Origin of the sequence: Paenibacillus sp. FSL H7-0756, assembly GCF_038006765.1 — a bacterium.
Taxonomy (GTDB): domain Bacteria; phylum Bacillota; class Bacilli; order Paenibacillales; family Paenibacillaceae; genus Paenibacillus_AQ.
In genome coordinates this window covers 3,171,928-3,287,270 of sequence record NZ_JBBOVT010000001.1, presented here as the reverse complement: position 1 = coordinate 3,287,270, position 115,343 = coordinate 3,171,928, and the positions used below count along the sequence as shown (strand labels likewise).

Sequence of the window (115,343 nt, the reverse complement as noted above, 5' to 3'; positions counted from 1 at the left end):
CGCAGCTGATGAATGCAGCGGATGGCAGCGGATTGCTGAATCCGCCGATCCGGTCTGGATCGCCAAAGCCAGGATCAGCGCAACCAGAATCGGCATTGCTGGACTCAGCGTAGCTAGAGCCGAAGCCGCCATACGGAATGGAGGCCACGGCTGAAGCCGTATCATGCGAGGCACCGGCGATGATCTTAAGAGGACCGCTGCCCAGCTCTTCCTGAAGTGCGGGCCGGAGTTCACCCAGCACCGTGCCTGCCGGAACCAGCCGGGGCAGCAGCGTAGCCGGCAGCTCCAGCCTGCGCAGCACTTCGGCTGAAGACGCTGTGGACTGCGGATTCAGCAGGCCGCTGGTGCTCCAGATGGTCTGCTCGGCCACCGCCACGCCGCTGAGCATATAATTGAACAGATCCGGCATCATCAGCAGCTGTCTGGCGGTTGTCCGCAGCTCCGGCTTCGCCATAAGGTCGGCAAATAATTGATAGACCGTATTAATCGGGCTGGACTGGTTGCCCGTCAGCTTGAATTGCTCTGCTGGAGGCAAGGCAGCCTCCAGTACTGAAGCGATGTCCGCCATCCGCTGATCCCTGTAATGATGCGGAGCATCCAGCAGCCCGCCCTGCTCATCCAGCAAGCCGTAGTCGACTCCCCAGGTATCGACGCTTAGAGAGTGCAGCGGGCCATACTTTGCCGCAGCCGCTGCAATCCCTTGCTTGATCTCCTCAAGCAGCCGCTGCACATCCCAGTGTAAATGTCCATTCACCTCTACCGGCCCGTTAGGGAAGCGGTGAATCTCTTCCACCATTACCTTCCCGTCCCCGTAGCTTCCCAGCATCACTCTGCCGGAGCTGGCTCCCAGATCGATGGCCAGCAGCCGGATTCCTTGGTTACCGGTTATCTCCATAGCTCTCGTACCTGCCTCTGTCATCTTCCCACCTCTTCACCTGGAGGATTAATAGAGCGGACCGAAGTTGCGGCAGGCTCTGTAATCGGCACTCTCCAGATTCTCCGTGCCGAACAGCGACCAGACGCGCGGACGGAAAATCCGCGCTTCCTCCACGTTATGCATACTGACCGGAATCCGCAGGATCGAGGCCAGCGTAATGAGATCCGCACCGATATGCCCGTAGCTGATCGCCCCGTGATTGGCGCCCCAATTGTTCATCACATCATAAACTGACTGGAAGGAGCCATGGCCTGTCAGCTTCGGGGCGAACCAGGTTGTCGGCCAGGTAGGGTCTGTCCGCTGGTCTAGCGTATCGTGGACCTCTGCCGGAAGCTCTACGGTGTAGCCCTCTACCAGCTGGAGGACAGGCCCCAGCCCCTTGACCAGATTGAGCCGGGCCATGGTGACCGGCATGCCGCCCCGGGTCAGATAGTCCGTCGAGAAGCCGCCCCCCCGGAAATATTCCTGGGAAGCCGGGCGGAACTGGGTCTGCGCGATACAGGCAGCCGCCTCTTCATCCGTGATGTCCCAGAACGGTTTGATTGCCGGCTTGCCGTCAATACTCTGCTCGCCGGTACCGTCCAGCGCAGCCGAGCCCGAATTAATCAGATGCAGCAGCCCGCCTGCCGCTGCTCCCTCCAGCTCATACCCGGTCACGCGCTTCACGGCCGCCGGACTCCAGAAGGTGCGCACATCGGCAAAAATCTGCGCCGTATTCGTCAGCAGATAATTGAACAGCATCGTCACCCCGTTCAGGCTGTCGTTCTCAGTGGCGACGATATAAGGCGCCCGTCTGCCGTTCCAGTCGAACGAAGAGTTCAGAATCGTCTCCATGAAGTCGCCGTTCGGGAAATGGTCGGTCCATTGCCGCTGGCCCTGGAAGCCGCCCAGCAGGGCATTGTGACCACTCGCTTCCTCCTCGAAGCCAAGCTTTGCAAGCTGCGGATTGCCGGTCATGAGATCACGGGCAATCAGCGTCATTTTGACAACCGTCTCCCACTGCTCTTCTTTAACCTCTTCACTGAGCTGCAGATGCTGCGGATTATTATCCGCCCCCACACGGCAGTTGTCCTTCACCCAGGCCAGCGCCCGCGCGAACTCCTCAGGATCATAGATCCCTTCCTCAAATCTGCGTACAAATTCAGACATATCGATATATTCATTGCGCATGCCGAGATATTCCTGGAAGAACTGCTCGTTCACAATGGAGCCGGCGATTCCCATCGACACAGAACCCATCGACAGATAGGACTTCCCCTTCATCAGAGCGGCTGCCAGCCCGGACCTCGCGAACTGCAGCAGCTTCACCTGAACATCCGCCGGGATTTCCTCGCTGCTGGATTCCTGGACATCCTCTCCGTAGATGCCGAAGGCCGGAATGCCTTTTTGCGCATAAGCAGACAGAACTGCCGCCAGATATACCGCCCCGGGGCGCTCCGTTCCATTGAATCCCCATACCGCATGCGGGATGGACGCATCCATATCCATCGTTTCCGATCCATAGCACCAGCACGGGGTGACTGTAATGGATACGCCCACACCTGCACCCGCGAACTTCTGCGCCGCCGCCGCAGCCTCCTTCACGCCGCCAATCGTAGAATCGGCAATGATACACTCTACCTGTGAACCATCCGGATACCTTACATTCTTCTGCAAAAATGCCGCCACACGCTGCGCCATGCCCATCGTCTGTGCCTCCAGCGATTCGCGCACCCCGCGTCTTCTGCCGTCAATCGTCGGCCGGATTCCAATCTTCGGATAATTTGCTGTCACTGCTGTTCCTCCCCGGAATCGTAAGTTGATAGTATGAGAACACACTGGAGCCATAGCTCCGATTAGTAAGCGCTACCAAATACAGCCTCTGCGGCCTGCACACATCTGTCTTTCATCGCCAACTAATCCATTTCTTCTACATCATAGAATCACTCACCTTCAAAGTCAACACTATTCCACACTTTAAATTTGGTTATTGTGTGGTTTTGTGTGATATAATTGCAGTGAACTGTGGAATTGTTTGTGTTTGTGGGATTTATGTTATGCAGCAGGTTATAGTAAACTGTACATAACTACATAACGTAAGGGTGGGCATGAGTATGAAGGCTTTTGAACGGCGGGATCTGGTCATTAATGAGCTCTACAGGCATAAGAAGGTTCACGTGGCGGATCTGGCGCAGAAATTCGGTGTATCGGAGGAGACGATCCGGCGCGATCTTGACCGGCTGGACAAGGAGGGCATTGCCAAGAAGAATTACGGCGGGGCGATTCTGAACGCTCACACCAACGAGGACCCCTCCTACTCACACAGGCATCAGGTCAACATTGAAGCGAAGCGGATGATTGCGGTAAGTCTGCTGGAGCTGATTAATGACGGGGACAGTGTGATGACGGACACCAGCACTACGGCTTTTGAAGGATTGCGGAGAATTGTGGAGGACAAAAAAAATCTGACCATCATCACCAATTCCCTGGCGGTATTGTCAGAATTCCAGCATTCCGGGCAAAAGCTTATCTCCACGGGGGGCCTGCTCGGGCCGGAGACCAGCTCTTTCGTAGGGCCTACGGCCTCGCAGACTATTCTGAAATATAATGTGGATGTGGCGATTTTCAGCTGCAAGGCACTCTCCATGACCGGCGGACTCTGCGATTCCAACGAAGCGGAGACCGAGCTTAAGGTGCTGATGCAGCAGCAGGCGAGCAAGGTAGTCCTTCTGGCTGACCATTCCAAGTTCGACCGGATCGCCTTCATCCGGCTGTTCAGCTTCGACAAGGTCGATTATATCGTCACCGATCAGCGGCCGTCCGGGGAATGGATCGAGTTCCTTGCCAAATATCAGGTCTCCCTGCTATACCCTGCTGATTCACAATAAGTCTTAACGTTGACGTTTAAAAGCCTGCGCCGACACGTACACGAACCGTTCCGCTCTGGCCATCATATGGAACTTCTGCTCCGGGAAGTGGCGGTACAGGTAATCCACGAAATAACCCGGATTCTCGGCATTGCCGGCGAACAGGTCATAATGCAGCGGAACTACGGTCTCAAAATCTGAGGTCGCTGCGAACTCCGCCGCTTCCCGGTAATTCATATTGCCGACGATATTGCGGCTGCCCCGGTAATAATCGCGTCCATTAATCGGCAGCAGCGCCAGATCGATCTTGCGGCTGCCAACCTCCTCAATCAGCTCAGGGAACAGCACGGTATCCCCTGCATGATAGAGTCTCACCCCGTTCAGCTCCAGGATATAGCCCACGTACTTAGGATGTCCCTGTTCATCGCGTTCAAGCTGTTCGTGCGCAGCTGCCACGGGAATGACCTTCAGCCCGCTTGCAGGCTCAGCTTCAGTGGCAGGTAAGGCAGCAGTCAGCTGATCCTTGCGGATGCCTAGCGCCTGCAGACGTTCCAGGCAGACCGCCGGAGCCATGAACTGCGCCTGCGGATTCAGTCCGGCAAGCACGGGGAGCGCCTCCTCATCCAGATGATCTGAATGGTCATGGGTAATCAGGCAGACCTCCATATTTGTAATTTCGCCAGGCCCCACCGGCGGCGGGAAAGTCCGGTCCGGGTTCGGGGATACATAAGGATCAATGTAGACGGTCACCCCCGCCCCCTTGACAATAACGCTGGCTTGTCCGAGGAACCAGACCGCCAGGCAGCCGTAAGGCACCTCAGTGCTGCGGATTTCTTCGATCAGTTCTTGTCCTGCTAATGGCATGATGGGTTACTCCCTTCCTCTTCTATCTCTCATTCATCATGGCTGGCTGATACATCTCTGTTTAGTTTATACCCGCGAGAAGGTAAATGGAAGCGCTTGTGATAATCCCTGCTTGTTACCGGTGACCATTGATGGGTACAATTAATAGATAGGTATCTCAACAACAGGACAGATAAAGGACAGGTGAAATGAATGCAGAATTACGGATTCGCAAGAGTCGCCGCCGCTTCCCCGGAACTCCGGGTGGCTGACTGCGTATTCAATGCAGACCAGATTATTGAAGCCATCAATACAGCCAGCGCCCAGGAGGTGGAGTACCTGGTACTCCCGGAGCTGTGCATCACCGGCTACAGCTGTGCGGATCTGTTCCTCCAGCCCCGGCTGCTGGAATCCGCGATGCAGGCGCTGCTGCGGATTACGGCCGCGACGGCAGAGCACCGGATGATTGTCATTGCCGGCCTGCCGGTCTCCATCAAAAGCAGGCTGTTTAACTGTGCCGCTGTGCTCCAGCAGGGCCGTATTCTCGGGATTGTGGTCAAGACCTGCATTCCCGGCTACAGCGAATTCTACGAGCCGCGCTGGTTCGCGGGAGCCGGCGAGCTGGAGGTGTCCGAGCTGCGGATCGGCGGATCGGCGGTGCCGGTCGGCAATGATTTGATTTTTGCCTGTGAGAGCGACGGGAATCTGTCGTTCGGTGTGGAGATCTGCGAGGATCTCTGGGTGCCGGTGCCGCCAAGCAGCCTGCTGGCCCAAGCCGGTGCGACGCTGCTGTTCAACCCGTCGGCCAGCAACGAGCTGGTCGGTAAGGCCGATTACCGCCGCCAGCTGGTCGGCGGCCAGTCCGCCTCCTGTGTGGCCGGTTATGTCTATGCCAGCTGTAATACCGGGGAATCGACAACAGACGTTGTCTTCGGCGGACATTCGCTGATCGCGGAGAACGGCCAGCTGCTGGCCGAATCGGAACGCTTCACTCATGAGAGCCGGATGATTACCGCCGACATTGACCTGCCGCGGCTGCAGTATTCCCGTACCGTGATGGGCACGTTCCGGGCAGGCAAGGGCGGACGCAATTACCGCGAGATTCTCTATACCGCGCCGCTTGGCAGCAGCACCCCACGGGAGCTGAAACGGAACGTAGGCGTCAATCCGTTCGTGCCGGGCAATCCGCTCCAGCGGGACGAACGCTGCCAGGAGATTCTCTCGATCCAGACCTCCGGCCTGATGAAGCGTATCCGCCACATCGGCACGAAGCAGGCTGTGATCGGCATCTCCGGCGGCCTCGACTCTACGCTTGCGCTGCTGGTTGCCGTGCGGGCTATGGAGCTGCTCGGACGTCCGGCCAGCGATGTGCTGGCGGTCACGATGCCGGGCTTCGGCACGACCAGCCGCACCTACGACAATGCTGTAGGCTTGATCAAGGCGCTTGGCGCCACGATGAAGGTCGTTGACATCAAGGCGGCCTGCCTCCAGCACTTCGCGGACATCGGCCACGACCCCGAGGTGCATGACCTGACTTACGAGAACGTACAAGCCCGCGAGCGTACCCAGATCCTGATGGATCTCGCCAACAAGAACGGCGGGATTGTCATCGGTACAGGCGACCTGTCCGAGCTGGCGCTGGGCTGGTGTACCTATAACGGCGACCATATGTCGATGTACAGCGTGAATTCGGGTATTCCGAAGACGCTGATCCAGTATGTTGTCGCCTGGTATGCAGACCATGAAGCCGACGAGACGGTGAACAAGTACCTCTACAGCATTATCGAGACCGGAATCAGCCCGGAGCTGCTGCCGCCTTCGGCAACCGGAGAGATCGTCCAGCTGACCGAGAATATCCTGGGGCCTTACATTGTGCATGACTTCTTCCTGTATTATATGCTGCGTACTGGCGCTTCTCCCGGCAAAATGCTCTATCTCGCCCAGCACGCCTTCGGCGGTGCTTATCCCAAGGAGCAGCTGACCGCCTGGCTGAAGGTGTTCGTCACCCGCTTCTTCACCCAGCAGTTCAAGCGCTCCTGCCTGCCGGACGGACCGAAGGTCGGTACGGTCAGCCTCTCGCCGCGCGGCGACTGGCGCATGCCAAGCGATGCTTCTGCCGCGCTCTGGCTGCAGGAAATCGAAGAATTGTAACTCCCGGCCGCAGTGACAAGGCCGAAGGCAAAAAGGCGTCCCCCATCATCGCAGGATGATCAGGGACGCCTCTTTTTTGTCAGCAAACAGCTTCACTCGTACCTATTATCAAGAATCAAGACTTCATCGCTGCCGAACGGGGTCTGAATCGTTACCGTCTCACCCGGACACGCCAGAATCAGCCCTCTGCCCATAGGCGACCAGAGTGAAATGCAGAATTCATCCAGCTCAGCTTCACCAGGAATTACAATCCGGTACGTATCCTTCAGCGTCTCCTGCCCGATACGCAGCGACACTCGGGAACCGACCAATACCATAGAACGTTCTAGCGCATCGTTGTCACCGGACAGAATCCGCTCCACCGTCTCCTGATAGCTTTTGATCATCGCCTGTACCTCTGCCCGCTCAGCCGGAGACTCCCATGTTCCCCTGTCCAGAATAGAGAATTTATGCTCATCGAGATAGACCAGCTGCTGCACCAGCTCTTCGCGCAAGGAAACGGTTCTGAGACTATGGCTCATAGTAGATTTCACCTACCTTCTTCATCAGGTCATGCTCGAAAATACGCTTGTTCCTGCTCATAGCCCTCAGTCCTCCTATATAAGAAAATAGATCCCGCGCAGGGACCTATTCTCTATGATAGCATCTTTCCTAGGAAAGACAATCTCATGTGCAGGGGATGGCGTGCTCCTGTTCAACGCTTCACAGAATCGGCAGATTTCCCGGACGCCACGGCAGCGGCCCGGCTGTACATATTCAGGTCCTGCAGCTTAATCAGCACCTTGCCGAACCGTCCGCCTTGGCGGATAACGACTTGCTGCTGCGGGTAGGCCGTGTGCAGATAGTCTGTAACTACCTTGCGGGTAGCCTCTCCCCCGTCCAGATGATGCAGCGGCAGCATTTCCATCACCTCAGCGGCTGCTGCTTCCAAGGTCAGCTCCTTGCTTTTCGCTTCTCGGGTAATAATCGTCTCATAGGAATAGCCCTTCAAATATAATAATTGCGTCAGATAAGCCATATCTGAGGACTCCGCATGAACCTCCCGGCCCGTCAGCAGCGGCAGCACTTCATTCATCAGACTATGCTCCTGCACACCTGCCGAGGTGCTGATATAGCAGTATTGCCGGGCACAGCTGATCACCTTCTCCGTGCTCTCCCAGTCGAACACCGCCGGACACATGGACACGAAGACCAGATCGAAGGCATTCAGCCAGCCGCGTGCGCTAATGTCTATATTCTCGAACGCTTCGTGCACCAGCTCCACCTGTCCGGGAGCCGCTCCGGCAGTGTTCTTCAGGAACAGCTCCGCTAAGGGAACATTAGGCTCTACTGCTGTAACCTTGGCCCCCCGCTCGATAAAAGGAACCGTGAACCCGCCCGAGGCTGCGCCCACATCGAGAACTGTCAACCCGTTAAAATCCACGCCCTGGCCTTCCATCCAGCCGATAATCCGCTCACTCCGGTCCCGCCCGGCACTGCTGAAGACCTCTTCATTGAACACCTCGGCTTTATGATCGAAGCTCGTGTGCGGGTTCATGCCCATCGCCTTGAACTTGTTAGCCATTGCCTTGGGATCTTCCTTCCAGGCCTTCTCCCATACGCTTGCATCGAATAATCCGTTATTCATTAATCATTCATCCTCTCTTATATACAGACTTAATAGACTTTGAATATCCATAATACATCCGGCAAAAACGGCCTTGACGCCCTTAGAGGGACGGCAGCCGTTTTTGGCGGGAACCACGCAGAACACAGCCCGGCAGCCGTTCTTGCGCCATGACCGTATTTGCTCAGCCAGTTCTTACTGCTGACATGCCCGCATCTTATCCGCCAGCTCTGACATCATCTTATTCCGCAGATAATCCTCCATCTGCCCTTCGGCCTTGACCATCTCCTGCTGAATCAGACACTGACTGGGATGGTCCAGCGTGCAGTCGAACAGCGACGCTGTGCCTTCAATGGCATGGATGATATCCAGGAACGAGATTTCGTCCCCCTTGCGCCGCAGACGATACCCGCCATTGGCCCCGGATGCGGATTCGATAAGCCCGGCCTTGACCAGCTTGGTCAGAATCTTGGACAAATACGTAGGCGATACATTCTGCCGCTCGGCAAGCTGCTGCACGCCCATCGGCTTATCGGGAGTGTGCGCCACCAGGAACAGCATCGTGTGCAGGGCGTAGTTCGTTGCTTTGGAGTATTTCATGTCTTATTCCACCTTACATAAGGACTATGTCTTTAATTGAAGACTTTATTTATCTATAATAGCGCTTATGTGGGAAGATTGCAAGGGGCAGGAGAGTGGAATGGGTGGAGGATTCTTTCCAGCACACAACAAAAAACAGAGCCCCTTACTCCCGTAGGCTCTGCTTTGCAGCATGATCAGTGGCTGAAACAGCCCCATCTACACTCCCCTTACTTCCGCAAAGGGTACTGGAATCTGTATTCCCCGGAGCCGAGCGTAACCTTCACCGCCTGTGCCATCTGCTCTGCGGAATGAATACCAGGGGTCTGCTCAAGCGGCTGTCCAGCCTCCATTCCCGTCTCCGATACTTCAGCCAGCAAGGCGTCCGGCAACAGTACCGTAGCCGAGGTATTCGGGGGAACCACGGCGGTCAGCCCGATTATCCCGGAGTCTATTGTCCATTCGGAACGGATCTTCCCGTACATGGATTCCAGACTGGCGGCAGCCGAGGTGAGTCCGCCTCCCGGATGCGGCTGGATCAGGAACTGCTTATAGCCCGGCCCTTCCTCTGTCTGTTCGATCCCGGCCACATAACGGTACAGGAAGTCTCCTACCGCCCCGTAAGCATAGTGGTTGAAGGAATTCATCTCCTTGCTCCAGAAGCTGCCGTCCACCTTAATTCCGTCCCAGTGCTCCCAGATCGTAGTTGCGCCGCGGGTAATCGGATACAGCCAGGACGGATAGTCCGTCTGGAGCAGCAGCTTGTAGGCGGCATCGTAACGGCCCGCTTCCGCCAGCACCAGAGTCAGATAAGGCGTGCCCACGAAGCCTGTCGTAAGATGATAATGGCTCGCTTCCAGCAGTTCGATAAGTCTTGCAACCGTGCGATCCTTGGCACTTCCTTCCACCAGACCGAACATCAAGGCCAGCACACAGGCTGTTTGGGTAGCCGGACCTTCCTCCCCCGCTGGCAGGATATACGCTTGGTTGAACGCATCCTTGACCCGGTGATGCAGCTGCGAGTACTTCTCCACATCTTCTGTCCGGCCCAGCACCTTCGCCGTTTTTGCCATTAACTGGACCGAATAAGCATAGAAGGCCGTTGCAATATAATTCCGATCCGTAGCCCCCACATGACTGTCCGCCTTGGCATCCAGACCCAGCCAATCTCCGAAGTGGACGCCGGTATTCCATAGGAACTCATCTGTCCCTTGGCGGCGGATATATTCCACCCAGCCCTGCATGCTGCTGTACTGCTGCTCCAGAATCCGCTTATCCCCATAGCACTGGTAGATCGTCCATGGACAGATGACCGCCGCATCGCCCCACGCCGCAGAGGAATGTGCCTCCTCCCCCAATATATGCGGAATCACGTATGGAACTCCTCCATCCTCCCGCTGATCCGCTGCCAAGTCCCCCAGCCATTTGCTGAAAAAGGGGGCCACATTCATCAGATACGCCGCCGTGCGGATGAACATCTGCGCGTCCCCGGTCCACCCTAGCCGTTCATCCCGTTGCGGACAGTCGGTCGGCACATCGACGAAATTGCCCTTTTGCCCCCACAGGATGTTGTGCTGGAGCTGATTCAGCAGTGGGTTCGAGCAGGTGAAGGTGCCGGTTGGCTCCATATCGGAATGCAGCACCACGCCTGTGAAGTCCTGCAGATCCAGCAGTTCCGGGAAGCCGATCAGCTGGACATACCGGAAGCCCTGGAAGGTAAACCGCGGCTGGAAGCTCTCCCTGCCCCCGCCTCGGGCGATATAAGTAACGGTCTGTCTGGCCGTCCGGAGGTTCTCGGTATACACATTGCCCGCCTGGTCCAGCACCTCGAAATGCCGCAACTGATATTCCTGACCCGCCGCGCCATCTACGGTGAACCGCAGCCAGCCGACCATATTCTGTCCGAGATCCAGCACAGTCTCCCCTGCCGGGGTGCGGATGAAGGCCGCAGGTGCCAATTCCTGGACTGCCCGGACCGGATCATTCTCCTGCGCAAGCAGAATATTCTTGGCATACGGAAGAATCTCCGCCGGTGTCCACAACGTGTCGTCATACCCCGGCAGGCTGAAGCCGTGCTGCGCCAGGCGGGCGTCATAGGTCTCGCCATGATACAGCTCCGACATCAGGATAGGGCCGGGTAAGATTTTCCACTGCGGGCCGGTTCCTATGATCTGCTCCGTGCCGTCCTCATAGGTGAGATGAAGCTGCATCAGCAGCGCTGTCCGGCTGCCATAGATATGCTTCCTGTGCTCCCAGCCGAGATTCCCTTTGTACCAGCCGTTCCCGAGCCAGGCACCCGCCGCATTGTCCCCAAGGGTGAGCAGCGGGGTCACATCATACGTCTGGTATTGCAGGCGGTGGCTGTAACTGGTCCATCCCGGATTGAGATAAGTGTCTCCTACCCGTGTTCCGTTCAGCTCCAGCTCATACAGCCCGAGACTGGTCACATAGATTCTGGCACGGGCGACCGGCCGGTCCACCTGGAAGCTTCCGCGCAGCAGCGGGCTTTGCTCTGCATCTTCCGCCAGACAGGCCAGCGGAGCCGTAATCCATTCTGCGGTCCACTCCTCCGGCGAGAGCAGCCCCATCTCCCACCAGGCCGCCACGGACCACTCCGTGGAACGATGGTGCTGATCCCATATTTTAACCCGGTAATAATAACGCGTCCTGGACTGCAGCTCCAGCTCCTTCAGCTCGATATGGACAGATTCACCCGACTCCACTCTGCCCGAGTCCCACCATACGCTCCCGAAATCCGCCGCGCCTGCCACCTGTAATTGATACGCCTGCTGCCTTACATCGCGCTCATCCGCCCGCAGCTGCCAGCTGATTCTTGGATTACGGATATCCAGTCCCAGCGGATTCTCCTGGTACTCCACTCGCGGTTTTTGAATAGCTATCATTGAATACACCTCGTCTTTTATAGGATTAATCCTGTATATATGACGCGCTTTCTATTACAATTATAGGATTCCGCATGGTTTGCATGACCTGCAATATGGACATTTCACGGGGGTAAAAAGGACTTTCTGGATCTGGAGGAGGGAATTGATGGATTCGGCCAACCATACGCTAAAAGGGGAGTATTTCTTCCGGGGCAATCTCCTGTTATATGTGAACCGCGCTACCGAGAGCTATGATCTTCCGCTTCACTCCCATGACTTCATGGAGCTGACCTTCGTGGCCGAGGGCAAAGGATTTCATTATATCGGCCAGAAGGCTCACCCGACAGGCAAGGGCCAGCTGCACTACATTCCTGTCGGTGTCTCCCATGTCTTCCGCCCGTCTTCACCCAGTTTAATGCGTGAGCCGCTTGTCGTGTACAATTGTTTGTTTAAGCCGGAGCTGCTGGACCGTCTTGCCCCCATGATTCAAGACCCGCTGATTGCCTCCTACCTGGAGCAGATCAGAGAACACCGGCTGCCTTCCTTCTCCGTGACGGACCTGAACGGCTCCATCGAGAGCCTGTTCCTCTCGCTTCACCGCGAGGTTCACCTGCCGCAAAGCGGATCGGACAGCTACCTGCTGACCTTGTTCGTTCAGCTTCTGATCAGTATCTACAGACTGAAGCATGATGAGGTTCAGTTTCCGCTGGGCAGGCAGACGCAGTTTTTGCAGATTCTGAATTACGTCCAGCTGAACTATGTGCAGGAGATTACCCTGACGCATCTGTCACGCAGCTTCGACTGGAGCGAACGGCATCTTCAGCGGCTGTTCAAGGCGCATACCGGGCAGACCTTCTACCGTTATCTCCAGAACGTGCGGATTCAGAAAAGCTGTCTGCTGCTGGTCCAGCAGCCCAAGACACCCGTACAGCTCATTGCAGAGCAGGTAGGATACCACGATCCGTCGACATTCACTCTGGTCTTCAAGCGGATCATCGGAACCACGCCGGGGAGTTACCGGCAGACGCCCGGAAGGACACATGGCGGAAGCGATGAGGCGGGAGGAATAACTTTGACGCAGAATGATTGATGTTATTGATAAATAGTGTTAGGCTATCAACGGTAAACTCCATTCCAGCTACACAGAAAGGTAGTCCTATGATTAAAGTTCAACACCTGTCCTTCTCCTTCCCGCAAAAAGAGCTCTACACTGACATTTCGTTTACGCTCGAAGAGGCGCAGCATTGCGCTTTTATCGGAACCAGCGGCAGCGGAAAAAGCACCCTGATCGACATTCTGATGGACCGGGACAGATATTTGTTCGACGGCAGCATTGAGATGGAGCCTGATTGCAGCATCGGGTATGTCAGCCAGTTCGCCAAGCCGGACCTGCCTGCCGACACTACCGTGTTTGAATATATAGCCGGACCCTTCATTAAGCTACAGGAGGAAATACAGCTCATCTGCACAGAGATGGAGACCTCGGAGGACATTGAGCCGCTGCTGGAGAAGTATCAACTGGCTCTGGACGCTTACGAGGCCTTGGGCGGAGATGATTACGAGAGCCTCATTCACAAAAAGCTGAATCTGGCGGACCTCATGAAGCGCAGGGACCTCAAGGTATCCGAGCTGAGCGGCGGGGAATTCAAGCTAGTTCAGGTCATGAAGGAAATGCTGAACCGTCCCGACTTCCTGATTATGGATGAGCCGGATGTATTCCTGGACTTCGAGAACCTGAATGCGCTCCGGCAGCTGATTAACTCCCATAAGGGAATTCTGCTGGTGGTTACGCACAACCGTTATCTGCTTAACCATTGTTTTAACAAAATCATTCACCTTGAGAACAAGGAGCTTCAGGAGTTCGACGGCCGGTATCTGGAATACAACCTCTCCCTGCTTCAGACCAAAATAGAGCTGCAGGAGCTGGCCCTCGCCGAACAGGAAGAGATTGAGCGCAACGAGAACATCATCGACAACCTCCGGGTCATCGCCACGTATAATTCAGAAGCCTCCAGAGGGAGAGCGCTCAAAGCCAGAGTGAAGTTCCAGGAAAGACTGGAGGCCCGCAGAATCAAAGCGCCGTTCGTGGACATTAAGCAGCCCCAGATTCATTTGGGAATGGTGCATGAGCCGCAGAACGCGGACGCTCCTGTAGTGACAGTCCAGGATTACCGGGCGGCCTTCGATGAGCTGCTGCTGGACAAGGTTAGCTTCGAGATGAATGCTGGTGATAAAGTCGCCCTGATCGGTCCGAACGGTACCGGCAAAACAACCCTGCTGCGCGATATCGCGCGGGGCCAGCACGACTCTATAACCCTGAGCCCGGAGGCTACGGTAGCTTATCTGTCCCAGCTTCAAGGCGAAGTGCTGACAGATTCGAACACCCTGCTCGAAGAATTCATCGAGGCCGGAATGGCTACGTATGATGAGATCCGCACCCACCTGGCATCCTATGGCTTTGAAGGCGAGATTGTGAACCAGAGAATAGCAGCCCTGTCCGGCGGCGAAAAAAATCTGCTGCAGCTGGCCAAGGTATCTGCTCTGAAGGCCAATGTCCTGCTGCTCGATGAGCCGACCAGCCATCTGGATACCTACACGCAAATCGCTCTGGACCAAGCCATCCAGGAGTATAAGGGCGCAATTCTTATGATCTCGCATGACTTCTATTCCGTGGTCAACGGGATGGATTATGTGCTGATTATTGACGATAAGACAATCCGCAAGATGACGATCAAGAAATTCAAGAAGATGATCTATGCCCTGCATTTCGATAAGGATTATCTGGAGCTGGAGCAGAAGAAGAAAGCGGCCGAGACCCGGGTAGAACTGGCGCTGAAGGATAACAATTTTGAGCTTGCCAAAAGTCTGGTCATCGAGTTGGAAGAGCTGATTAAGCGGATGTAAGTACACAGCGAACTGTAGTACATTAGAACACCTGGCGCCAGCTAATGTATGCTGTTTTCCGCATACGTTAGGGCTGTGCGCCTGCGCGCTAGCAAATGTGTGTTGTTTTCCGCATACATTCGCCCGTTGCGCCCGTGCACCAGCAAATGTATGCTGTTTTTCGCTTACATTTGGCCCGTGCGCCTGTGATTCAGCAAATGTATACTGTTTTCCGCATACATTCGCCGTTGCGCTTGCGCGCCAGCACAATGTATGCTGTTTTCGCTTACATTCGACCCGTGCGCCTGTGATCCAGCAAATGTATGCTGTTTTCCGCATATATTCGGTGCGACCCCCTTATCCCGGAGTCCTCCGTATCAAATCAGTACTTATCGTAGATATGCTCTTTATTTCGCTTTTTCTCTCGGCCAGAAGAAGCGGGAGCGGTCTTCTTGGGTCAGGACCCACTCCGCAAACGTAGCTGGCGGCATGTTCCGAAGGCTCGTATGCATTCTGCGGTTGTTGTAAAAGTCCATGTACCGGTCCACCGCTTCATAGGCCTCTTCGAACGTGTCGAATGCCTCTTTGCGGAACAAATCCCGGTCAATATTACTGTGGAACGATTCAATAAAAGCGTTTAAATCCGGCGTTCGAGGCGGAATGCGTTCATGGGTCATTTCCCAGCTTTCACACATGTCGCCAAACAGGTGGCTGACGAACTGTGGGCCGTTGTCGGTGCGGATCACCGGGCGTACGCTGCCAGGGGCGCAGTGTTGCTCCATGGCGCGTCCCAGCGTCTGGCAGGCGTGCTTGGCCTCACACGACGATCCGCGGTGGTAGCCGACGATGACACGGGTAAACACATCGATAATGCTCAGGACAAAGAAATGCCGGTCCCGGCCCGCCACGTACCCGTACTTAATGTCCATCTGCCAGAGCTGGCCTGCTCCGGTAATGACCCGGTTCTCCGGCAGCTTCCGGGGATGCTTAAAACGCTTGTGACGCTGCGGCTGCAGGATATCCAGCGCCTGACACAGCCGGTAACTTTTCTTGTGATTGAGCTTTAAACGGTGCTGGTTCCACAAGCACTTGGCCAGCAGTTTGTATCCGTACACGTGCTCTTCTCCAGCGATTAATTCCAGCAGCCATTCCTGGATTTCCTCGTCGCTAATTTTCGCTCCAGACTCGGTCAGAGAGTAGCCGGGTACGGGTCTTCCGCGCCCCTGGAGTACGGCCTGTGCATCCTGTGACTTGCGTTTCTTACGGTCGTAGTACGTGGACTCTGCGAGCCCGATGAGACGTAGTACCAACGCTGCGGAATATCCCTGCTTAATGAACATCTCGGCTACCTCGATTTTTTCGGATAAGCAGGGGTTGGCTTTTTTAGCAGTTCACGCAGAATCTCAATCTCTAACTCCTTTTCACCGAGCATCTTGACCGCCTTCTCATATTTCTGCTCGACCTCTACCAGGCGCTTCAGTTCCTCTACCTGCTCCTGGGGGTACGGATGATCTTGTTCTCCATGGGCTTCCCGGTAATCCCTCACCCACTGATTCACCGTGGACGGAGTCACCCCATACTTTCGGGCAACCACCGCCGCCTTAATGCCAGATAACACCTCTTGCGCTGCCTTCTCTCTTGTTCCTGTTAAGTGTCCCATACCGTTCATCCTCCTCCTATCTCTAGTCTACATTTTTGTGGGGGAGGACTCCAACTTCATTAGGGGGCTGTGGAGTATTAGGGCGGTGCGCCTGCGCGCTAGCAAATGTGTGTTGTTTTCCGCATACATTCGCGCCACAATTTCCTAAACAATAAAAAAAGGCCGCCAATTTCGGCAGGGTGTGTGAAAGCTCCCCTGCCGGAATGGCGGTCTTTTAGATGTGCCTTAACCTGCCTGGACGGGCAGATCAGACTTAAGCATTAGCCAAAAGTCAAATGAACCGTATGAATCTCATAAGGCTTGAAATCAAGCCGGATCGCTGAACCGTCTATGGCCTCTGTATTCAGCGGCCGCTCCATCAGATCGCGCAGCTGCCAGGAGGAGACGGTATAATCACTGCTGACACTCGCCGAGCAGCGTGTGCCGGTATACTCATGCAGCCGGACTATGCATCCGCTGCCGTCCTCGGCCAGCTTGACAGCATCGATGGCAATGTTCGGGGCATCGCAGGTAATTAAGGATTTGCCGCTTCCGGCAGTATAGGCTCCTTCCACAGCCAGGAGCGGCTGGTTCAACGCCCATGCTTCCTGTACCGTCCCCGCAGCCACCCAATCCCCTACATGCGGCAGCAGGGCATATGTGAAGTGATGCTCGCCCTGGTCCGCCAGCCGGTCGGGGCTGGTCGCCGATTTGATCAGCGACAGACGCATCGTATGATCCTTAATGTCATAGCCATATTTGCAGTCGTTCAGCAGACTGACTCCATAGCCCCGTTCTGACAGATCCGCCCACTGATGGCCCACGCTCTCGAACCGTGCATAATCCCAGCTTGTATTCCAGTGCGTCGGCCGCTTTACGTTGCCGAACTGGATATCGTAAGTCGCTTCCGTCGCCCGCACAGCTACCGGGAATGCCGTTTTCAGCAGCTGATGCTGCTCATGCCAGTCTACGTAAGTCTCGAAATCAATCCGCGCGCTTCCGGCGTACACCTTAACCTTTTGGATAATGGTAGAATCCATGTAGGTCCAGTTGAATTCCAGCACCGCCTGGAGCGGGCCGCATTCAGTCAGCTTGACGGAGCGCAGAGCGGTGATGACCTTCATTTTCTCCTGATAAAATAAATCAATATCCCACGCATCGAACATCTTCGGCTTATCCTCGAACACCTGCAGCACATTGCCGCATTCTCCCGGGGCCAGCACCTCGCGAGCGGCGCTGCGGTCGAAGACCCGGCTCAGCTGTCCGTCTGTGTTCCACTCCAGAATATAATAAGGAGTCGTAAGTGTGGAATCCTGCCAGCGGAACGGAATGGAGGGGTCTGGCTGAGCAGCTTCGGAACCGCCAGGCTCAGCGGCAACAATCACTGTACTGCCCAGCGCCGGAACCGCCGCTGTCTCCACCAGCCACTGCCCGCCGGAGCGTTGTGCGTTCAGCCGGTTGCCTTCGGCGTCTGTCCAGACAGCATTCTCTGCATCATGAGGCACAGTTGCCAGCCGGGGCGCGGTGAAGAAGGCGCTGTTGAACAGCGTGTATTCGGTGCGCAGCGGGGCCTCTGCCGGTGAGAGACCGGATTGCGGCGCAGGCGAACCCTCGGCAGACATAGATGCGAGACCGGCTTGCGCTGAAGGCGAATCTGCAGCAGGTCCAGATGCGAGACCGACAAGCCCCTCCGCAGCAGCCGCCCGTGCTGCCAGGCCGATCTGCTCTGCTTCCGCGTATTCTACGCGTGAGTCTTGATACACCTCATGAATGGAGGAACCGGGAATAATATCGTGGAACTGGTTGCGCAGAATGGTCTGCCAGCCTTCCAAAAGCGAATCCGCAGGATACTGGCTAAATTCGCCGCTCTCCGCCGCCCACAGCATCTGCAGCCATTCCGCTTCGCGGTAGAGGAGTTCCAGCTTGCGGTTCATTTTTTTGTTATAGGCCTGGCTGGTATAGGTTCCCCGGTGGTACTCCAGGTATAGCTCCCCGTCCCAGGTGTGCACATACTCCTCCGCCCTGTCTATCGTCTCATGAAGCCGCTCGAAGTACTCCGCTGCCCGGCCCGTCTTCACCTGGGGAAGACCCGGCATCGTATCCAGCCGCCGCCGCATCTCCAGCATCTCGCGGTTGACACCGCCGCCCCCGTCCCCGTAACCATAGGACAGCAGCAGCTCGCGGTTCAGGTTCTTGTCGCGGTACTGTTCCCAGATGCCCTGCACGGAGAAAGGCTCGATCAGGCCGTTATAGGTGTAATACCAGGCCCCCGATTCCGGGCCCTCCGGCGTCGTGATGAAATGGGTCAGCACCTCGCTGCCGTCAATTCCTCTCCACTGGAACGTATCATGCGGCATCCGGTTGTACTGGCTCCAGCTGATCTTGGTGGTCATGAAGGTGTCAATGCCCGACTTGCGCAGAATCTGCGGCAGCGCCCAGCTATACCCGAACACATCCGGCAGCCATAAGTATTTGCAGTCCACCCCGAACTCCTCGCGGAAAAACTTCGTCCCGTACAAAATCTGCCGTACCAGCGACTCGCCGCTCGTCAGATTGCAGTCCGCTTCCAGCCACATCGCCCCTCCGGCTTCCCAGCGGCCCTCTTCCACCCGTTCTTTAATCTCCTGATAGATCTCCGGGTAATCCTGCTTGATGTATGCATAGAGCTGAGGCTGGGTCTGAAGAAAAATGTACTCCGGAAACTCCTTCATCAGCCGCAGTACGGTGGAGAAGGAGCGGGCTGCTTTCTCTCGGGTGTGAGTTAAGCGCCATAACCAGGCCACATCAATGTGCGTATGGCCGATAGCGGTTACCGTCACTGGATGCTCCTGCTCCATCCGGGCGAGCGCCTCACGCAGCAGTGTTTCGGCTTCCTGAACCGAAGCATAGAACGCCGCGCTTCCAGGTCTGGACCAGTCCAGCCTGTTGAACGCCTTGTTCAAGGCGGCCAGCAGCTCATGCTTCTCGGTCCGGCTGTCCGAAAGCTGCTTAATGGTGCCAAGCGCCGCCCGCCCGGTGTAGTAGAGGTTGTCGGCGGACTCATCCAGATAGGCCAGCTCTGCCCGCTTGATCTTGTGCTCCTGCGGAATCAGCTGCCCGTCGCCGTTCAGGCCCGACCATAAGCGGAAGGTGAAATCCAGTTCCCGCCCGGCCGCGCCGTCTTCCAGGAATACCTCCTGATGGTTGGAGTCCACGCCCTGATAAGGCTTCCCGTCCAGATAGAGCAGCGATTCAAACCCGCTGTTATTCCCCCCGCCGGTGCGCCCGAAATCGAACAACCCGACCACACGTTTCCCCTGCCATTCGGCTGGAACGTTTACCTTGCGGTACAGCCACAGATAAGCATCATAGCCGGTCCAATACTCCCCGGTCCGCAGTTTCCTTCCCCCGTCAAGTGCAGGCGGATAAGCACCGTTAGCCCCTTCAAGATCCTCAGTAACCTGCCACTCAACTAACTCAATCCGCTCACGGTACCGGTACCCCTCGAGCTCTCTCAACCGCGCACCAAGCTTCTCTTCTGTCCAGAACATTAACATTCTCCTCTCATGTTATAACACGTGTTATCAAGCGGGCAAAAGTGGTGGGCGGGCTAGATCAGGTGCACTTATGCTCCTCATTTGCTCACCCAGCTCACTTTTGGCTAATTCAAGAGCACTAATGCCCCTCATTTGCTCACCTGGCCCACTTTCGGCTAATTCAAGAGCACTAATGCCCCTCATTTGCTCACCTAGCTCATTTTCGGCTAATTCAGGGGCACGAATGCTCTTCATTTGCTCACCTAAAATACCTCAAGTAGCATATCTAACCTAGTTCCAGCCGAGCCAAAGTGATTTATCCCTCTCATTTCAGCATCCGACCCATTTTCAGCCAACTCAAAGGGATTTATCCCTCTCATTTCCGCATCCGGCCCATTTTCAGCCAACTCAAAGGGATTTATCCCTCTCATATCAGCATTCAGCCTACTTCCAGCCAATTCAGAGGGATTTATCCCTCTGAATTTCCATATCCGATCCATCCAGCCCACCCGGCACACTCCACGCCACCAACCGCACTATCTCCAATACCTCCAGCAGCTAACATTTTAGTTTTACTTGCACCACAATCTACGAGCTTTCTCCCGCCCTTAACACAGCCGGAAGCCAGATTTTCTCCGCCTGACCAGCCTTGTTCCCGGTCCCGCCGCTCATGTTCCCGTTCGCGCCGCTCATCTGCTGAAGCAGGCAGCGTACGGCCTCTTCTCCCATACTTACATAGGGGATCTCTACGCAGCTTAAGGAGGGCAGGCTGAGCCGGTCGCCTTGAATCGTGTTGTCTGCTGCCATAATGCGCAGGTCTTCGCCGATCCGCAGGCCCAGCTTATGAGCAGCCCGGTACAGGTCGGGAATCGCGCTCGACCAGTTGACCAGGAGCGGCGCATTCGGCTGGCCGCTGCCCACCGTAAGCCTCTGGAGACAATCTGCCCACGCGCTGCCATGCTCCTCCAAACGAATGATCACCGGCTCCAGCCCGCGCGATGTGCACCAGCTTGCGTAGGCTTCCCGGCGGTTCCGCTCCGCCCAGTTATCCGTGTCAAGCGCATGATATACCTCCGCGTAGACCGGCCCAGGCTGCTGTGCTGTGCCTTCCCGCATCAAATAATTCATTGCGGTCTCTACACTGCCTGAATAATCAGCAAGTACAGAGTGTACACCCGGCACTTCCGCATACCCTTCCACGGAGACGTAGGGGACTCCGGCAGCGCTGACAAGGGACGCCCACTCCTCATCCTTGTAGCTGGTGTGGTCCAGGGTAACTATCCCGTCAATCTTCCGCTGGTGATACAATTCCAGCAGCTCGGCCCTGCCGCCCGCATTCCCCTTGGGGCGCGGGGAACAGAGCAGGATGTGATACCCGCCCAGTTCACACTCCCGCTGCATCCCTTCCAGCAGCCGGATGAACAGCGGATGGCGCGTATCCCCATAAGCGGCAAGCGTCATGCTTCTGCCCGTCTTCATGCTGCGCGCACCGGCATCCACATGATAATTCAGCTCACGGATGGCTTCCAGCACAGCCTCGCGCGTATCGGCTCCAACGCCAATGCCAGGCGTATCATTCAGCACCGCAGAGACTACGCTGCGGGACACACCTGCCCGTTTGGCTACATCGAAGCTGGTTATTCTTTTTTTGCTCATAATTCAGCACCTCAAGGAAAGTATAACACGTGTTATAAAACAAAGTATAGCGCTTTCTTATGGCGCTGGAAAAGCAAGTTAAGGCCGGAATATCCGCCCTCGCGTGAAACATATAAATTCTAGATTTCAAAAAAAAGCCCCGCAGCCCATGATCAACCTCATTCATGGCTACGGGGCAGATTATTATCGCTGCAGCTCCTGATCCTTTTGCTTCAGCAGGTCGGCGTATTCTTCCTTGTACTGTTCCAGCTTCTGCTTGAGCTCGGTATTGCCGGGACTCGTCTTCAGCTGGCTGCTGGTGGTCAGGATGTTAGTAACTACGGCATCGATCTTCTCGTCAATAATATCAATTTTGCTCTTGGCCGCAGTGATGGCAGGATCAGGGGTGCTAACCGGCGCAGGACCAACCAGTGAGCTCTTCTCGTCAGACAAAGGAGGCGCTGGCCGCCCTTTATCGTCCAGGCTGATTGTTTTACCCTTTACTGTCACTTGGAATCCGGCCAGTTCGCCGATGGCGCGCACGGGCGCATAGCTTTTGCCGTCAATAACAATAGCCGGATCGGCCAGCTTCTTCCCATACACATTTACCGTATACTCCGCCTGAATGGCCTTTCCTACCAGTGTTGCAGAAGCGCCCAGCGCCTGCGCACCCACCATCAGTATCGCTCCGGCAATGACGCCGGCAGCAATCTTTTTCATAAGAAATTCACTCCCTGTATAAGACTATGACTATTATTCTATCATTTTATTGCAGCGGGTGCTTCTCTCCGGCAGAAACAGGTTTCAGTTATTTTTTCCAAGTGAGATAAAAGCAGCTTAAGGATTGACAACATAGCTATTCCTCTCTATCATAATTAAATGATAATGATTATCATCATCATTAAAATACATACTCTCTAAAGGAGCATTGCACATGCCAAGCCTCAAAAAATTAATACTCCCGTTAACCCTGCTTCTCTTCACCTTGATCCTGGCCTCCTGCGGCAAGCCAGACAATGCAACAACTGCGTCAGCTCCTACACCCGCTGCCACAAGTCAATCCACTATAGCACCGGAGGCCAGCCAGGCGGCTGTCACGGAGGCGGCTGCAACACGGAAGTATACCGATTACAAGAAACGGGAGGTTGAGATTCCAACCCAGCCCCAGAAGATTGTGTATGTTGGCAGTAATCCGGGCGACCTGCTGGCGCTAGGCATCAAGCCGATAGGGGCTACGTTAAGCGTCATCGGTACACAGGTGGCTTACCCCGATCTGCTCGAAGGGATTGAAGATATCGGCTACCCTTTCTCCCCTGAGAAAATCCTTACCCTCTCACCCGACCTGATTATCTTCGACGACTGGGACGAGACCGGTATTGAATCTCTGAGCCAGATTGCTCCGACGGTGGTAGTTGGACTGGACGGCACCTTCCCGACGGAGGAGCGTGTCCGCCAGATCGCAGAATTATTCGGCATCACCGGACAGGCTGATACATGGTTCAACAATTATAAGACGAAGGTTGCCTCCGTGAAGCAGCAGCTCAATCTGACTGAAGGCGATACAGCCACCTCCCTGCTTGTACTTGGCTCCGAGCTGTACATTATGGGCGGCAAAGGTCTGAACGAAACGCTGTACGGACAGCTTGGCTTCAAGCCGGCAGAAGGCGTACAGAAGCTGGTCGATGCCAGTGAACGGTTCGTAACCATCTCCGACGAGGTGCTGCCGCAGTATATTGGAAAGCATATGTTCCTTCTTACCGACACCAGCAGCAAAACAGTTGCGAGACAAAACGCACTTATGGACAGCGGCTTGTGGAAGGCTATTCCCGCCGTCAAAGAAGGCCGCGTGTATACTCTTGACAGCAAATATAACTTCGACGACCCGATTACGCTGGATAGATTGCTGGATGAGATCGCGGGTATTTTCAAAGGTAAACAGTAATTAGAAAAATCGCGTCGACCGAATGTATTCGGTTTTCCGATTACATTTGGACCGCGCATTCTCATGCCATCGCATTGTAATCGGTTTTCCGTATACACTCCGCCAGGGCGATATTCCCTTGCTGCTTTCCAAAAAAGACTCAGGCTGTCCGGAAAATTCCGGCAGCCTGAGTCTTCATCTATACTAAACCACTACTTCCTCTTACCCGCCACCTTCACCGAAACCGCGCCCTTCGCGGCGATAGAGCAGGTCAGCAGCTCCTCCCCCTCCAGCCGCACAGACACGGTCTCTTCGGCTTCGCTGTCGTTGAACAGGACGGCGGCCAGCGAGCCGTCCGCGTTGCGGAAGGCAACCGAGCGCAGATGCTCCCGGCTGGCGTTAGAAGCCAGGCGCAGTGCCCCGGGACGGATCACCTTGCTGAAGTGTGCCAATGCGTAATAATCCAGGGTATAGGTCAGCTCCCGGGTCTGCTGGTTGACGGTCACTACCCCGCGGCAGGTGCTCTGGCCGAAGCCGGGCACGGTGGGGCCGTTCTGCTCATCTAAGGCCATATTCCATAGCACGAATGACTTGCTGTGATTCCGCAGAATCTCAATACCCGTGCGCATCACATTGGAGAAGGCTTGCTCGAACGGGGGAATCCATTCCCCGCCCGAGCCTTCGGTGAAATGCACCTCTGTATCCGGGTAAGCCGCCAGCACTTCCGACTGGGCTGACGGCGCACCGCCATACCAGTGCCAGGCCACACCGTCTACCTCCGCTTCCGCTCCCTTCAGCACAGACAGCGGATAATCCGGCCGGTCCCAGTTATGATCGTAGCAGAAGATTTTGGTGTCCAGCCCGTGCTCCTGGAAGGCAGGCTTCAGATAATCCCGGATGAACTCCCGCTGCTCCTCCGGCAGCATCAGCATGCTGGGGTAGTGCTGCGGTTCATAGAGCGGTTCGTTCTGCACAGTGACAGCATAGATAGGTAAGCCATGAGCGGCATAAGCCTGAATGAAGCGGACGAAATAATCCGCATACACCTGGTAGTGCTCCGGCTTCAGACTCCCTGCGATCATCGAGCCGCTGGTCTTCATCCAGCCCGGGGCGCTCCACGGCGAAGCCATCAGCTTAAGCTCAGGATTAAGCCTGAGTGCCTCCTGCACCAGCGGAATGATGTCCGCTTCATCATGGGCAATAGAGAATCCGGCTAATGCCGGATCGCTCCCGCCTTCAGGCATATCGTTATAGCTGTAAACCATTCTGGCATAATCCGATGCCCCCATGGGATTGCGCAGGAAGGACAAGCCGATGCCCTCCAGCGGATCGAACAGCTTCTGCATAACCTCCGTCCGCTGCCCGGCATCAAGCACCAGATGGATCAGGTAGGCGGCCGAGTCGGTGAAGGAAGCTCCGAAGCCATCCATCACCTGATACGTTTGACCGGCATCTATTTCAATGGTGGCAGTTAGCGCATCGGCCGGTAGCCGCGGCAGCTCTGCGGCCACTTGCTCCACAAACAGCTCATCCTCACCGTTAGAGTGGTACATGATAATTTCACGCATAGGTTATCCCTCCATCTTTTTATAGAAAAGGGCCCAAGCGGGCTCCTTCCATGTATCATGCTTACTTAATGCCCAGCTTCTCCTTGTTGGCCTTCATCTTCTCGCTGCGGACCTCGACAATCTTGTCCCAGTTGTTCTTATCCAGGAAGGCCTTGTGCTCCGCCAGAACACTGTCGAAGGTTGCATCGTCCTTCGCACGGATCATGCTGACCAGCGTAGTGTTCCAGTTCGTATTAATGGCCGTCTGGCCGCGGGCCTCCGGCGTTCCCTGATCCGGGTTAATGTTCTCCAGGATGAAGTGCGGCTTCAGCTTGCCTTTGCCCCATTCCTGCATCTGCTTGATCGACTCGGGGAAAGCGTCCTTGCTCAGCGCTTTGTGGCGGTCATGTCCGAAGAACATGAATTCGCCCATCCGGTAGTCCTTCTTGAACTTATCCGCATTATTAAGCTGCAGGTCTTTCACTTCCGGCAGCAGCTCAACTGTACTGTCCGGGTTCAATTTATACGTCACGCCTTCAACCCCGTAGTTCATCAGCTTCTGCCCTTCCTCGCTCAGCAGGTAGGTGAAGATTTGAATCGCTTTGGCCGGGTCCTTGCAATTCTTCGTAATGTAATTGATCATCCAGCCGGTAATCCCGGATTGATTGAGGGTCGGCTGATGCCCTACGGTGCTCTGCGGCCCGTCAACAGCCATATACTCCTTACCTGGATTGGCACTCATGAAAATCTGCAGATTGCCGCCCTGCTGAGGTGTACCGTCAAGCAGCATCGTTGCATATTTGCCGGATTTCACCTTTTCCTCAAAGCCGGTTCCGTCATCCGCGAAGCTGTCATCACTGATCGCCCCGTCCCGGTACACGGCATTCAGCGTCCGCAGCCAAGTCAGATAATCCTCATCCAGATTGCGGTTGTAGAACTTGCCGTCCTCCGTCTCCAGCGGAACGCCGATGAAATCCTGCAGCGCATCGCCGAGCGAGCCGGTCCCTTCTCCAATTGCGTTGAACCCGAAGGGAATCATGTCCGGGAACTTGGCCTTAATCTCACTCATTGACTTCCTGAAGGCCTCCGGGGTCCCGAAGTCAGGGCTGCCAAGCGTCTCATACACATCCTTGCGGATGACAAAAGCCGTCTTCGCCGGAATATTGCCGCTGTCATAATCCGCTTGGGTATTGGAATAGTTCGGATAACCGTAGGTTTTGCCGTCCTTCAGCTGGAACCAGTTCAGCGTGTCGGCAGCGGCCACCTTGTTGAAATACGGATCATACTTCTCCGCCAGCTCGTTCAGCGGAAGCGCCCAGGTGGCGGCCTTCTGCACAACCGGGGAATTGGAGTCGAAGATGGTCAGCAGATCCGGCATATCGCCGCCCGCGAAGAATGTATTCAGCTTCGTATCGTCCCCGGTAATGAACTTGATATTAATGTTCAGATCCTCTTTGATCTTCTTAGTGACTACATCCTTGCCGAAGTCCGTGTTCCACCAGTCCGCGTTCACATACCAGGTTAAGTCCGTAGGCTCCTCTTTCTTATCCAGCTGCCAGGCCGGAGTCTCCGGGTCTACCGTATACCGGCCTTCAAGTGATACCTCTACTTCCTTAGTGGAACCGCCGCCGGAGCTGCACCCTGCCGCCACCAGCATAGCTGCCATCAGGAGCAGCGCGGGCTTCAGTGTCTTTTTGCCGAGAACCTTAGTCATCTTGATCATCTTCGTGACCTCCTATAATGTAGTGAACCTCTTCTACTCCTTGACCGCTCCCAGCATCATGCCGGAGATGAAGTACCGCTGAAGAATGGGATACATCGCAACAATTGGCAGCGTAGTAATAACAATAGTCGCCAGCTGTACTCCTTTGGTGGTGGTCTCAATGACGACGGAGCCTCCGATATTCTGCATGGACTGGGTCTGCGACTGCACAATAATCTCATATAGCTTCATCTGCAGCGGGTAGAGCGCCTGATCGGTAATGTACAGCTTCGTGGTCATGAAGTCGTTCCATTGTCCCACCCCGTTGAACAGGGCGATGGTTGCCATCGCGGGCATGGAGAGCGGAATGAAGATTTTCAGGAAAATATGCCAATCGCCTGCGCCGTCAATCTTAGCCGACTCCTCCAGCGAATCCGGCACGTTACGGAAAAAGTTCATCAGAATCACCACATCGTAATAGCTGAATAATGCGGGGATAATGTAGACCCAGAAGGTGTTCAGCAGCCCGAGCGATTTGATCAGCAGATACGTCGGAATCATTCCGCCGGAGAAAAACATCGTGATCACACCCATCGCCACATACAGCTTGCGGCCTCGGATATATCTTTTGCTGAGCCCGTAGCCGATCATTGCGCAAAAGAACACGTGGGTGATCACCCCGATGAATGTCTTGGCGACCGAGACCACGAAGGATTGGCCGATCGTGCTGTCATTGAAGACCGCCCGGTAATTCTCCAGTGAGAATTCTTTGGACCAGAAAATGAATCCGCCTTCGGCAAGCGCCCTGCCCGAACTAAGGGAGGAGATAATGACGTTCCATAAGGGAACGAGGATAATAACCATGAAGCAGACCAACAACACCTTATTTACCGCATCAAAGATCCGGCTGTCGAGATCTTCCCGTATGACCTTCCGATTCACTCTAACGCCCCCTCTACAACACGGATTGATTATCGTTCAATTTACTGGTGACCTTGTTGGCCATAAGCAGCAGGATTACTGAAACAATGGAGACACCGAGGCCGACAGCCGTAGCATAAGAGAAATCGCCCTGCGTCATCCCCATCCGGTAGACATAGGAATTGATGACCTCTGCTTTCTCCCGGTTCTGCGAGTTCATCAAGACCAGCGTCTGATCCAGATTCGAGCCGAGTAAGCCGCTTACCGTAAGGATCAGGTTCAGGCTGATGATCGCCTTCATGTTCGGAAGGGTGATATTCCAGATCTGGCGCAGCCGTCCGGCTCCATCAATCCGGGCTGCTTCGTAGTAGGTGGGGTCGATCTTAGCCATAATGGCCAGATACAGAATCGTGCCCCATCCGGCTTCCTTCCAGATATCCGACAGCGTGGCAATCCACCAGTACTTGCCTGCATCCAGCAGGATGTTGGATGGCTTCGAGATCAGCCCGAGGTTCAGCAGCAGCTCATTGAACAAGCCGGAAGTAGAGAACCAGGTAATCAGCATCCCGCCCAGGACGATCCACGACAGGAAATGCGGCAGGTAGGAGATCGTCTGGACGAATTTTTTGAAGCGGCCCATGTTCAGCTCATAGATCATAATGGCGAGAATAATCGGAATGATGAACCCGATCCCAAGCTTCAGGAAGCTGATGCCCAGCGTATTGATAACAGCATCCCAGAAGTATTCGTCCGACAAAATAATCCTGAAGTTATCCAGTCCCACCCAGGGTGCAGTGGATAAGGTATCAATGACCGTGTAATTCTTAAAAGCAATGGTCAGCCCGTAGATGGGTATGTAGCAGAAAATAATCATAAAAATAATGCCTGGCAGCACCATCGACTGAATCTCCCACTGCCTCTTGTAATCGGTTACAAACTCTTTAATCCGCTGCCCCATGGGCTTCTTGGCGGACGGGGGTATTGCTGGCGGGATGGAAGCTGATGCAACAGACGCTGATGTTTTATTCATGATCTTGTCCCCCTCTCCATTGAGATATCCAGATGGTGCTAACATTGGTGCATAAATTAATAAAAACGTTTTTATTTTGGCGCAAAAAATCCCCCTCCTGTAAAATCAGTTTCACCCGCTGCCCTCTATCTGCGGTCCTTCCGCTCCAGCTTCACATGACTTGAGCCTCTTACGACAAGCTCGCCCTGCAGCTTCTGTGCCGCGCCCTGCTCCTTGTCCTGAATCATGCGGACCAAATGATCAATCGCCAGCATGCCCTGTCTTGCAATCTGATTCCTTACCGTCGTGAGCGGCGGCGAATAATAAGGTGCGATATCAATATCATCGAAGCCCATCACGCTGACATCCTGCGGCACTTCATAACCGTAGCTCTTGAGCGCTTGAATACAGCCCATTGCACTGATATCATTGCCGGCCAGGAAGGCGTCAGGGACTCGTGCGGGATGCAGACGGAGGTAAGACTTCACGGCATTATAGGTGCTGTCCTCCTCAAAATACCCCTGAAGGATAAAATCCTCCTCCACCGGAAGCTGGTATTCACGCAGCGCGGCCAGATAGCCTTCCTTCCGCTGCACGCTGTCAAACATCGTGTCCACGCCGGAGATATAGGCAATCCGCTTATGCCCCAGGCTGATTAAATACTTCGTAGCCTCATAGCCTGATTCATAGGAATCAAAGATAATGCTGCCCATTCCTTCATCCTCCAGCACCCTGTCCAGAAACACCGCCTTGATCTTGTCTTTCTTCATCGCGGCAATGTCCTGCTCGTCGATCCCCAGCTCCTCATAGATAATGACACCATCTACCCGTCTTCCGAGGATGTTGCTCATAATCACTTGTTTGTCCTTGGTGACAAATACATTCAGGCCATAGCCCATGCGGTCGCACTGACGGGACATGGATTCTACCAGCTTGTAGAAGTACGGACCGGACACACTTGTCGTGAAGAATCCCAGCATCTTCGTGGTCCCCGATTTCAGCAGCTTGCCGTTCAGATTCGGAACGTAATTCAGGCGCTGGGCCACCTTCAGAATATGGGCTTTGGTCTCCGGGCTCAGCACATCCACATCATTCAGGGCGTTGGAGACCGTTGAGATGGAGACCCCGGCTTCCCGTGCGACATCCTTGATCGTTATCTTAGCCATATCAATGTTCCTTTTTGATAAAAACGTTTTTATTGACTATAAAGTAACATGAAACCGCTTTAAATACAACACTTTTTCTCATGAGCTTGTCCTGCCACCTTTATACGCTTAATGATTACCTTGAATATCCACCCTTCCGGAGGGAGGGTATGTGGTTAAATTTATCTTATTTTACTATAAAGTACCGGGAGTTCGCTATGTCTTCTCACGCAGGCGGCTGAGGAGAAGACATAGCGGCCGATCAGCAGATGGGCGAACCCCCTGCGGTATTGATGTACTTGCTTTGCAGCCTGACTACTACACAGCCTAACGGCATTTCCGCTTCAGACCCAGCCCACGGTATCTCATGACCCTGCGGTACATAGATTTATCCTTCAGCTGATTAAAAATGTATGGATCAGGATTCATATTCACTTCAATAATCCACGGCTTCCGCGCGCGGTCCAGTCCGACGTCTACACCGAACTGCCGGTGGTGCGGATAAGTCTTTTTCAGCTGCTGCGCTATGCGTATGCCCAGCCGGTTCATTTCTCCCTTAAGCTGCACAAGCTGCTGCGCAGACAGATGGGTGGAGAGCAAATGCTCTACTGCGGTCGGTTTGCCGCCGCTGTGGTAATTGGTCACAATTTTGCGCGGATGCCCGAGCCGCCCGATAATTCCGGTAGCCTCCCATACACCCTTGGGACTGAGCTGCACCATCACCCGGATATCGAAGCGCCGCCCGTGATGCTTCAGCAGGTGGATGCCTTTTTGCAGCAGATAGCTCCTCTTGCCGATTCTTGCCGCCAGACTGTGATGAAAAGCCTCAAACGTAGCGAACCGGCGCACGGTCTCCTCATACTGATACATATATCCCTGCCGGTCCCTCCGCTCCGCGCGGATCACGCCCATGCCATACGTTCCCCGTTCCGGCTTGATATAGATCATTCCATAACCGTGCATCATCTGCTCCAGATTACGCCTGTTAAATCTCCGGGTATCGGGGATGAACGCCTTGATTGTCTCGTTCTTAAGCAGCAGTTGTGTCTTATACCATTTGCTCTGACCTGACTGAACCTTTTTAGCTGTCACTTATGCACTCTCCTGTCCGGGCTGGGAGTCAACACTTTTTTTTACATAAAAATACATATTCACTGCATCCTATGCCGGTGGAGGCGCCATGGAATATATCATTTGCCCCGTATGAAAAGATTAACTTGGTGCAGGATGATTGCCCTCTCCATCCCAGCTGCGCAGGCATACCCTAGTGAAGACGATCAAATGTCAATATATGTATGGAGATGAATCCATGTCCGTTGCTGCCGTAAGTGTAACCTCAAGCGCTCCGCCGATCGATGTCCTGATTCCTGCTATTGAAAAAGATCTCGCCACTCTCCCTTATGTGATTGATAGTCTTCGCCGTTATGTCCAGCACCCTATCAGCAATATTTACATTGTCTCGCCGGAGAATAGTAGAATCAGACAGCTGTGCTCCCGGAAAGCTTGCGTCTTTGTCAATGAAACCACCGTCCTGCCATTCACCAAAAAAGCGATCCGCTATTCCTCCTCCCGCTGGAACCGGTCAGGCTGGCTGTATCAGCAGCTGCTCAAGATGAACGGGGATCAGGTCTGCCGTGAGAAGTATTTCCTGGTCATTGATGCAGATACGGTGCTCATCCGTCCCCATCGCTTCCGTTCCGGCGGGAAAAGCATCTTCTATTGCCGCAGCTGGAGCCAGCCAGAGTATTTCCGCACCTACCGCAAGCTGCTCGGTGTACCTGCGCCTTCGCCCAAGTCGTTCGTGACCCACTATATGCTGTTCGAGTCCGCGAAGCTGGCCAGTCTCAAAAGAAAAATAGCAGCCCGGCACGGCATGTCCTGGCATGCGGCTATTCTGCACTCCATCAACAAGAAGCGGCAGTTCGGCTTCTCTGAATTTGAGACCTATGCCAACTACGTGTACAGCTTAAACCGCACCTCTGTGGTGCTCAAAAATGCCAATAATAAAGCGCTGAAGACCCCGGCGGGCTCATTGGGAAAAAAGCAGATAAGCAAGTATGCCCATACTTACCGTTCGCTCTCCTTCCATCAGCGCAAGGGATACTCCACTCCGGGCAAGCCTTAAGGAGGCAGGATATTGATGCATACTATTCTTCTGTGCGGCGGCTCCGGCCAGCGGCTGTGGCCCCTGTCCGGCAGCATCCGCTCCAAGATGTTCCTGCAGCTGCTGCCTGCACCAGGCGGGGGCACAGAATCCATGATCGGGCGGGTATGCCGTCAGCTCGCTCAGGCCGGGCTGGATGAATCCCTGTTGTTCGTAGCCCATCAGGAGCAGGTGGCTCTCACGCAGCGGCATACCGGGAGCAATTATCCGGTAATCGGAGAGCCATACAAGCGCGGGACCTTCACTGCTGCCGCGTTCGGCGCGCTGCACTTGCTTGCCGCCGGAAAGGCACAGCCGGAGGATATCATCTGCATCGCTCCGGCTGACATGTACGCGGATGATGATTTTTTCCGCCAGTTCCATCGATTCGAGGCCATTCTGGCCGATTCTGGGGCCGAACTCCTCCTGCTTGGAACGAGACCTTCATCTCCCTCAGAGCAATACGGCTATATCGTCCCGTCACAGGAGGACGCTGGCGGGTATGCTCCGGTATTATCTTTTGCTGAGAAGCCGGATAAGGTTAAAGCCCTGGAGCTGATGCGGGAGAAGGCCTTATGGAATTGCGGGGTATTCGCTGTGCGGCTGGGCTTCCTGCTGGAGCATCTGGAGAGGCTGGAGCTGCCTGTGGAATTGACAGCATTAACCGCACAGTATCCAGAGCTCCCGGTCCGCAGCTTCGACAAGGAAGTGGCAGAGCGCAGCACCAAAGCGGTTGTCGTAAGGCATGAAGGGGAATGGTCCGACCTGGGAAGCTGGGATACGCTGACGGCCCGGCTGCCGTCACAGGTCATTGGAGTAGGAGGGCTATGGGGAGAATGCGGAGACAGTTATCTTATTAACGAGCTGGAGGTGCCGCTGCATGTCATTGGGGTCTCCGGGATAGTCGCCATAGCCGGTCCCGAAGGCATTCTCATCGCAGATAAGAAGAACGCTAACATGATCAAGGAGATTCTGGCGGAGAATGAGCGGCGGCGGCAGGACTGCCCCTGATTAAAATAACCCCACAAAGTGAGGCTTTAGCTTCGATGATGACTCAGGTACTTTGCGGGGACCCCAAAACATATAAATCTTTTTAAAAAAACGCTACTGACAACTTTATGTCAGTAGCGTTACTATATTAGTCGCATTTATAGAACCCTGTGCTGTATACTGTTTTTCACATACATTCGGTCCGTGTGCCTGCTTGCGAGCATAATGTATACTGTTTTCCACATACATTCGGTTCGTGTGCCTGCTTGCGAGCACAATGTATACTGTTTTCCACATACATTCGGTCCGTGTGCCTGTTTGCGAGCATAATGTATGCTGTTTTCCACATACATTCGGTCCGTGTGTCGCTGTACCAGCCAATTGCTATTCGGTTCTAAGTTTCCGGAGCAAGTACAAAGAGATATCCCAAACGGCCTTCGCAGACGGTTCGGGATATCTCTAAACTATGCTAATTATAGGATTTGAAACACTGGCTGCTCCGGAATAAAGCGCACCGGCACCTCCGGGAACTGCCGGCTCAGCCGCTCTGCCAGCAGCTTCATTCCCGGCGCTTCGCTCTCGGCATGGCCGAGCATGATGAGTGCCCTGTCCTTGCCCTGCCGGACCGCGTCGCGGATATACTCAGGCACCTCCCATTCGAAGCCTTCACCGGCGATGACCAGATCAAGCGACTCCTGCTCATATATCGGGATGACCGTACTGCCGTTTCCCCGGAAACCCACCAGCACCCCCACCTTGGAGCATGTGGCAGAGAGGTTCCCGGCAACGCGTACATAGGGAATGTTCAGCTTCCGCTTCACATATGCAGCAGTCTCCGAGACGGTCATATCAGGAATAGTGAGGATCGATACCTCAGGCAGATGCCGCTCTATATATTGCTCCCACTCCAGCTCCCGTAGCAGCCCTTCCACGATTCCGTCCAGTGTATAGCGGTGTATCGTGTCATGGAAGCGGTAGATGCCTACCCCGCTGCTTGTAATCAGTGCAGACTTCTCCTGGTAGACGGAATCCTGCTCCCACTCGCTCCCGTGACCTTGGTGGCTATAAAATACACCTTCATGAGTGATTACCAGATTCGCGCCAAGCCGGACCGCCTGCTCCACCACATATTGCGAAGCGGCGAAGGCAGTCACGATTCCCTGCACTTCTGTTCCCGCAGCGTCCGGCGCAAGCTTATCCACCGTATTCGCGGGCAGCTGTACCCCTGCATTCAAGTGCTCCATCACATCACTGAAAGTCAGTGCCATGAGATCTTCTCCTCCTTGATGTTACCCGAATGAGTTCCCGGCACAGCCTGTCAAAAGACAGGACAGGGCCGTCAGGTACACAGATGCTCCCTTAGTAGATGGTCCGGCATAATGCATCTGCAATTCCGCTCTTGCGGTAGAAATACGTATTAATCTGGTCACGCCATTCCTTGGCATGAGCCGCCTGCCCCTTAAGGCGTTCCTCCACCTGAGTGTACAGGCCGTCTGCGATGCTGCCCTTCAGTCCGCTCCAGGCGTCCAGCAGCCCTTCAGCACGCTCTGCACCCTCGAAATGCGTATCGTAGATATGCTGGATCACGGTTTTGCCGGAATGCAGCACATGAGTGTATGGTACATGGTGGAAGAACAGCAGCAGCTCATCCGGGCATTCCTCCAGCGAATCATAACGCACAGCGTTGCTGCCCATGTACTGAGCGCTGTAGCCGGTACCGGTATTCACGGTACGGTCTACCCCGATGCCCTGATGATCGGCATAGTGGTAGGTGCCCCACATGGAATATTCATAGCCGTCCACATTCGGGCCGTAGTGATGCTCGGGATTGATCATCCAGCCTACGCCAAGCGGCGAGGTATAAGACTCATAGATCTCCCAGGAATCCAGCAGAATCCGGCTGATTACCCCGGCTACCGCGGTGTCCGCACCAAACGTCAAGGCGATCCATTCTTCCGCAATCTCTTCCGCGCTCAGCTCAGGATTCCAGGCCAGCCGGCCGAAGCCGTAGAGATTCGCCTGGGCCAGCAGATGGCCGGTCCAGTTCCGGTCATTGCCCACATTGGATACCGCCGCAATTCCGCTCAGGCGGTTGCCCCACAGCGATCCGTCAACGATCCGCTTCACCGGAGCCGGGCCGCCTTTGGCCTGCGTATCGAAATCCATAATCTCCTTCCACTGCGGAACGAGATAGCAGACATGACGCTGCTGTCCGGTATATTCCTGGGCGATCTGGAATTCGATCACATGGTTCGTCCGTTCCAGGGCGCCAAAGAGCGGAGAGACCGGCTCTCTGACCTGGAAATCCATCGGGCCGTTCTTGATCTGCAGAATGACGTTATCATGGAACTGGCCGTCCAGCGGCTTGAAATGGTCATAAGCCGCTCTGGCCCGGTCCGTCTTGCGGTCACGCCAGTCCTGCTTGCAGTTGTATACAAAACAGCGCCAGATGACGATACCGCCATAAGGCTCCAGGGCTTCCGCCAGCATGTTGGCCCCGTCTGCATGGTTCCGCCCGTAAGTGAACGGGCCGGGCCGGTTCTCCGAATCGGCCTTGACCACGAAGCCGCCGAAATCGGGAATAGCCGCATAGATGTCAGCCGCTCTCGTCTTCCACCATTCCCGTACACCTGCATCCAGCGGATCAGCCGTACCGACTTCTCCTTCATGCATAGGTCCGGCGAAGTTCACGCACAGGAACAGGCGGATGCCATAGATGCGGAAAATATCGGCGATTCCCGCCACATCCGGCAGATAGGTAGAGATAAACAGTGTCTCAAGTGCATGAACGTTAACATTATTGATCGCTATTGCGTTAATGCCGGCGGTAGACATCAGCCGCGCATAGTCTGTAATCCGGTCCATATCCTTCGTGAACTGATTATTCTCATACAGGAAGGATCTGCCGGAATAGCCGCGCTCCACACTGCCGTCGAAATTATCCCAATGATTAATTATCCGCAGCGAATTCAACGGATTCACTACTTCATCCAGATGCTCAATGTCCTTGCCGCTGGCGATCAGCCGCAGAAGATGGAAGACACCGTATAACACGCCTGCCTGGGAGGAAGCCCCTACAGCAATGCATTTACGGGACTGGCTGGTACGAATGGCGAATCCTTCCGGTCCCACAGCCTGGACCGTCTTGTCCTCGAACAAGCCCTGAATCAGCGGATGATCCCCCGCGAAGGTGCCGAAGGCCACACCGAATTCTTCCGGCTGCGGCTTGGAGACAGCCTCAAGGTCCAATAGCGAGGCAATGCCTCTTGTCCATTCCTGAAGTGCAGCCTGGATGGTCTCCCCGCCTTCTGTAACGGATACCGCTCCGCACCATTTCACATATTGCTTATATAGGGGGCCTTGTGGAAGCTTAGGATAGCTTAACCACGCATTGTATCCGCTGTCATATTGTGCAGCATACTCATTCCCGGATTGTTGTCTCATGTCCATATCTCCTCCGTATCCATCTTGTATACTAGATTTCATTCAGGTTCATCCTACCATGCAGCCGCAGCCCCGGAACATTGTCAAATCACGCTAATATTTACCCAAATCAAGCAGAATCCTGTATACTAAGAACAAGTGTACAGCTGGTACATACCTGTCACATGAACGCAAAGTATCAGGGGGCGATCCTATTGGTTGCAGCTTTTGAACCGCCGGTCCCGGGCCAAAGCCTTAGTGAAACTATCATCCCGGATGTGAAAACCACGCTCAACCTCTTCGGCATGCATCTGCGTAAGGTGAGCGGGGAATGGGATTATCCGCAGCACGCCCATCCCCAATATGAATTCAATTATGTGCTTGAAGGGGAGCAGCAGCTCACAGTTAACAACCACAGCTACCTCCAGCGCGCCGGGGATCTGGTCCTCTTGAGGCCGGGCGATATCCATTCCAGCCGCAGTGGAAACGGCGGGGCCTTCACCTATTTCTGCATCCATTTCGATATCGATGACAAGCTGTTCATTTCACTTCTCAGCCGGCTGAATCATGTATTGTTCACCTCAGAGAGCAATGTTGCCCATAGATTAGGACCGCTCCTCAGCAGGCTGGTGGAGATTTCCACCTCCGGCTCCGGCAGCATCACGATCTCCCAGCGCATGAGGCTGCAGTCCGCCGTCTTCGAGCTGTTCGCCCAGCTCTGGGAGGTCTTCTCCCTGGAGGCTGACAATTCCTCTCCGGGCACTTATGAGCGAATCGAGCTGGCCCACCAGATCCGCAGCCGCCTCCAGAGCCTGATCTACCAGCAGTTCAAGCAGGAGGTTCCCTATGACAGCCATTATGGCGTTGACGACATCGCCGCTGAGCTGGGGATCAGCCCCTCGCACTGCTACCGGGTCTTCCGCCAGGTATTCGGCCTCTCCCCACGCGTCTACCTCTCTGAGCAGATGCTGCATGAGGCCAAGGTACTGCTGGATGACCACAGTTTGACGGTCAGCCAGATCTCCGGCTTGCTCGGCTACCGCGATATCGCCCATTTCAGCAGACAGTTCAAGCGCTGGAGCGGCAAGTCGCCGCGGGAATACCGCGAGAGCAGGAGCTAGGCAGAGAGCGAAACCTGTACAGATTTATATTTAGTAAAAGCCTGCCTTCATCGTTGATGAGGGCGGGCTTTGTGCGCTATTGCGGGTGGGGCTTGATGAAGGCCCGCCCTATTTTTTGATATACGTGGCGAAATGCTCCTGGAGGTTCTTGGAGTCGATATCCGCCCGCAGATGATGGTGCAGCAGCTCGTCGATCCCCGCGGTGTCGCCCTGCACGATATAATCCAGAAGCTGCTGATGCTCCTGCTGAATCGCCGTCAGCTTCTCGTCCTTCAGCATATGCAGCTTGCGGTAGCGGATGTAGTGCACATTGAACTGCTGGAGCACGCCCCACAGGAACTCACGCCCGGCCAAGCCGAACATCGTGCGGTGGAACTGGTCATCCAAGTGCAGGAATACCTCCGCCCCCTCCGCCTGCTCGATACACTTCTGCTGCTGTGCAAGGTTGTCCCTTAGCTCATGCAGCCCTTTTAACGGGATATTCCCGGCCAGCGACTTCATAATCTCCTTCTCCAGCACATTGCGCAGATAGATAATCTGTTCCACGGACTCCAGGTCTATGTAGGATACGAGATTGCCTTTTTTGGGATAGATATCGACGTATTGCTCCAGGGACAGCTGCTTCAGCACATCACGGATCGGCGTCCGCGACAGCTGGAAGCGCTCGGACAGAGCCGTCTCACTGATCATCGCCCCCGGCTTCAGCTCAAGGGAGAGAATCTCCTGCTTGAGGTAGGCCATTATTTCTTTTTTGGAAGTCATGGAATAGACCAACTTTCTGTTCGGGATTGTTCTTCCCCCCATTATATAGAAAAGGGATATGAATTTCATTGACAAAGATGTACACATATTCTATGATCATTACGAATCGAACTTGTATACAAGATTATGCCACATGTAACGCTGGTTCTGTAAGGTCAATTGTCACAAGGCTTCGGATGGTTATCATTTGTATTTATGCTTATCTTACTTAAGGAGGAAAATGACAATGAATATGACTTGGAGATGGTACGGCGAGGGCAACGACAACATCACTCTTGACCACATCCGTCAAATCCCGGGCGTTATGGGCATCGTCTGGTCGCTGCACCACAAGGTGGCCGGTGAGGTCTGGGAAATGGAAGAAATCCAGAAGGTTGCCGATCAGATCACAGCCAAGGGCTTCAGTACAGCGGTTGTTGAAAGCGTCAACGTTCATGATGATATCAAAATCGGACTGCCGTCCCGCGACAAATACATCGACATCTATATCGATACAATCCGCAAGCTCGCCAAGGTTGGCGTGAAGGTCATCTGCTACAACTTCATGCCGGTGTTCGACTGGACCCGTACCGAGCTGTATAAGGAGCTGCCGGACGGATCGAACGCCCTCTTTTATGAAAAGGCTGCCATTACCGATAATCCGCGCGCAATGGTAGACCGCATCCTGAAGGGTGCCGGACAATTCACCATGCCGGGCTGGGAGCCGGAGCGGCTGGCTAAGCTGGATGAGCTGTTCGCGGCCTATGCTGACGTTACCGAGGATAAATTGTTCGACAATCTGAAGTATTTCCTGGAGCGCATCATTCCGGTGTGTGAAGAAGTGGATATCAAAATGGCCATTCACCCGGATGATCCGGCCTGGCCGATCTTCGGACTGCCGCGCATTATCCGCAGCCGCGATACGATCCGCCGCTTCCTGGACATGGTGGACAGCCCGTATAACGGCCTGACCTTCTGCACCGGCTCGCTCGGAACGAACCCGGAGAATGATCTGCCGGCAATGATCCGCGAGTTCAGTGACCGGATTTATTTTGCCCATATCCGCAATGTGAAGGTGTTCGACAATGGAGACTTTATTGAAGTATCCCACCGTGGCCGTGATGGCAGCGTAGATGTGGCAGAGGTTGTTAAGGCGTACCATGAGAGCGGCTTCACCGGTTATGTGCGTCCGGACCACGGCAGACATCTCTGGGGCGAGGAGAAAAATTGCCGTCCAGGCTATGGCCTCTATGACCGGGCGATGGGGATCATGTATCTGCTGGGCGTATGGGACAGCCTGGACAATGTTAAGGAGGCCAAGTAAATGCTGAGTCTGAACAGAAGCAGCATTGCTGATCGGGCAGCCTGGGAAGCCGCAGGGGTAGAGCTGCCAAAGTTCGATTTCGCAGCGGTCGCGCAGAATACGCTTGCGAAGCCGGAGTGGGTTCACTTCGGGGCGGGCAATATTTTCAGAGGCTTCGTGGCGAATGCGCACCAGAAGCTACTGGACAGCGGCAAGGCCGACACCGGCATTATCGCCGCCGAGACCTTCGACTTCGAGATGATTGACAAGGTCTACAAGCCTTATGACAACCTGACTCTCTTGGTGCTGATGAATGCGGCGGGCGACTTCCAGAAGCGGATCGTCAGTAGCATCGTCGAAGGCATCACTGCAGACAAGACCCGGGAAGCGGATTACAGCCGGTTGACTGAGATTTTCGAAAACCCCAGCCTGCAGATGGCGAGCTTCACGATTACGGAAAAAGGCTATTCCCTAACCGGTCCTGATGGACAGTACCTGGGCATTGTGCAGAAGGACATCGCCGGCGGGCCGGAGCATCCGGTTCATGCGATGAGCATCGTGGCTTCCTTCGCCTACAAGCGTTACCTGAAGGGCCAGTACCCGATGACCTTCGTCAGCATGGACAACTGCTCGCATAACGGCGACAAGCTGAAGCAGGGCATGGTCACCATCGCCAAGGAATGGGCCGCTAAGGGCCATGTGGAGGAAGGGTTCGTCGCTTATCTGGAGGATGAGCAGAAGATCACCTTCCCGCTGTCCATGATTGACAAAATCACCCCGCGCCCGTCCGAATCCGTCCAGGCGGCACTGCTGGAACAGGGCATCGGCGGTATGGATGTCATCGTCACCTCCAAGAACACGTATACCGCTCCCTTCGTTAATGCGGAGATCAGCGAGTATCTGGTCATTGAGGACAAATTCACGAACGGTCGTCCGGCGCTTGAAGCAGCCGGCGTGATCTTCACGGACCGCGACACGGTTAACAACGTGGAGACGATGAAGGTAACCACCTGCCTCAACCCGCTGCATACGGCGCTGGCGGTCACCGGCTGTCTGCTCGGCTACACGCTGATCGCCGACGAGATGCAGGATGCTACGCTTCGTAAGCTTGTCGAGACTATCGGCTACAAGGAAGGACTGCCTGTTGTTGTTGATCCGGGCATCCTGAGTCCGAAGCAATTCCTGGACGAGGTGCTGCAGGAACGGTTCGCCAACCCGTTCATCCCTGACACTCCGCAGCGGATTGCCACGGATACCTCGCAGAAGGTTGGCATCCGCTTCGGTGAGACGATCAAATCGTATATCCGGCGGGAAGATCTGGACCCGTCGCAGCTGACCGCCATACCGCTTGCTATCGCTGCCTGGTGCCGGTACTTGCTCGGCGTGAATGATGAAGGCGCTGCCTTCACGCTCAGCCCTGACCCGCTGCTGGAATCGCTGCAAGCGCGGCTTGCGGGGATTACGCTGGGCGCAGATGCGGCTACGGCCGCTGGCGTGCGCGCGGTGCTGGAGGACCAGGCCATCTTCGGCGTGGACCTGTACGCCGCCGGACTGGGCGGGACGATCGAGGCCATGTTCACCGAGATGCTGGCCGGTCCGGGCGCGGTCCGGGCTACGCTGGAGAAGTATACCGCCTGAGTTGTGGGCCGGGTGTGTGCGAACACGCGAACATAAGTAAAAAGGCTAGGCCCTCCTTGTTCAAGGAGGGCCTAGCCTTTTTTTGTGTGGTGAGTGTTGCAAGTATGGCCGGTGGCGGGGAAGATAGCGTATAAACCAGTCTGCGGCACCAATCACATTAGACTGCGGAGTTGGCCCGTGGTGGCGGCGAATTCAGGAGCACTTGTGCTCTTCATTTGCTCGTTTAGCCAACTTTCCCGGGATTCAGGAGCACTTGTGCTCTTCATTTGCTTAGTGGGCGCGCATCTGGATAAATCAGTGGGATTTATCCCTTTCATTTACTCCTGCCGCCTACTTTTGGCGAATTCAAAGGGATTTATCCCTTTCATTTACTCCTCCCGCCCATTTTTGGCGGATTCAAAGGGATTTATCCCTTTCATTTACTCCTCCCGCCCACTTTTGGCGAATTGAAAGGGATTTATCCCCTTCAATTGTTCATTCCCTTAGTTTCCCTTGTAGCCTTAGCTTCATTGAAGCATCATTTTCGATGCTCCAGCTATAAGCTGATACTACTCCTGCTCCAGATACTCAAAGTAATCAAAATCCGCCGGATGCAGCGTTCCGCTGAGGTCCTGGGCGCACATGCCGATGAAGGTGCCGGTAAACCGGATGTAGGCCGGGAAATCATCTGACAAATGATAGATTTCTAAGGCAGGGCCGATCATCTCCCAGGAGGATTCGCCAGCCTTGTAATAGAACTGGGCAAACTCGCCGTCGATGACGACCTTGAGTGCTACACTTCCTCCGGCAGGCAGCGGAACCTCGGGCGTCAGGGTGTCTTCATAGACCCCGTCCTTGGAGCGGATGAGTCCCAGTGTTCGGCCGAGGACTTCATCGTGCGTGATCCGCAGATAGAGGTAATCCTTCGTATCGTAATAGACAATCAGGCCGGCCATCTGCTGGAAATGCTCCGGTTCGAAGTCCACCGAGGTCTCAGCGCTGCACCGGAAGGCTTGCTGGCGCAGGGCGACCAGGCTCTGACGGTGCATGGAGCTCATCGATTCCTTGCCACGCAGGCGCAGGTATCCCGGACGTTCCTGAAGCGAGAGCCAGGACTCATCCGCAGGTACCCGCAGGGTGCTCCAGCGGACATCCAGCTGCGGAGCATCGAAATCATCACGCGGAGCGGCTGACGCAAAAGGATGCGCCGGAAGATCCGGGCCTTCCACCGTCAGCGACGGAGCATTCCCTCCACCAGACAGGGCCAGCCAGCCGTCTTCAGTAAATGTGGCGCGCTGAATTGCCGTCTCCCGGCCCAGGTTGCAGTACTTGTCCTTGACCGGACGGCCGCATAGATGGACCATGTACCATTCACCTGTCTGCGTCTCGACCAGGCTGGCATGGCCTGCTTTTTGCAGCGTAAGCTCGGGGTTGCCTGCAGAGGTCAGCAGCGGATTAATAGGCGCGGTCTCGTAAGGACCTTCAATCTGCTTTGCGCGGGCTACGGTCACCGCATGATCATACTGCGTACCGCCCTCAGCCGTAATCAGATAATACCAGCCGTCCTTGCGGTATAGGTGCGGGCCTTCAGTCAGCGCCAGCTCCGTTCCTTTATAGATCGGAGTAACCGGTCCAACCAGGCGCTGCTCTTCCGCCGAATATTCCTGGAGCACAATCCCGGCGAAGCTGTTACGGCCGGTGCGGTGATCCCACAGCATATTAACAAGCCATTTGCGCCCGTCCTCGTCATGGAACAGCGAAGGGTCGAAGCCGCTGCTATTCAGGTACACAGGCTCAGACCAGGGGCCTTCGATATTCTCCGCAGTCACCAGATAGTTAGGTGTATCCTTGAAGGCACCTTGGCGGCTTTTGACGTCGGTATAGATCAGATAAAAGAGTCCATTGTCGTACGTAAGGCAAGGTGCCCAGATGCCGCCGGAATCGGGGTCCCCCTCCATATTAAGCTGCGAGCTGCGGGTCAGCGCATAGGTCAGCGGCCGCCAGTTCACCAGATCGCGCGAATGATGAATCCGCACGCCGGGGAACCACTCGAAGGTAGAGGTGGCGATGTAATAGTCATCCCCTGCCCGGCAGATCGACGGGTCGGGATGAAATCCGCGCAGAATGGGATTATGAATCAGATTTCGGCTCATAGTTTCTCCTCCAATGCTTGCCGTCCTGCTTCCAGTAAGGCAATGATTTTGTCAGTGTCGTAGATACAGCCCTTCCAGGTTCCGCCGCTGGCTGCTTGAAGCGCAGCCCACAGCCGGGTATCCTCCGGCAGGCCCGGGTCAACCGCCAGGCCCGGATGAGGTGTCCGCGAAGCCAGAATCAGCGTCCCCGCATCCTTGGTCAGCGGCTCATCCCCCTCACCGACCAGATTCACGCTTCCTTCCAGATTCACAGTATCAATCCGCACCTCCACCCAGTCATTATCACGAAGCTTGCCAAGCGGGCCACCCGCCAGTGCTTCCGGCCCCATATGGCCGATGCAGGCACCTGTGGAGACGCCGGAGAAGCGGGCATCCGTGATCAGCGTGACATATTTGCCGTAAGGCAGATGCTTGAGCGCCGAGGTGAGCTGGTAAGTCTCCTCCATCCCGGTTCCGCTCGGTCCACGGCCGATGACGGCCAGAATATCCCCCGCTTGAACCATACCCAGCTTGATGCTGCGGATGGCGGCTCTCTCTGTGGTGAACACCTTCACTCGCCCGGTATGGCGATAGACGCCCTCGCTGTCCAGAACGGCAGGATCAATGGCTGCCGATTTGATAACTGCACCTTCGGGGCAAAGATTGCCGATAGGGAACGTCATAGTAGACGCCATGCCCTGGCGCTTGGCCTCTTCCGGGCTCATGATGACAGTATCCGGGTCCACACCGTCCGCTTCCAGTAACCGCTGCCGCAGATCAGTCCGCCGCTGCGAGCTCTCCCACCAGTCCAGATTCTCGCCCAGAGTCCGCCCGGTCACCGTCAGCACGGACTCGTCAATCAGTCCCAGCTTGCGCAGATGCAGCATGACCTCAGGAACACCACCTGCCAGAAACACCCGGATGGTCGGATGCGGCACGGGACCATTCGGCAGCACGCTGACGAGGCGCGGGACCATCCGGTTTACCCGGTTCCAGTCCTCAACGGTCGGAACCTTCAGCCCGGCGGCATGGGCAATGGCCGGCAGATGCAGCAGCAGATTCGTTGAGCCGCCGAAGGCAGCGTGCAGCACCATCGCGTTTTGTATCGACTTATCCGTAAGAATGTCGCTCATAACAATTCCGTGCTGATCCAGATGCTGAAGGGCCCGGGCCGACTGGCGGCCGATGTTCTTCCAGATCGGCTGCCCCGAAGGCGACAGGGCCGAGTGCGGCAGGGCCATGCCCAGCGCCTCGGCAATCACCTGGGCAGTCGCGGCGGTGCCGAGGAACTGACAGCCGCCGCCCGGCGTCGCACAGGCCCGGCAGCCGAGATCCGCAGCTTCTTCGAGGGACAGCTCTCCGTTGCTGTACCGTGCCCCGATGCTCTGTACCTTACCCGCGTCTTCTCCTTCCACCGGCGGCAGAGTTACGCCACCGGGCACAATAACTCCCGGCAGCTTGTGCATCCCGGCAAGGGCCAATAGCATAGCGGGCAGGCCTTTGTCGCAGGTAGCAACGCCAAGCACACCCTTACGGGTAGGGAGTGAACGAATCAGCCGCCGGAGCACGATGGCCGCATCATTACGGTAAGGCAGGGAATCGAACATGCCTGTGGTTCCCTGGGAACGGCCGTCACAGGGATCGCTGACATATCCGGCGAACGGAATCCCCTCATTCGCGGTAAGCTCCTCCGCAATCTCCTCCATCATGACGCCAATCTCCCAGTGACCGGTATGATAGCCGAGCGCCAGCGGAGTGCCGTCCTCGCGCCGGATGCCGCCCATCGTTCCTAGTATTAGGTATTGGGGCCGGTTCAGCAGCAGCGGATTCCAGCCCATCCCGGCGTTCTGGGTCATGCCAAAAATCTCTCCGCTCGGCGCATTCCGCAGCACCTCCCCGGTAATCGGCAACTGGCCCGCCGGTCCCTCCGCAGCGGTATGTACAGGTTCATTCTCAATGATGTCTTCCTTCATTAACTCTTGCACACTCAGTTTCACAGTAACCCCTTCTCTCCCTCAGTATGATTGAACTTGCCCTGATGCCTAAGCTAAGACAACGAGAGCTTTCCTGCAAGTAGGGTCACCTCCCGGATCGCTTCTTCCTGCTTCGCGGTGAAGGCATGCTGAAGCATCGAAGTGCTGACAGCGGCAACCGCCTTGCCTGCGGCATCCAGTACCGGCGCTGCCACACAGCTGATACCTTGGATAATCTCCTCCTGATCCAGCGCGTAGCCGGTCTTACGGATCGCTGCCAGAGCTGCTGTGAACTTAGACCAGTCTGTGAGCGTGCGGGCAGTGACCACAGGCAGCATTTTACCCGGATAACGCCGTTCCAGCTCTCCCTCCGGCAGTAGCGCCAGCATCATCTTGCCCATCGCCGTCGCATGTGCCGGAAACCGCATCCCGGGGCTGGACTCCAGCCTTACCAGGGACTGCCCCTCCTGCTTGGCCAGGTAAATAATCTCATCACGGTCCAGCACCGACAGCTGAAAGGTCTCCCCCACCACCCCGACACTCTGCGACGATTCTGTCAGGAACCGCTCTACCAGATTCAGATTCTGCTTAAGAGAATCATTGTAGACGGTATTATAGTAGGAGATCCCGGAACCAAGCACATACCTCTCGCCCGCATCCTTCACCACCCACCCCAGAGTCTCCATTGTGCGCAGCAGCGAGAACATCGAGCTTTTGTTAATGCCGGTCTCCTCGCAGAGATCTGTCATTTTGAGCGCTCCGGTCTGTCTTGAGATGGCCTTAAGAATCAGATCCGCCCGTTCCAATGCCGGAACCCAGTATTTCTGCTCCACACTCTATCCCCTCTCATAAATGCGTTGCTTAAGCTTAATCAGTTCACTATAATAATCTTATGTTTATAATAACAAACCAGGAGGCAAAAATAAAATGAAACTTAGCCGCCCCAACGCAGGTGTCTTTCCTCCCGTTCCGACAATTCTGGATTCTGCGGGGAAGTTCGACCGTGCCGGTATGAAGCTGCTGATCGACCGATTGATTGAGCAGGGGGTTCACGGAATGTTGTTCTTAGGAACCGCCGGAGAATTCACCCTGTTCACCGCAGAGCAGCGCGAAGAGATTGCAGAAGCATGCCTGGAGTATACGAATAGCCGCATCCCGGCCTGGATCGGCACCGGCAGCAACACGGTCGCTGAGACCCTGCGGTTGTCCCGCCATGCTGCTGAGCATGGAGCTACCGGCATCGTTATCATGAATCCGTATTACTACAAGCTGAGCGAAGAGGCTCTGTTCGCGCATTTTGCCGCTGTGCTGGAAGCCGTCGATGTGCCGCTCATGCTGTACAACTTCCCGGCTATGACCGGCCAGGACCTCAGTCCGGCCTTCGTTGCCCGCCTGGCCGCACATTATCCGAATGTACTGGGCATCAAGGATACCGTGGACCAGCTTAGCCATATCCGCCAGATGATCATGCAGGTTAAGGCGGTCAGTCCGGACTTCTCCGTCTTCTGCGGGTTCGATGAATACCTGCTGCCTACGCTGGCTGCGGGTGGAGACGGGGCAATTGCTGCCAGCGCCAACTTCGCGCCAGAGCTCATGCTGGGTGTGTACGACAGCTTCCAAAAGGGAGACTTGGCCGGAGTGCTCGCCTTCCAGAAGCGTCTGATTGAGATTCCGGCGCTGTATGCCATCGATGATCCGTTCGTTGCTTCTATTAAAGAAGCCGTCCGTCTGTCCGGCCTGCCGGTATCGACACACAGTCTGGCTTCGCCTGGGGTGTGGAGTGCGGAGCATGAGGATAGGCTGAAGCAGATTTTCAGCCGGGCGGGTATTGCCCAAGGGTAAGCGAAATTTATAGCGCGGACTCATCCATTCTTATTTTCAAGGTCAGCTCATCTTTGAAGGTCAGCCCATGATGGGCTGGCTTTTTTGGTGCAGGGCGGTACTTTGTACTGTTCCTATTACAGCCTCTTGCACAGCTTCTTGCACGGTTTCTTTTAAGATGCCGCATATGGTTCTTTGCATGACTCTCAGTGAGGTTCCTCCTTTCTTCGTTGTGAAGGTTGGTCTATAATTTTGTTCAGATGCACAATGAGTGATTGAGAGGCAAAATAGGGGCGGTTACCCGCTCAAGACGAGGAGGGAGTTCCGGTTGTTTCAGTTATCGGAGAAGCAGGCGCAGGAGATTGTCGACAAGATGATGATGGACATCCCCTATAACATCAACATCATGAACGATCAGGGGATCATTATCGGCAGCGGGCATAAGGCAAGGGTCGGCACCGTTCATCAGGGGGCTGTCGAGGCGCTGTCCACCGGGCACAGGGTCGAAGTCATGGAGGACGGGCGATATGAGAAAAAGGGCACCAACGAACCGATTGTCATCGGCAATACCCGCGTAGGTGTAATCGGAATCTCCGGCAGCCCGGAAGAAGTCCGGCCTTTCTGCAATATCGTGAGGACCACGGTATCGCTGCTCATTGAACAAAGAAACACGCTGGAGCATCTGGCCAGCGAAGCCAGCCGCAAGAAGGCTCTGCTGGAGATGCTTCTTGATCATCAGGGAGCGTACTCCCAGAAGCTGCGAAAAGAAGCCGCGGCCTATCAGATCGACCTTCTGCAGAAGACCACCGTGCTGTATCTCAAGCATGTGCGGCCGGAGCTGGATGAGGCGAAGCTGCTGTTCCTGCATCCGTCCTTCCAGCTCGACGGGGATACATGGGTAATCCTGGTCCAGAACCGGCCGGATTGCAGCCGGCTAATTGCCGAACTGCTGCATAGCCAGCCGCAGCTTCTGCTGGCTTCGGGCCGGCTGGAGGCCAGTATCGCAGAGGGCTACCGCCAGGCCAAAGCTGCCCTCGGCGTTCTTCTGGCACTCCGTCCTGCTGCGCAATCAATCCGCTACGAAGATGCGGAATTCCTGGTGAAGCTCAGCCAGTCGAGCCTGTCAGACAAACCCGGCACTACAATCAAGCTGGAGGATACCGCCGATCTGCTGGAGACGCTCCGCAGCTTCATCAACCACAATTGCAGCGTCTCGCAGACGGCTGAGCAGCTGAACATCCACCGCAACACGCTGCAATACCGCCTGAAGCGGATCGAGAGCATCACCGGCAAGGACCCGAGGAACCTGCTGCAGCTCTTCGAGCTTACACATGAGCTGCTGGCATTGTACAAGTAACGGTTGCTATACAAAAATAGCCCCGGGGAACCGTATCCCCGGGGCTATCTCTATGGCAGATAGCTATTCAGCCAGCTTCAGCAGCCTGGCGATGTTCTCACAGGTCCGCTCGACATTGGCGGGGCCGTCAGCCAGCAGCTTCTCCAGGCTCGAAGCGCCGGGAACGATGCCGAAGACGGCATCGATTCCTTCGGCGTAGAGCGTCTCGATTCCCTCGCCGATGTAACCGGCCAGGGCGATGACTTTTTTGCCGCTGGCCTTGGCGGTGCGGGCTACGCCGTACGGCGTTTTGCCGAACTTGGTCTGGAAGTCAATCCCGCCTTCACCCGTGAAGACGAAGTCCGCGTGCTCCAGATTCTGCTGAAGCCCTGTGTATTCAATCACAATCTCGATTCCCTTCTGCAGCGTGGCCTGTGTGAAGATCATCAGACCCGCGCCCAGTCCCCCCGCTGCTCCGGCTCCGGGAAGGTCGCGTACATCCTTGTGAAGCTGCTGCTTCACAACCGCCGCATAATGGGCCAGGTTGGCATCAAGCTGCTGCACCATATCGGGGGTGGCCCCTTTTTGCGGACCGAATACGGCTGAAGCCCCCTGCTCCCCGCAGAGCGGATTGGTCACATCGCAGGCAACGATGAGCTGAACCTGCTGCAGTCTCGCATCAAGCCCGCTAACATCTACACTAACCAGCCGTCCCAGGCTGCCGCCGCCGCGCGGAAGTAAATCCCCCGCTTCATCCAGGAATCGGGCGCCGAGCGCTTCGGCCATTCCGGCCCCGCCGTCATTGGTGGCACTTCCGCCGATGCCGATGATGATTTTGCGGATACCCCGGTTCAAACATTCCAGAATCAGCTCGCCCGTCCCGTAAGTTGTGGTGATCAGCGGATTGCGCTCAGCTTTGTCCACCAGTTGAATGCCGCTGGCCGAAGCCATCTCGATGGCCGCTGTCCGGCCGTCACCTAGAATGCCGAATTGCGCCATCACCGGCTGTCCCAGCGGGCCTGTAACTTCTAAATAATGAATCTCTCCGCCGGAAGCATCGACAAGGGACTGTACGGTTCCCTCCCCGCCGTCAGCCATCGGAACATGGATATAGGTTGCTTCTGGGTATATCTTGCGGAGCCCGGTCTCCATCGCTGTACATACTTCTTTCGCGGTCATGCTCTCCTTGAAGGAATCCGGCGCCAGCACAAAGGTTCTCTCTCTCATTTCCACACCTCATCTATATTATTGATCTTAGAGTAAAAATCCGTAAACCAGCGTAGCCACAATCGTCATCGTGCCGCCCACTATGGCCTCATACGGGATGAGCCCCATACGCTGCTTGATCGACATTTTCATGCTGTCCGCCGTCACATGGAAGTAAGTGCCCTGCGGCAGCGAGTCGATGACTGTAGCTCCGGTATGAACCATCACAGCCGCAGCCAGGGGAGCCGTGCCCATATTCAGGATGGCCTGCCCGAAGGAGCCGGTAGCGACAATAACACCTGTGGATGTTGATGCGGTAGCCGCAGCCATCAGTATCCCGGAGATCGGTGCCAGGAACGTCCCGGAAATCCCGGACAGCTCAATCAGATGCACCACCTGGGCGGACAGATCGGAAGCGGAGATCAGACCGGCGATGCCGCCTGCCCCGATTAGAATCAGGACGGTTGCGGTCATTTTGCTAAGGCCGGAAGATGTATATTGCAGCACCTTGTTGCCTTGTCCCATCGCCAGCATCCCGATAATCCCCGCCAGCGGCAGAATGTATAGCGCATCCACCTTAAGCTTGGTCAACGCTTCGATCCCGGAGATGGAGCCGATTGGATTAATCATGAGCAGAACGATGGCCACAAGCGGAGCCACAATAGCTCTGCTGAGCGGCGGGTAAGCGGCCGTATTCGCATTGTCCGTCCCGTTCGCAGCTTCCGCCGGGGTAACCATGACACCTTTTTTCTTCAGCAAAGTTGCTAAGATAACGGTTACAATTAATCCGCAGATTGCCGGGATTACACCTGCCAGCATGACATTGCTAAGATCAAGATCAAAGCCGCGCGCAGCAGCAATCGTATTCGGATTCGGTGAGATAATATTACCGGCCTTCCCCCCGCCCGACAAGGCCAGCAGCAGCGCCAGCTTCGAGATTTCCATTTTGTTGCCTACAGATAAAGCAATTGGAGCCACAATCAGCACCGCTACCGGGATGAATACGCCCATTGCCGTAATGACCATCGTGGCGAGCGCGAGGGCCAGAATGGCCTTGCTTCCGCCGAACTTTCGGACAATAGCCTGGGCTATGGCTTCTGCCGCACCCGACTCCATCATCACACCAGCCAGCACACCGGCGGCCAGCACCCGCAGCACCGTGCCCATTACACTTTGTGTACCGCTTACAAGAACACTAACAGTCTGTTCGAGATTGGCTCCGCCGATCAGCGCCCCTACAATGGCACCCAGGAACAGAGCGTAGACCGGATTTAATTTTCTAAGAATCAGAATAATGGCAATTGCCAGTCCTGCGAGCGCTCCATACCAACCAATGATTAATCCTTCCATTTCAAAGTTCCCCCTAACAACTTGTTGAACACGCTCTCATTATAAGGTCTCAGGGGAGGAAAAGAATATTGATGAACGGACGAAATGCATTGTGCAAGTGACCAACGGATTAGGGGTGATACGGATCATTGCTCCAAGATTGTAGTTAACAGCTTTTGCTGATTCCGGTACTCCAGCGGGCTTACGCCTTCGCTTTCTCTGAATACTCTATTAAAATTCTTGGTGTTCCCGAAGCCTGACCTACCGGCTATTTCATAGATTCTATCCTCCGTATCCCGCAGCAGCTCCTTCGCCTTATTGATCCGCAGCCGCTTCAGATAGCTTACAAAATTCTCTCCGGTGTAGTCCCGGAAAGCTTGGCTGAAATAGGAGTAGTTAAAAGACACTTTGCTTGAAACCATCATCATATTGATGTTATTCGAATAATTGTCGTGGATGTATTGCAGGGCACGTTCTATTCCCTCGTTCTCTTTCTGTACGGGTATGATACCTGAAGCAGGTGGCAGAAATGAATCTTCCACTGTAACCTCCGCTTGCTCACAGGCCGTATGACGCTCTTCCATACCGAGGTGAAGATTGCTTGCAGAAACGTTAAGCTCCTCTTCAATCCGCTCCAGCACTTCAGCTAATTCCTCACGAATGACCGGCTTGAGCAGATACTCATTCACTTCATAGCGGATAGCAGCTCTGGCATACGAGAAATCATCGTACCCGCTCACAATTACAATCGCCGGTCTGGGACTGAGCTCCTGAAGCTTCTTAATTAAGCCAATGCCATCCAGCTCGGGCATACGAATGTCCGTAATCAGAATTTCTATTTTCATTGACGCGATCATGTCCAGAGCCTCAAAGGCGTCACAAGCCAAGTGGATATCATAGCGCCCAGCAACCTCCCGCTCAATCATGGCCCGGAGCCCGCACCGGATATTCTTCTCATCATCTACAATCAGCAGCTGTCTCATAGGCTCTGCATTCCTCCTCTAACCGGTGTCAACAAAGGCAGCTTAACCCTCACTGTGGTATAACTTCTCTGCCTGCTCTCTACGCAAATTCCATAATCCTCCCCATAATGCAGCCGGATGCGCTGATTTACATTACGCAAGCCGATCCCGTTATGTCCTGTGCTATACTCGGCAGTCTCTTGTGTTAATTGATTGAATTCTTCGTCACTCATAATCAACTTGTGATTCAACTGCTGTAGGCCATCCACTGGAATTCCGATCCCGTTGTCAGTTACGTCTATGTAAAAGAAATGATCATCCGCATACGCATGCACATTGATTATCAGCCCGCCTCCCCTCATCAGAGAGGAATACATCCCGTGCTTCACCGCATTCTCAACGATGGGCTGCAGCGACATTTTCAATAATTCATGAGCATGGAATCTGTCTTCTGCATGAATCTGAACCTTAAGCTTCTCATCGTAACGGATGTTCATGATCGATATGTAATGCTGAATATGCTTCAACTCGTCTGCCAGCTGCACGGTATCGCCAGTCCATCTGAGATTGTAACGCATAATGCTGCCAAGAGAAGTGAGTGCATCCGATACAGTGTATTGGCCTTCAACCTCAGCGAGCATCTTCAAATTCTCCAGCGTGTTGTACAGGAAATGAGCATCGATCTGATTACGCAAGGCCTGAAGCTCCGCTTCTTTAGTGGCAGCGCTGCGCTGTACAGCTTCCGCAATCAAGCCATTAATGGTGCCTAGCATCTCCCTGAAGTGGCGAGCCAGCTCACCGATCTCATCACCACCCTGCACATCGATCTCTACATGGAAGTCACCGTTGCGGACCTTGTGCATCGACTCCCGTAAGACATGCAGCTTTTTCAGAACAATAGATTGAATCCAGTAAGTGACGACCGCAAGTACAACCAACAGCAGGATGATGAGCAGAATGACCTTATTTCTGGTGCTGACGAATGTAGAATAGGTGCCGTGCAGAGAGATGACGTTAACCAGATCCACATGTAAGCGGTCGATGGGTTCAAGGAGATACAGGAAATCTTCACCCCCTGCTGAAAATTGCAAGGATGCCTCACCTTCCTGCTTAACCTTAACGGCAGCCTTCAAGATTTGAGCTTGATTCAAACCTGGGAGCGGCTCCATACTGTTGGTGTACAATTTGCTTTGCTGATCTATAATGAAGAACCTTGAATCGCGTTCCCCGCTGTTGTTATACGCCTTGTCAAAAAGATCCTCAATCCGCATTTCAACTTTGACAATGCCAATATGTTGCTGGTTGGGCAGGTTAAGTCTGACCGCCAAGGCGACCATGGAGCTTGACCGTTCGTCCACCATTGTACTGCTATTCTCGAATATAGAATCCTCTGGCTGGATCTCCCATAAGGCATTATCCTTCTGATTCATCAATTTCGTGTACATGGGGCTGTCTTTAATCCGTTCTTCCTGATAAATAATCGGCCATAGCTCACTGACCCGCGGATTGTTGACGAAGAAACGGACACTCGCAATATTGGGATTATTAAACAACACGCTCTGTAAGTAATTTAACGAATAGTCCTGAAATTGCTTAATCTCATTCACTCCGGGCTCCACTTCAGCGGTCACATACTCCCCCAGACTCCTGTCTGAAATGAGCATAAAGAATGACTTTTCCATTACTTCAATCTTGCTCATGATCTCTTGTCTCTCGTTCTTGAGCTGATAGCGGTTCTCCTTAATAATGTCATTGACGGTATCCTGATAGAAACCAGCAAACAAATAGTTGGAGATCACAATGACCGGGACCAGAATAATGACGATATACGCCCCGATCAACTTCATATGAATGGATAAATCAGCAAACCACCTTTTCCACTTCCCTGCCGAGCTCCTGATGCTGGCCATCTCCTGCCCTCTTTTCCTCCAACTGTTCTAATATCATTATTATATTTCATTAGTTACCTCATCATAAGGCTTTAAAGTTCAGTCAGGGTTGCAGGATTTTAGGTATATTGCGTATAGGGAGGGAATGAGGTTGGGCTTTTTAAGATCAGGAAGGGGACAAAAAAATCCAACTATGGCTGAATGGCCGTGGTTGACTTGTGGGGATTTTGCAAAATCACATAAACAATAATTCACATGAGTTCGGCTTCTTTATAAGAGATCCTAAGCTTTTCAAATGGAAATTCCGAGAAATCTTCAATACTATTTACATATATAACTTCAATGTACATAGACCGCAATTAAGTTTATAACCTGACAAGCAGTATCTCCATCTAATCTGAAGATGAATTTCCGGATGTCTTTTATTTGATCTAACAAAGGCACAACTGAAGTTCAATTCTTAGTAGATAGAGTAGTGTGCATGTAGCTAAAAAACAGGTCAATCATGGTAGCATCTGACCATAATGACCTGTTTGATGTATCGGAATAGGGATATTTAGGTTAGTAAAACTTCATATGTGACTGGCACATTTTTCTAACATCCATTTCTTTGCTTCATCTGATTTCAACAAAATCGGCTTCTCCAACGTACCAATATTAATGCTTTTAATATGAGCTTCTTCTATAACCTTTAATATTTTTTAAAGTCACTCCGCTTAATAATGTTTCTTCAAATGTCGCTACACTTATATCTATATTTTCTAGTCTTGCCCCACTAAAATCCGTTAAGTAAAACGATACATTAATCAAATTACAATCTAGTAAACATGCATTTTTAAATATTGCTTCCCAACAATCACCTTTACTAAATCTACTGTTTTTAATGACGCAGTTGGTAAAATCCGTATATCTAAGATCTGATTTATAAAAATCACATTTATCTAAATATGCATTTTTAAATGTTGACGAGGCTAATAATGATGTGTGAAAATCAATATTTTCCAGTCTGAGATCATCAAAAGTACAATCAATCAAATATGCTTGTTCAAGCAATATATCGGATAAATCAATACTCCTTAAGTCCACTTCATCTAACTTTAACATTTCGCCTTCTTTACCTATTGTCTCAACCCACTTTTTATGCAAATCAAACTTCCTATTAAGATTCCCTTCCATTTTCCACATCCCACGTACATTGAAATAGTACTCCCATATCGCGACCTTCATAAATACCTGCATATGGAACAACAATTGACTTTAAAGCCCATAAACTTCAGAATAAACTTTAGAATCATAAATAGTTTTAGGATTTTTGTATTCTTCCCATTGATCAGTGAAATTTCCTTTTCCACCGTTAGCCGTGCTCATTCCGTCATATACAGGGAGCTTGTATTGGTGTCCTGACTCACTTGGCCGATCTTCGATAGCAGGCGCCTGACTTCATCTTCGTTAAATACTAGCTTTATTGATGCCATCTTCCCCCTTCCCGCCCTACACCCTACTTAACTGTAAGTTATGTTCACAAATTCATAGATCTACAATTCCTTAAAAAAATATGGAGTTCTAAGATGGTTAATTAACTCGGTTGTAAGATACTTTTTCTGGTATTGATCCAAATTTGTATTTATGATTAAATTATCATTCTCTTTCCTAAATAATTGATCTGTACCATTTTCCACAAACACCATATCAGGGTTAAAGGCCATCAAAATATTTCCGAAGATTCGAAATAAAATATCTAATCCTTCCTCGAATGATTTTCCAAATAATTGAATCCTGATTTCAGCATTTATTCCCAAACGATACTCTTCTCTTACATCATCAACACCAATAATATCCTCTGTTTCAATAAAAAGAGTGAAGTATTTACAGCTAAGAGTAGAAAAATTATCGTAACTAGTTACTTTATCTCCAACTCCACTGCACATAATGTCATAAATTGTTTTTTTCAGTATTTCCTGATCCAAATTTGAGACTAAGAATAAAGTACAATCCATTTCACTTCTAACCTCCAAATACTCTTATAATCTTTCCATCCTTCACTAGAATTAATTCTTCTAGTCTTTTTAAATCTCCATTCGGATTTGCCTTCCTTAATAATGTATTGATAATCTCGGTAACTTTTTCATTTGGAAAGTTGTCTAAGTTCAAAACAATTCTTGCAGACTGTTCCTTTGTCTTTTTTGCTATTTCATTAATTAGAGTTTTCACCTGTCCTTCTGGTTTTGGTGCATAGCAATCGAACACCTTACCTTCAATTAGAAAATCTGGATTCGATCCTTCCTTAATACCATGACCATTTCCACCCTCGATTTCATCTAACATCTTAATGTCATAGCCACTATCAGCCAAGAAATTGTCTGTATCATTTTGTTTCTTTATTCCATGAGAATCTCCTTCTCCGTAATTCCCTTTAGGTTTTCCGCCTGCCGGCAAAGAAGGCTCGGTCAGTTTAACCTTCCCAGTTCCACCCTCCAACCCATCCATATACCGCTGCTGCACCGGCGTCTTCGGCAAGGCTGGAGTATCGGGGATCTCTCCTATCTTGAACACAAACCCTTCCGGCGTCTGTACCACCGGGCCCAGATTCGGGAGCCTCTGCTTAATCCCTTGCAGGGCATCCTTCGCCGCTTGGCTGACGACGTCTTCTACCTCGCCTAGCACTTTCCCAACTTTACCTGCTTTGGTGACCTGGAATCCGGGGACGAGGATGGCGGCGACCGAGCCCAGCATTCTCGCCTTTTCTTCCGGGGTGCCTTCGTCAAACTGATGATACGCCATCTTGGCCGCTTCCACCAGCACTTCCGGGTGGTCAATCAGATATTGCGCTTGCTGCTTCATTTCTGTGGTGGTTTTGACCGGGTCCACAACTAGCTTGAAGGCAAAGGTTGCCGTATCCGCTACACCCATGACGACCTCTTTCACCAATCCTTCGGTAAAAGCCAGTACCACATCCCCCGACTGGCGAACCTTGCTCTCCCATTTCGTAGCCCGTATGTCTCCTCCAGCCACCCCAGATAACTGGTGTACATCGGGGTGAGATATTCATTCGGCACATAGACTTTGGCCTGATAAAAGTCCCAGGTGGTCTCATTTTCCTTGTTGTATGCGGTAATTGGCGTACCGTCCGGCAGCGTGAGCGGCGGCCCGTTCAACCGCCGCTGTGCTTCAATCTGTTCCAGCGCCTGCCGGGCAGCCGCTGCAAGCTGAATCTCCTGCCGCTTCGCTGCAAGCTGACTCCGCGCATACACTCCTGCGGCGGTCTTCTCCATTGCCAGCCGCAGGAGCAGTAAATATTCTTCGTTATGTAGTAAGGGGACCTTCTCCGCCGTAATTGACGGATCATACTCACAGGCGGTAACCGCTGGTTGCTTATAATGGGCGCTTAGATCCTTACCGGATTCATAGTAGATCTTGGCTACGCCTAGAGAAGCCAGCTTCTGCCGGCCTCTTCGGCCTTCGCATGAATAGCCTCCATCTGGGCCTGGTTTCCGAACGCCTGATACACCTTGAAGGCCATCTGAGCCTTGGCGATCTCATTGCGCGCCGCGAAGATATCGTTCAGCTTACTTTGTGCAGCGATACTTTCTACGGTCAGCAGGCCGGAGGTTTGAATGACATTCCTGAGTTGCTGCACCACCGGGTCTCTGCTGAGTTCATCTTTTCTGGGTAGAGCGGCAATCGAAGTGATGAGATTCGTCGCACTTCGCTGCACAAATTCAGGGATAGAGACTCGTCCAGCGGCTGATTGCAGTCCCAAGCTTCCGAAAGCAGCGAGCAAAAGATTAAATTGCCCCGTCAGCTTGTCTGCCTGCCGCTTATTCTCTTCCTGTAGCTCTGCTACGCCTCTCAAGGCAACCCGGATGATATCCTCTAATTTCTCCGCTTCTACGGTTAATTCATTGATCAGAACCTGCGCCTTGACCATATGATCACCCATGGGAATACCGCCCCAGCCACTGGACTGGCCCTTCAGTTGAAGGTACATCCGGTTGGTGTCCTGGCTCACCTCGCTGATCTTCCTTTGCAGGCGCCTGACTTCATCCTCGTTAAATACTAGCTTTGTTGATGCCATCTTCACCCTCCCGCCATACAAACTACTTAATTGTAAGTTATGTTATACAAATTCACTGAATCATAGATTTACAACCCTTGTAAAAATACGGAGTTCTAAATCTCAGCAACAGGCGCTCAGGCCGAATGTATGCCAATAACAGCATACATTTGCTAGCACCAAGGCAATCTGGCCCGAATGTATGCGAAAAACAGCATACATTTGCTAACGCACAGGCAATCGGCCCGAATGTATGCCAAAAACAGCATACATTTGCTAGCGCACAGGCGCTCGGGCCAAATGTATGCGGAAAACAACATACATTTGCTAGCATCAAGGCAATCCGGCCTGAATGTATGCGAAAAACAGCATACATTATTCAATCTGCTAAGTTGATTTTGATATTTCCCCATAACGATTCAATATTTATCCAATATTGATGTAAACATTCCTTTATCATCGGAATTCGGAGCCGTAAAGTTTATCAAAAAAATATTTTCATGACATATATTGGCTGACATTTTCGCGCTATACTCTATTGTAAGCGTTATTACAAATGTGCTAACGGAGGGGATTTCATTCGTGTATACCCGTATCATCACCTTCATGAACAACCTGAAGCTCAGGACCAAGCTCTTCCTCTCCTTCGGCAGTGTTGTCCTGATTCCGGTGCTTATTGTGGGGGTGTTCCTGACCAGTGAATTGCGGAATATGGCGATGAATAATGCGCTGAAGCAGATTACGGCGAATGTCGACCGTGTGAAAAAGCGGACCAGCGAGATGCTGAACGTTCCGGTGGATATCGTCTACCGTTTGTCCAATGACAGCCGGCTGGAGGAGGCCGCGAATCACCGGTACGAATCGGTCTATGATGTGGTGCAGGCCTACTGGGATTATCCCGACTTCCGGGATTTCGTCCGTCTGTACAAAGAGGTCTCCAGCATCCGGCTGTATATCGATAACCCGACAGTGCTTAACAACTGGGAATTCCTCCAGGCTGACGAAGCGGTTACCCGGGAGCCGTGGTACCAGCTCGCCCTCGCCCAGAAGGGACTGGCGTTCTGGAGTTACATTCCTGACAGCCGGAACGGCCAGTATTATCTCAGCCTGATCCGCAAGGTCGACTTCCTCAAGCAGCGCACAACCGGCGTGCTGGTCGTGAATGTCAATTCGGATCAGCTCAGCAGCATCCTGAAGCAGGAGACCTTCGAGACCTTTATCGTCGATGAGAACGATAATATTGTCGCCTCCAACCGGGCGGGTACTCTCGGCAAGTCGCTGCACGAAATCAACCTGGAGCCGCTGTCCACCCTTGCCGGGCATGGGCCTGCGGACATCACGATTGACGGGCAGTCCTTCAAAATGCTGATCGACGACTGGCATCCCGAGGGCAGCCTGAACAGTCTGCGGATCATCTCTATTTTCTCTGTAGAAAGTATTGTGAGTGAGCCCAACCGGATTATTTCCCTGGCTACTTCCGTCATTATCTCCTCCCTAATTCTTGCAATCATCCTAATCTACTACTTCTCCCGCCTGCTCACCGGGCGCATGCTGCATCTCAGCAAGCATATCTCCAAGGTCGCTTCCGGGAATCTGGAAGCCCGTCTTGTGATTGACGGCAAAGATGAGATCGGCCAGCTGGCCCGCCAGTTCAACCACATGGTCCGCAATGTCAACGACCTGATGAGCGAGGTGCAGGAGTCCAACCTACAGAAGAATGCCATCCTGCTGAAGCAGAATGAGATCAAATTCAAAATGATGGCCAGCCAGATCAATCCCCATTTCCTGTTCAATGCCCTGGAGTCGATCCGGATGAAGGCCCATACCCGCGGCCAGACCGATATTGCGCAGGTTGTCCGGCTGCTGGGCAAGATGATGCGCAAGAACCTGGAGGTCGGCGGAGGCAGAATCACCCTGCAAAGTGAGCTGGAGACCGTGAACTGCTACCTGGTTATCCAGAAATTCCGCTACAATGACCGGCTAGCCTACGAGCTGTATGTAGATCCGGCAGCGAATACCCTAAGGATTCCGCCGCTTATTATTCAGCCGCTGGTGGAGAATTGTGTCATTCACGGCCTGGAGGACCGGATGGACGGCGGAATGGTCCGGGTGGATATCCGGGTGGAGGAGGGCAGCCTTACGGTTCAGGTCTCCGATAACGGAACCGGAATCTCGCCGGCCCGGCTCGCAGAGCTGCGGCAGATGCTGGACAACAACGATGACTATGAGACCCACAGTATCGGAATGCGTAACATCCATCTGCGGCTGAAGCTGACCTATGGCCCGGAATGCGGCCTGGTTCTGGCCAGCCAGAGCGGATACGGCACACAGATCAGCTTCGCCATCCCTTTAAGGAGTGATTCCTATGTATAGTGTGTTGATTGTTGATGATGAATTGTCTATCCGCGAAGGACTTGCCACGCTGCTGGATTGGGAGAGCCTCGGCTACCGGGTGGTAGATACAGCTGCCAATGCAGTTGAAGCCCGGCATAAGGCGAAGCTGTATTCCCCGGATCTGATGATCGTGGATATCCGTATGCCCGGGAAGGACGGACTGGAGCTGATCGGCGAGCTGCGGGAGGATCACGAGGAGCTGCATATTCTTATATTGAGCGGCTACGCTGACTTCAGTTATGCCAAGCGTGCGATGTCTTACAATATCGATAACTACCTGCTTAAGCCGGTCGATGAGGAGGAATTGCAGCTGTATCTTACCGGCCTGGCCGCCGTACTGAATGCGCGGACGACGCACCGCAAGAATAATGAGGCTGTAAAAGTCTGGAGCCGGGAGATGCTGGTTCAGTCCCTGCTGATGGAGAGCAGTCTGCATCCCGCCCCGGCGCTGATGGAGTCGGCACTGGAAGCTGGACTGCTCTGGGATTCCTACCAGATCGTGCTGATCCGGCTCCTGCTGCAGGATCATGCGGACAACGGACCTTCCAGCAGCGTTAAGTCCCGGCTGACGTCCAGCTTCGAGGATAACCGCTGGGGCATCGTTTTCGCGCTCGATTCTTATCTCGGAGTGCTGCTGCAACCCTCTTACCAGAAGGAGCTGGTGAGTAAACGTATGGCCCAACAGATACGTGAAGCAGCTGCCGCAGAGGGACTGGAGTGCATCATCACCGCCGGGGATATGGTGGACAGTCTGAGGGAGCTGCCGGTCTCTCATCAGTCGGCGCTGGCGCGGATGAAGGATCACTTCTTCTATGATGAGCCGGGGATGATCGGCCCCGATTCCCTTAAGCTGAAGCAGGGGCTGCCTGCGAACCCCCAGGATACGGAGAACAGGCTCGCTCCCGTGATGGACCGCCTGTATTTCGCCCTGGATACCGGCAATCTGAGCGTAATCTCTGCCCTGATCCAGAAAGCAGGAGACCTCATGGCTGCTGCGGGATTATCCGAGATGGCGGTGAAATCCTACTATGTCCGGGCCGTCACCTCCATGTCCGGGAAGCTCTCCGTTCATTATAAGGAGCTTAGCACTGCGCAGAGCCGGATGGAGGAGCAGATTCAGCAGATCTACAGGCATACCTCCCTCCCTCAGCTCCAGCGCTATATCACAGGTCTGCTGGAGGAATACGCTGGCGGGATTATCCGCGACGATACGGATGTCCTCATGAAGCGGATGGTCGATCTGATTCACCGGCACTATGACGAGAATCTGAAGCTGGAGACGCTGGCCGACGTGTTCACCTATAGCAGTGCCTATCTTGGCAAGCTGTTCAAGAACACTATGGGCTGCTCCTTCAACACTTATCTGGATACGATCCGCATTGAGAAGGCCAAGGAGCTGCTGGACCAGGGCTGCAAAATCCATGAGGCAGCCAGCAGCGTCGGCTTCAGCGATGTCGATTATTTCCGTGAGAAGTTCAAAAAAATCGCAGGCATCTCTCCCTCCGCTTACCGGAGAAAGGAGCCGGAGAACGCCTTTTCAGAAAGCGCTTACGAAAAAGACTGATTTCCCCCTGTTTTTACACTTAAATCTTCGGGTGTTTCCCGGACTGACGGCAGATTATGATAAAGCTATATCGAAGGAGGGACATAAATGAAAGCGATTACCACTGCGATGAAGCCGGAGCCGAAGAAATCCTCCTCCAGCTTCTGGGGGAAATTCCGGCAGCAGAAATACCTCTATATGATGGCTGTTCCTTTTGTCCTCTGGGCCTTTGTCTTCAGTTATCTTCCGTTATGGGGGTGGATGATGGCTTTCCAGAAGTATAAGCCGGGCAAATCCTTTTTCGAGCAAAAATGGGTCGGCCTCCAGTACTTCCGGGAGCTGTTCCAGGATGAGCAATTCTTCAACGCCCTGCGCAATACGCTGGCCATGAGTATCATGGGACTGCTGGCAGGCTTTATCATTCCGATTATCTTCGCTATTCTGCTGAATGAGGTACGGCTGCAGGTGCTGAAGCGCTTCGTTCAGACGGTGTCGTATCTGCCGCACTTTGTGTCCTGGGTGGTTGCTGCCGGGATCATTACCAAGATGCTCTCCACAGACAACGGCGCAGTCAATGACCTGCTAATGGGCCTTCATATCATCAGTGAACCGATTCAGTTCATGGCCAAAGGCAATCTGTTCTGGGGCATTGTCACCGCATCGGATGTGTGGAAGGAGACGGGCTGGAACACCATTATCTATCTCGCCGCCATCTCGGGCATCGGGCCGGAGCTGTACGAGGCAGCCAGGGTGGACGGAGCGAGCCGGCTCCAGCAGGTACGTCATATCACTTTTCCGGGCATCCGGGGTACCATCGTGATCCTGCTGATTATGTCCATCGGCCATCTGATCAGCATCGGGTTCGAGAAGCAGTTCCTGCTCGGCAACAATCTGGTGCGTGACTACTCACAGACCCTTGACCTGTATGCGCTGAATTACGGGCTGGGAATGGGACGGTTCTCCTTCGGGACGGCGATTAATATTTTCAACTCCGTGGTGAGTGTGATTCTGCTCTTTACCGCCAACGGCATCTTCAAAAAAATAACCAAGGAAAGCATCATATAGGAGGCCCTTCATGATTAAAAAACTGGCTGCGGCCTCCTGGTCGGACCGCATCTTCGATTTGGTTGTCTATCTGGCGATTACGGTCGTTACTGTAGCTACGCTGTACCCTTTTCTGAACGTGCTGGCGATCTCCTTCAATGACTCGACGGACAGCATCAAGGGCGGGATTACGATCTACCCCCGGGTGTTCACCTTCAAGAATTATGAGACGATCTTCGCCTTCTCCGGCCTGATTACCGGGTTCAAAATTTCGGTGCTGCGGACGATTATCGGGACCCTGCTCGGACTGGTCAGTGCGTCCATGCTGGCCTTCACCTTAAGCCGGGTGGACTTCCAGGCCCGCAAGTTCGTCTCCACCTTCCTGGCACTGACGATGTATGTATCGGGAGGTCTGATCCCCTTTTATATTCTGATCAAGGATCTGCATATGATGGGCACCTTCGGCGTATATGTCCTGCCCGGTCTGGTGAGCGCCTTCAATGTGTTCGTGATCCGCTCCTTCATCGACGGTCTGCCTTACGCCCTGCAGGAATCCGCCAAGCTGGACGGAGCCAATGACTTCACCATCTACTGGCGTGTTATTCTGCCGCTGACCAAGCCTGCTCTGGCAACCATCGCCCTGTTCCTGGCCGTCGGCCAGTGGAATGCATGGATTGACACCTATCTGTATAACGGCTCGAAGGACTCGCTGACCACGCTGCAATTCGAGCTGATGAAGGTCATCCAGAGCACCACGACCAACGCGGATAATTTCCGCGGGCGCAATATGACTGAGGTCATGGCCCAAATCTCCCCGGAATCGGTCAAAATGGCAATCACCATTGTCGTCACCGTGCCTATTCTGGTGGTCTATCCGTTCCTGCAGCGCTATTTCGTCAAAGGCATGACGCTGGGTTCGGTTAAAAGCTAAGCTGCTTACTGGTATCTTCAGGCTGACGCCTGTGAATACAATATGATTCTACCAGACAAAGGGAGGGTTTCTATTCATGACAAGAAAGACGGCGAAACCGTATGTGGCGCTGATGGTGCTGACCTTGCTGCTCAGTGTGCTGGCAGGCTGCGGCGGAGGCAATAATAACGGCAACAAGAATACGGCTGAGAATACCGGGGCCAAGGCGACGAACAGCGGCAATGCCACGGCAACGGCTGAAGCTACGGCGGCGGCTGAGGACTTAAGTCCCCTGACACTATCCTTCTTCGCGGAAGACCCCAATCCGAACTGGAACAATATGAAGGATGAGGTCAGCACCGTCATTACGCAAAAGACCGGCGTGACTCTCGATGCCGAATTCGCTGTCGGTGATCCGCAGCAGAAGATTGCCCTCATTGCCGCCGGCGGGGAATACCCCGACATTATCTCGGCTAAAGGCGACATCGGTAAGCTGGTGGATGCCGGTGCAGTCCTGGATCTCACCGATCTGATCGATAAGCATGCTCCTAACATTAAGCGCGTACTCGGCGATAATCTCGCCCGGGCCAAGTATACGAACGAAGACCAATCGATCTACGCGATCCCGACCTGGGCAGCGGTGGATGAGAAGAAATTCGTAGCGGGCGGCGGCTTCGAGCTGCAGCACCGTGTCCTGAAGGAAGCCGGATATCCGGAGATTAAGACCGTCAAAGATTATGAGAACGTTATTAAGGCGTACCTGGATAAGCACCCTACCGATGAGAACGGCAATAAGAACATCGGGGTCTCGCTGAACGCAGACGACTGGCATATGTACATTTCCGTTACCAACCCTGCGGTAGCCACTACCGGCGGCTCCGATGACGGTGAATATTACATCGATCAGGAGACTCACGAAGCGATCTACCACTTCCGCCGTCCGGAGGAGAAGGAATATTTCCGCTGGCTGAACCACATGAACGATATCGGCCTGCTTGACAAGGAGAGCTTCGTGCAGAAATACGACCAGTATAAAGCCAAAGTGGCGACTGGACGTGTACTCGGCCTGATTGACCAAGACTGGGACTACAATGACGCGCAGCAGGCGCTCAAAGCCGCTGGCAAATTCGATCAGACGTACGGACACTATCCGGTCACTTTAACTGATGAATACAAGGAAACCAGCTTCTGGCCTACCGGCTTCATGGGCGGCTACGGGATCTCCATCTCCACCACTAACCCTGATCCGGTCCGCACCATCAAGTTCCTGGATTATCTGGCCTCCGATGAAGGCCAAATCCTGAACAACTGGGGAATCGAAGGCAAGCACTATAAAGTAGAGAACGGCAAACGCGTCGTTCCGCAGGAAGTCCAGGACCGCATCAACAATGACAATACCGCCTTCACTAAGGAAACCGGCATTGGCTTCTACTGGAATATGATGGTTCACTACGGCGACGGAGCCAAGGATTCCACCGGCAACTATTACACCAAAAACTTCCCTGAGCAGCTCGTGCTTGGCTATAGCGATGTAGAGAAGGAGACGCTGGCGGCTTACAAAGCTACGACCTGGAAGGACCTGTTCCCGAAAGAAGAAGAATTCAAGGAAAAAGCCTACGGCGCAGCCTGGAACATTTCGATTCCCGGTGAGGACGAAGTTTCCATTCTGGGCAATAAAATGAAGGATATTACCTGGAAGCGCATCCCGCAGGCCATTCTGGCCAAACCGGCTGAATTCGATAAAATCTGGGATGATTACATGGCCGATCTGGAAAAAGCCGGCGTTAAGAAAATGGAAGCTGGCTATACCAAGTATGTGCAGGACCGTGTGGAGCTGTGGACTAGCAAATAAGATTCCATAAACCTTGATGGAAAAATCTTAGTAATAGAGTAGTCGCCACTGCGGAGCTTTTGGACTTCCGGCCGCTGTTGTCTCCAGATTTCCTGATTTAGACCGCTGGTTGCGGTAGAAATCCGGAGACTGCTGATGCTTCCGAAGCTAGCTTTCCTGCGGAAAGCTTTCAGGCGGACGCTAACGCTCCTACAGTTCCAAAATCTCCTCCGCCGCTCCCTCCTATTTACTAAAGTTTGTAGTTCAACCTATATTTCATTGCAGAAGGGCACCCGTGCGGAATAGCACGGGTGTTGTTTGCTGCGTAATAAGGGTAGTTAGTAGCTCATCGGATCTAAATGCGTGAATATTACTTTAACTAATGGCTTGCTGAGGAGGTACCGTGCCGATTAGGGTGCGAGGGGTAGGCTTAATTGTAATTTGTACAACTAAATCGTCCGGTGTGCCACCAAATCTCCATTTAGATGTAGTTCGTGCAATTAAAATGCCCCTATACCTGGATTTTCGCCCATTCTAGCAGATTTAGTTGTATGGAATACAGTTAGGAGAGGAATGCCTTCCTTTTCACTGTTTTTAGATGTACGGAATACAACTATCACCGACTGGCTCGGTTCAAACGCAACTTCATACATTACTTTATTTATTGAATAAATTCACTTGTTTAGCTCTGATGCTCTATTAGTTATGCAGCTCGCGGTAAGTTTTGTTGATCATTTCGGTGTATATGGAAGGCGGGTATTCCTTCACCTGATCATAGGCGAACCCGGCCAGCCGCAGCGCCTCCTCCTTCATGCCCCGGCGCATATAGATCTGTGCCCGGTAAGCATAAGCTGTCAACAGGTTGCCGCGGTCAAGCGGGTGGTAGACCTGATTACCCGGCTCAGCCTTGGACAGGCAGATCAGCGCTTCATCGTCCTGGCCAAGATGATACCAGGCGATGCCAGACATGAGCTGAACGCTGGGCGCGTACTGTTCGTCCTCCAGCGGATACTGTTCCGCCAGTGCAAGAACCTTGCTGTATTCTCCTTTAGCTACCGCAAGTCTGATCTCTCCGATCACCACCAGCTTCAGTGAATCCTGAGATTCGGTGAATTCTGCGAATACTCTGGCCTTCTTCAAGGCCTCCTCTGCCGCCAAAGCCTCTCCTTCGGTCAGCGCCAGAATCCCGAGCACCCGGTACAGATGATCCGTCATATAGTAGATTCCCTCTTCCCGCGACACCTGAAGCGCCGCCGATGCAGCTTCACGGCTTCCCGCATAATCCCCCAAGGCAGACAAGCTAATGCTCTCGGCATAATGAAGATCGATTTCAAAGATAAAATCATTCCCCACCTTGTTAGCTTCGTACTCCCTGCGGACCCGGCGGATCAGCTCCAGCCCTTCGGCATATCTGCTCTGTGCGAAATTCAGGGCATAGGAAATATACTGCACCTTCGCCCGTTCCACAAATAAGCCGAAGCGCTCATAGATTAGCGCTGCACGCTCCAGCTCCGCTTCCCCGCCTCCGGCACCTGTATAGAAAAGGGAGCTTACATAGAACTCCAGCAGGCGTGCAGCATCAATCGTCATCGGAAGCGTATGCTCCGTGAGCGGCTGGAGCCGCTGGATGACCTCCCTATAATTCTTCGCCTTAAACTCGGCCTCCATCTCCCGGACAAGCGGAGCCAGCTCAGCCTCCTCCTCGCCTTCGAGGAAATAGCCCGGATCAACTCCCAGCCTGCCGGCCAGAACTTGCAAGCTGTTCATCGAGGGCAAGGCGCGTCCATTCTCGATTTGGCTCAGCATGCTCTTGGTCATATGGTCTCCGGCGAGGTCCGTCTGCGTAAGTCCCTTAGACTTGCGCAATTGCTTGACTTTCTCTCCAATAGTTTGTTTGGTGGTCATCTGCTTGCCAACTTTCCGGGTAGCTTTTCTTTTCAGTATAGCTTACCTATACCCTAAGAGAAAGCTGAAAATACGATAAAGTTAAATTAAATTAAACTTTTTATTGCATTCCTTAACTTTTACTCATACAATAAGTTTAATTAAATTTAACTTTCGATCAAAGGGAGTGCTATTATGTCTCAAATAACATCCGCAACCCATGATAAGGCAGCGACTAACCGTAACATATTCCTCTTCTTCGGCAGCAAGCTGATCTCTGTTCTCGGCTCCAGTATGTATACCTTCGTAGCTGGGCTGTACATTCTGAACGAGACTGGCTCAGGGAGCAGTTTCGCTGTTACACTGCTCTGCGGGCTGCTGCCCGGAATCCTGCTGTCCCCCTTCGCCGGTGTGCTCGCCGACAGAGTTAACCGCCGCAGGCTGCTGATCGGCTCGGACCTGGCCAGTGCCCTGATTATGTCCCTAGCCTTTCTGTTCGTCTCGCTGGAGGGATTGTTCCTATGGACTATCTATCTGTCGCTCATTCTATTATCTATCTGCTCTACCTTCTATAGTATCTCAGTCTCCTCCTCGATGATGATGCTTGTAGACAGCGGCTCCGTCCAGCGGGCCGGATCACTCAATCAGATTGCCGGATCGGCTGGTCACCTGCTGGCTCCGATTCTCGCCGGTCTTCTGTATGCCTTCCTTCCCCTTCAGGATTTCATGCTGCTGAACGCGGCTGGCTTCACCGTTTCGACCGTGATGGGCTGCATGCTGAGATACAAACCGATTTCACCTCTTCAAGTTGCCCTTGAATCTGCCGAAGCCGCAGACCCCCAGCCGCTCCGCGAACGTCTGGGCACTGCTGTTAACGGGTTCCGCACGAATCTGAAGGAAGGCTTCGCTTATGTGATCCGCCGTCCGGTCCTCCGCTCCCTGATGGGTATTGTGTTCTGGATTAATTTCTTCGTCGTCGCCCTGAATGTTGTGCTGCCCTATGTTGCAGTACAGACACTCGGACTCTCCTCGAAGCAATATGGAGTCCTCGAAGCAATGCTGGCGGCAGGCGTACTTCTGATGTCGCTGCTGCTTGCTGTACTTCCCCAGAGCAAGAGTCCAGTGAAGCCGATCCTCGGAGGCTTAAGCGCACTGGGAGTGTTATTCCTCGCGCTGGCAGTGCCGCTGCTGCTTGATTTCACCCCGAATGCCACCTTCCTTCTCTTCCTGCCGCTGCTGATCCTTATCGGCGTCATGATTATGGTCATTAACATTCCGGTTCAAGTCTATCTGCAGCAGACTACCGAGGAAGAGTACCGCGGACGCGTATTCGGTCTGGTAGAGGGCATCGCCGGTTCCATCGCTCCGCTCGGAATGCTGCTCTATGGCGTCCTTCTCGACCGGCTTCCCGGCTCACTCATTCTGCTCGTCTCCGGTGCAGCTATTCTGGCGGTCACCCTCGCCGGACGGAGAAGCCTCATCCGCAGCGGTGCCGCAGAGCAGACGGCGACTCAGGGGAAGACAGAGCAGGCGGGAGCCTGAATGTCTGAATTGACCATAGCTGGCAAGCTGTCCTATTGATACGCTTAACGCAGCAGAATTCATTCAAGGAGGCTGAACGCAATATGTACGCGCACCACAGACAGACACTGGAAAAGCTGGCGGAGAAGCTGGAGCAAGACCCTTCTTGTCTGGCGGCAATTACCAGCGGATCAGTAGCCAAGGGAACCGCCAGCGAGACCTCGGATGTGGATGTCCATCTGGTCTTCACCGATGAAGCCTATAAGGAATATGAGCGGAACGACAGGCTCTCCTATGTGGACCGCGAAGTCAGCACCTATGAAGGCGGATACGTCGATATCAAGGTAATTAACCGCCGGTTTCTGGAGCTTGCAGCCCGGCAGGCCAATGAGCCGACAAGGTATGCTTTTACTGGTGCAGAGGTGCTCTTCTCCAGAATCCCGGAGCTGGATGAGCTGGTGGCCCGGATTCCCGTCTATCCTGAGGAGAACCGCGAGCGCAATTTGCAGGACTTTTGCGCCCAGATCTATCTATTCGGGCTGTATTTCGCCAAAGAGGCGGCCCGGAAGGACGACGCCTACCTGCTCGCCCATACTGCCAGCAATCTGGTCTTCTTCAGCGGAAGAATGATCCTGGCTTATAACCGCATGCTTTTTCCAAGCCACAAGGGGCTGCTGGATGCCGTCGGTGCTGCGGAAGCCCAGCCGAAGAATTTCCATACGCTGGCAACAGAGCTGCTGCAGTCGCCCAGCGCAGATAAGAGTGTGCGCTTCGCCGCGAAGATGCTGGCATTCTATAATCACGGCCTGTCCTTCGAGCAGGCGCTGGGAATATATGTGCTGAACAACGAGCGCTCCTGGACAAAGCAGCCGCCTTCGTTGCAGAACCGATAAGACACAAGCAGCGACTCTCCGGTAACGGAAGTCGCTGCTTGTGCGTTTGGACTATTGGCGGGTTGCTTCACAGATAGACCCGTCGCTGCTGCGCCTCGGCCCAGATTCAGGAGCTCTTCATTTGTCATCCTGATTTAACATAGCCAAGTCCCTTTCTAAGCTAAGGCATCAAATTTCATAATCTGTTGCTTAACATACGTTTCGTGAATATCTGCTGGTTGTATTCATGGGAATATCGTACTACTATCATATCAAACAAGTGTTGCCTAAACAACTTGTGACTACTTCTTCAAAAAGAAAGGAATGGATATAACAATGAAAGCAATAGCTTTAACCGGCAGGATCACCTTGCTGTTATCCCGGAGAGTCTTTCCTTCGAAGAGACTGATGCCATACCTACGGTTACATTGACGGCCTGGCAAGCCCTGGTTGAGCATGGCAGACTTCAGCAGGGTCAGCGTATTCTTAAAAAGTGAGATGCAGCCTAAACGCGGGAAAATCGTGATTAAGAAATGAGGGGGAGATGAAGATGAGAGTAGATATATGGTTCGATTATACTTGTCCGTTTTGCTATATTGGGGAAAAAAAGTTTGAAGCCGCCTTGGAACAGTTTGATTACAAAAATGAGGTAGAAATCGTGCTCCACAGCTTTGAAATGGTACCTGGTTATTATCCGCAAGCAGGAGAATCGATTTACGAAACGGCTTCCAAACATGCAGGGATGAGTGTCTCCCAGGCAAAACATGCCTATATGCAGGTTACTGAAATGGCAAGAATGACAGGCCTCGATTATCGGTTTGATCAGACCGTGCCGGCAAACACCTTTAACGCACACCGCCTAACGCATTATGCGGCCGCCCATGGGAAAGCTTATGCGCTCTCGGAACGTATCTTCAGAGCCTATTTTACAGAAGGACTTAACATAAACGACCCTAGTACCCTTGCCTTACTGGCAGCAGAAGCAGGTCTGGATGGAACGAAATCACTGGCGGTCCTGGAGAGTAACCAATTCACAACAGAAGTGCAAAAGGATGAAAAAGATAGCCGCCTTGCCTCCGTACGGGGAATGCCGTATTTTCTGTTTAATGAAACGTATTCTGTATCGGGTGCCCGGGATCAATCAGTATTCAAAGAGGTGCTGGATCAGGCATGGTCCAAGGTGGAGACTGTATCCGATGATAATACCGAATCCGCCACCAGCCCCGGATGTCTGGATGGCTCCTGTCCTATCAGGTAATCATGCCACTAGCAGCGACTCTCCGGTCAGGGGGGCGCTGCTGTGGCGTTTGTTTCGGTCATCGTCGGTCTGCTTCACAGCTAAACCCGGCACCGCTGCGCCCCGGCCATGATCCGGGCTTGCAGCTGCACCCGTTCCCAGGTAGCGCCCAGGCCCTCGGCCCGTTGCCCGCTCATGATTGCCGCAAAAGCCTCCAGCTGGCCCACATAATAGTTCAGCGGTTCGAATTCGCATAGGGTGGTGCGGTTGTCCGGCAGATCATGCCGGATTTTGAGCTTGTAGAATCCCTTGATCGGCCGGAAGAAATCCGGAACCGTCAGCACGGTATGGTCGAAATACAGGGTATGCGAGGCCCGGTATGGCAGCTCGAAGGAAGTGACACACTCGGCCCTCAGCCCGTTCTTGTATTGCAGCGCCGCCTGAAAGGTCCAGTCACAGCCATCCGGCCCGTCAAAGGCCGACTCCGCCAGGATCTCCTCCGGCTCTAGACCGGCGAGCATCTGCACGAATTGCAGCCAATAGCAGCCCAGATCGGCAAAAGCCCCTCCGCCCTTCTCCCTGACACTCCGGTAATTTCCGGCATGTCCGTTCTTGGCAGGAACGGAGATTCGGGTGCTAATCCTGCGCAGCGCGCCGAATTCGCCCGAATCGACGATGCCCTTCAGCGCCTGCTGCCAGGGGTGACAGGCAATCATCAACCCCTCAGTGAGCTTCGGAGCCGCAGGGTTGTTCTTCGCCTGCCTTAATTGCTCCGCTTCTTCGGGATGGAGACAGATCGGCTTTTCCACCAAGACATGCTTGCCCGCATTCAAGGCCCGGATCGCCCACTGCGCATGAAGCTCATTGCTGAGCGCAATATATACTCCATCCAGCTCGTCTAGCTCCAGCAGCTCGTCCAGACTACCTGCCACATAGGGAATCCGGTATGCCTCGGCCATGGCCTCCGCTTTCGCCAAGGTGCGGTTGGCAATTGCCGCGACCTTCACCTTCTCCACTACCCGTGCCGGCTCCAGCATCGCTGGAACCGCAATATTTGAGGCGCCCAGAATACCGAGCTTATAGCTTGGCCCCTCTGCCACACTGCTCATATCTGAGCCAGCGCAGCATAGGTGTTCAAGTACAGCACATTGCATTTGGAGCAGGCCGGAGACAAGCCTTCGTCCATAATCCGCCGCAGCCGGTCATAACGCGCAGAATTCCATATGTCTGTCAGCGTCTGATCCTTCACATTGCCAATAGCCAGCTCCCCAAAAAATTTACAGGCGCTCACCATGCCATTCGGGGCAATATCCACCCGGGTACTGAGCGCCAGACATTTCGACGTACTGCGGGATTTCATCGGCTTGCCGGCCACAAAATCCTCAATCTCATCAAAATCGAGACCCGGCTGATAACGGATTCGGGTATTGTGCCAGGTATTGCTGTTAATCCGCTTCAGGTCTTCGGTCAGTCTGGTGATATTCTCCGGCTTGATATGGTATTTGAACGCGTGCCAGCTGCTCCGGTGATCCGGCGGAAGCTCAGCCAGCCACTGGAAGTGTTCATCATAGAAGCGGTCCATCGCAAAGCTGGTCTCCTCAGAGATATACCAGGGGAAGCAGAGCAGGACCAGATCGACGCCTTTTTGCTCAAAAAATTCCACCAGCTCATACAACCGGCCGATCATATTGTCATTAATCACATTGTGCACCGAGATCCGGCCGCGGAAGCGGCCTTGCTCGCGCAGCTCCAGCAAACGGTCAACGGCGTCGATGACCTTCTGGAACGAATTCTTGCCGCGCAGGAAATCATGCTCCTCCTGGAACCCCTCGATCGGGATCAGCAGCTCCAGATTGTCGGAGATTGCACACAGCTCCTCTTCAAACTTCGGAATCATATAGGCATTGGTACAGATCGTAGTATCCCGGGGGTGCTCCTTCAGCAGCTCCAGAATCTCCCTGGCCTGCCGGTGAAACAGCGGCTCCCCTCCCCATAAATACAGGCGGGACTGCGCTTCATCCGTCTCCTCCAGCAGCCTCTGGATCATTACCAGATCCATATCCAGATTCTGTTCAGCGGCATCCATATCATGATGGTAGCCGTCTTCATTCCATTGATAGCAATGCTTGCAGCGCAGATTACAGCGGTTGGTCAGCTTGAGGGACATAATCTCCGGCATCACCGTCTTGAAGCCGGGATCATGCTTACGTTCCCGGTGCGGGACCACCACATTCTTGATTGTACGTTTCAATGCCTCAAAGGACTGCTCGTCCAGGCTCACTCTACTGGTAGGCTGCATTAGCTTCTCCCTCCTGCTGTGGATAATTGTTCGGCATAGCTTGCCGCATAGTCCGGGTATTGACCGTTGGCGGCTCTGAGGTTGTCCGCCAGCTTGCGCAGTTCATCATCATCATATCCTGACATGGCCCACTCTCCATAAGTAATGCCGTAACCAAGCTTGACCCACAGATCACTGTTGATCTTCTCATGCGGGCCGAAGGGGTCCAGCAGCACAAGCGGTGTACCCGAAGCCAGCGAATCTATCAAAGCGCCGCCGCCCGGCTTGCTGATGACTGCGGATGCCTGCCGGATAACTCCGAACATCCCCTCCCCATAGCTCTGACAGGGCGGGAAATGCTCCGTCCGGTTACCGGTTACCTCTGCAAACGGCGGGAAGGTATACTGCCCGCTGCTGTCCTTCGTCCAGGTGCGCCACTGCGGATCATTCATATAATAACGTCTTCCATGGATAGCCTCGCCAATCTCCTGAATACTGTAAGCGGCGATATCCAGCTCGTACCCCGCCGACTCCAGCGCGTCAAACTTCTCACGGAAGGTTCCAATCCCCCAGCCGCCCCCATGAACGACCAGCCGCCCGTTCCTCGCCGCGGCAGGCAGTGCTTCCCCAGACCCGGCATCGATGCTGCACAGAATCTCCTGCTTCCCGGGATCATACAGGCTTACTTCATGATAGCCTTCCGCATAACCCGGATTCAGTTTGCGCAGATTTTTCCACGATGGCGACAGGCCGGCGTCAATATACAGCAGGTCAGCATACACGCTCACCCCCGCCAGCTCACGGTACTGGTCCATGATATGCACCCAGTGCCCGGACAAGACGATGAAATGCTGCCGTTCCTCATGCTTCCATTGCTGCAGCAGTTGTTCAACGGCTGCAGGGTCAAGGCTGCTTCTTATATCGGACGGTATTTTTTGTGAGGTCAGAGCTACGGCGAAGCTCTGCTGATACGCCCTGCGGCTGTTGTCTGTCTGTTCCTTTTTGCGCTCAGGCATTAAGCTCTCGAACACCTCAATCTCCGCCTGAAGACCCAGCGCGGTTAACTTGCGTTCCAGCAGCAGACCAGGGACATAGAAGCCGAGACCAAAGCCTGAGCATAGAATCGTCACGGTGTTATTCATTGGAGGGTTCCTTTCTTTATCGCAGGATAGTATAGCCTGTGCGCATGAGAGACTCGTCCAGCGTACGGATGAGCCTATGCTTGCTGTCTTCACTCCGGTAAGTCAGGGCCGCATACAGCTTGCCCTTCACGGAACCGGCAGTACGGGCGGGGTCCAGCGGCTGGAGCGCGCTTGAGGTCAAGGGCATCACACCTTCCCCTGTCTCCAGCGAGAACAAAATCCCCGTCTCCTCCATCCGCTCCAGCAGCTCCTCATAATGAACCTTGCCCAAAGCCGCCAGCGGCACCTGAATCAGGCAGGTGTGCACACCCTCCTGCTTGAACCGGCGGTCCACATGATGCTTAATCAGACTCATCGACTTGCGGGCATTGATCTCTACCAGAGGCGCCAGGCTTCCGTCACGCAGCAGCATGGAATCGACACATACCTCCCCGTAATATCCGTCAGCGTACAGCTCCCGGCCTATGCTGTGCATAGTCTCCCAGTAGCCTTCCTTCTCCAGCTTGTCCAGCAGAGACGGCTGCGGGGAGTGGGATTCTCCGAAGGCGAAGCCCTGATTCACCAGCTGCTGAACGGACAACAGGGTGATCCGGCCTTCCGGATCAATCTGAAACTGGCAGGAGAAGTCTGTCTCCCGGTCCAGCAGCGGCTCGAGGACAAACCGGATTCTTTTCCCCTGATTACGGCTCGACTCCAGATGCCCGGCCATCCGGCGCAGCATACGCTCTGAATCCACCAGCTGATTCCCTTTACCGGATACCCCATACTCGTCCTTGATCAGAAAAGCTCCCTTCTCCAGCAGCACTTGTCCCGACTGCAGCAGCTCCTCCATACTGTGGACCACTACCGCAATATTCGGCAGCCCCAGCCGGCCCCGCATCGCCGTAGAATAGCTCTTGGTATTCACCGCCCGTACAATCTCTTCATTAGGCAACGTGGGCAAAAGCTTGTACCGGCTAACCGCCTCCTGTGTCCCGGGAAGCACAGCAAAGGGCTCCAGCAGCGCTCCTTCCGGTATTAAGCGGTCCGGCTCCTGCCCGGCTTCCATCCGGCCCAGCAGTTCAAATACATTCAGCGCCGCCTGTGCGGGAACAGACGCCTCTGCCTCCAGACTGAGCGTATCCATATTGGTGCTGAAGGCATAACCGAGCGATTGCAGATAGTCATATTGTGCCCGGTTCATCCCCTGGCGGGTTAAGAGAACATCGCCGCTCCCGCAAAAGACAAACAGCATCTCATCCATCGCCTGCACGATAGCCAGTGCCTTCGTATCGGGAATGGCCGGCAAGGAGGCCAGATCCTCCTCCCGCCAGTACCGCTCCGACTCCAGGCTGCCGCAGTGCACAGCATTCCTCATTGTACGGCAAGCCCGGCGACATAAGCGGAGAACCGGTCCACTGATTTCAGGTGCTCCAGATCAAAGGTATCGAAATCTACCTCTATATTGAATTCATCCTCGACTCTCAGAATAAAATTAATGATCTGCAGGGAGTCAAGTGCGGCGTCCAGGGTCAGGTCAGAAGCTCCGCTGAGCGTCTGAAGCAAGCCTGGTTCCTCCTTGATTTCGGCGATAATCTCAATGACTTTCTGCTGCATGTGTCTACCCCTTTCAGGTTGCATAATTGGAATGAATAGCATGAATATACCAAATTTTAAGTTGTTAATATATGGTTGAATGCGCCAAAATATTGAGATATACTAGGATGGATTCCAGTTGCCAACATAAGGAAGCAGGAAACGGAGGTTTGTTAATGGAAGCTTTTCCGCTATTTACGGGGGACTATGTATTCGACTCCTGTTCACCCGTACAAATGCTCCTGACTCAAAAAACGGTCACTTCCGTACGTCATCAGCACGACTTTGTAGAGCTGGCCTACGTGGTTCAAGGGACAGGCATTCATCTGGCAGGTGAGGATAAAATGCAGGTGACGCAGGGGGATGTGCTAGTGATTCCGCCGGGGGTGTCCCATGTCTTTCATCCGCAGGATCTGAGCGGTACCGAGCCGCTGCTGATCCTGGATTGTATGCTCAGGCCCGGGCTTGACAGTGTGCTCAGAGAGCTGCAGGGTCCCTTGTCCGAAGAGGCCCTCTTGCCGCTGCTGAAGCTGCTGGAGGTGCGGCAATGGTTCGGATACAGGGAGAAGAATAAGGAAATTCTCTTCCTGCTCGGGCGGCTGCAGGGGATGCTGAACTCTGGCCTGCTCATGGATGAGCAGCGGCTATACCCGCCGCTGCTGGAGCTGGCGAAGCTGATTATGCCCGCTGCAGACCTTCCCTTCGCCGAACGCCCGGGAACCCAGTACGACCCGCTGCATGATGTCCTCTTATATATGATCAGTAACTATAATGAGCGGATCACGCTGAATGAGATGAGCCGCCAGCTTGCGATGAGCTCCCGCCAGTTCCAGCGGCTGCTCAAGAATAAGACCGGCAGGTCCTACATCCAGATCTTCCAGGAGATCCGGATGAAATACAGCTGCCTCCTGCTCCTGTTCACGAAGCTTGGCGTCCAGTCCGTGGCCCTTGAGGTCGGCATTTATGACATGAAATATTTCTACCGGCTCTTCCGCGAATTCAGCGGCATGACTCCCGCTTCTTACCGCGACCGGCTGCACAGCCACTTCTGCTCGGCGAAGGAGATGATAAGCAGTGTTGAACATTGCTCCTGTTAAGAGTACCCTGTACCCTAAGCTGCGCAGCTGCATTGATGATTGCATCCAGTCTGTAGCGCAGTGGCAGGGACTTGATAGCAAAGGCATGTACGGCGATGCCTGGCAGATGTACCTGGATGAGCCGCATGCCCCGGACCAGCCGCTGATTGAGCGGATACGTCTGCCCCGGATCAATACCGGCTACCTGTCTGCGTACCATGGCCTTACCTTCACATATATCGAACGGACTGGACCGGCAACGGATCGAAGCTACATGCTTGACTTGCTGGAGAATCAGCTGTCCGCAGGCATGCCGGTTCTGGTCGGCTTCGACTCCTATGACTGTCCCTGGTGTGTAGCCTACCGCAGGCTGCATACGAGCCATGCCTGTCTTGCCGTAGGTCTGGACCGGGAGAAGAACCTGATCTATCTGACAGACGCTTACTATGGAAGGGAACTTGAGACGGTGGATTTCAGCATCCTAGAAGGGGCCTGTCATTTCTACGCCTTATTCGGGCGGTGCGAAACCTCCCGTTCCTGCTCAGACTGGCAGACTATCCTCCAAGAGGTGCTCACCAGCCCTGCCCAACAGATTCGGCCGGATCAGGTGGGCGTCCAGCTCAGAGCGTATGCCCAGGCTTATCTTGAGACCGGGATACAGCCTGATAATACAGCTGAAGCCAGTTCAGCCTTCAAGATCTACGCCAACGCGCTGCCGATCAGCCGAATCCGGTTCAGCCAGTTTCTGCAGCTGCTGGAGCGCGAAGGCCCGGCGCCTGCTCTATCCCGGGCGGCTGAAGGCTACCGTCAGGCAGGCGAGAAGTGGGATCTGGTCAATCAGTTCATGATTAAGGGAATGTGCTCGGGCAACAAGCCCGCCGCACGGGTGAAGCTGCACAGGAATATGTGCGAGATTATCCGCCTGGAGGAGCAGCTTCTGGAGGAACTGGCAGATTTGACGATGACGACGCAGCCTGGCAGATAGGCCCTCTACCCTGCAACACAAATAGAGCAGCGGCCCCCAACCGGGAACCGCTGCTCTGCTCTTTTAATCAAACTATCCTGCTATTTGCGCACCGAGAGGACGAACCGCTCCAGCGCGCTTATATCCGTAATGCTCTGATTGCAGCCCTGATTATCCATACATACATACTGGCCTACGGAAGCAAAATTATCTGCCGCCGCCAGCTCCGGCTTGGTCTTGACAGTCAGGAAGGCAAGCTCCTGCTGCCGGTTGCAGAACAGGCAGTAGCCCTTCTTGTGCACAGGCAGCATCCGGCCTTCCACACCAATGAACTGCCCTTCATGCGGATAGACGATGAACAGCTTGTTCGTGGCAATGTCCGCCCAGGCCAGATAAGTGACATAACGGAAATCAAAACACTGCAGATCAGGCAGCTTCATCTTTTTATTCTTGGGAAACAGCTTCTGAATCTGCTTCAGCGTAATCGGCGGAAACGGCTCCAGATAAGGCTCCAGCCCGCTGGTATACTGCTGAAAGTCCTCGGCCTTCTCGAAGGTGGAGATTGCCCGCAGCATCTGCTCCTGCCCCTCGGTCAGTGAAGCAAAGGCTCCCGTCACGTTGAGCTCGGCGCTGTATCTTACGGTCTCCAGGACACGCCGGTCCGCTACCGAACGCAGTGTTTTCAGCACAAAATCCGCTTGTTTCTTAATATAATTATATTGATGGTTTCTAATAAATGTTGTTTTCACAGCTCTTCAGCCCCTTATTATTATTGATTAATGCAATAAGGTGCAGAGCCTGCGATTAGAAACGATAATATCTGTTTGGGCGATCAAGATTGTCCTGCCGCACCCCACGCAAAGTATCGCCCCGGATCAGGCTCTGCATGAGGACTCCCTAGCTAATGAGCAATTCGTTGCCATCCGTGTAACCCCCTATCAAACTAACCTGTCAAAAGTATAGCAGGAAATTATGGACGGAACAATTCCATTTTCCTGCCTGTTCCTCAAGGTACTTTGATAGAGCTATTCTATAACAGGAGTGCCCGGTTTATTTAATAATCATAACGCCCCAAGCATCAAGTGTAAGTTCTTCATCCTGCCCCACCGCATCGCCGGACAACAGCTCCTGACCCGCCTCATGCGGATATTTGAAGCTGAGCGGCTGGGCTGAGTAGTTGTAGTAGTAACGGATAGCGCGGCCCTGGCGGTTCACGCCGGACTTCACGATGAGCGGGAACGACAGCTGCTGGTCCGCTCCCCATAACCCGGCTATCTGGAGCGTATCGCGCAGGATCTCCGCAAGTGCGGCAGGTCCGGTCATACAACCAATGTAGGTAGCTGTTCCTTCACCGAAGGTATTACGGGTGACAGCAGCATATTCGCCCCACTGGGGATGATCGTAGCTGGCCAGCATCTCCGCTGAACCGGGAACAATCATCTCCATCCAGGTGTGGACGGTGTGAACGCCTGCTTCGGCTCCCTTAGGGAACAGCTTGCCGGTAAGTCCCGTCACCGCATTCGGCGTGGCAAAATGACTGTAAGCAATCCCGCAGGCCTCTTGAATGATTCCAGGCTGCGCCGTATGACGAACCTTCACCTGTTCATCGGTGAACCCGCTCTTGAAGGAATAGACCACATGGCCGCCGCTGCGGACGTAATCATTTAACTGCCGGAGCGCTTCATCGGAGACGGCGTACAGCGCAGGAACCACGACAAGCTCATACTCGCCGAGGCGCGGGCTTCCCGGCTGGATGAAATCGCAGGCGATGTTCATCTTATAGAGCTCATCATACATCCAGCGGACTACATCATTATAGATCAATCCGCCGGGCAGCTTGAACCATTCGATGGCGGACAGCGCTTCATTGCTGACCATCACAGCCACCTTGCTGGTCTTCTTCAGTCCGATAAGCTGATCGCTTAACCGCTTGAAGTCCGCACCGATAGTCTGGGCTTCCTTATATACCGGATTCGGCAGGAAATCATGACTGAGCAAGCCCTTCCAGTAGGTCTCGAAGGAATTATGAATCGAATGCCAATGCCAGTAGGCGACCATCGAAGCGCCTGAGCCCAGATGGCTGAACGCCAGCTGCCGCAGCTGTCCCGGATACGGCGTCCACTCGGGGAACGCTTGCGCCTGGGTCTCCAGCACGAAGTAGTTATCCTGCTTCAGCGAGCGGGTCATATCTCCTCCGAAGGCAATCTCTGCACCTGTAAGCTGATCCTGGGACGGGTGATAAATATCTGTACCGGCAATGTCAAAGGGCTGCGAAGCCGCAAAATGATCCACCGAAGGCTGAACGCCGAACGAATACCCCCGCCACTCGAAATCGAAATTATGGGTGGTGAATTGCCCCGGCTGCTTATACTCATTCACAATTCCGACCTGCCACGCCAGGAACTCATTCACCAGTCCCCGCTGGAACCGGGCGAATTCAGCCCCCAAGCTGCCGTTGATTGTGCCTACCATGGACGGGAAGTCCTCCCAGCTGTCGATCCGGTTACTCCAGTAGTCCAGACCGAACTGGTGGTTGATGGCTTCGGGCGTTCCGTAGGTCTCCCTCATGTATTTGACGAATCTAAGCTGGACGTTCGGTCCGGCTGTCTCATAATGCTTGGTCTCATTATCGATCTGGTATCCGATGACTGCCGGATGCTTATGTACCACAGCCATCAGCTTGCGGATAATCCGCTCCGAGTAGAACAGATACGCCGGACTAGTGATATCCATAATCTGTCTGGCGCCATATTTGCCTTCCCCTTTCACAGTCACGGCCAGCACCTCCGGGTGCTCCTTGACCATCCAGGCCGGCACCGCATAGGTAGGTGTTCCCACAATGACATGAATGCCGGCCTCATGCATCGCATCCAGCACTCTCTGTACAGAAGAGAAGTCGAATACCCCGTTCTGCGGCTCATGCGTGCTCCAGGTGGATTCGGCAATCCGGACGGTATTAATGCCCGCATCCTTCATCATTTGGATGTCCTGCGTAAGACGGTCATAAGGCATATATTCATCATAATAAGCAACGCCGTATAACAAGTGATCCATTATAATCCTCCTAAGAGTATTGATAGCGTATAATTCTCTTCGTAAAACTGACTTCGGGAGCATACGCTAAAAGTTTTGATAATTTGAGTTTAGCCTTTTACCGCACCCGCTGTCACGCCCTTGGTAATCTGTTCATTGAAAATGGCGTAGATGACAATGGCCGGGATCGATGTCAGCACCATGACCGCAAATTGTGAGCCGTAGTCTGAAGAATACTGGCCGGCGAAGTTCATGACCGAGAAGGGCAGCGTCTTCAGCGCATCTTTACTGAGGAAGGTCGATGCCATAATGAATTCATTCCAGCAGTTCAGGAACGTTGTAACAATGACCGTAACCAGTGCAGGCGCGGTAAGCGGTGCAATGATCTGGAAGACAATCCGGTAAATATTCGCGCCGTCAACTACAGCGGACTCTTCCATTGCTTTTGGAATGCTCCGCATGAAGCCTGTCAGGATGAAGGTTCCCAGCGGTACAGACACTGCGGTGTATGGCAGAATCAGCCCCAGATAGGAATTCGTCAAGCCCAGCGCCTTGAAGATCGCAAAGTTAGGCAGGAGGGTCGCATGAATCGGAATCATAATCCCCAGCAGGATAATGGTGAAGAAGATGGGGCGCAGCTTCCACTGCATACGGGTAAAGGCATAGCCCAGCGTAAGGGACAGAATCACTGTTAACAGAATGGTTACCGAGGTAACGAAGGTACTGTTAATGAAGTAGCGCAGGAATTTACCGTCCACCCATGCATTGATATAGTTCTGCCACTGGGGATCACTCGGCCATTTCAGGACGCTGGAGGAGTAAAACTCATTGCTGCTTAAGAATGAGAAATCAATCAGCCAGATGAGCGGAAACAGCTGGACCAGGGCGACGATCAGGAAGAACACCCATAGTATGGTTTTTGTGCTTTTTGTCATGGTGATTCCTCCTTAGAATTCCGTCGCATCACTGCGGGTCAGTTTGTTGCTGATATAGGTGGCAAGCAGGCAGACAATGATAAACAGAATCGAGATGGCGTTGGCATAACCATATTGGCTGGCCGAGAACGCCTTGTTATAGAGATACACGGCCAGGAATTGGGTGGAATCGCCGGGACCGCCGTTGGTGGTCAGGAACACGGTTTCCATCTGTTTCAAGGCGGTAATCATAGCCAAAGTAATCTGCACCGTAATAACCGGTGACAGCAGCGGAACTGTAATCCGCCAGTGTAATCGGAAGCCGGAGGCTCCGTCCAGTGAAGCGGCTTCATACAAATCATCGGGAATGCCTTTGAGTCCTGCATAATAGAACAGCAATCCCCAGCCGAAGCCGGCCCAGATCAGAATGAACAGCATGGAGATCAGCGCGGTGCTGCTATCCCCCAGCCAGGCATGCTTTAGCATTCCAAGCCCCAGGGAATCGAGCATTTTGTTGAAGGCGCCGAAGGTAGGGTCCAGCAGGGACAGCCACATCTTTGAAATAACGACTACAGAAATGACACATGGGATGAAGAAAATCGTTCTGAACCACTTCTCTGCCTTACCGCCCAGGCGGTCCAGCATAATGGCAAAAAAGATGGCAATCGGATGTTGGATCAGGATAAAGCCCAAACCAAGCAGTACGGCATTTCTAAGTGCCAGCCAGAACCGTGAATCGTGGAGCAGCAGCTGCGTATAGTTGGCGAATCCGATGAATGCCGAGGGCGTACCCGGAGACAGGGTGTCTCTGAACGAGTAATACGCGCTGAGTACGATCGGCACGAGAAAGGTCAGGGCGAATAGGAGAATCCCCGGAAAGACGAACAGAAAGATTGCCATTTTGTTGTTAAATACTTTTTGCATGGAACTCCAACTCCATCCTTAAGATTAGAGAGGGGCAAGATTGCTTCCCGCCCCGTCTCCTTTCACTCTCTATAGTGGTGATCTGTTATCTGTGTTTGTGATCTGTTATTGTGTTTCCGCAGCCTTTTGAAGATCGGCCAGCAGCTGCTCAGGTGTTGTTCCGCCGGCGAAGAACTTGCCGAAGGCATTCTGTGCATCATCCTTGAACTTAGGTGTACCCGAGTCGAGGGCGATAGAACCCGCTGTGCTGGTAGCCCCTGTCAGAACCTCAGTCAGTTGCTTCTGCAGCTCGCTCTCTTTGCCGGTAAGCTCATATTTCTGTGCCGGTACAGCTGCTCCGGTATCCCATACAATCTTGGCCCATTGATCGGCGGACATCATATAGTCGAAGAACTTCTTGGCTTCTTCAGGATGCTTCGAGCTGCTCACCAGTGAATATCCGCCGCCGTTCCAGGCCAGAAGATCGGTATCCTTGCCTTTGCCGCCTTCGACAACCGGGAATTTCAGTACATTCACATTGTTGCGGAAGTCTTCCGGCAGCTTGTCATTCGTTGCCATCCCTGCTTCCCAAGAGCCCATGTACCACATGGCAGCCCGGCCTTGCGTGAACAGGTTCTGGGATGCGCCGTAGTCCGCTGTCATGAACGATTCCTGGAACAGCTTGGTGTCTCTGGCCTGGGCCAGCAGCTCAGCAGCTTTGGTGAAATTCTCATCACCAGTGAAATTCTTCTTCTTCGCTACCGCATCCAGCATCAGGTTCTGATCGCCGGTGAGGCGTACGACAAGGTCCTGGAAGAAGGCTGCGAAGCTCCACAGGTCCTTACCGTTCATCGACATCGGCTCAATGCCTTTGGCGCGGAACTGCTTGCCCGCTTCCAGCAACTCGGCGTAGGTGGTAGGAATCTTGATGCCGTTGTCATCGAACAGCTTTTTGTTATAATAGATCACTTCATAGTCACTGTTGCGGGGCAAGCCATACAGCTTATCATTGAAGGTGAATGATTTGTACACGCCCGGCAGGAATTTAAAAGTATCGCCTTCGTATTCCTTAGGGTCCAGCTCTTTCACGTAGCCGGCTTGTACCAGCGTATTCAGCTCTGCTCCGCCGTGAACCATGGTCACATCCAGCGCTTCGTTGGAGGCCATGTACGCCTTTAGCTTGTTTTTGAACGGCTCCTCGGCCAGGGTCTCGATATCGATCTTGACATTGGGATTCGCTTTGATATAGTTGTCGATTACCATTTGCTCTGCCAGCCCCTGGCCGGATTTACGGTCGGGAAGATTCGAGAACAGACGCAGCGTCACTTCCTTGTCCGCAGAGCCTGTTGTACCGCCGTTCGTGCTGCTGCCTGCATTATTGTTCTTGTCATTGCCGCCTCCGCATGCGCTAAGCACCGCGACTGCCGCAAGGGCCGTAACCAGCAGTATATTACGTGTGGATTTTGAATTCATAACCATGTCAATTCCCCCTATTTGTTATGGATCGTGGGTTGCTTTCTTTGTTTCTGAACACATCGTACCAGAGCATCAGAGTCAGGGTCAGTAGAGAAAAAGAGAGTAATGTTGAAAATTGTCGACTTCGTTTGTCAGCTCCCTTGTGTATATTCGGCATTGCGCATAAGATAAAAAACAAAAAGGTTAGTGATCCTGTGCTGCGCTACTACTTGAATATGAACCTGCGATACAAGATAACCATTCTGATCTTCCTGCTGATCACCGGGGTGGCCTGCACGCTGGGCGCTTACTCCTATAAGATCTCCAAGCAGCAGATTATCAATAAGGTGAGCAATTCCAACCAGAGTGTGCTCAAGCAGATTGACAGTAATCTCGCCCGTATGCAAAAGACGTTAGCCGACTGGGTCACGGTATTCAGCCTCGCTCCAGTCGTTCAGGACACGCTGCGGAGCAATACTTCGGATTCGGCGAAGATTGAGAACCAGCTCTATAACGGACCCACCGCGTCGATCATGAACCAGATGCTGGTAACCGGAAGCTTCGATTATCTGGCTCTCTACGGCAGCCTGTCCGAGCCGCTGTTTCAGGTTGCCACCGATGACAGCAGCGGTGCGTATAGTCTGAGCAAAATTACCTCAAATGATACTTATAAACAGACCGTTGCCTTAAACGGTGCCTCCTACTGGTTCCCGCTGACAGAAGAGAACAATGTATTCATTCAGAGCAACCGCAATGACAAGCTCGGCATGACCCGGATTATCCGTGATATTGTGAACGGGAACCGGATCGGCTTCGTGTTCGTCGGCATTAATCTGGAGACCATCCGCCGAACCTATCTGACGAATCTGTATGACAAGGATCACGGCATCCTCATTCTGAGTGAACAGGGCACACAGCTGTTGTCGGCAGGCAAAGAGACCTACAGTCCCGAAGCCGCAAAGTTCGTGATGAAGCAGGCCAAGGCCGGTATCCGCTCCGGCAACACTATCGTCAGCCTGGAGGGCAAGGATACGCTGCTGAATTACAACATCAACCAGGATGGCTGGATCACTCTGTACAGTGTTCCGCTCTCTTCGCTGACCGGGGAGCTGAATTCCATCAAATCCGCAGTGCTCGTTATGGTATTAGCCAGCCTGGTGCTTAGTATCCCTCTGCTCATGTTCTTCTCCTCCTTCCTGACAGCGCCGATCAAGACGCTGCTGCTGTCCATGCGGCGCTTCCAGAACGGGCAGTTCGACGAGAAGGTGGAGATCAAATATTGGGATGAGATCGGCCAGCTCAGCCGGGGCTACAATAATATGGTCGGCAACATCAAGGCGCTTGTGGACGATGCCTATCTGCTGAAGATGAAGGAGCAGGAAGCGGAGCTGAAGGCGCTGCAATCCCAGATTAACCCCCATTTTCTCTACAACATGCTCGACACGATCTTCTGGGAAGCGGAGGCGGCAGGACAGGACAAGATCAGTGAGATGGTCATCAACCTCTCCCGGCTGTTCCGCTTAAGTCTGAACCAGGGCAAGAGCTTCACCAGCGTAGCCAAGGAAAAAGAGCTGATTGAGCTGTATCTGTCGCTCCAGAAGATGCGGTTCCAGGAATCTCTCGAGTATGTGATCGACATTCCTGAGGAGCTGTACACCTATGTCATCCTGAAGCTCAGCCTGCAGCCGTTCATTGAGAACGCGCTGATCCACGGCATTGAACGCAAGCGCGGCGGCGGACGGGTAAGCATCAGCGGACAGCGTACCGGAGATCAGCTGAGGTTCGTGATTGAGGATAACGGGGGCGGGATGAGCAGCGAGACGCTGCAAAAGATTCTTGCCATGCCTGACGAGACAGATGTGTACACTGCCCGGGATGTCGGCGGCTATGCGGTGCAGAATGTACAGGCACGGCTGAAGCATTTTTATAAAGGTGACTATGCCTTGAACTATACCAGTGTTCCCGGAGAGGGCACGCGTGTGGAGATCGTAGTACCGGTGATCGTAAATGACTTGCAAGAATAGACACAGCCGGGCGGATAGACAATACAAATACAAATCGGAGGGGATGGTCCCTTGTATAATATGATTATTGTGGATGATGAGGAGCGCGCACGGGTAGGCATCACCACCCTGATTGACTGGCAGTCGCACGGCATCCATATTGCAGGCGAAGCCAGAGACGGCCTGGAGGCACTTGAACTTCTGGATACCTATGCCGTCGATATCATGCTAACGGATATCCGGATGCCGCAAATGGACGGACTGGAGTTAATCAAGGTTGTCTCTGAGAAATACCCCAGCGTCAAATCGGTCATCATGAGCGGATACGATGATTTCGCCTATGCCCAGCAAGCCATAAGATCCGGGGTCAGCAATTATCTGCTGAAGCCGAGCCGCCGGCAGGAGATTCTGAGCACTGTTCTGGCCATCACGGAGCAGATTCAGTCGGAGAAGCTGGAGATTACTTCGCTTGAGCATCTGCGGCAAGGCTTCCGGGAGAGTCTGCCCCTGCTGAAGGAGAAGACGTTAAGCCAGCTCATTCTCACCGAGAGTCCCTCGTATTCCAGGCTGCTGGTTAATCTGAAGATGAACCAGCTGGTTTTCCCCTATCTTCTGTATGGCATCATTCTGCTGCGGATCGACAATTTCCAGCTGCTGCATGAGAAGTATATGCATGAGGATACGGAGCTGCTGAAGTACGGGCTGAAGAATATTTGCGAGGAGTCGCTGCCGGAGACAGTGCTATGTGTTGCCTTCGAGCATCAGGACGACATTGTGCTAATCCTCAATATGGACGAGCTGCCGGATCAGGAGGAATTAAGCGGTTATATCCGGATTATTCAGGAGAATATCGCCAGCTTCTTGAAGTTCACTGTATCCGCCGGGATCGGAAGTATCGACAAGAATATTGAGCATCTGCGCCACTCCTTCGTGGAGGCCTGCCAGGCCCTGAATACCACCAACTACACCGGCATTGCCAAAATCGTGGAGTACAGCGGAGAATTCGATGCCGAGTCCTCTCAATCCTCCTATCCCCTGCATGAGGAGCAGGAGGTGCTGAAGGCGGTACGCGGCGGTTCTCCCGGGGACATTGCCGATAAGCTCACGCTTTTCAATGTAGCCCTGCAGCCCGAGACAGTCTCCAGGGACCAGGTGATTAAGTCAAGCTTCGCCCTGTTCTTCGCCCTGTATAAATTATGTATTGAGAACAATGTCAATGTAAATAAAGTCTTTGGGCAAAATCTGACCGAGCTGATCCATGTCCTGTCCCGCTCCAGTCTGGATAACTTGTTCCAGTCGCTGCTGGAGACGGCCCAGCGGGTCAGTGAGCATCTGACGTCCAAGAAGAACAGCAACAAGCTGCTCGAAGCGGCCAAGAGCTATATCGGGGAGCACTTCATGAAGGATATCAACCGCGAGATCGTCGCCAGGGAGATCTATATTACCCCCGGATATTTAAGCCTGCTGTTCAAGCAGCAGCTTAAGATCAGCTTCATCGATTATCTGCACAAGGTCCGCATCGAGCATGCCTGCCAGCTATTCAAAGATCCCGGAATGCGGATCGAGGATATTGCGCTGCAGTCCGGGTATAATGATACGAAATATTTCTATCAGGTGTTCAAAAAGTATAAAGGTCTCACGCCCAATCAGTTCCGCAGCAATACGGAGTGAGGGAATTGTGAGTACAGTCGGTCCACTCTTTGCACCGGATAATTCACACGGGTGCAGAGGCTTGTGGCGGGTTTGTTTGGGTTGAGGTTGGATTACGCACTCAGTCCAATTGTGATCGGTTTTTCGATTACATTCGGTCCACACGCCGCTCCCAGTCCAATTGTGATCGGTTTTTCGATTACATTTGGCCCACGCGCCGCTCCCAGTCCAATTGTGATCGGTTTTTCGATTACATTTGGCCCACGCGCCGCTCTCAGTCCAATTGTGATCGGTTTTTTAACATACATTTTTGTCCGTTAGCCTTGAAAGGCCAGCAGCCTCTCCAATTGGAGAAGCTGCTGGCCTGCTTGCGTGATGGCGCTATGAAACCGATGTTGTGCTATTGCACCGGAATGCTGAGCTCTGTTCCGCCAGAGGTGACCACCGTAATACGCTCTACGGCGAACTTGACCTTCAGCAAGACGTCAGGGGCCTGCTCCAGAAATTGACCGGGAGTGAGTCCCCCTCCCATTGGCGTAATCGCCGAAGGGTCGCCGTACACAGCCGAGGCCAGCCAGTGAACTCCAGGCTCCAGTGATGCCGTCAAGGTAGGCAGCACTGTCCGGGGATGAAGCAGGTTCGTGTTGGCATTCGGCGAGATTAGCTGAGCCTTCGTATAACCCTTTAGCCCTTGGATGGCGCTTGTGCCCCATGGAGTCGCTGCCGCCGCCTTCAACTCGTCCAGTTGCTGCACAAGCTCCGTCTCCTGTCCCAGCGCGAAGCCTCCCTCGGCAACATCCAGCGCCCGGCCCGTCTCAATCCGGTGGATGCGGATATGCCAGGGTAGTCCCGCCACCACCCAGGTGCGCACTTCAACGTCTGCCCACGGCTGCCAGACAGACCGCAGCACATTGTCTATGATCTCCGTCTCCCGGTTCCGGCGCCGTACCCGGTACAGATTGTCCCCGCTTTCGCTGAGTGCCAGCATGGAGTCATAAGCTCCTTGCGCTAATCCCCATTCCGCGCGGGGCACGCTGAAGCCGAAGCCGGTGGAATAGACGAATTTCTCGTATTTGGCTGAGGTATGCGTATGCTCATTGGTAGATAGATGCCCGCTGTTGAAGGCGGCCATATGACCGGAAGCCGGTTCGCGGACCAGGACAAGATGCGGCGGTTGCTGCACACTTACCGCCGGAAGCTCCGGCAGCGGCAGCTCCGGTTCGCTCCAGAACGGATGCTCCGCGCCGAGGGCAAGCGGCAGGAACGTCTTCAGCGCCCAGTAGGGCGAACCGGGAGCATTATAATTCTCTGCCATGACCAGATTCGGATAGGTGTATCCGATGGTCAGCACACCCGCCGCATCGAAGATGGGCTGGCGGAACCACCAGCGCAGATTACGCAGGATGATACCTTTGACCACTCCGGCAGGGAAGCCCTCCACCTCTGCATACGCCAGGGCGCTCCAGAATGCAGACTGGGCGAACCGGTAAGCCAGACTGCGGCCGTAGGGAAGCGCAGCGCCGTCCGGGGCGAACCAGCCGATGAATTCAGCGGCGAACAGCCGGGCGCGTTCTTTGAACAAACGGGAACGCTCCGGGTCTTCCCGTTCCATCAGCTTCGCATACAGCAGCGAATAGTAATGGATGGCGAAGGGCCCGTAATAATCACAGTGTCCGTTAACGCCGTCGCTGTACCAGCCTTCCCCCAGATAGAACGCATCCATCCGCGTCAGGTTCCTCTCCAGCTGCACAACATCATAAGGCCTTCCTACCGAGCGGAAGCCGACATTCACCAGCACATTGAAGAACAGCCAGTTACAGTCGTAGCATGGGCGGGAATTGATCTGGTTCAGCCAGTTGTATAGATGCTCCTGCTCCTGCGGAGCAAGCGGCGCCCAGATCTGCTCCGGCACAGCCGCCAGCGCGAAGCCGAAGGCGGCCATCTCGACCAGCCGCTGATCATAGTCCCTTACATCGCCCCAATACTCCTCATGTGCCGGATCGGTGCCGTGACGGATGCCGTCCAGTACAGTGGCCCATAGCCTACTTTCCCCGCCTCCGGCGAGCAGCGGAATCATTCCCCAGAGTACCCGGGAGAAGCCCTCCATTCCGGCGGTGGCTGCCGGATAGCTCGCTCCCGTAATCCCGATCTCAAGTCTGGCGCTGCCTCTGCTATAGAGCGGCCGAAGCGGCTCTGTCAGCTGGTCAAGGGCAGCCAGCAGGTCTTCCCGAGTCTTTAGCGGATTGCTCTGAATTGCCAGATTGCCTGTCGCCTGGCCGCCTGTTCCCGGATTTCCAATTACCGGAGTCATGTTATTGTTCGTCATTGTCATACTCCTCCTACTCCCAATAGAACGGGCCTGCTCCCTTGATCCGGGCCAGTGTCTCAACATAGAAGAAATCTCCGTAGATCAGCGGCACATCGATGTTCCGGTCCTCAGGATAATTGCTGGTGCCGTGAAGCAGCAGCCCCTGTTCGCCGGGATTGTCCCAAGTTCCATAATTGCGGTAGAGAGATTCCGTAATTCTAAGCGCCCCGTTCCGGTAGACATGAGCCTCTGATTCCTCCACCAGCCCGGCCAGCAGCAACAGACCGCTTGCCGCGCAGGAACCGGCAGAAGTATCGCGGATCTCCCCAACATCACCGGGAGCACGGAAATCCCACTGCGGCACCTGATCCTCCGGCAGCCGGGTCAGGAAGAAATGCGCAACCTGCTTGGACGCATGCAGGTAGCTCAGCTTGCCGGTATGATGATAGGCCAGCGCCAGCCCGTATAATGCCCAAGCCGCGCCGCGCGACCAGGCCGATTCCGGCGCATAGCCCTGTCCGCCCAGCTTCTCTGCCACTTCGCCCGTCTCCGGGTTAAAGTTGACAATATGATAGACGGAGCCGTCCGGCCGGATAAAATGCTCCAGCACTGTATCCATATGTGCCTCCGCAATATGCCGGTAACGCGGATCTCCGGTGACTTCTGAGGCCCAGAACAGCAGGCTGGTGTTCATGCTGCAGTCGATAATGGCGACCCCGCTGTTGTCCTCGCCTTCCCTCCAGGGATTCCAGGCCCGGATGTAACGGCCCTTGAGGTTGAAACGGGCGGCCAGATAGTTGGCGGCCTTCAGTCCGCGGACCCGTGATTCTTCTCTGCCTGTCAGCTTGTAATTGGCGACGCTGGTCAGCAGCCACATGAAGCCAAGGTCATGGTCCAGCTTCACATAGCCGTCCAGCACCTCATCTAGCCGCTCCTCGCAGCGCTCGGCTACCGCTTTCAGACTCTCATCGCCGCTCCCGGCGTAGAGCTGCCAGAGCAGGCCCGGCCAGAAGCCGGCAGTCCACCAGCTCGGCACTTCCAGCACATACTTGCCGCCTTGACTGGCATGCGGGAACTCCGCCCCGATGCTGATACTGTTCGTTCTCGTCTTCTCCAGCGCCTTACTCCAAGCCTCATCGACCCAGGTCTGATCTATGGTTCTGTTCATTTGAATCCCGCCTTTATGTGAATGTTGTACCCGTGCCGTGCGTCTTATATAAACTCAAAAGTAAACACCAATACGCCCTCTGACCCGGGCTGGAGAACCTGGAAGTCCAGACTATGCCACACCGTGTCCTGGCCATAATGGTTCTGGTACACATGTGCGGTAATCTCCGGCCGGACGATCTGCGGATCATAGGTTACCTGAACACCGTTCCCTTCAGCAGCTCCCGGGAGTAATACGCACCCTGGACCTAGCAGCTCCGGTCTGCGCCACGTTACGAACCGTTCCGTCCAGCTTGCCGGAGCTCCGTCATACCGGTAAGTATCTGTCAGCTCCAGACGGGGCAGCTCCTCCTTATGCCAGACCAGCGAACGGACCAGGGATTGCAGTCCGGCTACCGGGTACGCCCGGGCCAGCTCCAGCGTCAGCTCATCCTTCGCCTTTGCAGCCGATGCATGCAGCACCGTAGCCTGGAACTCCCGTCCAGCTCCCTGGAACTGGCCGTCAATAATCGGCACGCTATGTCCCTGCGACCCGTTGCAGTCATAGCCGTAACGGCCGGTCCCGAAATAGTCCGCCGTATACTCTCCGCTGCCCAGATCGGCCGCGACAATCTCCCCCCGGCCGCTCAGAATAAATTGGCCCAGGTCATTATGGTTATGCGGCTCGTCGTTATGGCCGCCCTTGGCGGCGAAGCCGAACTCGCCCGCAGCGCAGACATGCCGCGATACGAGCCAAGCGGCATCAGGAAGATAGCTGCTGCCTGCCTCCCAGGACTCCTTTTCCTTCCCGGCCCTTGTCCAGATCAGATTGCGCAGCGCCGGAGCGAAACGGCTGCAGTGATCCTCCGTGAACGGGGCGCGCAGCGCAGACGGCGGGCGCAGGACATCGGGATAGACGTCCGCCAGATAATGGGAGAGTCCCATATGCACCCGTACCCGGGGGACGGAGTCGGAGAAATTGGCTACATAGCTGCCGTCAATGAAGCATTGCTGCTGGAAGCGGGCGATCTGTGCCACCTTCTCGTGGTTGAACCAGTCCAGCTTGCCTCCGCTTCTTGAACGGAGCAAATCACTGTAATAAGTGAAATAGCCGAACCCGTAATTCCAGTAGCCCAGCCCCTCCTGGCAGGCCCCGTCTTCCCCAAAGCCCTGCAGATAATAATTCATGCTGCTCTCTGTCTTCAGTAGAATCTCCGCCAGCCTATCCTTGTCCTTCACAAGGAGCAGTGCAGCTGCACCTACAGAACCCGCACAGACCGCCGCCCAATTGTGAGTGGAGGTCTCCCAGAAATAAGGGCCATGCGCGAGGAACGGCTGAAAGATTCTATGCTCCACCTCACTGCGTATCCGGGAGCGGAGCAGCAGCGGGAGACGTTCCCCGAGCAGCAGCAGACATTCGCTTAAGGTAAAGCCTGTCTCGGAGGAGAACAGATCGATATGCCTGTTGATCTCAGCAGCATCATGCTTCTCAGGAAGATGAGCGGGAACACACCACGTGTACTCATCGCAGATCGCCCATAGAATATTTGTAAGCTGCTCCAGCGCTGCTTCGTTCTCCGGCTCCAGCAGACTAAGGAACACATACGTATTCAGCCTTCTTCTCCGTTCAAAATAAGGCCGCTCATATTCCAGTCTCGACCCCGTCTGCCGGAAAAGGGTAAACAAACTATACGGCAACAGCGGTATTGGCTGCCCTTCCAGCCGCTGAGCTTCTGCACGAATCTCACTGATACCGGCCTGCAGCACTTCAGAAGATGCCGCCTCACTCCAAAAAGCAGCCGAATCCCCCCGCGGATAATATAGGCTGAGATCTGCCGGCTTCATGTTCTCTACGATTGTCTTAAGTTCCTGTATGTTCATGCCTGAGCTTCCTCTCTTATTCAGTCTGTCTCTATCCCTTATTCCAAAGCATGGTCCCGCATCACGTTCTCGCCGTCTGCGATTCTCCGTGCCGTCCATTTCATGTCCCCGCCCGACCAGAAGGAGTCAGCAGGAGGCAGGCCCAGCGGCAGAAAAACAGCAGCGCACAGATACAGACTGCCCGTATTAATGTAGCTCTCGGCCAGCTCCGGCTGATAGCCGTAGATCCCCGGCTGCAGCCAGCCGTTCTCATCCAGCGTGCCCGGGTATTGCATAATCCGGCTAATAACTGCGGTCAAAGCGCAGCGCACCTGGGCCGGAGGCAGCGAGTCTTCCAAGAAATCCTGGAGCGCCGCCTGCGACAGCAGCTGAAATGCCCCGAACCGGTAGACAATCGAACGCCCGAGGAACGGATACGTCCCGTCCGGAGCGATGCTGCGCTCCAGCACGGATGCATATCTCTGCGCCCGCTGCAGGACCAAGGGTCTAAGCCGGGCATACTCCTCATTCTCCTGTTCAAAAAGGGTAACAACATCCAACAGCATCGGCTGAATAACAAAACTGTTGTAGTAATCCCAGTGGAACTCCTTCCCGTCTCCATAGACTCCGTCACCCTTGTACCAGTCCATGAACATGTGGACCGCATAACCCACCCGCATCCGGTCATAATCCGGGTCGCCCAGCAGATATAAGGCTGCTTCCACCATCGCACTGAACAGCAGCCAGTTGCTGCCGCTGGGAGTGGTCCGCCGCGTCTGCTTCAGCGCCACAATCAGATTACCTTTGACCCGTGCGTCCAGCCGGGCTGTAACCGCTTTCGGTGCACGCACCAGCGCATGGGCCAGAAATGCCGCATCGACCAGCGGCTGGCCTTCGGTCTTGAATTCCATATAGTCAGGCGACTGCGGATCAACCGCCGCATCAATCGCTTCCAGCATCAGCCCGGCATAACGGGCTCTTAAGCACTCTTCTTCACCCTCAAGCCCTTGAAGCTCCAGCCAGGGAGCCATCCCGCAGGCCAGCCTCGCAAAAGCTTCCAAATGCGCAAACTGGCTGCGCCCGCTATGAAACTCCGCAGGTAACCGCTCTTTCAGTTTCCGTGCAGCGAGCGCCTCCAGAACCGGTGTTCCAATCTGCAGCATCGTATCCAGCCAGTATTTACGCTGTTCTATCCCACTCATCCCTAGTTCCACCCTCTCAGGTATTCTTCTTCTCTAGTGTATTGTGGTATTATTGCAATGTCTTTGCGAATAATGATGATTTATTGCGTATGTTGTGATCAACAAGAAAGGGGCTGTGACTATTGAAGCATGCCCGGTATTACGAAACGTTCGACGGCGACATTTTGGCCGGTATCGGCAATTCTCCGATCTCTCCGACGAGGGATTTCCATATCCATGACCACTATGAAATTTTCCTGTTCCTGGGCGGCAGCGTGAACGGCTTCGTGGACCAGTACAGCTATCCGCTGGAGCGCGGCGACGTTCTGTTATTCAACAATCATGAGATTCATAAAATCATCAACCGCTCCCCCGAGCCTTATGAGCGGCTGACCATTCATTTCAAAGCACCACTGGTCTATCCGTTCTGTACGGCGACTACGAATCTGCTGGCCTGCTTCCAGAACCGCCAGCCCGGGGAGAATAACCTGGCCCGGATGGAGGAGCCGCTGCTCTCGGAGTATACCGCCCTCTCCTCCCAGCTGATTGCAGCCTTGGAGCGTAAGCAGTACGGCAGCGAGGTGCTTGCCCTGACGTATCTCATTCAAATTCTGGTGCTGATCAACGAGCTATACAGCCGCACCCGTGCCGCCGTTCCCAGCATTATCTCCTCCCATATTCAATCTGCGATGAGCTATATCGACAACCACCTGCACCTGAATCTGTCGCTGGATCACATCGCCGGGGAGCTGAATCTGGATAAATATTATCTCAGCCATCTGTTCAAGCAGCAGACCGGAGGCACCATCTACCGCTATGTCCTGCTCAAAAAGATTGCGTTATCCAAACAGCTCCTGTCCGCCGGCAACTCCGTGTCCGATACCTGCTACCTGTCCGGCTTCAATGATTATGCCAACTTCATCCGCACCTTCAAGAACATCACGGGCATCCCGCCGGGAAAATACGGCAAATAAAAACGGCAGCGCCTATCCTCAGCGCTACCGTCTCAGGAACAAAATGCCTATGGCATCCCCATTGTGGTCGGTTTTTCGACCTTATCCGGCTCGCACGTCTCTACCGCACCGAATGTAGTCGGTTTTTCGACCTTATCCGGCCCACTCGTCTCTACCGCACCGAATGTAGTCGGTTTTTCGACCTTATCCGGCCCACTCGTCTCTGCCGCACCAAATGTAGTCGGTTTTTCGACCTTATCCGGCCCACTCGTCTCTGCCGCACCAAATGTAGTCGGTTTTTCGACCACATTTGGCCCAGATGACCATGCGCTGTACATGTGTTCAGTGAAATCAGCGAAGTCATTCCTATGACTGATCCAGAACATAGTCATCCTGCCGATGCGAGCTTTCCAGTTGAAAGCTTTCAGGCGGTCGCTACCGTCACCGTTCCCCTCCCCTATACTCCGTAGGGCTTACGCCCGTATACTCCTTGAATACCTTGGAGAAATAGTGCTGGTCGCCGAAGGACAGCAGCTCCGACAGCTCCTTCACCTTCATCTCCGGCCTGAGCGTGATCAGCCGGCAGGCTTCGGCTATCTTCAGCCGCATGCTGTAATGCACAAAGGTCTGGTGCGAGTACCGCTTGAAGATCCGGCTGACATAGGAAGGGCTTACGTGGAACTTAAGCGCGACTTCCGTAATGGAGAGCGGAGCGTAGAGCTGCTCCTGCAAATATTGCTCCAGCTGCCGGAACAGCTCCTCGCTGCTCTTAGACCTCTGCTGCCCAGGTGAGAGCAATCCCTCCGGTAATCCTGTTCTGCTGCCCTCCTGCTCCTGCAGATGGGCGACCAGCCGCTGCATCACTTCAGCAAGCTGCTGCCGCTCCACGGGCTTCAGCAGATAATCGAACACCTGCAGATTCAGCGCCTTACGCGTATACTCGAAATCGCTGTACCCGCTGATCAGCACCGCCTTGAGCGCCGGATTCACCAGCCTGCACTCCCCGATCAGCGCAAGTCCGTCCAGCTTAGGCATACGGATATCGGTCAGCAGGATGTCCACCGGGTTAGCCTTGATGTATTCCAGGGCATCCAGCCCGTTCGGTGCAGTGGCAGCGATGCGGACTGGCAGCTCCATGGACTGCATAAGAGCCTCGATATTCCGCAGAATCGGCTTACTGTCCTCTGCAATGATAGCGGTATACATAGCTGTTCCTCCCCCGGTTCTAGTAGAAGTCTTTACTCATAGATGCGATAATCTGGACCGTGGCACCCTTTTCGCCGCCCAAGTGGTTGTAGATGTTGAAGAACAGCCGGTTCCTGTACATCAGCTTCAGCCGGTTCACCGTATTCACAATCCCCATATTGCCAATCCCTGAGGTATCATGCCTAAGCTCGTTAACCCCGGAATCGGAGCTCTCAATGTTATCCAGAATGTCCCTGATCCTGCCCGGAGCGAAGCCTTCTCCGTTATCCCGGATTTCGATGGCCCACAGGCCGTTATACACCTTCACCCGCACCTCAATCCTCCAAGGAGGGTCCGTATTCTTGAAAGCATGCTCGATACAATTCTCCACGAACGGCTGGATCACCAGCCGGGGCAGCTCAATCCGCTCAAGCCCTCCGTCCCCGTCAATCTCCCACTCCAGATCGTCCTCGAAATTATGCTGAATCAGGGACAAATAATGCCGGGTATGCTTCAGCTCCTCCGTCAACGCCACATGCTGATAAGGGGAGGACACAATATAACGCAGGCTGTCCGAGAGATGCTTGCACATTTCGGTCACCACGCTATTCTTCCCTTCCTGGGCGGCAATACTGATCAGATACAGGACATTGTGGATAAAATGGGGCGCGATCTGAGCCTGCAAGGCGGAATTCCGCGACTTCACTTCTTCGTGCAGCGCAAGCTTTTCCCGTTCGATAGATTCCTGTAACCGCTCCAGCAGCTCCTGAAAAGCGCTATTCAGTTGAATCAGCTCATTGTTGTGGGTACGCGGGCCCGCCTTCATATTCAGGTTGCTGTAGTTCATCCGCAGAATCTGGCTGCGCAGCTTACGGATCGGAAGCAGCAGGTTCCGGGTCGAGAAGTAGATGAAGATGAACGAGAACAGAATCAGCGCGGTAATCAGCAGAATAGAGATGTATTTCACCGAATTGACCGGGCCCAGCACCACATTCCTGGGATTCACCACATAAGTGGTCCAGCCTGTCTCGGCAGAGCGGTGGTAAGCCACATAGTTCTGGCCGCTGCTCAGATAGATTCCGTTAGCTGCTGCAGATTCAGAGGGAGACGCTGCGAATTCGGGGACCTTCTCCCCTTCCCGCAGTGCCGGAGAACTGGAGACCAGCCGCTGGTCCTGATCCATAATATAGACCTTGCCGCCCGCCAGTCCCGCAGCAGATCTGTTCAAGTACCGCTGGTCGAGCTGCACCGCCAGATAGCCGAACACCTGACCATTCTGGTTCCTGATCGCCCGCACAAAAGAGATGGCATCCGCCCCCTGCCGGTACAAAGCGTAACCGCTTGCATTCCAGGTCGGCAGCTGGCTGCTCTCTTCCAGGAACGGCCTTAGCGACGCCGGGCTATCCGCATATCCGATATAAGAGGCCACCCGCTCCCCGGTCAGATCGTAGATCATCATATCCTCAATGTTCAGACTCGGTCCGAGTGCCTGGAACATGATGTCCTTCAGCCTGCGGCTGCGGGTCAGCCCTTCAAGGGTAAGCTGTGAGTAATCACCTGCGGACAGGAGGGTGAATACCTCTTTGTTCGACAGAATCCGCTGGGAGAGCTGGTTCTGGTTATTGATATAGAGGTTCAGCTGATCGCTGACCTGGACAGCCGCCAGCTTCATTTCGTTCTCTGTCTTGTCCTTGAGCGGCTGGATCACCATATAATTCACGTAGACCAGGAAGCAGCCCAGCACAATCAGCAGGAGCAGCATGAAGGTGAAGAAGAACTTCGTTTGCAGACTGGCCTGAACCCTGCCCTTGCGTAGTCTCTCGTAAAAAGTAGCCAAGCTAAAGCCCCCCTGAACCTTAGGATGCTGCCTACTTTACAACCAATCGGGCGAAATGACAAGCCGTCCCGGAGTTCAGAATATTACACAGAAAGTGTCAAGTACAAACATGTACCTTGCGCTGTCCTCATTCTATAATGGGCAATGTAAACGGATTCAGTTCACAGAAAATTCACTACGGGGGCGATCACATGAGTAAGCGAATGAAGAAAATCGCAACAGGCCTGCTCGCTGGAATCATGACCTTAACGCTGGCGGCGTGCGGCTCTGACAATTCAGGCAAGGGTAATGCTGCGGCAACGGACAGCGGGAGCGGTAACAGCGGCGGCAGCAGCACCGGCAAAAAGGTAACCATTGAGCTGGCCATCTCCAAAAGCTCGCAGGATTCGGCGTTCGTAGCCCAGGATGTGCTAGATGAGTTCGAACAGAAAACCAATATCAAAGTGAATCTGCAGCTGCTTCCGGCAGAGCAGACCGCCACCGTACTGCAGACCAAGCTGGCCGTTGACGAGGTGCCCGATCTGATTCAATACAATCTCGCCAGTGCGACTACGGACCTGAATCTGGAGCGCAATTTCGAGATTCTCGATAACGAGCCTTGGGTAAGCCGCCTGCTGAATAAGGATGTGCTCTCGGCTTACGATCATGTCTACAGCTTCCATTACAGCCAGGATACCGGGATGCAAGGCGTCGTCTACAACAAGGATATTTTCAAAGATCTGGGGCTTGAGATTCCAAAGAATTACGAAGAATTCCTGGCCGTCTGCGAGAAAATCAAGGCCAGCGGCATTACGCCGGTCTTCATGCCGTTCAAGGATAACTGGGCGGCGAATATCTGGCCGGCGGCTGCTTTTGCCGACTGGGCTGCCAAGAATGAGCCGTCCCTGTTCGAGGACATTAATGCCGGCCGCAAGAAGTGGTCCGATGTTCCCGAGTTCGCTACCTTCCTCGATCAGCAGTATGAGGTCTACAAGAAAGGCTACACCAACACCGACATTCTCAGCGACAGCTACGATATGGCGGTAGGCAAATTCCTGAACAAGGAAACGGCGATGATGTTCATGGGCGACTGGCTTATTGTAAATGTGGCCGAGAAGGATCCGAATGTGCATCTGGGCCTGTTCGCCATCCCGTCTTCTGAAGACGCAAATCTCGGTGCCAGCCCGCTGGGCGGCCAGCTGTTCATCCCTAAGAAAGCCAAACATATGGATGAAGCGAAGAAATTCCTGGAGTTCCTCGCCAGCAAAGAGGTTGCCCAGAAAATGGTCGACAGTCAGGGCTCCGTCTCCAACTTCAGCGATGTGACGACACCGAAGCTCCCGGACTACAAGCAAGAGATTGTCGATCAATATATTACGCCTAAAAAGACTACGCTGACCACCGATGCCTACATGATCGTGGACCGCAGCGAGCTGTACCGTCTGCTTCAGGATGAATTCGCCGGCGGCCTGGACGCCAAGGGTGTGCTCAAGGCCTGGGACGAGAAATTCAGCCAGCTGATGAAGGATAAAGGCGTGGAAGGCTTCTAATCCACTATTCAATCTGATTACCATACCGCAGGCAGAATAAAGTCCGCTCGGGCTTTATTCTGTCCTGGGCTATATAGGAGTGTGAAGAAATGAATGTAACCAAGAAGCTGTACTCATATTACCTGATTTGGCCTGCACTGCTGATCTATTCTATCTTCTTCGTGCTGCCGGCGCTGATCGGACTCTTCTATTCCTTCACGGACTGGCGGCTGGACCGGGAAGCGATCAAGTTCATCGGCTGGGACAACTTTGAGCGGATTTTCACGGATAGAACCCTATTGCTTGCGATGAAAAACACAGCGATCTTCGCCATCGTTACCGTCTTAGGCAAAAACCTGCTCGGAATCGCGCTGGCGGTCGGCTTGAACATGAAGCTAAAATCCAAAAACCTGCTGCGGGCGATTTTTTACTCTCCGTCGATCCTGAGCGTTTTGGTTATTAGCATTGTGTTCACGCCGATGCTGCGCTCCGACGGGACGATTAACCGCATCTTCGAAGCAGTGGGACTGCCTTCGCTGAGCCAGGCCTGGCTGACCAATCCGGCGCTGGTCATCTGGACCGTGGCATTTGTGTCCATCTGGCAGCATACCGGCTTCCAGATGGCCATCTATTTGGCCGGGCTCCAGTCGATCTCCAAGGAATATTATGAAGCCGCAACCATCGACGGGGCAGGCTCCTGGCGCAGCTTCCGCAGCATCACGATTCCGCTGCTGCTCCCTGCGATTAACATCAATCTGATGCTGACGTTGATCGGCGGCCTCAAGGTATTCTCCGAGGTCTTCGTGCTCACCGGCGGGGGGCCGGGCAATGCCTCCCAGGTGGTCGGCACGATCATCCTCCGCTCCTTCGGTGAAGGCAGCTGGGGGCTGGGCACTGCCGTCAACACCCTGCTGTTCGCAGCCGTAACGGTCATCGCCATTCCACTGCTGATCTTCATGCGGCGTAAGGAGGTATCGGAATAATGAGCTTTTCCCGTAAAATGGCTTGGCGCAACTATCTGGTTGAAGGCTTCCTGATTCTGGCCTCGCTGCTGATCATCCTGCCGCTGCTGATTATGCTGTTCGGCAGCTTCATGACCAGCTCCGAGGTGCTGAAGTTCTCGCTGCGGCTCCCGGAGGAGTGGAAATTCTCCAACTATACGACCGTTTTCAAGGAAGGCGGTCTGGGACGGGCGTTCCTGAACGGGATGCTGATTACCGGCGTCTCGTCCATCCTGAACATCTTCACCTCGTCAGCGGCCTCCTTCATTCTCGTACGCCGCGAGACCAAGTGGTCGAATTTCCTGTACATGTTCTTCTTCATGGGTCTGATCGCGCCGATGTCCACCATCACCACGATCCGTGTCGTGCAGTGGATGGGCTTCTACGGCAGCATCACCAGCGTCATTCTGATCTACGCCTCGCTTAACACAGCGTTCAGCGTGTTTCTGTACAGCGGATTCATCCGGTCTATTCCGAAGGCGCTGGATGAGGTCGCTTTTCTGGAGGGGGCGAACACATTCGATGTGTTCTTCAAGATCGTGACCCCGCTGATCGTTCCGGTGAACGCCACCGTAGCGATTATGGTCTTCATGTCTGTCTGGAACGACATTACCATTCCGCTCTACTTCCTGACGGACAGCTCGGACTGGACGATGCCGCTCTCGGTGTACAATTTCTACGGCAAGTACAGCCGGGACTGGAATCTGATCTTCGCAGACCTGGTGTTAACTTCCCTTCCCGTGCTAATCCTCTATATCTTCTGTCAAAAGTACATTGTTAGCGGACTTACAGCGGGAGCGGTGAAGGGGTAACCCTTGCCCTTTTTGTGGCTTTGTTGGACGAATGGATTATTCGGGCCGGAGATTTCGGACATACCCTACAGCAGACAACCTGATGCGGCATCCGGGAGATCCGGCGCGCCTGCCCATCCGGTTGTCCGTCCGCCGGGCCCGGCGAGTCCATGAGCCAGAAGCACATGAAAGGGGTTTTTAATTATGAATACGAAAATAGCAAACCACAGAAGAAGTCTAGCATCAAATATTAATCCTTACGTGTTTGCGAGTTATGAACTTTCCTATTATTTTGGCTACGTCGCTGTCATTGATCCTGTATACAATAAGGTCACCAAACGGATTCCGGTGGGCCTTAACCCTGGTCCTATGTGTTTGAATCCAAGTGAGGATAAGCTTTATGTAGTAAATACGGGCAATGATTCGGTCACTATCATTGATGCATATAACTTTAACGTTATCAAAACCCTTCACATTGGCTCTTCGTCCACCTCTAGCGCTCCTGTTGCTATCTTCGCTGCTGCTAACGTGAACAAAGTCTATGTAGCCCATTCGGGTGACAGGGCCGTTACAATTATTGACTCCGTCACAGATACGGTTATTAAACAAGTGAATTTGCCTAGCGGAAGCGGCTACCCTTTTGCCTTTGCCGGTAAGGTGAACAGTCTCTTTGTCTTTGTTGCATGTAAGTCTAAAGATAATGATAAAGGCAAGGTTGTCGCCATTTCCGTTGACGATGATACCCTCCATCCCGTTGGGGATGATACTCCGCTTGAATTTGACGGGACCCACAACCCCTTGACCGTGTACCCAGGCGGAGTGGAGCTGGTCACACTTGGGCCGACGGGCATGTTGACTCATTTTGAACCACTTACAATGGGTCCGTCCAAAACTTCAAGTATGCTGGACAATACGGTATCCGGGATCTATCTGGATAACAATATGTTATTTTGCACCTCGCGGGAAGATAGAGCCTATCTGAAAAAATTCAACAACCTGTTCATGGACCAGCAAGGAAACATCACCCATGATCAATTCACAGAAATCCCCAGTTACAAAGGCCAGGATAAAATCCGTGTTTCAAGTGATCAAAGTACTATTTGCATCACCATAAAGCCCACCACTTTCCCGACAGGCGGTCTGCAAATTTACGATGTAAACGCTGCTAGCTCACGGTTTGTTCCGCTCCCTTATGTCGGTGATTTAGCACTTTATGATTTCATCATTGCCTATGTAGGACAACTGACTTCGATTCAACCAATTGATTTGGGAGATCCAAGTAATCCCATTCCTGCTATTCCGATTGGCACAAGTCTCTCAGACCGCGTCAACGTGAAGAACATTATCTCCGGTTATAGCAATCAGTCCTTGTAATGCACATTTAATATAAAAATCGAGCTCTCTTCAAGTCGAAACGGACTTGAGGACAGCTCTTTTTTGAAGCATATGAAAGGGGATTTCATAATGAATACGAATACGGCAAACCGCAGAAGCAAACGATCATCAGGTAATCCTTACGTGTTTGTGAGTTATGATACCAGCTATAATGCGGGCTATGTTGCTGTCGTTGATTCTAGACAGAACGAGCTCATCCAACGAATTCCGGTAGGCATAAAGCCCGGGCCTATGTGCTTGAATTACCAGGAGGATAAGCTTTACGTAGTGAATATCGATCAGGATTTTATCACTGTCATTGATGCGTATGGCTTTAAAACAATCAAAACGGTTCACATTGGCGGCCCCTCTGCCAAAAGCGCACCTGTTGCTATCTTCGCTGCTGCTAAAATGAACAAAGTCTATGTAGCCCATTCTGGTGACAGGGCCGTTACAATTATTGACTCCGTCAAGGATGAGGTTATTAAGCAAGTGGATTTGCCTAGCGGAAGTGGCTACCCTTTTGCCTTTGCGGGTCATCCAAATAGCAATTATGTCTTTGTTGCATGCAGAGCTAAAGATAATGATAATGGTAATGTTTTTGCCATTTCCTATCTGGATGATAGTGTTTATCCGGTTGGAGATGGAATTGAGCTTACCTTTGACGGCAGCCGCAATCCTCTGACCGTTCGTCCCGATGGGCACACCCAAGTCACGTTTGGACCTGATGGTATGCTTACCTATTTTGACAATGATTCAATTGGTCGCTCTAATACGTCAAGTCTGCTGGACAATACGGTATCCGGGATCTACACGGACAAACAAATATTATTCTGCACCATGCGTACAGACAAAAACTATCTGAAAGTCATTAATAATCTGGCCATTAATAAAAATGGAATCGTCACCTATAAGAGTTTTGCGGATTTCTCCAGCTACAAAGGTCAGGATAAAATTCGTCTTTCACGGACGCAAGCCTACATTGGCATTACCGTTCAACCTACTGATTCTCCAAGGGGTGGCGTGCAAATTATTGATTTAAATGAAGGCTTCTCCCATTTAGTTGAGCTTGATTATGTCGGTGATTTAGCGTTCCTCGATGATTCCACGGCCTATGTAGGAGAAGTGACCTCGATAACTCCGATTGATCTGGCGACGGCCACAGCCCTGCCTGGTATATTTCTTGGCACAAACTTCATGGATCTCTTCACTGTCAAGAATATTGTTATTGGTTATAGCAATCAATCCTAATACATGATCTTGAATATACGCAGAGCAGCGGTTCTCCGGATATCGGAGAACCGCTGCTCTGTTCTGACTTAAATCCTTCGTTGAAGTTACATATGTCCCAGCAGGTTAGCGAGAACCTGCGCACTCTCGGCACGGGTCATGGACGCCTGCGGCGCGAATTGCTGATTGCCGCGCCCACGGATCAGGCCTGTCTGTTCGGCGGTAACGGCTGCATTCTTCGCCCAATCACGAATCAGGGCAGCATCGCTGAACAGGCTGGATGCCATGTCAACCGTCTGGCCTCCTGACAGATTAGCACTGGCCCCGCTTCCCGGCAGGATCGCATACGCACGGACCATCATGACCGCCATCTCCTCGCGGGTAATAAGTTCATTCGGAGCAAAAGCGTCCTTGCTGCGTCCAAGCACAATGCCTGCTTCATTCACAGCGGCAACCGCGTCAGCGTACCAGGCCTTGGCATCCACATCCGTGAAGGCCGAGGTGGCTGGGCTTGCCGCCTTAAGGCCAAGCGCACGGGTAATCATCGCGGCGAATTGCGCTCTGGTCACCTCTCCCTGCGGATCGAAGCGGTCACCCGGCATCCCTTCGATAATATGCTTCGCAGTCATGGACTTAATGACAGCACTTGCCCAGTGGCTGCTGCTGACATCGGTGAAGCTCTTATCATACTCCAGTACAGCGTACTCGCTGAAATGCTGCACATCAGCAGCAATCTTACGATTACTATCTACCAGCTTACCGCCCACATACTCCACTGCTCCGCTGGCAGCGATATGGTAGACCCCAAGCAGGTCACGGTTCGCCTTAGAATCTACTATGAAGGTCACAGTCAGCGGCTTGGCAAACGCCGTCACCGGTACGGAGCTTCCGTCCGCCGCTACAACCTCCAGGCTGAAGCTGATAACCTCGCTTGCCGTTGTCAACCGCACAGTTCCGTTGACAGCCAGATTATTCATCCGCTGCTGCAGGCTGTCAGCGTCTGACTTCACCGCAGATAGCCTGATGGTGGCTCCCTCCGATTGAGCTCCATCTATAGCAATGGTATTCAGGATGCTCTTAAGAGCGTCCGGGCTTAGATCAACTGCAACCGTATTCCAGGCAAGACGTAAGGTATTCGTACCTGTCATGTCTGTTACTACTTGCGGAAGCAGCACGGATTCAATTGCGTCCGTAAGCTGAACGGTTACGATTCCATCTGTCGGAGCCTTGAAATCATCCTGGTGAAGCACCTTCTCCGTCTGTGGAGAAGGGGACGGAGTTACCGCCGGCTTCGGTGATGGTGTTACAACCGGTGCCGGTATCCATACCGTTTCATTCGTTGGAGCAGGTGTGGCTGACGGTTCCGGCGCTGGTGTTGGCGTCGGAGTCGGAGTTGGCTGCTCCACCGGGGGCTGCTCCTCTTCGCTTACCGTCACCGTTCTTGTCACTTCTACGGCTGCGTTGCCGGCGGTATCACTGACGTTATAATGGAAGGTATATTCACCCGCTTGCGCCGTATCCAGCTCCGTCAAGTTGTAGACATCACTGGTCACGGTGGTCACGATGCGGTCCGTGATGTCCCTGTCCTGATCGTCATAAGCGGTAGCTCCCGCATCGGTGTATTCCGCACCCAACGATAGCTTCACTTCCGCATCACCCGTCAGCGTAATAACCGGCGGTACCGTATCCGGTTCCGGCAGCGTGATTGTTCCGCTGGCCGAGCTGTCTGCTCTTGCTTCCCCCTTACTCAGCGTTACCGAGAAGGTGAAGCTGCCTTCAGCTTCCTCAGTGGCTGCCTGGAAGGAAGACATGGTAATGTCACCAAGGGTAACCCCGGTATCACTGAAGCCCGGCAATCCGCTAATGGTTTGCGCCAGCCAGGTACGGACAGCCTCTTCACTAATCGCTTGCGCCAGCTTGACGCTGTAAGCTGCTCCTTCAATGATACTCTTCGCCTCAAGTACAGCCTGTTCATTGGCCGCGCTGGCCATATCCTTCGCCACAGCCAGATAGCTGATCAGCGAAGCCTGGCTGAACGTATTGTTCACCGAATATTTCACCGTACCGCTGACCGGCAGCGTGAAATCATGTTGAACCAGCACTCCGCCCAGGCCAGCAACCAATCCGGTCTTCACCGTCTCGCTCACGGTCTGGCCCCCGGCATCAACAAAGCTAAGTGTAATATCCATGGTCCGGCTGGCATTATTCCACCAATCCAGATGATAAGAAGTAATCGTGTATTTACCTGCACTCAGAGGCAGGTTGTAGACCAGCGGCGTATTCTTCGTATTCGAGCTGTACACGCCGGTCTGGGCTTTATTGGTGGTGACTACATCACCGCCCAGCCCTTTGACACTGTAGTTAGCGCCCGTATTCGTATGTCCCCATACCGTATCTCCTGTGGACAATTGATCCGCCTTGTCATTCAGCAGCCTGTCGCTCGCAAGATCCTTGACCGCTGAATACGGCGGAGTGTCGCCATCCCCGGTAACACCCATGTCCAGGAAGTACACCAGTCCCTCAGGAACCACTTCCACATAAGCAATGGTCTTCAGGCTTCCATAGGTGCCCGTGACCGCTACCCGTTCATACGGAGTATCGAAGCTGACCGCATCGAGATTCCATTTCACCGCCACCTGTGTGGTCGTACCGTCTGCAAGTGTGGCCTCTACCATGGCTGGAAGCTCCGGCAGTTTCCCTGCATAGGAGGCCCTATCGGGAATGGATGCAAGCTCTCTTACATCTCCCAGCAGCAGCAGATTCAGGGCGGAAGACAGACGTTCTACAAGCTGCGTTGCCCCTTCCTGGTCCAGCCGGTAGAGAACCGGATCATTCAGCGCTGCCTGGGCGGTATCCAGTGCATTCGTGAACATCTTCCAGTCCTTCTTCGGGTAACTGTCTTCCCTGCTGACCGTAAGCGCCGCACTCACCGCCTGCTGAAGCCCCGCTGTATCCGGGTTGCCTGCGCCTTCCCCGCCAATGACGGCTACGGAATCCACAGCGAGGGTTCCGCTATGCACCTTGATCTGAACGGTATGCTCACCGTATTTCAGTCCGCGGAGTGTGAAGGTCTGGTACAGCTCCTTCGCAACACCCGCAGTACCTGAAACTACCAGCATCTCGCCGTCTACCACAGCTTCCAGCTTGGCGGAGCCGTCGTTCGGCCCCAGAATATCAAGGCCCGTACCGGTAAAAGTATACTTCAGCACCGCACCGGCCCCTTGGCTGGTTGAGAGGGAACGCTGATAGACATACATGCCTTTTCCATTCTCATGGGCCCAATCGCCTTCATAGACCAGCTTCGTCCCCGGGACTTCTGCCAGATCCGTCATCTCCAGATTATCCAGCTGCTCGGCATAGTAAGGGGTATATCCGTCTACCTTCTCCACCTTCAGATTATCGAAGCGGGTATGATAGAAGCCGCTGGCGAGCTGCACGCGCCCTGAGAGCTTCGGATTCGGATCGGTATAGGAGGCAAGCTCAACCTGATCCAAGTAGGCAGTGACCGTATCCCCAGCCACCTGAATAGCAATGTTATGCCACGCATCATGTGCCGTATTGAAATCAGGAATCTTCACCCCGCCGGAGCCGGTAGCTGCGTTGCCGCTGGCCACCACAGTCCCGCTGGACAGCAGCTGCCAACCGCCGTCGAACCAGAACTTGAGCGCATAAGGGGTGCCGTTAATCGTCTGCGGCCCGCCCTGGTATCTGGCTCCAATCGCTGCGTAATTATTGCCTCCATAAGTGCTATTCTGTTCAAAAGACACATCGGCGCTGGCCTTATAATTAGTCCAGCGGTAATCCCCGATGGCCGTGACCGGGTCGCCGCCGTTCCAGGCACCGCCTACTCCGGTGGTCGTCTGGTCCAGCTGCTGCCGCAGCACATAGTTATCCGTACCATCAATCAGATAGCCCTCGAACGCACCGTTGAGGTCCTGCGTATAACGCGGCATAACGCTATACGGGCCGCCGCGCGAGCTGACATAGCTCTGCTCACCGGTAATCTGTCCGCCCTCTCCGATCACAGGAACGCTCCGGTCTCCATAATTGAAATCATCACCGTACAGGATCTGATCCTCCGTATTCTGCACAGACCCGGTAGCATCGGTATCCAGCACGGTGCGTTCCCCCTCCACCGGGAGCGGTGTGCTGAACCCTTCCTTATTACGGTTATCCAGCGTGGTGACAGTGACAATGGAGAACGGCTTCACACGGATGGTATACACACCGCTGCCGTCTGCCTGAACATCCCCAAGAGACTTCATATAATTGCTGTTAAAAGCCTGACCTGTCTCCGCGCCGCGCGTCTCCCACATCTCCAGAGATGGATTACCGGTATAGGCCATGTTGACGGCCTGAAGCTTGTAGATCTTCTCTGTCTCGCTGTCATTGATGATCACCGTCGAGAAATCCTGTTTGTCTGGTGAAGCCAGGGTCATATAGCTCGGAGTCCCGTTGCGCCCGCTTACCGGGTTGGTGCCGGCTGCTCCGGTGTAGCTCGCCTGGGGAATCGCCCTCCAGATGCCTGCCGTATTGTCTTCGTTCTCCCAACCAGTCTTGGCGAACCCGTTAAAATGCTTCAGAACCAGCAGTCCCGCATCATAATGAATGAAGCCCGACCACGGGTCGCGTGCGCTGACCAGCTCCTTAAACGAATACTGCCCGCCTTCATAGAAGGAGCCGATCGCCGGCTGATAGATGAAATGCGTCCGGCGCGAATTTACAAAGCCCTTAATGATGGTATTGCCCATCTCCAGCGGCCCGCCGGTGCCGCCGATCCCCGTCCCGGGCTTAGAAGGGTCCTTCATATTATTGTGCGGACGGAAGGCCGAGTTACTGAAGGTAGCCTGGGCTTCACTATTCCAGATCTCCTTGTCGAATTCATCCGCCAGCCGCTTGAAATTGCCCTTGCTGTCGTCATCGGTGTTGTAATGATACCCGGCAGCGGCTACCGCTTCGCGCAGGGACAGGTCATTCACCAGCGCATCGCCGAAGGAGCCGATGCCGACTTCATCGGAAATCACCAGCTTAATGCTGTGATACAGCTCCTTCTCCTGCTCATCCTTGAAGTCTGACGTATCTGATTTGACTCTCTCGCCGTACTCCTTCGTCCAGGCCAGATCCGGCGCGTGCTCATTGATATGAGGATTCACATAATCCACCATATAGCCGTATTCGCGGTAAGCGGCCAGAATAGTCTTCTTATACCAGGTATAAATCTTGTCGTTATTGTCCGCCCACGCCGGAGCATTCCAGCGCAGGAAGCTCACCTTAACCGCCGGATTGACGGCCTTCGCATCGGCCGCCAGCTGGAAGCCGGGATGCCGGGCTACATTGGCCTCCTCATCCTCCGTGCGCATCGTTGAAGGGTCGGGACCGGTAGAGTTATTTCGGTCATTGCCCATCTCGATTTTGACATGGTCGATTAAGGGGCGGTCGCCCCCGAACAGGATCTGGAGCAGCTGCGCATAAGCCTCCGGCTGCTCAGACTTATAGTCCATCAGCAGCGCGCTGGTACTGTTGCCGCTCAGCACGCCGAACCCCTTGAAGGTCAGCCCGTTCACATTACCGTCCTTGATGTCCTTGCCGTCCAGCTGAATTCTGACCGTGGAGGCAGCCGTCTCGCGGGCATTGTCTAACTTCTGCTTAATCGCGCCCTTGGCAACAGCGAACCAGCTAAGGATCGGCTTCTCCCCGCTGACATAGGCATAGGTCAATGTCATGGGACTGCTGGTGTCAATATCTCCGGGAACGGTAAATTCGCCGGAGATGAACTTCGTCTTGTTCGTGTTGAACGGTGTAAAAGAGATCGTCTGGGCGACTCCTGCCGTATTCACATATTCCAGCCGGGGCTGAATGGCCCGGTCACGGGTGCCGTACCAGTCATAGAAACCGCTGCTAAGGGTATATACCCCGGATTGAAGCGCTTTCAATTTATAGATAATGTCATTGCTGGCCGGGTCCGCCCGCAGCCCCACGACCCATAGACTTGGATCAGTGGCCGGATCGGTCAGATTCCCGTTCTTGGAATTTTTCACTTTATGGATGGAATCATCAAAGCCCCAGTCCGTGGTCCCCGCCACATACTTCTGGTCCGGCGACGGGTTAAGCAGTTCAGTGCCAGTCAATGCTCTGACCGCTTCGTACAGCGGCGAGCCAGACGGTCCGTTGCCAAAGGAATCGCCCCCTCTGCCGCTGTCCACGAAGTAGACCAGCGGACTGTCCGCCGGCGGAATGACTTCCACACTTGCGGTAACCGGGCTGCCATTCGCGGTACCGGTAACTGATACCGTATCATACGGCACATCGAAGGTGTCTTCTCCGATATTCCAGCTCACCGCCGCAGCCTGCTCTCCAATACGGATGCTGGCTGGCAGTGTGGTCCCTGCTGCCGACTTCGCGCCCATATAAGCCGCTGCGTAGACCGGATCAGCGGCAGCCGCAGCGGCTGCAGGCACCCCTAGTGCAGGGAACATTCCGGCTACGAGTGCAGTCGATAACAGCACAGAGCATAGCCTTTTCTTAACACGGTTCTTTCTATTCACTATCTCATCTCCTCGTGTATAAAAATACCTGGCAGACTGCAAAAGCTGCAACTGCCAGGCTGTTACTCAACTAACCTCAATCCGCTACCCCTTAATTCCCGAAGCAGCAACGCCCTGCACAAAGTACTTCTGAAGCGCCAGGAACACAATCACTACCGGAATGATCGACACCACACTGGCTGCCATAATCAAGCCATACTCCGCCGAATACTGTGAGATGAACATCCGCAGGCCGATCTGAATGGTTTTGAGCTTCGTATCGGTCAGATAAATCATTGGCCCGAGGAAATCATTCCAGGTGGCGACGAAAGTGAAGATCGTCAGTGTGGACAGCGCAGGCTTGGACAGCGGAAGCATAATTCTCGCCCAAATTCCGTATTCGCTGAGTCCGTCGATTCTTGCGGCTTCACATAATTCATCAGGTACGCCCTGATAAAACTGGCGCATCATGAACACCCCGAAGGCCGAGAAGGCTTGCAGCAGAATGATGGCCAGGTGGGTATTGTTCAAGCCCATATAGCGCATCAGAATGAACTGCGGCACCATGTAAGCCTGCCAAGGAATCGCAATCGTCGCGATGTATCCCAAGAAGATCACATTTTTGCCTCTAAAATGCAGCTTGGAGAAAGCATACGCTGCGAAGCTGGAAGTCAGCAGCTGCAGGATCGTAACAATTATGGATAATTTCGCTGTATTGTAGATGAAGCGCCCGAGCGGAATCCGGGTCCAGATATCCTGGAAATTCTCCCAGCGCGGATTCGCCGGAATCCACTGCATCGGGAAGGAGAAGACATCCTTGTTCAGCTTGAGCGAAGACGACAGCATCCAGATATACGGCACCAGCATCGCCAGCACGGTCAGAATTAACAGGGCATATACAAGCACCATTAAGCTGATTTTAAGTCCTTTACTTTTACCAACCATATCTTATAGATCCCCCTATTGTCCGTATTTCTTCTCGCCGCGGAACTGGACGATGGTAATGCCGAGTACCAGCAGAAAGAGTACAATCGCCATGGCACTGGCATATCCGTAATCAAGCGAGCGGAACGCCGTGTTGTAAATCTGATAGACCATGACCCGAGTAGCATTGTTGAGCTGGTTATCCGCGCCGGCGAACAGGTTGATGAAGATATCGTAGACCTTGAACGAGTTGATGACCAGAATCATCAGGACAAAGAAGGTGGTTGGTGCCAGCTGCGGCACAGTTACGTTACGGAATCTTCTCCACGGGCCTGCGCCGTCCAGCTCAGCAGCCTCATACAGCTCCGGGTTAATCCCCTGGAGGCCGGCCAGATAGATGACCATGTAATAGCCCATATTTTTCCACACTGTGAAAAGCACTACCGTAAACATCGCCCACTGCTTATCCGCCGCCCAGCGGGGCAGGTCCTCCAGCGGAATGCCAGTAATCGTATGCAGAATGTTGTTCACCGGACCCATGGTCGGGCTGAAGATGAAGTTCCATACCGCAGCAACCGCGACCAGCGAAGCCACATATGGGAAGAAGAAGACCGTTCTCATGAAATTACGGCCCATAATCTTCTGATTGAGCAGAATCGCCAGCGCCAGCGCCACGATCATGGTCAGCGGCACGACACCGATGGTGTAGACAATCGTGTTCCACAAGGCTTTGTGGAAGGTGGTATCCGAGATCAGCCGGGAGAAGTTGTCCAGCCCGATGAACTTCATCGGATTGGCCCCGTCCCATTTCACAAACGCCAGAATAAAGGCAAAAATCATCGGTACCAGGGTGAACAGGGCAAATCCGATAAAGTTCGGCGCAATAAAGCTATACGCGACCAGGTTATCCCGGAGTCCGCGCGACAACCGGCTTTTTGGGCTCTTATTTGTACGCAATATGGTTTCGTTCTGCATTCGTTCTCCTCCAAACCTTATCTAACATCCCTGCAAAGTGGGAATTATTTCGAAGCCTGTTCATGTGAGTGTCGTGATGTCCTCTATTTATATGGAAGGCGGGCCCCCGCCCGCCCTTCCTTCAGGACACTAACGTTACACGTTCACCTTAATTGTTCAAAAGCTGCCCTACCCGGTCATTCATATCCTTCAAGCCTTCATCGATCGTAGCATTCTTGGTCATGATGTTGTCATGCGCTTCATTCAGAATAACCTCAATGTCCGCACTCTTCTCATGAATCGGCATTTCCAGATAAGTCTGAACGGTATTCAGTGCAGCCTTACTGTTCTCGTCTGACGGGAAGCCGTCGATGGAGGTGATGGAATTGATAACTTCGTCATTCTTGATCGCAGGAATCGTACCGGTAGAAGCGATCACCTTGGCGCCTTCCGCACCCGTTACGAAGTTCATGAAATCAAGGGCAGCTTCCTTATGCTTAGACTTCTGGTTAACGGCCAGGGAAGTAATCGTTCCCAGAGTCGTTCCGGCTTCTACGCCTTCAGGATGAGGATACTTCACGATGCCCCATTCCTTCGACTGGGATTCGCCGCTCTTCACCTTCTCAATCTGGGTGGCAATGAACCAGCTGCCCATGTTCATCATCGCAACAGAGTTGTTGTAGAATACGCCGGAGTAATGCGTGCTGGAGGTCTTCAGGGTAGCGTAATCCATAACGATGCCATCTTCCTGCTCCTTCAGAATCCGCTCATAGGTAGGCTTCAGGAAGTCATAGTTGCCGCCGACCACAGTGTTCTTGCCGTCCAGAATGCCGAACAGTTGAACCGCGCTGCGCCAGGTGTGGTAGTGTGCGCCGTATACTTTTTCCGAGCCGCTGCCGGAGGTCATCTTGCGGGCCAGCTCATCATATTGGTCGAAGGTCATATCGTTGGTCGGATAATCCACGCCCGCTTTGTCGAACAAGGCTTTGTTGTAGTAGATCACCCAGAAGTCACTGCGGAACGGAAGCGCATACACCTCGCCGTTCACTTCAATCTGCTCCACCGTACCGCCATACACCGAAGGATCGATGGATTTGTCACCCATGTAGGTCTTCAGCGGCTCCAGGTGATTCTGCTTCACAAGGTTTGAGTAGCCCGGAATGTCTTTGATCGTCAGGACGTCCAGATCTGCCCCGCCCGAGAGCTGTGTGCTGAGCATGGTCATATAGTCGGTGGAGCCAAGATCCACATACTCAATAGTTACGTTCGGATGTGCAGCCTTGTAAGCATCGATCAGCGGTTTGTAGTAGGCAGTCGCTTCCCAGTCCCACAGCGCCCATTTCAGTGTTACCGGCTCCTGGCTTGGTTCGGAGGAAGCGGTTGCAGCGTTGCCCGAAGCGGGTGCGGCCGTGGCAGCAGCGTCTTTCGTATTGTTATTGCCGGAGCATCCGGCCAGCAGGCTCACAGAGAGCGCAGTGGCCAGGGTCATGCCGTAGAATCTTTTCAAGTTCATGTAAGTATCCCCTTTATCTTCTGATGGTCTATCGATAACCGGTGCATTTGCTTACCCGGCCTTAGTTCAAATTGTAAGCCTTTTCAGATCCGATGGGGATGCAAAATCAAACACAGTTCATTCACTATTCTGTGCTCTTCTCCGCACGGCCTGCCCCAAACCTGTAATTTCTTATCCGAAACCTGTAAAATTCTCAGCTTCTCCCCCTGACTCTATATTGAAACGCAGGAATATGCTATGGTAGTTGAAAACGCTTTATATATCCTCACCTGTATAAGATGCACTTAAGAGTTTAACTTGAAGCTACATCGTCACTGCGGTGAACATTTGGACTTCCGGCCGCTGTTGTCCCCAGTTTTCTTGATTTAAACCGCTAATCGCGGTAGAAATCCGGTGACAAAGGCGGTCGCTATCGCTCCTCCAGTTCCAAATTTCCCCTCCGCTTCTTTTGCTTTTTTGTTTATTTCTTTAGTGCCTCTTATATATCCTAAAGGAGTGTTCACCACGGTAAGAAAATCTACTATTAAAAGCCGCATTATTCTGCTCATGACCGCCTTTGCGCTGCTGATAGCGACGCTGCTGTCATGGTTCAGCTACGAACTCATTACCTATTATCAGCGGAAAACAACGATCCAGGCGACGGAATTCAACCTCCAGCTCGTCTCCCATATTATTGAACAGGATCTGATTGATCTGACTACGCTGGCGATGACCAGCAGCACTAACTCGTCTACGAACACCCTGCTTACCGAATATTTCGGGTCGGCGGAGGCCAGCCCCAAGCAGGCGCTGAATGTGTTCAACGCGATGCAGGACGATGTGCGGATCAACCGTTCCTATAGCTATGTACGCCGCCTGATTGCCACGGATAACAGCGGAAAGTTCCTGCAGGTGGAGAATTTCGGCACCTCCGTTCCGCTTACCATCCATAATATCGGTCAAGTCACCGGTCTGACGAATGAGGCCGAAGAGCAATGGGACCGGGTCATTAAAGATCCTCTCTCCAATTCCTACGGCATTC

General features: G+C 53.8%; 87 protein-coding genes and 2 pseudogenes (2 of these 89 only partly in view). 32 read left to right on the top strand and 57 right to left on the bottom strand.

The annotated features are described in order from the left end of the window. Together NST04_RS14250 and NST04_RS14245 are read right to left on the bottom strand one after the other, a co-directional pair. On the bottom strand, nucleotides 1-919 hold the 5' portion of the coding sequence (locus tag NST04_RS14250; protein ID WP_341184784.1) for a rhamnulokinase. 662 nt of this gene lie to the left of the window's left edge; only the first 919 of its 1,581 coding nucleotides appear in the window; its start codon is at nucleotides 917-919; its stop codon lies off the left edge, out of view. 24 nt (nucleotides 920-943) lie between these two features. Then, the gene (locus tag NST04_RS14245) at nucleotides 944-2,710 is read right to left on the bottom strand and encodes an L-fucose isomerase (protein WP_341184783.1); all 1,767 of its coding nucleotides are present in this window, start codon (nucleotides 2,708-2,710) and stop codon (nucleotides 944-946) included. A gap of 320 nt (nucleotides 2,711-3,030) precedes the next feature. Here NST04_RS14245 and NST04_RS14240 point away from each other — a divergent pair, with 320 nt between their 5' ends. Continuing rightward, nucleotides 3,031-3,804: a DeoR/GlpR family DNA-binding transcription regulator gene (locus NST04_RS14240; protein WP_341184782.1), complete on the top strand. Its 774-nt coding sequence runs from the start codon at nucleotides 3,031-3,033 to the stop codon at nucleotides 3,802-3,804. A 3-nt stretch (nucleotides 3,805-3,807) separates the two neighbouring features. Here NST04_RS14240 and NST04_RS14235 read toward each other — a convergent pair whose 3' ends face one another. Next, nucleotides 3,808-4,647 (bottom strand): MBL fold metallo-hydrolase, encoded by an 840-nt coding sequence (locus NST04_RS14235; RefSeq protein ID WP_341184781.1) that lies wholly within the window; start codon nucleotides 4,645-4,647, stop codon nucleotides 3,808-3,810. 192 nt (nucleotides 4,648-4,839) lie between these two features. Here NST04_RS14235 and NST04_RS14230 point away from each other — a divergent pair, with 192 nt between their 5' ends. Further along, a complete protein-coding gene (locus NST04_RS14230) occupies nucleotides 4,840-6,777 on the top strand; it encodes an NAD(+) synthase (RefSeq protein ID WP_341184780.1) in 1,938 nt (645 codons plus the stop codon). A gap of 92 nt (nucleotides 6,778-6,869) precedes the next feature. Here the strand turns inward: NST04_RS14230 and NST04_RS14225 are convergent, their stop codons facing one another. The 4 genes from NST04_RS14225 to NST04_RS14210 all read right to left on the bottom strand — a co-directional run bounded on the left by NST04_RS14225 (nucleotide 6,870) and on the right by NST04_RS14210 (nucleotide 11,865). After that, nucleotides 6,870-7,298, bottom strand: a complete 429-nt coding sequence (locus NST04_RS14225; protein WP_341184779.1) for a GreA/GreB family elongation factor — start codon at nucleotides 7,296-7,298, stop codon at nucleotides 6,870-6,872. Nucleotides 7,299-7,471: 173 nt separating this feature from the next. Continuing rightward, entirely contained in the window at nucleotides 7,472-8,404 is a 933-nt protein-coding gene (locus tag NST04_RS14220) for a class I SAM-dependent methyltransferase (RefSeq protein ID WP_341184778.1), read from the bottom strand. A gap of 174 nt (nucleotides 8,405-8,578) precedes the next feature. Further along, nucleotides 8,579-8,983: an RrF2 family transcriptional regulator gene (locus tag NST04_RS14215; RefSeq protein ID WP_341184777.1), complete on the bottom strand. Its 405-nt coding sequence runs from the start codon at nucleotides 8,981-8,983 to the stop codon at nucleotides 8,579-8,581. A 209-nt stretch (nucleotides 8,984-9,192) separates the two neighbouring features. Next, complete coding sequence (locus tag NST04_RS14210) at nucleotides 9,193-11,865, bottom strand: glycoside hydrolase family 78 protein (protein ID WP_341184776.1); 2,673 nt, start codon at nucleotides 11,863-11,865, stop codon at nucleotides 9,193-9,195. Nucleotides 11,866-12,013: 148 nt separating this feature from the next. Here NST04_RS14210 and NST04_RS14205 point away from each other — a divergent pair, with 148 nt between their 5' ends. Both NST04_RS14205 and NST04_RS14200 read left to right on the top strand, forming a co-directional pair. After that, nucleotides 12,014-12,937: a helix-turn-helix transcriptional regulator gene (locus NST04_RS14205; RefSeq protein WP_341184775.1), complete on the top strand. Its 924-nt coding sequence runs from the start codon at nucleotides 12,014-12,016 to the stop codon at nucleotides 12,935-12,937. A gap of 68 nt (nucleotides 12,938-13,005) precedes the next feature. Beyond that, entirely contained in the window at nucleotides 13,006-14,751 is a 1,746-nt protein-coding gene (locus NST04_RS14200; protein WP_341184774.1) for an ABC-F family ATP-binding cassette domain-containing protein, read from the top strand. A 386-nt stretch (nucleotides 14,752-15,137) separates the two neighbouring features. On the opposite strand, the gene NST04_RS14195 is transcribed toward NST04_RS14200, so the two are convergent. The 6 genes from NST04_RS14195 to NST04_RS14170 all read right to left on the bottom strand — a co-directional run bounded on the left by NST04_RS14195 (nucleotide 15,138) and on the right by NST04_RS14170 (nucleotide 22,239). Beyond that, entirely contained in the window at nucleotides 15,138-16,070 is a 933-nt protein-coding gene (locus NST04_RS14195) for an IS3 family transposase (protein WP_341182892.1), read from the bottom strand. Between the two features lie 5 nt (nucleotides 16,071-16,075). Further along, entirely contained in the window at nucleotides 16,076-16,390 is a 315-nt protein-coding gene (locus tag NST04_RS14190; RefSeq protein WP_340750738.1) for a helix-turn-helix domain-containing protein, read from the bottom strand. 260 nt (nucleotides 16,391-16,650) lie between these two features. Then, nucleotides 16,651-19,899: an alpha-mannosidase gene (locus NST04_RS14185; RefSeq protein WP_341184773.1), complete on the bottom strand. Its 3,249-nt coding sequence runs from the start codon at nucleotides 19,897-19,899 to the stop codon at nucleotides 16,651-16,653. A 248-nt stretch (nucleotides 19,900-20,147) separates the two neighbouring features. Continuing rightward, the gene (locus tag NST04_RS14180; RefSeq protein WP_341184772.1) at nucleotides 20,148-20,384 is read right to left on the bottom strand and encodes a hypothetical protein; all 237 of its coding nucleotides are present in this window, start codon (nucleotides 20,382-20,384) and stop codon (nucleotides 20,148-20,150) included. Nucleotides 20,385-20,472: 88 nt separating this feature from the next. Further along, entirely contained in the window at nucleotides 20,473-21,540 is a 1,068-nt protein-coding gene (locus NST04_RS14175) for a LacI family DNA-binding transcriptional regulator (RefSeq protein WP_341184771.1), read from the bottom strand. Nucleotides 21,541-21,723: 183 nt separating this feature from the next. Next, nucleotides 21,724-22,239: a hypothetical protein gene (locus NST04_RS14170; RefSeq protein WP_341184770.1), complete on the bottom strand. Its 516-nt coding sequence runs from the start codon at nucleotides 22,237-22,239 to the stop codon at nucleotides 21,724-21,726. Nucleotides 22,240-22,453: 214 nt separating this feature from the next. On the opposite strand from NST04_RS14170, the gene NST04_RS14165 reads away from it, so the two are divergent. Further along, nucleotides 22,454-23,461, top strand: coding sequence for an ABC transporter substrate-binding protein (locus NST04_RS14165; RefSeq protein ID WP_341184769.1), 1,008 nt, complete (start codon nucleotides 22,454-22,456; stop codon nucleotides 23,459-23,461). Between the two features lie 191 nt (nucleotides 23,462-23,652). Here the strand turns inward: NST04_RS14165 and NST04_RS14160 are convergent, their stop codons facing one another. From NST04_RS14160 to NST04_RS14135, 6 genes are all read right to left on the bottom strand, one after another. Continuing rightward, nucleotides 23,653-25,008 carry a glycoside hydrolase family 30 protein gene (locus tag NST04_RS14160; protein WP_341184768.1) on the bottom strand — a complete coding sequence of 452 codons (1,356 nt, stop codon included), beginning with the start codon at nucleotides 25,006-25,008 and terminating at the stop codon, nucleotides 23,653-23,655. A 61-nt stretch (nucleotides 25,009-25,069) separates the two neighbouring features. Beyond that, nucleotides 25,070-26,710: a sugar ABC transporter substrate-binding protein gene (locus NST04_RS14155; RefSeq protein ID WP_341184767.1), complete on the bottom strand. Its 1,641-nt coding sequence runs from the start codon at nucleotides 26,708-26,710 to the stop codon at nucleotides 25,070-25,072. A gap of 33 nt (nucleotides 26,711-26,743) precedes the next feature. Further along, entirely contained in the window at nucleotides 26,744-27,631 is an 888-nt protein-coding gene (locus NST04_RS14150) for a carbohydrate ABC transporter permease (protein ID WP_341184766.1), read from the bottom strand. Between the two features lie 13 nt (nucleotides 27,632-27,644). Continuing rightward, complete coding sequence (locus tag NST04_RS14145) at nucleotides 27,645-28,640, bottom strand: ABC transporter permease (RefSeq protein WP_341184765.1); 996 nt, start codon at nucleotides 28,638-28,640, stop codon at nucleotides 27,645-27,647. Between the two features lie 125 nt (nucleotides 28,641-28,765). Continuing rightward, the gene (locus NST04_RS14140; RefSeq protein ID WP_036698589.1) at nucleotides 28,766-29,785 is read right to left on the bottom strand and encodes a LacI family DNA-binding transcriptional regulator; all 1,020 of its coding nucleotides are present in this window, start codon (nucleotides 29,783-29,785) and stop codon (nucleotides 28,766-28,768) included. Nucleotides 29,786-30,091: 306 nt separating this feature from the next. Then, nucleotides 30,092-30,856 (bottom strand): YheC/YheD family protein, encoded by a 765-nt coding sequence (locus tag NST04_RS14135; RefSeq protein ID WP_341184764.1) that lies wholly within the window; start codon nucleotides 30,854-30,856, stop codon nucleotides 30,092-30,094. A gap of 217 nt (nucleotides 30,857-31,073) precedes the next feature. Here NST04_RS14135 and NST04_RS14130 point away from each other — a divergent pair, with 217 nt between their 5' ends. Together NST04_RS14130 and NST04_RS14125 are read left to right on the top strand one after the other, a co-directional pair. After that, nucleotides 31,074-31,889: a DUF6492 family protein gene (locus tag NST04_RS14130; protein ID WP_341185249.1), complete on the top strand. Its 816-nt coding sequence runs from the start codon at nucleotides 31,074-31,076 to the stop codon at nucleotides 31,887-31,889. A 15-nt stretch (nucleotides 31,890-31,904) separates the two neighbouring features. Further along, nucleotides 31,905-32,918, top strand: a complete 1,014-nt coding sequence (locus NST04_RS14125; RefSeq protein ID WP_341184763.1) for a sugar phosphate nucleotidyltransferase — start codon at nucleotides 31,905-31,907, stop codon at nucleotides 32,916-32,918. Between the two features lie 452 nt (nucleotides 32,919-33,370). On the opposite strand, the gene NST04_RS14120 is transcribed toward NST04_RS14125, so the two are convergent. Beyond that, nucleotides 33,371-34,165 carry a Nif3-like dinuclear metal center hexameric protein gene (locus tag NST04_RS14120; protein ID WP_341184762.1) on the bottom strand — a complete coding sequence of 265 codons (795 nt, stop codon included), beginning with the start codon at nucleotides 34,163-34,165 and terminating at the stop codon, nucleotides 33,371-33,373. Nucleotides 34,166-34,256: 91 nt separating this feature from the next. Continuing rightward, a complete protein-coding gene (locus NST04_RS14115) occupies nucleotides 34,257-36,341 on the bottom strand; it encodes an alpha-glucuronidase family glycosyl hydrolase (RefSeq protein WP_341184761.1) in 2,085 nt (694 codons plus the stop codon). A gap of 164 nt (nucleotides 36,342-36,505) precedes the next feature. On the opposite strand from NST04_RS14115, the gene NST04_RS14110 reads away from it, so the two are divergent. Beyond that, nucleotides 36,506-37,441, top strand: coding sequence for a helix-turn-helix domain-containing protein (locus NST04_RS14110; protein WP_341184760.1), 936 nt, complete (start codon nucleotides 36,506-36,508; stop codon nucleotides 37,439-37,441). Nucleotides 37,442-37,549: 108 nt separating this feature from the next. Here the strand turns inward: NST04_RS14110 and NST04_RS14105 are convergent, their stop codons facing one another. Beyond that, the gene (locus tag NST04_RS14105; protein WP_341184759.1) at nucleotides 37,550-38,203 is read right to left on the bottom strand and encodes a GntR family transcriptional regulator; all 654 of its coding nucleotides are present in this window, start codon (nucleotides 38,201-38,203) and stop codon (nucleotides 37,550-37,552) included. A 226-nt stretch (nucleotides 38,204-38,429) separates the two neighbouring features. Between NST04_RS14105 and uxuA the strand changes: the two genes are divergently transcribed. Together uxuA and NST04_RS14095 are read left to right on the top strand one after the other, a co-directional pair. Then, complete coding sequence (uxuA, locus tag NST04_RS14100) at nucleotides 38,430-39,506, top strand: mannonate dehydratase (RefSeq protein WP_341184758.1); 1,077 nt, start codon at nucleotides 38,430-38,432, stop codon at nucleotides 39,504-39,506. Further along, the gene (locus NST04_RS14095) at nucleotides 39,507-41,123 is read left to right on the top strand and encodes a mannitol dehydrogenase family protein (RefSeq protein WP_341184757.1); all 1,617 of its coding nucleotides are present in this window, start codon (nucleotides 39,507-39,509) and stop codon (nucleotides 41,121-41,123) included. 548 nt (nucleotides 41,124-41,671) lie between these two features. Here the strand turns inward: NST04_RS14095 and NST04_RS14090 are convergent. The 3 genes from NST04_RS14090 to NST04_RS14080 all read right to left on the bottom strand — a co-directional run bounded on the left by NST04_RS14090 (nucleotide 41,672) and on the right by NST04_RS14080 (nucleotide 46,040). Then, on the bottom strand, nucleotides 41,672-43,255 hold the full coding sequence (locus tag NST04_RS14090; RefSeq protein ID WP_341184756.1) for a glycoside hydrolase family 43 protein: 1,584 nt from the start codon (nucleotides 43,253-43,255) through the stop codon (nucleotides 41,672-41,674). Beyond that, the gene (locus NST04_RS14085; RefSeq protein WP_341184755.1) at nucleotides 43,252-45,207 is read right to left on the bottom strand and encodes a YjhG/YagF family D-xylonate dehydratase; all 1,956 of its coding nucleotides are present in this window, start codon (nucleotides 45,205-45,207) and stop codon (nucleotides 43,252-43,254) included. Before NST04_RS14085 ends, NST04_RS14090 begins: the two co-directional genes overlap by 4 nt. Nucleotides 45,208-45,281: 74 nt before the next feature. Continuing rightward, nucleotides 45,282-46,040, bottom strand: a complete 759-nt coding sequence (locus NST04_RS14080) for an IclR family transcriptional regulator (RefSeq protein ID WP_341184754.1) — start codon at nucleotides 46,038-46,040, stop codon at nucleotides 45,282-45,284. Nucleotides 46,041-46,134: 94 nt separating this feature from the next. Between NST04_RS14080 and NST04_RS14075 the strand changes: the two genes are divergently transcribed. Both NST04_RS14075 and NST04_RS14070 read left to right on the top strand, forming a co-directional pair. Continuing rightward, nucleotides 46,135-47,049: a dihydrodipicolinate synthase family protein gene (locus NST04_RS14075; RefSeq protein ID WP_341184753.1), complete on the top strand. Its 915-nt coding sequence runs from the start codon at nucleotides 46,135-46,137 to the stop codon at nucleotides 47,047-47,049. Between the two features lie 307 nt (nucleotides 47,050-47,356). Then, nucleotides 47,357-48,385 (top strand): CdaR family transcriptional regulator, encoded by a 1,029-nt coding sequence (locus NST04_RS14070; RefSeq protein WP_341184752.1) that lies wholly within the window; start codon nucleotides 47,357-47,359, stop codon nucleotides 48,383-48,385. 63 nt (nucleotides 48,386-48,448) lie between these two features. On the opposite strand, the gene NST04_RS14065 is transcribed toward NST04_RS14070, so the two are convergent. The 10 genes and pseudogenes from NST04_RS14065 to NST04_RS14020 all read right to left on the bottom strand — a co-directional run bounded on the left by NST04_RS14065 (nucleotide 48,449) and on the right by NST04_RS14020 (nucleotide 57,825). Further along, nucleotides 48,449-49,591, bottom strand: coding sequence for a glycerate kinase family protein (locus NST04_RS14065; RefSeq protein WP_341184751.1), 1,143 nt, complete (start codon nucleotides 49,589-49,591; stop codon nucleotides 48,449-48,451). A gap of 27 nt (nucleotides 49,592-49,618) precedes the next feature. Beyond that, nucleotides 49,619-50,920 (bottom strand): GntP family permease, encoded by a 1,302-nt coding sequence (locus NST04_RS14060; RefSeq protein ID WP_341184750.1) that lies wholly within the window; start codon nucleotides 50,918-50,920, stop codon nucleotides 49,619-49,621. A gap of 125 nt (nucleotides 50,921-51,045) precedes the next feature. After that, nucleotides 51,046-51,882, bottom strand: a complete 837-nt coding sequence (locus NST04_RS14055; RefSeq protein ID WP_341184749.1) for a response regulator transcription factor — start codon at nucleotides 51,880-51,882, stop codon at nucleotides 51,046-51,048. Next, the gene (locus NST04_RS14050) at nucleotides 51,879-53,708 is read right to left on the bottom strand and encodes a cache domain-containing sensor histidine kinase (RefSeq protein WP_341184748.1); all 1,830 of its coding nucleotides are present in this window, start codon (nucleotides 53,706-53,708) and stop codon (nucleotides 51,879-51,881) included. Before NST04_RS14050 ends, NST04_RS14055 begins: the two co-directional genes overlap by 4 nt. Before the next feature lie 708 nt (nucleotides 53,709-54,416). Then, the gene (locus NST04_RS14045; RefSeq protein WP_341184747.1) at nucleotides 54,417-54,935 is read right to left on the bottom strand and encodes a pentapeptide repeat-containing protein; all 519 of its coding nucleotides are present in this window, start codon (nucleotides 54,933-54,935) and stop codon (nucleotides 54,417-54,419) included. After that, a pseudogene (locus tag NST04_RS14040) lies at nucleotides 54,910-55,011 on the bottom strand (DUF6985 domain-containing protein); the annotation flags it as partial. The pseudogene NST04_RS14040 and the gene NST04_RS14045, both read right to left, overlap by 26 nt. Nucleotides 55,012-55,285: 274 nt before the next feature. Further along, nucleotides 55,286-55,747: a hypothetical protein gene (locus tag NST04_RS14035; protein ID WP_341184746.1), complete on the bottom strand. Its 462-nt coding sequence runs from the start codon at nucleotides 55,745-55,747 to the stop codon at nucleotides 55,286-55,288. A gap of 7 nt (nucleotides 55,748-55,754) precedes the next feature. After that, complete coding sequence (locus NST04_RS14030) at nucleotides 55,755-56,675, bottom strand: CdiA C-terminal domain-containing protein (RefSeq protein ID WP_341184745.1); 921 nt, start codon at nucleotides 56,673-56,675, stop codon at nucleotides 55,755-55,757. Then, nucleotides 56,672-57,022: a hypothetical protein gene (locus NST04_RS14025; RefSeq protein WP_341184744.1), complete on the bottom strand. Its 351-nt coding sequence runs from the start codon at nucleotides 57,020-57,022 to the stop codon at nucleotides 56,672-56,674. Before NST04_RS14025 ends, NST04_RS14030 begins: the two co-directional genes overlap by 4 nt. 152 nt (nucleotides 57,023-57,174) lie before the next feature. Continuing rightward, on the bottom strand, nucleotides 57,175-57,825 hold the full coding sequence (locus NST04_RS14020; protein WP_341184743.1) for a hypothetical protein: 651 nt from the start codon (nucleotides 57,823-57,825) through the stop codon (nucleotides 57,175-57,177). Nucleotides 57,826-58,386: 561 nt separating this feature from the next. Here NST04_RS14020 and NST04_RS14015 point away from each other — a divergent pair. The 5 genes from NST04_RS14015 to NST04_RS13995 all read left to right on the top strand — a co-directional run bounded on the left by NST04_RS14015 (nucleotide 58,387) and on the right by NST04_RS13995 (nucleotide 65,547). After that, nucleotides 58,387-60,177 carry a cache domain-containing sensor histidine kinase gene (locus NST04_RS14015; RefSeq protein ID WP_341184742.1) on the top strand — a complete coding sequence of 597 codons (1,791 nt, stop codon included), beginning with the start codon at nucleotides 58,387-58,389 and terminating at the stop codon, nucleotides 60,175-60,177. Continuing rightward, on the top strand, nucleotides 60,170-61,762 hold the full coding sequence (locus NST04_RS14010) for a response regulator transcription factor (protein ID WP_341184741.1): 1,593 nt from the start codon (nucleotides 60,170-60,172) through the stop codon (nucleotides 61,760-61,762). The genes NST04_RS14015 and NST04_RS14010 overlap by 8 nt, the downstream gene beginning before the upstream one ends. 87 nt (nucleotides 61,763-61,849) lie before the next feature. Next, complete coding sequence (locus NST04_RS14005) at nucleotides 61,850-62,806, top strand: ABC transporter permease (RefSeq protein WP_076081235.1); 957 nt, start codon at nucleotides 61,850-61,852, stop codon at nucleotides 62,804-62,806. Nucleotides 62,807-62,816: 10 nt separating this feature from the next. Then, nucleotides 62,817-63,716 (top strand): carbohydrate ABC transporter permease, encoded by a 900-nt coding sequence (locus NST04_RS14000; protein WP_341017936.1) that lies wholly within the window; start codon nucleotides 62,817-62,819, stop codon nucleotides 63,714-63,716. Between the two features lie 76 nt (nucleotides 63,717-63,792). Beyond that, a complete protein-coding gene (locus NST04_RS13995) occupies nucleotides 63,793-65,547 on the top strand; it encodes an ABC transporter substrate-binding protein (RefSeq protein WP_341184740.1) in 1,755 nt (584 codons plus the stop codon). Between the two features lie 678 nt (nucleotides 65,548-66,225). Here the strand turns inward: NST04_RS13995 and NST04_RS13990 are convergent. Then, nucleotides 66,226-67,431, bottom strand: coding sequence for a helix-turn-helix domain-containing protein (locus NST04_RS13990; protein WP_341184739.1), 1,206 nt, complete (start codon nucleotides 67,429-67,431; stop codon nucleotides 66,226-66,228). A 174-nt stretch (nucleotides 67,432-67,605) separates the two neighbouring features. Between NST04_RS13990 and NST04_RS13985 the strand changes: the two genes are divergently transcribed. The 4 genes and pseudogenes from NST04_RS13985 (at nucleotide 67,606) to NST04_RS13970 (ending at nucleotide 71,061) form a co-directional block, all read left to right on the top strand. Further along, entirely contained in the window at nucleotides 67,606-68,952 is a 1,347-nt protein-coding gene (locus NST04_RS13985; protein ID WP_341184738.1) for an MFS transporter, read from the top strand. An 83-nt stretch (nucleotides 68,953-69,035) separates the two neighbouring features. Continuing rightward, nucleotides 69,036-69,824, top strand: coding sequence for a nucleotidyltransferase domain-containing protein (locus NST04_RS13980; protein WP_341184737.1), 789 nt, complete (start codon nucleotides 69,036-69,038; stop codon nucleotides 69,822-69,824). Between the two features lie 338 nt (nucleotides 69,825-70,162). Further along, nucleotides 70,163-70,291 (top strand): annotated as a pseudogene (locus tag NST04_RS13975) (NADP-dependent oxidoreductase); the annotation flags it as partial. Nucleotides 70,292-70,353: 62 nt separating this feature from the next. Further along, complete coding sequence (locus tag NST04_RS13970) at nucleotides 70,354-71,061, top strand: DsbA family oxidoreductase (protein ID WP_341184736.1); 708 nt, start codon at nucleotides 70,354-70,356, stop codon at nucleotides 71,059-71,061. A gap of 80 nt (nucleotides 71,062-71,141) precedes the next feature. On the opposite strand, the gene NST04_RS13965 is transcribed toward NST04_RS13970, so the two are convergent. The 5 genes from NST04_RS13965 to NST04_RS13945 are packed head-to-tail and all read right to left on the bottom strand — an operon-like array spanning nucleotide 71,142 to nucleotide 76,056. Beyond that, nucleotides 71,142-72,149: a Gfo/Idh/MocA family protein gene (locus NST04_RS13965; RefSeq protein WP_341184735.1), complete on the bottom strand. Its 1,008-nt coding sequence runs from the start codon at nucleotides 72,147-72,149 to the stop codon at nucleotides 71,142-71,144. Further along, on the bottom strand, nucleotides 72,146-73,339 hold the full coding sequence (locus NST04_RS13960) for a radical SAM/SPASM domain-containing protein (RefSeq protein ID WP_341184734.1): 1,194 nt from the start codon (nucleotides 73,337-73,339) through the stop codon (nucleotides 72,146-72,148). The genes NST04_RS13965 and NST04_RS13960 overlap by 4 nt, the downstream gene beginning before the upstream one ends. Continuing rightward, nucleotides 73,339-74,460, bottom strand: coding sequence for a UDP-glucuronosyltransferase (locus NST04_RS13955; RefSeq protein WP_341184733.1), 1,122 nt, complete (start codon nucleotides 74,458-74,460; stop codon nucleotides 73,339-73,341). Before NST04_RS13955 ends, NST04_RS13960 begins: the two co-directional genes overlap by 1 nt. A gap of 16 nt (nucleotides 74,461-74,476) precedes the next feature. After that, the gene (locus tag NST04_RS13950) at nucleotides 74,477-75,817 is read right to left on the bottom strand and encodes a hypothetical protein (RefSeq protein WP_341184732.1); all 1,341 of its coding nucleotides are present in this window, start codon (nucleotides 75,815-75,817) and stop codon (nucleotides 74,477-74,479) included. Further along, nucleotides 75,814-76,056, bottom strand: a complete 243-nt coding sequence (locus NST04_RS13945) for an acyl carrier protein (protein WP_340752608.1) — start codon at nucleotides 76,054-76,056, stop codon at nucleotides 75,814-75,816. The genes NST04_RS13950 and NST04_RS13945 overlap by 4 nt, the downstream gene beginning before the upstream one ends. A gap of 155 nt (nucleotides 76,057-76,211) precedes the next feature. Between NST04_RS13945 and NST04_RS13940 the strand changes: the two genes are divergently transcribed. Then, entirely contained in the window at nucleotides 76,212-77,132 is a 921-nt protein-coding gene (locus NST04_RS13940; RefSeq protein WP_341184731.1) for an AraC family transcriptional regulator, read from the top strand. Further along, the gene (locus NST04_RS13935; RefSeq protein WP_341184730.1) at nucleotides 77,110-78,096 is read left to right on the top strand and encodes a hypothetical protein; all 987 of its coding nucleotides are present in this window, start codon (nucleotides 77,110-77,112) and stop codon (nucleotides 78,094-78,096) included. Before NST04_RS13940 ends, NST04_RS13935 begins: the two co-directional genes overlap by 23 nt. Before the next feature lie 80 nt (nucleotides 78,097-78,176). Here the strand turns inward: NST04_RS13935 and NST04_RS13930 are convergent, their stop codons facing one another. The 5 genes from NST04_RS13930 to NST04_RS13910 all read right to left on the bottom strand — a co-directional run bounded on the left by NST04_RS13930 (nucleotide 78,177) and on the right by NST04_RS13910 (nucleotide 84,404). Next, entirely contained in the window at nucleotides 78,177-78,824 is a 648-nt protein-coding gene (locus NST04_RS13930) for a FusB/FusC family EF-G-binding protein (RefSeq protein WP_341184729.1), read from the bottom strand. A 301-nt stretch (nucleotides 78,825-79,125) separates the two neighbouring features. After that, nucleotides 79,126-81,129 carry a beta-galactosidase gene (locus NST04_RS13925; RefSeq protein ID WP_341184728.1) on the bottom strand — a complete coding sequence of 668 codons (2,004 nt, stop codon included), beginning with the start codon at nucleotides 81,127-81,129 and terminating at the stop codon, nucleotides 79,126-79,128. An 89-nt stretch (nucleotides 81,130-81,218) separates the two neighbouring features. Continuing rightward, nucleotides 81,219-82,043: a carbohydrate ABC transporter permease gene (locus tag NST04_RS13920; RefSeq protein WP_341017918.1), complete on the bottom strand. Its 825-nt coding sequence runs from the start codon at nucleotides 82,041-82,043 to the stop codon at nucleotides 81,219-81,221. Nucleotides 82,044-82,055: 12 nt separating this feature from the next. Next, nucleotides 82,056-82,922 carry a carbohydrate ABC transporter permease gene (locus NST04_RS13915; RefSeq protein WP_341184727.1) on the bottom strand — a complete coding sequence of 289 codons (867 nt, stop codon included), beginning with the start codon at nucleotides 82,920-82,922 and terminating at the stop codon, nucleotides 82,056-82,058. 129 nt (nucleotides 82,923-83,051) lie between these two features. Continuing rightward, complete coding sequence (locus NST04_RS13910; RefSeq protein WP_341184726.1) at nucleotides 83,052-84,404, bottom strand: ABC transporter substrate-binding protein; 1,353 nt, start codon at nucleotides 84,402-84,404, stop codon at nucleotides 83,052-83,054. A 212-nt stretch (nucleotides 84,405-84,616) separates the two neighbouring features. On the opposite strand from NST04_RS13910, the gene NST04_RS13905 reads away from it, so the two are divergent. Continuing rightward, complete coding sequence (locus NST04_RS13905) at nucleotides 84,617-86,404, top strand: sensor histidine kinase (protein WP_341185248.1); 1,788 nt, start codon at nucleotides 84,617-84,619, stop codon at nucleotides 86,402-86,404. Nucleotides 86,405-86,464: 60 nt separating this feature from the next. After that, entirely contained in the window at nucleotides 86,465-88,054 is a 1,590-nt protein-coding gene (locus NST04_RS13900; protein WP_341185247.1) for a response regulator, read from the top strand. Nucleotides 88,055-88,433: 379 nt separating this feature from the next. Here the strand turns inward: NST04_RS13900 and NST04_RS13895 are convergent, their stop codons facing one another. Genes NST04_RS13895 through NST04_RS13880 form a run of 4 tightly spaced genes read right to left on the bottom strand, consistent with a single transcriptional unit; the run spans nucleotide 88,434 to nucleotide 94,549 of the window. Then, nucleotides 88,434-90,344, bottom strand: a complete 1,911-nt coding sequence (locus NST04_RS13895) for a DUF2264 domain-containing protein (RefSeq protein WP_341185246.1) — start codon at nucleotides 90,342-90,344, stop codon at nucleotides 88,434-88,436. A 28-nt stretch (nucleotides 90,345-90,372) separates the two neighbouring features. Beyond that, nucleotides 90,373-91,509, bottom strand: coding sequence for a glycoside hydrolase family 88 protein (locus NST04_RS13890; protein ID WP_341184725.1), 1,137 nt, complete (start codon nucleotides 91,507-91,509; stop codon nucleotides 90,373-90,375). Between the two features lie 44 nt (nucleotides 91,510-91,553). Continuing rightward, the gene (locus tag NST04_RS13885) at nucleotides 91,554-93,368 is read right to left on the bottom strand and encodes a hypothetical protein (RefSeq protein WP_341184724.1); all 1,815 of its coding nucleotides are present in this window, start codon (nucleotides 93,366-93,368) and stop codon (nucleotides 91,554-91,556) included. A gap of 38 nt (nucleotides 93,369-93,406) precedes the next feature. Further along, the gene (locus NST04_RS13880; RefSeq protein ID WP_341184723.1) at nucleotides 93,407-94,549 is read right to left on the bottom strand and encodes a DUF2264 domain-containing protein; all 1,143 of its coding nucleotides are present in this window, start codon (nucleotides 94,547-94,549) and stop codon (nucleotides 93,407-93,409) included. Nucleotides 94,550-94,671: 122 nt separating this feature from the next. On the opposite strand from NST04_RS13880, the gene NST04_RS13875 reads away from it, so the two are divergent. Then, on the top strand, nucleotides 94,672-95,502 hold the full coding sequence (locus tag NST04_RS13875) for a helix-turn-helix domain-containing protein (RefSeq protein ID WP_341184722.1): 831 nt from the start codon (nucleotides 94,672-94,674) through the stop codon (nucleotides 95,500-95,502). Between the two features lie 47 nt (nucleotides 95,503-95,549). Here NST04_RS13875 and NST04_RS13870 read toward each other — a convergent pair whose 3' ends face one another. From NST04_RS13870 to NST04_RS13860, 3 genes are read right to left on the bottom strand one after another with little or no spacing between them, the layout of a single operon-like run. Beyond that, entirely contained in the window at nucleotides 95,550-95,867 is a 318-nt protein-coding gene (locus tag NST04_RS13870) for a hypothetical protein (RefSeq protein WP_341184721.1), read from the bottom strand. Nucleotides 95,868-95,922: 55 nt separating this feature from the next. Beyond that, entirely contained in the window at nucleotides 95,923-96,687 is a 765-nt protein-coding gene (locus NST04_RS13865; protein ID WP_341184720.1) for a response regulator transcription factor, read from the bottom strand. A gap of 19 nt (nucleotides 96,688-96,706) precedes the next feature. Further along, on the bottom strand, nucleotides 96,707-98,503 hold the full coding sequence (locus NST04_RS13860; protein WP_341184719.1) for a sensor histidine kinase: 1,797 nt from the start codon (nucleotides 98,501-98,503) through the stop codon (nucleotides 96,707-96,709). Between the two features lie 191 nt (nucleotides 98,504-98,694). Between NST04_RS13860 and NST04_RS13855 the strand changes: the two genes are divergently transcribed. The 5 genes from NST04_RS13855 (at nucleotide 98,695) to NST04_RS13835 (ending at nucleotide 104,428) form a co-directional block, all read left to right on the top strand. Further along, the gene (locus NST04_RS13855; RefSeq protein ID WP_341184718.1) at nucleotides 98,695-100,032 is read left to right on the top strand and encodes an ABC transporter substrate-binding protein; all 1,338 of its coding nucleotides are present in this window, start codon (nucleotides 98,695-98,697) and stop codon (nucleotides 100,030-100,032) included. Nucleotides 100,033-100,121: 89 nt separating this feature from the next. Further along, nucleotides 100,122-100,994: a carbohydrate ABC transporter permease gene (locus tag NST04_RS13850; RefSeq protein WP_341184717.1), complete on the top strand. Its 873-nt coding sequence runs from the start codon at nucleotides 100,122-100,124 to the stop codon at nucleotides 100,992-100,994. Continuing rightward, on the top strand, nucleotides 100,994-101,824 hold the full coding sequence (locus NST04_RS13845) for a carbohydrate ABC transporter permease (protein ID WP_341184716.1): 831 nt from the start codon (nucleotides 100,994-100,996) through the stop codon (nucleotides 101,822-101,824). Before NST04_RS13850 ends, NST04_RS13845 begins: the two co-directional genes overlap by 1 nt. 183 nt (nucleotides 101,825-102,007) lie before the next feature. Then, nucleotides 102,008-103,177 (top strand): YncE family protein, encoded by a 1,170-nt coding sequence (locus NST04_RS13840; protein WP_341184715.1) that lies wholly within the window; start codon nucleotides 102,008-102,010, stop codon nucleotides 103,175-103,177. 90 nt (nucleotides 103,178-103,267) lie between these two features. Next, a complete protein-coding gene (locus tag NST04_RS13835) occupies nucleotides 103,268-104,428 on the top strand; it encodes a YncE family protein (protein ID WP_341184714.1) in 1,161 nt (386 codons plus the stop codon). A gap of 86 nt (nucleotides 104,429-104,514) precedes the next feature. On the opposite strand, the gene NST04_RS13830 is transcribed toward NST04_RS13835, so the two are convergent. The 4 genes from NST04_RS13830 to NST04_RS13815 all read right to left on the bottom strand — a co-directional run bounded on the left by NST04_RS13830 (nucleotide 104,515) and on the right by NST04_RS13815 (nucleotide 114,322). Next, nucleotides 104,515-110,952 carry an S-layer homology domain-containing protein gene (locus NST04_RS13830; protein ID WP_341184713.1) on the bottom strand — a complete coding sequence of 2,146 codons (6,438 nt, stop codon included), beginning with the start codon at nucleotides 110,950-110,952 and terminating at the stop codon, nucleotides 104,515-104,517. 84 nt (nucleotides 110,953-111,036) lie between these two features. After that, nucleotides 111,037-111,876 (bottom strand): carbohydrate ABC transporter permease, encoded by an 840-nt coding sequence (locus tag NST04_RS13825; RefSeq protein WP_051493958.1) that lies wholly within the window; start codon nucleotides 111,874-111,876, stop codon nucleotides 111,037-111,039. A gap of 15 nt (nucleotides 111,877-111,891) precedes the next feature. After that, nucleotides 111,892-112,830: a carbohydrate ABC transporter permease gene (locus NST04_RS13820; RefSeq protein WP_341184712.1), complete on the bottom strand. Its 939-nt coding sequence runs from the start codon at nucleotides 112,828-112,830 to the stop codon at nucleotides 111,892-111,894. Between the two features lie 148 nt (nucleotides 112,831-112,978). Further along, nucleotides 112,979-114,322 carry an ABC transporter substrate-binding protein gene (locus NST04_RS13815; protein WP_341184711.1) on the bottom strand — a complete coding sequence of 448 codons (1,344 nt, stop codon included), beginning with the start codon at nucleotides 114,320-114,322 and terminating at the stop codon, nucleotides 112,979-112,981. Nucleotides 114,323-114,868: 546 nt separating this feature from the next. Between NST04_RS13815 and NST04_RS13810 the strand changes: the two genes are divergently transcribed. Further along, nucleotides 114,869-115,343: the beginning of a sensor histidine kinase gene (locus NST04_RS13810; protein WP_341184710.1), read on the top strand. Its footprint extends 1,253 nt past the window's final position; 475 of the gene's 1,728 nt are visible here — the first part of the coding sequence; the start codon lies at nucleotides 114,869-114,871; its stop codon lies off the right edge, out of view.

Excerpts from the sequence above, each read along its gene's own strand:
- NST04_RS13885 (WP_341184724.1), bottom strand. The coding sequence starts at position 93,368 with ATGAACATACAGGAACTTAAGACAATCGTAGAGAACATGAAGCCGGCA.
- NST04_RS14025 (WP_341184744.1), bottom strand. The coding sequence starts at position 57,022 with ATGGAGAAGACCGCCGCAGGAGTGTATGCGCGGAGTCAGCTTGCAGCG.
- NST04_RS13940 (WP_341184731.1), top strand. The coding sequence starts at position 76,212 with ATGGAAGCTTTTCCGCTATTTACGGGGGACTATGTATTCGACTCCTGT.
- NST04_RS13960 (WP_341184734.1), bottom strand. The coding sequence starts at position 73,339 with ATGCAGCCTACCAGTAGAGTGAGCCTGGACGAGCAGTCCTTTGAGGCA.
- NST04_RS13820 (WP_341184712.1), bottom strand. The coding sequence starts at position 112,830 with ATGCAGAACGAAACCATATTGCGTACAAATAAGAGCCCAAAAAGCCGG.
- NST04_RS14170 (WP_341184770.1), bottom strand. The coding sequence starts at position 22,239 with ATGAAAAAGATTGCTGCCGGCGTCATTGCCGGAGCGATACTGATGGTG.
- NST04_RS14145 (WP_341184765.1), bottom strand. The coding sequence starts at position 28,640 with ATGAATAAAACATCAGCGTCTGTTGCATCAGCTTCCATCCCGCCAGCA.
- NST04_RS14010 (WP_341184741.1), top strand. The coding sequence starts at position 60,170 with ATGTATAGTGTGTTGATTGTTGATGATGAATTGTCTATCCGCGAAGGA.
- NST04_RS13925 (WP_341184728.1), bottom strand. The coding sequence starts at position 81,129 with ATGGATCACTTGTTATACGGCGTTGCTTATTATGATGAATATATGCCT.
- uxuA (WP_341184758.1), top strand. The coding sequence starts at position 38,430 with ATGAATATGACTTGGAGATGGTACGGCGAGGGCAACGACAACATCACT.
- NST04_RS13850 (WP_341184717.1), top strand. The coding sequence starts at position 100,122 with ATGAATGTAACCAAGAAGCTGTACTCATATTACCTGATTTGGCCTGCA.
- NST04_RS13985 (WP_341184738.1), top strand. The coding sequence starts at position 67,606 with ATGTCTCAAATAACATCCGCAACCCATGATAAGGCAGCGACTAACCGT.
- NST04_RS13900 (WP_341185247.1), top strand. The coding sequence starts at position 86,465 with ATGATTATTGTGGATGATGAGGAGCGCGCACGGGTAGGCATCACCACC.
- NST04_RS14105 (WP_341184759.1), bottom strand. The coding sequence starts at position 38,203 with ATGACTTCCAAAAAAGAAATAATGGCCTACCTCAAGCAGGAGATTCTC.
- NST04_RS13845 (WP_341184716.1), top strand. The coding sequence starts at position 100,994 with ATGAGCTTTTCCCGTAAAATGGCTTGGCGCAACTATCTGGTTGAAGGC.
- NST04_RS13970 (WP_341184736.1), top strand. The coding sequence starts at position 70,354 with ATGAGAGTAGATATATGGTTCGATTATACTTGTCCGTTTTGCTATATT.
- NST04_RS13870 (WP_341184721.1), bottom strand. The coding sequence starts at position 95,867 with ATGTTCTGGATCAGTCATAGGAATGACTTCGCTGATTTCACTGAACAC.
- NST04_RS14020 (WP_341184743.1), bottom strand. The coding sequence starts at position 57,825 with ATGGCATCAACAAAGCTAGTATTTAACGAGGATGAAGTCAGGCGCCTG.
- NST04_RS14125 (WP_341184763.1), top strand. The coding sequence starts at position 31,905 with ATGCATACTATTCTTCTGTGCGGCGGCTCCGGCCAGCGGCTGTGGCCC.
- NST04_RS14240 (WP_341184782.1), top strand. The coding sequence starts at position 3,031 with ATGAAGGCTTTTGAACGGCGGGATCTGGTCATTAATGAGCTCTACAGG.
- NST04_RS14185 (WP_341184773.1), bottom strand. The coding sequence starts at position 19,899 with ATGTTCTGGACAGAAGAGAAGCTTGGTGCGCGGTTGAGAGAGCTCGAG.
- NST04_RS14130 (WP_341185249.1), top strand. The coding sequence starts at position 31,074 with ATGTCCGTTGCTGCCGTAAGTGTAACCTCAAGCGCTCCGCCGATCGAT.
- NST04_RS14235 (WP_341184781.1), bottom strand. The coding sequence starts at position 4,647 with ATGCCATTAGCAGGACAAGAACTGATCGAAGAAATCCGCAGCACTGAG.
- NST04_RS14210 (WP_341184776.1), bottom strand. The coding sequence starts at position 11,865 with ATGATAGCTATTCAAAAACCGCGAGTGGAGTACCAGGAGAATCCGCTG.
- NST04_RS13965 (WP_341184735.1), bottom strand. The coding sequence starts at position 72,149 with ATGAGCAGTGTGGCAGAGGGGCCAAGCTATAAGCTCGGTATTCTGGGC.
- NST04_RS13945 (WP_340752608.1), bottom strand. The coding sequence starts at position 76,056 with ATGCAGCAGAAAGTCATTGAGATTATCGCCGAAATCAAGGAGGAACCA.
- NST04_RS13910 (WP_341184726.1), bottom strand. The coding sequence starts at position 84,404 with ATGGTTATGAATTCAAAATCCACACGTAATATACTGCTGGTTACGGCC.
- NST04_RS14095 (WP_341184757.1), top strand. The coding sequence starts at position 39,507 with ATGCTGAGTCTGAACAGAAGCAGCATTGCTGATCGGGCAGCCTGGGAA.
- NST04_RS13980 (WP_341184737.1), top strand. The coding sequence starts at position 69,036 with ATGTACGCGCACCACAGACAGACACTGGAAAAGCTGGCGGAGAAGCTG.
- NST04_RS14085 (WP_341184755.1), bottom strand. The coding sequence starts at position 45,207 with ATGAAGGAAGACATCATTGAGAATGAACCTGTACATACCGCTGCGGAG.
- NST04_RS13815 (WP_341184711.1), bottom strand. The coding sequence starts at position 114,322 with ATGAACTTGAAAAGATTCTACGGCATGACCCTGGCCACTGCGCTCTCT.
- NST04_RS13880 (WP_341184723.1), bottom strand. The coding sequence starts at position 94,549 with ATGAGTGGGATAGAACAGCGTAAATACTGGCTGGATACGATGCTGCAG.
- NST04_RS14075 (WP_341184753.1), top strand. The coding sequence starts at position 46,135 with ATGAAACTTAGCCGCCCCAACGCAGGTGTCTTTCCTCCCGTTCCGACA.
- NST04_RS14140 (WP_036698589.1), bottom strand. The coding sequence starts at position 29,785 with ATGGCTAAGATAACGATCAAGGATGTCGCACGGGAAGCCGGGGTCTCC.
- NST04_RS13955 (WP_341184733.1), bottom strand. The coding sequence starts at position 74,460 with ATGAATAACACCGTGACGATTCTATGCTCAGGCTTTGGTCTCGGCTTC.
- NST04_RS14160 (WP_341184768.1), bottom strand. The coding sequence starts at position 25,008 with ATGCGTGAAATTATCATGTACCACTCTAACGGTGAGGATGAGCTGTTT.
- NST04_RS14050 (WP_341184748.1), bottom strand. The coding sequence starts at position 53,708 with ATGAAGTTGATCGGGGCGTATATCGTCATTATTCTGGTCCCGGTCATT.
- NST04_RS14115 (WP_341184761.1), bottom strand. The coding sequence starts at position 36,341 with ATGAGACAACAATCCGGGAATGAGTATGCTGCACAATATGACAGCGGA.
- NST04_RS14155 (WP_341184767.1), bottom strand. The coding sequence starts at position 26,710 with ATGATCAAGATGACTAAGGTTCTCGGCAAAAAGACACTGAAGCCCGCG.
- NST04_RS13990 (WP_341184739.1), bottom strand. The coding sequence starts at position 67,431 with ATGACCACCAAACAAACTATTGGAGAGAAAGTCAAGCAATTGCGCAAG.
- NST04_RS14055 (WP_341184749.1), bottom strand. The coding sequence starts at position 51,882 with ATGAGACAGCTGCTGATTGTAGATGATGAGAAGAATATCCGGTGCGGG.
- NST04_RS14090 (WP_341184756.1), bottom strand. The coding sequence starts at position 43,255 with ATGAGCCGAAATCTGATTCATAATCCCATTCTGCGCGGATTTCATCCC.
- NST04_RS13950 (WP_341184732.1), bottom strand. The coding sequence starts at position 75,817 with ATGAGGAATGCTGTGCACTGCGGCAGCCTGGAGTCGGAGCGGTACTGG.
- NST04_RS14215 (WP_341184777.1), bottom strand. The coding sequence starts at position 8,983 with ATGAAATACTCCAAAGCAACGAACTACGCCCTGCACACGATGCTGTTC.
- NST04_RS14000 (WP_341017936.1), top strand. The coding sequence starts at position 62,817 with ATGATTAAAAAACTGGCTGCGGCCTCCTGGTCGGACCGCATCTTCGAT.
- NST04_RS14190 (WP_340750738.1), bottom strand. The coding sequence starts at position 16,390 with ATGGGACACTTAACAGGAACAAGAGAGAAGGCAGCGCAAGAGGTGTTA.
- NST04_RS14180 (WP_341184772.1), bottom strand. The coding sequence starts at position 20,384 with ATGGATCGGATATGGAAATTCAGAGGGATAAATCCCTCTGAATTGGCT.
- NST04_RS14060 (WP_341184750.1), bottom strand. The coding sequence starts at position 50,920 with ATGGAAGGATTAATCATTGGTTGGTATGGAGCGCTCGCAGGACTGGCA.
- NST04_RS13905 (WP_341185248.1), top strand. The coding sequence starts at position 84,617 with ATGAACCTGCGATACAAGATAACCATTCTGATCTTCCTGCTGATCACC.
- NST04_RS13890 (WP_341184725.1), bottom strand. The coding sequence starts at position 91,509 with ATGAACAGAACCATAGATCAGACCTGGGTCGATGAGGCTTGGAGTAAG.
- NST04_RS14200 (WP_341184774.1), top strand. The coding sequence starts at position 13,006 with ATGATTAAAGTTCAACACCTGTCCTTCTCCTTCCCGCAAAAAGAGCTC.
- NST04_RS14005 (WP_076081235.1), top strand. The coding sequence starts at position 61,850 with ATGAAAGCGATTACCACTGCGATGAAGCCGGAGCCGAAGAAATCCTCC.
- NST04_RS14035 (WP_341184746.1), bottom strand. The coding sequence starts at position 55,747 with ATGGATTGTACTTTATTCTTAGTCTCAAATTTGGATCAGGAAATACTG.
- NST04_RS14205 (WP_341184775.1), top strand. The coding sequence starts at position 12,014 with ATGGATTCGGCCAACCATACGCTAAAAGGGGAGTATTTCTTCCGGGGC.
- NST04_RS13835 (WP_341184714.1), top strand. The coding sequence starts at position 103,268 with ATGAATACGAATACGGCAAACCGCAGAAGCAAACGATCATCAGGTAAT.
- NST04_RS13920 (WP_341017918.1), bottom strand. The coding sequence starts at position 82,043 with ATGACAAAAAGCACAAAAACCATACTATGGGTGTTCTTCCTGATCGTC.
- NST04_RS14120 (WP_341184762.1), bottom strand. The coding sequence starts at position 34,165 with ATGGCACTGACTTTCAGTGATGTGATGGAGCACTTGAATGCAGGGGTA.
- NST04_RS14065 (WP_341184751.1), bottom strand. The coding sequence starts at position 49,591 with ATGAGAGAGAGAACCTTTGTGCTGGCGCCGGATTCCTTCAAGGAGAGC.
- NST04_RS13995 (WP_341184740.1), top strand. The coding sequence starts at position 63,793 with ATGACAAGAAAGACGGCGAAACCGTATGTGGCGCTGATGGTGCTGACC.
- NST04_RS14230 (WP_341184780.1), top strand. The coding sequence starts at position 4,840 with ATGCAGAATTACGGATTCGCAAGAGTCGCCGCCGCTTCCCCGGAACTC.
- NST04_RS13895 (WP_341185246.1), bottom strand. The coding sequence starts at position 90,344 with ATGACTCCGGTAATTGGAAATCCGGGAACAGGCGGCCAGGCGACAGGC.
- NST04_RS14195 (WP_341182892.1), bottom strand. The coding sequence starts at position 16,070 with ATGTTCATTAAGCAGGGATATTCCGCAGCGTTGGTACTACGTCTCATC.
- NST04_RS13855 (WP_341184718.1), top strand. The coding sequence starts at position 98,695 with ATGAGTAAGCGAATGAAGAAAATCGCAACAGGCCTGCTCGCTGGAATC.
- NST04_RS14165 (WP_341184769.1), top strand. The coding sequence starts at position 22,454 with ATGCCAAGCCTCAAAAAATTAATACTCCCGTTAACCCTGCTTCTCTTC.
- NST04_RS14110 (WP_341184760.1), top strand. The coding sequence starts at position 36,506 with ATGAACGCAAAGTATCAGGGGGCGATCCTATTGGTTGCAGCTTTTGAA.
- NST04_RS13865 (WP_341184720.1), bottom strand. The coding sequence starts at position 96,687 with ATGTATACCGCTATCATTGCAGAGGACAGTAAGCCGATTCTGCGGAAT.
- NST04_RS14045 (WP_341184747.1), bottom strand. The coding sequence starts at position 54,935 with ATGTGGAAAATGGAAGGGAATCTTAATAGGAAGTTTGATTTGCATAAA.
- NST04_RS14220 (WP_341184778.1), bottom strand. The coding sequence starts at position 8,404 with ATGAATAACGGATTATTCGATGCAAGCGTATGGGAGAAGGCCTGGAAG.
- NST04_RS14175 (WP_341184771.1), bottom strand. The coding sequence starts at position 21,540 with ATGAGCAAAAAAAGAATAACCAGCTTCGATGTAGCCAAACGGGCAGGT.
- NST04_RS13915 (WP_341184727.1), bottom strand. The coding sequence starts at position 82,922 with ATGGCAATCTTTCTGTTCGTCTTTCCGGGGATTCTCCTATTCGCCCTG.
- NST04_RS13825 (WP_051493958.1), bottom strand. The coding sequence starts at position 111,876 with ATGGTTGGTAAAAGTAAAGGACTTAAAATCAGCTTAATGGTGCTTGTA.
- NST04_RS13840 (WP_341184715.1), top strand. The coding sequence starts at position 102,008 with ATGAATACGAAAATAGCAAACCACAGAAGAAGTCTAGCATCAAATATT.
- NST04_RS14225 (WP_341184779.1), bottom strand. The coding sequence starts at position 7,298 with ATGAGCCATAGTCTCAGAACCGTTTCCTTGCGCGAAGAGCTGGTGCAG.